This window comes from Commensalibacter papalotli (ex Servin-Garciduenas et al. 2014) (assembly GCF_000527695.1).
Classification (GTDB): domain Bacteria; phylum Pseudomonadota; class Alphaproteobacteria; order Acetobacterales; family Acetobacteraceae; genus Commensalibacter; species Commensalibacter papalotli.
Genome location: NZ_ATSX01000003.1, coordinates 57,672 through 169,004, shown reverse-complemented (window position 1 = coordinate 169,004; position 111,333 = coordinate 57,672). Strand labels below are relative to the sequence as shown.

Sequence of the window (111,333 nt, the reverse complement as noted above, 5' to 3'; positions counted from 1 at the left end):
GGATATCCCCCCCCCCCAACAACCAGGCTGGAGAAATTGGATATATTTTTCTGATGCTCGAGATAAAACAGCAGATCGTTTACAAAAGTTAGGATACAATGTTGTGGATACGGGGTATCATCCTAAAAATGATGGTCATCCAACGGTGATTGCATTGGTTGATTCTTCACCAATAGAAGGCTCTTCCAGAACGGCAACTCATACATGGAATGCTCCTGTATTTACGGATGACATGGGACGAACAACCTTATCAGAAATGCAAGGCATAACTATTACTCATACAATGTATTATTATAAAGTAGAATTGGTTCGTCCAGAAGGTGCAGATAATTCTCTTTTAAAATGTTTAAGCAGTCAAGATCCAACAGAAGTTTGTATAGCGCCTGCAAACCCTAGCAATTATAAAACGATTTTTTCTGGTTATTCAACCATAGCAACAGATAACACTGTAGCTGGAAGCAATGTTGATCATTTAGTAACTGCAGTATTTCATAATTATCCAAATATGATGAGTAAGAAATGGGTGTATTTTACGAATACGGGCTATACTCCTCTTTATGCAACTGACCCCAATGCGCCCAAACTAACAGATAAGAAATAAAGCTGTTTCATGGATAGATACTGCATCTATCCTTTTTTGTTTCTGACGGAAATAAGATTGTGAATAGTATTGTGCAGGGCTTATTAACTGGAGGTGCGGGCGCCGCCGCTGGTGCGATGACGTCTAGTGGTGGAAATACGACGGTTGATGTGGTCAATTCAACGACCAGTGCGATGGCGCAATCTCGTCCTGAAGTCAAAGACCCTGATGTCGTTGCTGCTGAAGCTGCGCAAGATCCTATTAGAAAACAGAATTTACTTAATAATTCCCATGCAGCAATAACGGTTGTAACAAATCAAGATAATTATAGTAGTGATGGGGCATTTATGACTGCTTTATATCAAGCATTAAATCCAAGCGATAAGTCAGAACATACGATAACGCAGGCTCAGGCAAATAAAGTTAAAGAGGTGATTGCCAATAAAAGTAATTATAGTTCTGATAATGATTATGCGAATGCGTTGAATAATGCATTTCGGAATGTATCGAAGTAGGTATGGGGATAGAAAATGATTAATAAGATTGGACAATCGTTATTGGGTTTAAGCTTATGTTTTATGGTTAGTGGGTGTCCTTCTATTTACAACAGTGAATATTATATCCCTGTTGATAATCAGGTAGGGGATGCACAACCTTTATCAAAGAATGATATTATTCGGGTAGTTATACCAAGTAATTTTTCTCAAAATTTAGTAAAAGCAAATAGTAATAATATAAATAAAAATGATCAAATGTACATAATGGATGTAGTAATGTACATTGCACTTGCTAAGCACGAAACTGAGAAAAGATTGCAAAATTTAGGATTGAATGTAATTAATACGGGATACCATTCTGGTGGTAATGGCCATCCAACTGTAATTGCCTTGGTTGATTCATCACCGATAGAAGGATCTGAAGAAAGTGAAACGCATACATGGGATGCGCCTGTATTTACGGATGATATGGGACGAACAACCTTATCGGAAAAACAAGGGGTAACCATTAATTATAAAACTTATTATTATAAAGTAAAATTGGTTAGGCCAGAAGGAAAAGGTAATTCCCTTTTTGAGTGTAATAGTAGTAATGAAAGTAGAGACTATTGTATAGCTCCAGCCAATCCTAGTAATTATCAAACGATCTTTACTGGCTATGCAACTTTAACAACCGATAATACAACAACTGGTATTAACGTTTCTCATTTAACAACGGCGGTATTTTATAATTATCCGAATATGATGGGCAAGAAATGGGTGTAATCTAGTAAATACTAGACACTTTATACAAACGGTCATGTCTCAAATTTAGATGATAGTAATTAATCCAATAGACATAAATAGCTCCTAAAAAAATATTTCATTTATATCTATAATAGATTAAGGGATATTATATAAATTCGCGACAAAAGCGCAAATATTGAAAATTTGTATTAAATGGAGGCATAAAATGGATAATAATGATGCAAATGAAAATTATGTTTTTGACCCTGATAGTGAGTCCGTAGATCCTGATCAACCTTTTGAAGTAGGTAGTGATTTTTTTGATAATCCTATTACTAAGGAAGCTTCAGTTAAATTCTTTGGGGATTTGCGAGACTATATAACAAGCGGAAATGTAAAAGATGTAGTTTTAGAACCAAATACACACATAGATGCGAATGAGTTGGATTACACTCCTATCGTTACTATGTATTCCTTTTCTGATTCTCAAAATATTTTTTATTTATCTACTGGAAAATTCCCCCAAGATACAGAATATGCAGAAGTTACTTTAGGTCCAGGTCAGACTACTGATAATATTAATGGTATTCCTAAAATACAAGGTGATGGCAATAATCCAAATTATGTTAGGATTATAGGAGGGGTTGATTTTAATTATATAGCTGACGGTGAGAGCGGGGAACTTATTAGCAATAATCCTCTTTATTTTTATGGTAGAGGTCTGGATGGTAATACAAGTCACATGGGGAATTGGACGATTTATACAGACGATTTTGTTGATCCAGACACTGGCGAAATATATGATGATGATAGAGATACAATGATTCAAACGACTGATGGTAATAATAAGATTACCACGGGTTATGCTCGCAGTACGATTGATTTAGGTTCTGGAAATAATATTGTTTATTCTCAAGGACATGATACTATTACAAGTTCTAGGGGAGGATATCAAACTGTTACATTAACTGGATCCCAGTCAAAATTAACAATGGGCGGAAATACAACTATTCTTGATATTGGCAACAATAATAACATTTCTGTTGGTAAAAATAGTTCAGTTTATGGGGCGGCATCAGATATAGTTCAATTTGATACAGGGGATATGAATGAATATACTGCTGGGAATAATTCAACTATTTCAGCCACGAATGGGACTGATTTAAAAGTTATTCATGGTTTAGATAATACATATAATATAAATCATAATCTCACTTTTCTAAATGGAAGTGGAAACACGGTTATTAACATCAAAGGAACGCTTGCAGCATTTGGTGCAGGTAGTTCACAATATACTCTAAATGCAGAGAATATTGATAGTACTAGTGGAAGTATATTTGTTGCTAATGAAGGGAATGAAACTCTAGATGCTGCATCTTCAAGTGCTAATTTACAGATTTGGGCAAATACAGTTGCTGGTGCAAATAATCTTTTAGCAAAAGCTGGACAAGGAGATGATACATTAGCTGCTGGGGTAGGAAATGCTACTTTTACTGGTGGTGTAGGTAATAACTTATTTATGTTTACTAAAGAAAGCGTGCAAGATGGGACTACCATTATTACAGACTTCACAAATAATGATAAAATTGCTTTATACAATTATGGTTTAGGTAGTAACGGGTTAACACAAATTTTACAACAATCTCAAAATGATGCAAATGGAAATGCTGTTTTAAAACTCACCAATAATGCTGCCATCGTTATTGAAGGTGTTTCCGTATCTTCTTTAAGTACAAAGCAATTTGACATCGCTGATTTTAGTCACTAAAACGGCTTAATATATAAATCTGATTTATATTCTTATACAGAATTACGATTGGTTGATCAAATCATTGATGAACCAATCTAAAAATAATTCTTTTATATCTTGATAGCTTAAACAATAACGATAATACCAATTCATCGCTCGAATAATCATCAACCCAATAAATATAAATCGTTCCTAAATATAAATATTCCATCTATATCTATAACAGATTAATCGCGATCATCTAAATTTGCGACAAGACCATATCGTTTCTTGTTTTGTAATCATTTAAATACATAATACTTTACTTAAACTCATATAACAAAATATTGCACTACATTTGTAATTACATTATAACTTATCTATTATATTTTAATCTGAAGGTAAGAAATAATGAGCACTATTCAAATTAGAGTGGATGAAAATTTAAAAAAAGATGCTTATAAAGTTTTTGATAATCTGAAACTATCCCCCTCAGATGCACTGAGACTATTCTTACGTTATGTTGCTGAAAACAAAAAATTACCTTTTTCAGAGGTTTCAGTGATGGTCAGTGATAATGATAAAGATGATGATATTTTAGCGGTTGTGCGTGAACGTTTAAACAGTCCTGCAGAACGTGTCAGAGTTAATTTAGATGACCTTTAATATTGACTTTGATGAAAGAGCTTTAAAAGAATGGTATAAACTCGATAAATCTATTCAAACGCAATTCAAAAAGAAATTAAAGCAACTACAAAATAATTCTCATATTGAATCTGCCCGTTTACATGGAGATCTTGCTAGCTGTTATAAAATTAAATTACGATCTTCTGGTTTCAGATTAGTTTATCAAGTCATTGATGAAGAAATTATAATTTTAGTCATTGCGGTAGGAAAACGCGAAGATAAAAAAGTCTATGAAACAGCCAATGCACAATTAAATAGTAAATGAGAGTTATCTAAAAACTCATAAGATACGCAGAATATACGTAAACTCGTTTCATTAAATAGTTTATGAACAGGATACTTTATTTTGTTTAATGACCCTATCATGAAGGTCGTGGTGAGCATTATATATAAAAATATTATTCTATTAACATAATCACATAATTATACACAAATTTCAATAGGTGACTTAATATTAAGAACATACAAAATATCGTCAGTCATCATAAACGATATGAATGATCTTATAAATTTGTGAGATATATTCTTTTCAATGACAGCAAGATAAATTTATAAGATACAGAGATTACAAAAGGAGATTAATGAATATTTAATAAGGTATTGGGATGATAAATACAAAAAAGCCTTATGATACAAGTTTTTACTTGTATCATAGGGCTTTTTGTAAAACTATTTACTTACAGTTTTTCGACTTGATTATATTCAAGTTCAACTGGGGTTGATCGACCGAAAATAGAGACGCTGACTTTTAAGCGGCCTTTTTCTGTATCAACTTCTTCAACAACACCGTTAAATGAGGTGAAAGGACCGTCAGAAACTCTGATTTGCTCACCTACTTCAAAATTAACAGAAGGACGAGGGCTATTTGTGCCTTCTTGAGCTTGTTTTATGATTTGTTCAGCTTCGGCATTGGAAATAGGAGAAGGGCGCATTCTGTTCCCCAAAAATCCAGTGACTTTTGGAGTGTCTTTAATTAAATGCCAAGCATCATCTGTCATTTCCATTTTTACCAGGACATAACCAGGAAAAAATTTGCGTTCTGTTTGAACTTTTTGACCACGTTTAACTTCGATGACTTCTTCTGAAGGAACCAAAATTTCTTCGATTTGACCGTTTAGTCCTTTTTGTTCAGCTTGTTCTTTGATTTGTTGAACAACTTTTTTTTCAAATCCAGAGTAAACGTGAATGACGTACCATCTTTTTGTCATGACTGGTTTCAATCTCCTATAAGCCAAACAAAGTTTGAATACCAAAGCCTATGACTTGGTCTACAATAAAAAAGAATGCGGAAGCACCAGCGGCCATTGCAAGCACGGCGGCTGTTGTGACTAATGTCGTGCGACGTGTTGGCCAAGTAACTTTCTTGGCTTCATTACGAACATCACGCAGAAATTTCGTGGGATTGACCGACACGAAACACCTTTCCTACTCAAAATAGCACTTTAATTATATTGACTTAATATAATATAGATGCGTGGTTAAAGGACAAGATGAATGTGATTACATTCATGGTATACTTACGTGTCTAATGGCAGGGGTGGAGGGTCTCGAACCCGCAACCTCCGGTTTTGGAGACCGGCACTCTAGCCAATTGAGCTACACCCCTGCATGATCACTGTGTGATTTTAAACTAGAACTATTCCTTTTGCAAGGTTAATTTGTTCAAATCACAGTTAAGAGAAAAAGCAATGAAACGTGAAGAAAGTCAAGTAAAAAAAATTATAAAACTAACTTTTTATAAAAAATTAGCAAATTTTAAAAAAAAGACTTGATCTAATGAAAAATTTTGCTAAAAAGGTGTTATAAATTAAATAGCTCTTTATTATAGACTATTCTTCAAGATACAAGCGGGCGTAGCATAGTGGTAATGCAGTAGCCTTCCAAGCTTCTGAGGAGGGTTCGATTCCCTTCGCCCGCTCCAAAATCCACAGACATTCAAATAATTATGTGATTAAGATCTTCAGCGCATGAAGATATATTATCGTTACAGTAAGGCGATCTTTATATATGTTTTTCGATATTTTTTAGTGAATATTCGAATTTAAAGCCGTTTAAAACTTAATCTACTAGAGTTGACAATCTGGAATAACAAATTTAAATGCGAATACCTCAAAATAATAATGTTGATATTTTTAGTATAAAACCGATGTGATATTTTAATAATTTTATGCCAGAATGCTCATTAAAATAAAGCACTTAATTATAAATGGTGTTATTCACTTCAAACCAAACCTCCATTCAAATAGCGTTTTTAACTTTCGTAGTGAAGTCATTTATTAAATCTGTTGTATAAGGCGGTTTGCATAATGAAACAATTAAAAATATTTGCTATGATAACGGGCGTTATACGCTTAAATTATCTTATGATGGCCATTTGAAAGTATTATAAGTATATATTTAAAAGTTTCATAGAAAAAGACAAAAAAAATCTGGAGATAAACATTAGTATTATTTCTGATGTTAGCGAGTTTTATGAAAATTGAATGCGAATTGATAATTAATCTCCAGCTTTTTAATATAAAAAGGTTCTGTCACTAAAAAATCAAATTTAAAAAAAAATTATTATTTTTGCTTGATCTTCATTGTTTTCGGCTTTCAGAGACTTTCCTTTTTTTGAAAAATCTTTTATCTAAGATATTAATTAAAAGTACGGGTTTTATGGTTTTATACTGGAATATAGTAGCGAGTTGTACAGACTTGCAACAGTTAAGGATTAAATTATAAGCAAAGTGCTTTTTAATTTTAATTTTTAACATGATTTGGTATAGACTAAGTCCTTTATAAAAGTTTATATCATAATTGTTGGGAAGGTAGAGAAAGCTGTTTGGCTTTGTTACACTATTCTAGAAAAGAAATGAAAGAATAAACCAAGTGAATACCGATGCAACAATGGCTGCTGCTGCAGCATCAACTTTTACTGCAAATGATCTCAAAGGTCGCTATGCTACAGCCCTTTATGAATTGGCTGAAGAAGAGCGTTCTTTAAATGAGGTCATGGTTGAAGTTGAAAATCTATTGAAAATTATCAATGAAAGCGAATTGTTGAAAGATGTTTTAAATAATCCTTCTTTTGATACAGCGCAAAGTCGTGAGATCGTTGTTGGCACTTTGAAACAAGTTGGATTCAGTCAGTTACTTCAAAATTTTGTTGGTGTAATTGCGAACAATCGCAGGCTTGCCAGTTTAAAAGCTATTTTATTAGCTTTTTTTGCTTTGGTTAATCTTCGTCGTGGATTGGTCACGGCCGAAGTCATTACAGCACATCCTTTGACAGACATTCAACGTGCTCAGTTAAAAGATCGCTTGACCCAAGCAGGATATAATAAAGTTAATTTACTAGAGCGTATTGATACAAAGTTACTAGGCGGCTTTGTGATACGTATTGGGGCTCAGCTCTATGATGCTAGCCTTAAATCTCGTCTTAATCGTCTACATAATGTTATGAAGGGAGCCGCGTGATGGAAATCCGTCCCGCAGAGATTTCGGACATCCTTAAAAAACAAATTGCGTCCTTTGATAAAGAGTCTAACGTTGAGGAAACAGGAATTGTTTTGTCTGTTGGTGACGGTATTGCATTGGTTTATGGCCTGCAAAACGTCATGGCGGGTGAGCTAGTCTCCTTTGCAAACGGCGATTTAACAGGGATGGCATTGAATCTTTCCAGTGATCACGTTGGGATTGTTATTTTTGGAAATGACAGCCAAGTGCGTGAAGGGGATACAGTTTCTCGTACGAATCGAGTAATTGACGTTCCTGTTGGTAAAGGTCTTTTAGGTCGTGTTGTTGATGGTCTTGGTAATCCAATTGATGGAAAAGGCCCATTAAAAGACGTTGAACGTCGTTTGGCTGAAGTAAAAGCCCCTGGAATTATGCCTCGCCAATCTGTTTGCGAGTCTATGTTAACAGGAATTAAAGCAATTGATGCGTTGGTTCCTATTGGACGTGGACAACGTGAATTGATTATTGGTGATCGTCAAACAGGAAAATCAACCGTATTAATCGATACGATGATTGCGCAAAAGAAAACCAATGCATTAAACGATCCAAAGAAAACACTTTATTGTATTTACGTTGCTATTGGTCAAAAACGCTCAACAGTGGCTCAGGTTGTCCGTACCCTTGAAGAGCAGGGCGTGATGGAATATTGTATCGTTGTTGCAGCAACAGCTTCTGATGCTGCTCCTATGCAATATATTGCGCCTTATGCTGCGGCTTCTATGGGTGAATATTTCCGTGATAACGGAATGCACGCATTAATCAGCTATGATGATTTGTCAAAGCAAGCTGTTGCTTATCGTCAAATGTCATTATTGTTGCGTCGTCCTCCTGGACGTGAAGCTTATCCTGGGGATGTGTTCTATTTGCATTCTCGTTTATTAGAGCGTGCTGCAAAAATGTCTGATGAATATGGTGGTGGTTCATTAACAGCTTTACCTGTTATCGAAACACAAGCTGGTGACGTTTCTGCATATATTCCTACGAATGTGATTTCGATTACAGATGGTCAGGTTTTCTTGGAAACCGAGCTTTTCTATCGTGGTATTCGTCCTGCGGTTAACGTTGGTACTTCAGTGTCTCGTGTGGGTTCTGCTGCACAAAGTAAAGCTATGAAGCAAGTTGCTGGTAGTATTAAACTTGAGTTGGCACAATATCGTGAAATGGAAGCATTCTCTCAATTTGCTTCTGATCTTGATGCTTCTACCAGAAAATTGTTGGCTCGTGGTGCACGCTTAACAGAATTATTAAAACAACCTCAAAACTCTCCTTATACAATGGAAGAGGAAGTGGTCGTTTTATATGCTGGTACTCGTGGATATACTGATGAAATTCCAGTTGAGAAAATTGGTAATTTTGAAAAGCAATTTATCGAAGTGATGCGTTCTTCTGGCTCTGAGATTTTAAATGGAATCCGTGATGCTGCTCAAATTTCCAAGGAATTGGAAGAAAAACTCGCAGCATTCTTAAAAGATTTCGTTCTTAAGTTCAAGCAAGTTTAAGGAGCGTCATTATGGCTTCTTTAAAGGAATTACGCGCTCGAATTAATAGCGTTAAATCGACTAAGAAGATTACCAGTGCTATGAAAATGGTGGCTGCAGCAAAGATGCATCGTGCAGAGAAACGCTCTCGTGAAGCAAAACCTTTTGCTACAACGATGCAGCGAATCTTGGTCAATTTAAAAGAATCTCTTGGAGATCGTCCCGGTATGCCAAAATTATTGGCAGGGACAGGTAAACAAGATCTTCATTTGTTGATACCAATGAGCAGTGATCGTGGTTTGGCAGGTGGGTTTAACGGTAATATTAACCGTGCGACACGTGACTTAATTCAAAAGCTTCTTAAAGAGGGAAAAAACGTAAAAATATGCCCAATTGGGTTTAAAGCTTATGTTTATTTCCGTGGTGAATATCCTGATTTAGTTGTGGGACCCGAAGGTGGTGATCATCGGTTGGGTAATGTGACATTTGAAACTGCTGATCAAGTTGCCAGCTATATTGAAAAATTGTTGGAAACTCAGCAATGTGATGTATGCACCGTGGTTTATAACCAGTTTAAGAATGTCATGTTACAAATACCAACTGCATTACAGTTGATTCCTTTGAATGTTGCCATGACTGAAGAAAAACAAAAAGAAACGTTAGACGAGAAATTAGCTACGCGTACCGAACAACTTCAAGCTGAATATTTGTTTGAACCAGAACCAGAGGAAGTGTTGCATCGTTTGCTTCCACAAAATCTGCGGGTTCAACTTCTTTCAGCTATGTTGGAAACCAATGCTGGAGAGCAAGGTGCTCGAATGACTGCTATGGATAGTGCAACACGTAATGCAGGTAAAGCGATCGATAAGCTTAGCCTTCATTATAACCGTACACGTCAAGCTAATATCACGAGTGAACTTACTGAGGTTATATCAGGTGCAAATGCTGCCTGATTTTTATAATTATTCTGCTAGGAGCTGACCCTATTATGTCGGAAACCGCAATTGAAGAAAAAAACGCAGCATATACTGATTCATCAGCGGGGAATCAGGCTGCATCTAAAAGTAACTCTGTAGGTCGCGTCACCGAGATTAAAGGTGCTGTTGTTGACGTGCAATTTACTGGTGATTTGCCTTATATTTTGAACGCATTAACTTGTAAAGTTGGCGATCGTAATCTGGTATTAGAAGTCGCACAAGAAATTGGGGATAACCAAGTTCGTTGTATTGCGATGGATTCTACGGATGGTATGATTCGTGGAATGGAAGTTACTGATACAGGACATCAAATTCGTATGCCTGTTGGTAACGAAACACTAGGTCGTATTTTGAACGTTATTGGTGAACCGATTGATGAATTAGGCCCAATTAACGCTAAAAGTTACTCACCAATTCACCGTGAAGCACCCTCTTTTGAAGAACAAGGTGATGCAACAGAAATTCTGGAAACAGGAATTAAGGTTGTTGATTTGCTTTGCCCATATCTTCGTGGTGGTAAAATTGGTTTATTCGGCGGTGCTGGTGTTGGTAAAACCGTTTTGATTCAAGAGTTGATCAATAATATCGCAATGGGACATGGTGGTGTGTCTGTATTTGCTGGTGTTGGTGAAAGAACTCGTGAAGGTAACGATCTTTATCACGAAATGAAAGATGCTGGCGTTATTAAAGTTGACGGTACCAGTACAGCAGGTTCAAAGGTGGCCTTGGTTTATGGTCAGATGAATGAACCTCCTGGAGCGCGTGCTCGTGTAGCTTTGTCTGGTTTGACAGTTGCAGAGCATTTTCGTGATGAAGCTGGGCAAGACGTATTATTCTTTGTTGATAATATTTTCCGTTTTACTCAAGCTGGTTCTGAAGTGTCTGCGTTATTGGGTCGTATTCCATCCGCTGTGGGTTATCAACCTACGTTGGCTACAGAAATGGGTAATTTGCAAGAACGTATTACTTCAACGAAAAAAGGGTCTATTACGTCTGTGCAAGCAATTTATGTGCCTGCTGATGATTTAACCGATCCTGCACCTGCTACAACCTTTGCTCACTTGGACGCAACAACCGTGTTGAATCGTGCCATTTCTGAGCTTGGGATTTATCCTGCTGTTGATCCTTTGGATTCAACATCTCGTTCTTTGGACCCTCGCATTGTTGGCGAAGAGCATTACCAAGTGGCTCGTCAAGTTCAGCAAATTCTGCAAAATTATAAATCTTTACAGGATATTATTGCGATTTTGGGAATGGATGAATTATCTGAAGAAGATAAAAAAGTGGTTGCGCGCGCACGTCGTATTCAACGCTTTCTTTCTCAACCTTTCCACGTTGCTGAAGTCTTTACAGGCATGTCTGGTAAACTGGTTCCAGTTAAAGATACTGTTCGTTCCTTTAAAGAAATTATTGACGGTAAGCATGATGATTTGCCAGAAGCAGCTTTCTATATGGTAGGAACCATTGATGAAGCCGTTGCTAAGGCAGAGAAAATGAAACAAAACGATAAATAGGTTGTTTTGTATAAAAGGTAAAGGAAGGCAGTAATGTCGATACAACTTGAAATTGTTAGCCCAGAGAAAGTTGTTGTTTCTCAACAGGTTGATATGGCTGTTTTACCCGGTCTTGAAGGCGATATTGCTGCAATGGAAGGACATGTACCCATGATCCTTCTCCTTCGTGGGGGTGTTATTCACCTTTATGTAGGTGATAAAATAACCGATAGTTTCTTTGTTGAAAGCGGTTTCGCTGAAATGAAAGAAACGGGATGCACAGTACTTGCCAAAGAAGTTAAAAAGTTGGATGAGCTATCTGAAGAGGTTGCGACAAAACTTTTAGCTGATTTAGAAGAAAGCTTCAAAGAAGCTGCCAAGGGTAATGATGCAGAAAGACAACGTGAGCTGATTGATGAAATGCAAAATGCTCAAGTTATGCTTGAATTAGCTACTTCTGTAAAGAAATAGCTAAAAATAGAGGGGGGTAAGAAATTATCTTCCTCTATATGATGGAACCTCTTGATCAGGAATCCATACTTTTTTAGGTGGTGTATCTGTTTGCCAGAAAACATCGATAGGCATTCCGCCTCTCGGATACCAATACCCACCAATTCTTAGCCATTTGGGTTTCAGCAATTTGACGATGGTGGATGCAATTTCAATCGTACATGCCTCGTGAAAAGAGCCATGGTTACGAAAGCTTGACAAATATAATTTCAAAGATTTGCTTTCGACGATCCATTTCCCAGGAATATAATCTATTACTAAATGGGCGAAATCAGGTTGTCCTGTAATTGGGCAAAGTGATGTGAATTCTGGTGCGGTAAAGCGAATAGTATAATCATATTCTTGATATGGCGCAGGAACGCGCTCCAGCTTGGCCTCTTGCGGAGATTGGGGTAAAGGACTGTTTTGTCCTAGTTGGGTAAGATGTTTTTTTAAATCAGTTGGTTCGGGCATAATTTTATATTCAATGTTAAAAGTGATTTCATAATTCATTGGATAGTATAAGTCGAACTTTTATAAGATTCTATCTTAATGTTAAGAATTAATTTTAGAAGATAGAGATTTAGAAAACTTTTATTAAGCTTTGCGAGTTAATCGTATCGTTGATATTTATTAATTAGTTAAATTTAATGCGATAATCAATATTCACTAAAATTGTAGCTACCCTTGTATTTTAAAATTTAGTAATAATTAAAATATGGGCTTATTAATTTTTCAATAAGCCCATATATCTCATTTATTTAAGGAATGTTATATTAAGTTTTTTATTTTTGTCCGTAATAAGCGTTAGCACCATGCTTACGAAAATAATGTTTATTTAATAACTCTGTTTGCATGTTTGAAAGTTCTGGTGAAACCATATAAGAAAACATTTGCATATAACAAATCTCTTCTAAAATAATGGAGTGATCAACAGCTTGCATGACATTTTTCCCCCAAGTGAAGGGACCATGAGAATGTACTAAAGCTGCAGGCATGTCCAAAGGCTTTAAATTTAAATTATTAAAAGTCTCAATGATGACTTTACCTGTTTCAAACTCATAATTATGTTCTATTTCATTTTTGGTCATTAATCGAGTACAAGGAATAGCACCATAAAAATAATCTGCGTGCGTGGTTCCTAGAGGATTAACAGATTTTCCTGCCTGAGCCCATATTGTTGCATGACGAGAATGCGTATGAACGATACCACCAACATCCGAAAATTTTTGATATAAAATACGATGTGTTTCAGTATCTGATGAAGGTTTTAATTGACCATCTACAACTTTTCCAGTTTCAAGATTAACAACAACCATATCACTTGGCTTCATATTTTGATATTGCACACCTGAAGGTTTAATAACTATTAAATCTCTGTCATTATTAATAGCGCTTGCATTTCCCCAGGTCAGCACAACCAAATTATGTTCTTTTAAAGCGATATTGGCTTCGAAAACTTGTTCTTTTAATTCTTTAAGCATTTCTCAATTATTCCTTACAAATTAATTTCCAATGTCACGCAAAGCTTTACCACTCATCAGATTTCTTTCAATATGTTCCAATGTAACATTTTTGGTTTCTGGAATGAAAAAGATAACAACGAAAATAAATACAACGTTTAGAGCCGTATAAATCCAGAAGGTCCAGCTGATTCCCAACGTTTGTATTAATGTTAAGAAAGTTGCGCCAATAATCATATTGCTTACCCAGTTTGTAGTGGTAGAGCAAGAGATACCAAAGTCACGGCTTTTAAGAGGTTGGATTTCTGAGCAAAGAACCCAAATAACAGGGGCAGCACTCATGGCATATCCACCAATACACATAATGGCCATACCAACAGAGGCATAAGAAATAAAAGCAAAATTATTGCCATTATCAATCAGATATAAACATAATCCAAGAACGAATGTACCAAGGGCAATAATAGCAAAACCGACTTTTAAAATAGGTTTACGACCAAGTTTATCAACCGTAAAGATTGCAATAAAAGTAGCAAAAACAAATGTTAAACCAACAATAATTGTTGCATACATTTGCTCATGATTTGTTTGGAACCCTGCACGTCTAAAAATTTCTGGGGCATAATACATAATAATGTTCATACCAGTAAATTGTTGCATTGCTTGCAATGCCATACCAAGATACACAGCGCGACGAACATTTTTATTGACTTTAAAAAGAGACCAACCTTCTTGTTTAACCTTTAAGCTTTCTTTGATCTCATTAAATTCTTTTTTGACTTTTTCATCATTATTTCTAATATGATGTAAGACTTGTAAAGCTTCTTCTTCTCTACCTTTTGCTGCAAGCCAACGTGGGGTATTCGGCAGGAAAAATACCATAGCCATCAATAATAATGCAGGAATACATAATACCCCAAGCATCATGCGCCAATTTCCTGTTGAAGTAAAATAGGTATCAGAAAGAAAGGCAACGACAATCCCAATCGTCACCAGTAACTGATATCCAGAAATCATTTTACCACGAACATTTTCAGGAGCCATTTCTGACAAATATAAAGGTGCTGTATAAGAAGCAACTCCCACAGCAAAACCTAAAACAATTCTCCAAAAAATCAAGAACTCAACATTATGGGCCAAAGCAGAACCCAAAGACCCGATAATAAACAAAAGAGCAGAAATTAATAAGCTATATTTTCTTCCAAGTTTAAAGGAAAACCACCCATTGGATATGGCTCCTAATGCAGCACCCAGCATCATTGAGCTTACAACCCATTCTTGTAAATGGCTGCCCAATTTAAAATCTATTGTAATAAAAGGAAGAGCTCCAGCAATAACGCCGATATCTAAGCCAAACAATAACCCTGCCATTGCAGCAGCAAGGCCAATAAGAAGCGTTGCTCTTTTTGTAGAAGCTTCTCTTTTTTGAACATTTTCATTTAATAATACTGATTGCTGCATTTATTTTACTCACTTTAATAGAGTTTTACATCAAATATGTTTTATTTTACTTTGTTAGAATAAAGCATGTCATTCCACAAAAGTTCTTTTTCAAATTGATGTGTATTGGTGTTTTCATCAATAACGGCAATTTCCATATCTTTTAATTTTGCATATAAACGGAAATATTCCATATCTAATGCTTGGGTATAAACGGAATGATGGGCTGCGCCTGCGGCAATCCATGCTTGTGTTGAAACATCCAAAGAAGGCTTTGGTTTCCATACTGCACATGCAACAGGAAGCTTAGGAAGTGGATGTGGTTGCTCAATCGTTTCCAAAGCATTGGTTACCAACCTAAAGCGATTACCTAGATCAATTAAGCTGGCATTAATTGCTGGTCCTGGGCGAGATTTAAAAATCAAACGAACAGGATCATCTTTGCCACCAATACCTAAATATTGAGCATCCACTAATGGTTTTTCATCAGCAATAGATGGGCAGACTTCTAACATATGAGAGCCAATGACCAGCTCTTGTCCTTTGGTAAAGTCATAGGTGTAATCTTCCATAAAAGAAGTGCCTCGATCTATACCGCTGGCCATCAGTTTGATGGTTCTTAAAAGTGCAGAGGTTTTCCAATCGCCCTCAGCACTAAACCCATATCCTTGTTGCATTAAGCGTTGTGATGCAATACCAGGAAGTTGTTTAATACCGTGCAAATCCTCAAATGTATTTGTATAAGCACCATACCCACCTTGTACTAAGAATTTTTTAATCCCTAATTCAATGCGAGCGGCATCAATAACATTTTGGCGTTTTTCACCATTTTTTTGTGTTACAGGGCTGAAACGATATAAAGTTTCATATTCTTCTACTAAAGCATCAACGTCACTTTGTGGGATATCGTTAATAACTTGAACCAGATCACCAACCGCATGTGTATTAACAGAATATCCAAATTTAATTTGTGCAGAAACTTTATTTCCTTCTGTCACACCGACTTCACGCATATTATCGCCAAAACGAACAACTTTTAAAGATTGTTCAGCCATAATACCTGCAGAAACGCGCATCCAACGCTCAATTTTTTCATGAACTTTGCTGTCTTTCCAAAAGCCAATAGCAACGGTTGTTGGCACTTTCATCCGTGCACAAATAAAACCAAACTCTCTGCCACCATGTGCAGTTTGGTTCAAATTCATGAAATCCATATCCATTGTATTCCATGGAACAGTTTCATTATATTGTGTGTCTAGTTGAAAGAGTGGTTTGGTTAAAATATTTAAACCGTTAATCCACATTTTAGTTGGAGAAAATGTATGTAACCATGTCATAATACCAATACATTTTGGGCTATGATTTGCTTCACGACAAAGTGCTGTAATTTCCTCTGGGCGTGTGACGATAGGTTTATAAACAATTTTGACTGGAAAGTTAACTTTTTCGTTAAAATATTGTGCAACTTCTTTAGCGTTTTGCTCAGCTTGTCGCAGTGTTTTTGGGCCATATAAATGTTGACTGCCAGCAGCAAACCATACTTCGTATTCTTGAAAATTAGACATTTTTACCCTCTTTGTTTTTATTTTAATAATAAATAAATTCTATAATGCAGATTGATTATACTGAGGCTCACTAACCTCAGACCATTGAACATATTGTTCGTATATCGTTTGATATTGTTTTGATCTGTTAGGATCTGGTGTGAATGTTGTGCTAATTGGGCTGGCCATCGTTTTTTGAGCTTCTGGAATGCTCGTATAAATACCAGCCGCAACCGCAGCAACAATAGCCGCACCAAGAGCACAACATTGTTCTGATTCACAAATCTCAATGGAGCGATTCATTACATCAGCACAAGTCTGCATAATAATTGGGGATTTTTTAGAAATCCCTCCAATTGCAATAATAGAATTTACAGGAACATTTTGGTTAGTAAAACATTCCATAATCGCTCTGGCACCACAAGCAGTAGAGACAATTAAACTGCCAAAAAGTGTTGCTGTATCTGTGCCTAAAGTAATCCCAGTTAGTGTGCCTTTTAATCTTTGATTGGCATTAGGAGTACGTCTGCCATTAAACCAATCCAAAGTGATTGGTAAATGGTCTAAATCAATATTTTTATACCAATGTTCTGTCAAAGAATTCAGTAGGTTATTTTCTACTTGCTTAATAACTTCTTGATTATCAGGAAGTTCTTTTTTCAGCTGTTCTAAAGGCCAAGATAAAAGACGTTGGTACCAAGCATATACATCACCAAAAGCAGACTGTCCTGCTTCAAGGCCAATATAATCAGGGATGACACTGCCATCGACCTGACCACAAATACCTTGGACAATGTTATCTTCAATACGATCTTTATCTGCGACTAGAATAACACATGTGGAGGTTCCAATTACCTCAACCAGTGAATATGGCTTTGCTCCGGCACCAATGGCACCCATATGACAGTCAAATGCCCCACCAGAAATGATAACGTCCTTTGAAAGCCCAAGTCGTTTAGCCCATTCAGGTGTTATTTTTCCAACCGGAATATCTGCGGTGTAAGTATCTGTAAATAAAGGGTATGGAAGATGTTTAACCAGGTTGGAATCTAAATCTTGGAAGAACTCATAAGGTGGAAGTCCATCCCATTTTTCACTCCAGAGACTTTTATGTCCAGCGGCGCATCGACCTCTTTTGATATTCTGCGGTGCGTTTGTTCCCGATAATAAAGAAGGTACCCAATCGCATAATTCAACCCAAGAAGCAGCTGCTTGTTTTACCTTTTCGTCTTCTTTAAAAATATGCATGATTTTTGCCCAGAACCATTCAGAAGAATAAATTCCACCGCATGTATCAAGATATCGAGCATATTCTTCTTGCTGACAATGCTGATTAATTTTTTCTGCTTCTTTGATAGAGCTATGGTCTTTCCATAAAACAAACATAGCATTGGGATTGTCTGCAAATTCTGGTCTAAGTGCTAAAACATTTCCATCTTGATCAATAGGAGCTGGTGTTGATGCGGTGCTATCAACCCCGATGGATACAATTTGTTGTGATTTTTCGCCTAATTTTTGAACTACAGCAATAATTGCTTGTTCCATTGACTCAATATAATCAAGCGGATGATGGCGGAATATATTTTTAACAGAGTTGCAGTAAAGATTTTTTTTCCATCTTGGATAATTTATAACCTCACTTGCAATTTCATACCCTGATTTACATTCAACGGCGATTGCACGAACTGAATCACTACCAAAATCTAGGCCTATTGAGATGACATCTTTCATACTAAGAACATCCTTAAACTACTGAATTGTGGTTTAAGACTAATCTTTAATATTGAAGAATAATATACACGAATTCGTTGATAATATGTAAAATTGTGCTACTATTTAAATTATAAAAAAAAAGTAATTATAAATATAAAGTAAATCTATAAAATATATATTTTTCTGCTCAATTTATGTAAAATTGTGCTATATTTTATAACATCAAAAAAACGTGATCGCTATGACTGTTGAACAAAATCAAAATCCTCTTTTACCAGGTTATTCTTTTAATGCTTATTTAGTTGCGGGCTTAACTCCTATTGATAAAGGGGGGGTTTACGACTTTTTTGTTGATCGTCCTAATGGTATGGAAGGGTTTATTATTAATTTAACCTCTGCTGGTGAGGGCGTTATTTTTCATGAAGATAAATCATTTGTTAGTCAGCCTGGGGATTTTTTAATTTTTCCTCCTAATGAATCTCATTATTATGGGCGGAGGGCAAATTCAAAGCAGTGGTATCATTATTGGGTCTATTTTAAACCCAGGGCTATATGGACAAAATGGTTATTATGGCCATTAACTGTCGGCAATGTAGGATACTTTCGACCTGATGATCAATTAAATAAAGATTTAGAAAATTTATTCCTTAAAATAGTGGAAACAGCACAATCCTCAAACACCTATTCTGAAATTCTTGCAATGAATTTACTTGAAAATTTTTTAATACAAAGAATGCAGACAATATCAATCAAAAAACAAGAGAAATACGACCATCGTGTTATCTTAGCTTGTAATTTTATATCTGATAATGTTGATAATTGCTTGCAGGACAAATTTATTATCGAACAAATCGCAGAACTGGTTAATCTTTCCCCGTCTCGTATCTCTCATTTATTTAAAGAAAATATAGGAGTTAGTATTCTTTCATGGAGAGAGGATCAAAGAGTGAATAAAGCTAAATTTTTACTTCAAACGACACCTTTATCTATTTCACAAATTGCTCAACATCTGGGATATACAGATCAGTTTTATTTTTCACGTGTGTTTAAAAATAAAACAGGATTAAGCCCCACAAAATTTCGTTATATATTTTATAAAAACTAACGACTGTGTGTTTTGTTATATAAATGCAATTATTATTAGGTTTCAAAAGGAATATTGCGAAAAAGCGCTTTATCAAGCTATTGATAAGTATCAACGTTAGCAGATCGTTAAACTCTATTATCCCTTATACAATCTATAAGTTGATTTTTTTTTAATTTAGAAACCTATATTTTATATTGACTGATTAACAGTGAAAGCCAACAGGATGTTTATTCAAGAAGAAAAAGAAAAAGCTAAATATTTCAAGTTTTCTCTGCATCCACAAGATGAGCTAGAGCAATATCTTAATCCTCGTTTTTTGTCTGTTATTAATGAAGAAATATCAATAGATGCACTCCAACCAGTCAATACCAATATCCCCAAAAAAATTGTAATTTTTTGGCATGAAAAAGATTTACCTGACGATGTTTATGCTTCAATTGAGAAAATTAAACGTTATAATACAGAATATTATGTTGAGCTGTTTCATACGGAATCTGCTGGGGAATTTATTAACTCGCATTATGGTCAAGAGCTTTATTATTTATATGAACGCCGTTGTGTGCACCCATCTATGAAATCGGATTTTTTCCGCATATGTTATCTGGCAAAAATGGGTGGAATATATATAGATGTTGATATTAATTGTTTTAAATCTTTAGAAGAAATCTTTAAATTTTATGAATTTGATTGCTTCTTGTTTTATACCAAAGGTAAACCTTGTTGTATTGATAATGACTTTATTGCTTGCAAAGCGAACAATCCAATTATTTCTGCTGTTCTAGATAAAATAAAAGAAAACTTAACGATCAAGCGAAGTTTTTCGAGTGTTTGGGAGTGTACAGGACCTGGTGCTGTATCGATGGCTATTTTAGAACTTTTAATGCAAGATATTTTGCAAGACGATCAGGAAAACCGTTCTTTAGAAGGGTTGCGATTAGCTCCTCATAAATTTGCCCTTCGTGCTTATAGTCACCAAGAGTTGGAATATAAAAAAACAACTGAAGGAAATTGGCGATATTTTCGTATGCCAAGTCAACTATATAAATTATAAAGATAGAATACTGAAAATTTATATTTTGTTATATTGTTTTCAATAGATCATTTATGGTATCTTTGTTCGTTTAATAAGAGAGATATTACTGATTTTTATATGTACAAATTACAAAAATTTTCTGATCCAGTAATGGTAACAGACAACCACGCTCTACAACAAATGGTCGAGGTTTTACTTAAGGAAACCTTTATCACGATGGATACAGAGTTTGTAAGAGAAAAAACTTATTGGCCAGAGTTATGTTTGGTTCAGTTGGCTGGTAAAGGAAAAGTGTATTTATTAGATGCAGTGGCACCAGGTATAGATTTGTCTTTGCTGTTGCCTTTATTAACGGCACAGTCTGTTATCAAAGTTTTCCATGCAGCTCAGCAGGACTTAGAAATATTTTTACACTTATTTAATATTTTACCAACACCTGTTTTTGATACACAAATTGCAGCGATGGTAGCAGGGTTTGGCAATCAAATTGGATATGATAGTTTGGTTGATTCGTTACTTAAGGTTGCTATTGATAAATCGCATCGTTTCAGTGACTGGGCTATGCGTCCTTTAACCGCGGCTCAACAAAATTATGCTGCTGCAGATGTAACCTATCTGTGGGATGTTTATTTAATTTTGTTGGAGCAACTAACTAAAACTAATCGTACTAGTTGGGTTGCAGCTGAAATTAAAATTTTGTCTGATCCTGAATTTTTTGCACCCTCTATGGATAAAATCTGGAAAAGATTGCGCCCCAGGACGGGAAACCGCCGAGTTTTGGGATGTTTATATGCCATTATTCAGTGGAGAGAGCAAGAAGCACAAAGATTGAATATCCCTCGGCAACATTTAGTCCGTGATGAAAGTTTATTAGCAATTGCTGCGGCGTTGCCAGATAGTGTTAAAGCATTGTCTCGTATTCGTGGTATTTCCCAAGGGTTTGCAGATAGTAAAGAAGGTGGAAGTCTTCTGAGTGTCATCAAAACGGTTAAAAATACAGAGCTTGATACGCTACCTTTGCCCGTTTCTGATGAAAGCAATAAAAGAAAACCGTCGGAGGCGATTATATCTTTGCTCAAAGTTTTATTACAGGCCAAGTGTGAAGCTTATCAAGTTGCGCCAAAATTAGTTGTGGATAGTAAAGATATAGAAAATTTGGCATTAGGTAGGCGTGATCTGCCAGTGCTTGTTGGGTGGAGGCGTGACGTATTTGGTCAAGATGCAGTGGATTTATGTAATGGACAATTAATTTTAGGTGTTCAAGATCAAAAAATAGAAATAATAAAACGATAATTGATTTTCAGTTGTAGAGTAATTAACTGTATAAAATGATATTGATCATGAAGGGGCGTATGGGTTATGGAGTGGAATGAAGAAGCCGTAGCAAGGCTGCGAGAGCTATGGACACAAGGGCTTTCTACTGCTGAAATTGGTCGACATTTAAATGTGACCAAAAATGCAGTTGTGGGCAAGGCTCATCGTTTAGGGTTAGAAGGTAGACCTTCACCGATTCGAAGGGCAGCTGTTAAAAAAGATAAAGTAACTCCCGTTGCAAAAACAGAACCTAAGGCAGCTCCTGTAGAAAAACCAGCCAAAGTTGTAAAGCCAAAGGCTGAAAAATCAGAGAAAGTTGAAAAGACTACCAAGGAAAAACTAGCAGCTGCTATAAGCGTGGTTAAAAAAGAGGCTGATTCTCAACAGTTTGATATGATTACACCTGTTGGAAAAAAAGAGGTCAAACCAAAGAAAACTAAAATTGATTTTACAGTACCAGTAGAGCTTCCTAAAAGACGTTCTATGTCTGATTGTTGTTGGCCAATTGGAGATCCTGGCACCAAAGATTTTCATTTTTGTGGTGCTAAGGCAGTTCCTGGTAAGCCTTATTGCTTAGAGCACGTACAGGTTGCTTATGTTAAATTAAGAGATCGTAAAAGTAACGTTGCCTAAATTTTGTTTTATTTCTCTGAATCTTTATAGATTCAGAGAAATATTCTTTAATTTTTGGTTGTTTTAAGAAGATCTTCTGCCATAGAGCTTTCTTGATCTTTTTTAGTCTCTATTTCAGTTGATGAAGGGGTTACCTTAAGTTTGTCAGCAGTAATCATTTCGATCTGACCTGTAATTTGTCCACCATCCTCTACTTTTAGACGACGACATTTTGCTTGTCCTATTAAACGTCCTGTTGCAGTAACGACTAAATTGCCTTGAGCGGTGATATTTCCTTCTAAGGTTCCTGTAATCTCTATATCTTGAGAATCGACTTCGCCTTTAAGAATACCTGTTTTTTGTACGATAATATTTTTGGTTTTGATGGTATTGGTTTCAACAGAGCCTTCAATAATTAATGTTTCGACATCTTCTAGGGTACCTAGGATACGAATACCTTGTCCGATAACCAAAGTGCGGCGATGTGATGCAGCATCATGATGTATAGAATTGGTGGAGCTATAAGATCGTTCCGTATTAGGGAGAAGGGTGTTGCGATTAATTAATTTTTTCTCCAACGTTGGAGGTAAATTATTTTTCATAGGAATAGGGCCTTCATCATGATTGGGAATAAAATAAATATTGTATGATCATACCGTTGTTCTTTAAAACACTAATCTTCATATAGTAGATTGAGGTTAAAATTGTAAATCATAATTAATAAATATATATCGGTTATTATGATTTATGAGGATGTAGATAACAAGAGCCTATTTTTTAATAATAAGAAATGAGTTTGTGTGGAGAATTGGGTTTCTTAAAAGAATAGATATAGAAAGAGTTAAGAGATATGAGAAGTTTTAGAGAAATATTAGGTCGTAAAAAAGAAGGTGATACAGAGTTTGATATTGTAGGAATTGGAAATGCGATTGTTGACGTTTTAGCAAAGGTCGATTCGGATTTTTTAAAACAGCAAGGTATGGAACCTGGGACAATGGCATTAATTGATTCTCAACGTGCCAAAGAATTAAAGTCATTATTCAAGCCAGAAAAACAAATGAGCGGTGGTTCTGTTGCAAATACTTGTTTTGTTGCTGCTTTGATGGGGGCGAAAACAGCCTATCTTGGTAAAGTTGCAGATGACAGCTTAGGTAAAAGTTTTGCTGAAGATATTAGACAAGGTGGTGTTTATTTTCCATCCCAACCGTTAAAAACGAGAACCCATCCAGATTTATATACAGCGCGTTCTATTATTTTTGTTACTCCTGATGGGCAACGCACCATGAATACATATTTAGGGGCCTGTACACAATTTAAACCAGAAGACGTTATTGAAGAAGTGATCAGTGCCGCTAAGGTAACTTTTTTAGAAGGTTATTTGTTTGATGGTGATTTAGCACAAAAAGCGTTTTACCAAGCTGCTGATATGGCTCATAAAGCAGATAAAAAGGTGGGGTTAAGTTTGTCTGATCCTTTTTGTGTAAAGCGTCATTTAGAGGCTTTTCAAGATTTTGTATCAACGCGTGTTGATATGGTTTTCGCAAATGAGCACGAAATTTGTGCTTTGTATGAAACTGATGATTTCGAAGTGGCGATTGTGAAAGCGGCTCAAGATGCCCCGATCGTTGTGGTAACACGTGGGGAAAAGGGCAGTGTGATTGTCGCAGATAATGAACGAATTGAGGTTGCTTGTGTCCCTACAGTTGTTGTAGATACAACGGGTGCAGGGGATGCTTATGTTGCTGGATTTTTGGCAGGTTGGACAACTGATCGTACTTATGCTGAATGTGGACGCTTAGGAAGCGTTGTTGCTTCTGAGGTGATTTCTCATTTTGGAGCAAGACCATTACCTGAATTAAAAGAAGTAATGAACTTTTAAAACGCAAAGTTAGCTTGTCCTCTGACGTGATAGAGGATAAAGGTAACTTCTAAAGATATTTATGCTTTGGATAAGGCATAGAGAATTAATTTTATTGGAGAAAATAGAGTATTATGCAAATCCGTAACATTGCCATTATTGCGCACGTTGACCATGGCAAGACAACCTTAGTGGATCAATTATTACAACAGTCTGGGACTTTTCGCGAAAATCAACATGTTGTTGAACGCGCGATGGACAGTAATGATTTAGAACGTGAACGTGGTATTACAATTTTGGCAAAATGTACATCAGTTGTTTGGAACGATGTACGGATTAATATTATTGATACCCCAGGCCATGCTGATTTTGGTGGTGAAGTAGAACGTATTTTATCAATGGTTGATGGTGCAGTGGTATTAGTTGATGCTGCTGAAGGGGCTTTACCACAGACAAAATTCGTTGTTGCAAAAGCATTAAAACGTGGTTTACGCCCAATTGTTGTGGTGAACAAAGTTGATCGTTCTGACGCTCGTGCGGATGAAGTGCATGATGAAGTTTTTGATCTTTTTGCAGCACAAGGTGCCAATGATGATCAATTAGATTTCCCAATGCTTTATGCTTCTGGTCGTCAAGGTTGGGCAGATTATGTTGTTGAGGGTCATAAAGAGGATTTAAGCTCTTTATTTGATTTGATTGTTAAACATGTGCCAGCTCCAAATGTAAATAAAGATGCGCCATTCGCAATGGTTGCTAGTATTTTGGAAGCTGATAATTTCTTGGGCCGTATCCTTACAGGTCGTGTTGAACAAGGCGTTGCAAAAGTTAATATGCCCGTACGTGTGTTACGTGTTGACGGAACAATTGTTGAAACAGGTCGTATCAGTAAGTTATTAGCATTCAGAGGTTTGGAACGAGTCGCTGTTGATGAAGTGCAAGCTGGGGATATTGTTGCGATTGCTGGTCTTTCTGAAGCAACAGTTTCTGAAACCATTGCATCACCAGAAGTAACAGAAGCATTACACGCAGACCCAATTGATCCACCAACTTTATCAATGACTTTCCGTATTAACGATGGTCCTTTGGGTGGTCGTGAAGGTAAGAAAGTTACTTCTCGTCAGATTCGTGAGCGTTTGTTCCGTGAAGTCGAAAGTAACGTTGCAATTAAAGTGACAGATAGTAATGAAAGCGATGCGTTTGAAGTTGCAGGACGTGGCGAATTGCAATTAGGCGTTTTAATTGAAACCATGCGTCGCGAAGGGTTTGAATTAACCATTGGTCGTCCAAAAGTATTGACTCAAATCAACGAAGAGACTGGTGAGAAAGAAGAGCCATACGAAGAAGTTTTGGTTGATGTTGATGAGCCTTATTCTGGTGTTGTGGTAGAAAAACTATCAGTACGTAAAGGCGTTATGCAGGACATGAACCCATCTGGTGGAGGTAAAGTTCGGTTAACTTTTGCGATTCCATCACGTGGGTTAATTGGGTATCACAATGAATTCTTAACGGATACACGTGGTACTGGGATTATGAACCGCCTGTTTTCAGGATATGGTCCTTGGGCTGGTGCAATTCCAGGTCGTCGTAATGGATCATTGATTTCTGCTGAAGACGGTGTAGCTGTTCAATATTCTTTGTTCTCCTTACAAGATCGTGGAACATTGTTTGTCAGCAATGGTGAAAAAGTCTATGTGGGCATGATTTTGGGTGAGCATTCTCGTGAAAATGATTTGGATGTAAATCCTGTTAGAGAAAAGAAACTGACCAATATTCGTGCTGCTGGTAAAGACGAAGCTTTATTGTTAGTCCCACCTCGTAAAATGTCTTTGGAACAAGCTATTGCTTATATTGAAGATGATGAGTTGGTTGAAGTGACTCCATCAGCAGTGCGTATTCGTAAGCTTTATTTGAATCCTCACGACCGTAAAAAGAATACGCGCCAAAAAAGTGCTTAATTCTTGTAACTAAATGTTAAAAAGCCATCTTAATTCATTTTAAGATGGCTTTTTTTGTAACAAATTGTATGATAATAAACCTATGGTTTTACAGTGTTTTTTGTAAATATGACGAGAATATGCCATTTTATAATTTTTAAACAAGGCAATTTATTCTAAATAAGATTAAAATATGGCGCAGTTGTAAAAAATCGTAACAAAACCTTAACTTTATTTTAAGACACATTCAACACATTATGTTAGCTTTTGTTCATGTCGAAACAACATGGTTTTCGATACCGTTTTTTTTAAAGCAATGGTGATATAAATGAAATTATTTTCTCGTCTTTCAACAGTTCTTTCAACTGTAGCAGTATTAGGTTTCGCAGCTCCTGCATTCGCACAAGAAGCAGCTCCAGCACCAGCTCCTGCTCCAGCAGCAGCTCCTGCAGAAGCAGCTCCAGCAGCTCCTGCTGCTCCAGAAGGTAAAGCTCCTGCTCATCATGGTAAAAAAGCTCATGATGGTAAAAAACATGAAGGCAAAAAAGCTCATCATGGTAAAAAAGCTCATCATGGTAAAAAAGCAGCTCCAGAAGCAGCAGCTTCAGAAGCTCCAGCAGCAGAATAATTCTAACTTCTCATAGTTAGTTTTCATAAAAGTGGGATGGGGAAACCTGTCCCACTTTTTATTATGTGTAGTGTAAAATAAATATGAAACACTTTGTTCACTATATAACCCAAAGATATATAAAAGATATTATTGTCTCAGGTTATATTGATTTTGAAAATACACATATTTTCCATCAGGTATATGAGCGATTTTTTTTATTTTGATGTGGTTATCTCTGAAATTTATATGGATAATTACGGCTGTATTTCAGCCAATAAGATCAATAAAATAAATTTGTGATTTGATATTAATCAAGATGATCAATTTGTTTAAATGTCTCTTTATGCTCAACTCTTCAAAACATAATAAGATGTTAAAATCACGCAAGCATCTTATAGCTATACACCTTTTGCATCAGTAGTGTTGATTTACAGTACAGATGATATTGAAAAGAAATTAACGCTTGAGGCAGATAATTTCTTTGGTTTTACGTTTAAATAATTAACTGTAAATCCGATGATATCGATTGCCCAGAGACGTTAGAATCTCATACCCAATTGTATCAACTTGTTGTGCAAGACTATCGATAGGATGGTGATCGCCAATAATTTCAATTTTATCGCCGACCTGTAGTGCTGTGTCAGGAAGCTCAGTAATATCTACACATAACGAATCCATGGAAACACGCCCCAATAACGCAAGGGGTATTTTGGGAAATTGTGGGCTGAGAGCAGAGATTTTATTACTAAATGCGCGGAAAAATCCATCTGCATAACCAATAGAAATCCAAGCAAGACGCATATCTTTTGGAGCGGTAAAAGTGGCTCCATAACCAATAAATGCACCTTTAGAAATATGGCGTAACTGAATAATAGTTCCTTGTAAAGAAATGACACTTTGCATTGGGTTGGGTTGCCCAGGTGTTGGATTTCCCCCATATAATGCCACTCCTGGTCTTACCAAGTCAAAATGCCAGTCTTGCCCGAGAAAAATACCACTGGAAGCAGCAAGGCTGGCACGACAATTGGGAATTTGTTGTTTAATAGCTTGGAATCGCTCAAGTTGCTGGCGATTTGCTGGATGAGTTGGCGTGTCAGCACAGGCCAGATGACTCATGATTAGACTAGGTTGAAAAACCCCCCAGTTGCGTTGTTGTAAATTACTTAATTCTTCCTCTTCAATTCCAAATCGAGACATACCCGTATCAAACTGAACTCCAGCAGAATAGGAAGTATTACGGTCATTACATAATTTTAACCAATGATGAAGTTGGTTAATATCATTCAGAATAGGCGTTAAATGATGTTTGATAAAAAGTGATTCGGTACTGGGTGGAAGGCCGTGTAGGACGTAAATAGTATAATCTTGGTTGAGAATACTGCGTAAAGCTATTCCTTCATCCAAGTGTGCGACAAAAAAATCTTTACACCCAGCCTTTGCTAATGCTTTAGCAATTTCGATCATTCCTAGTCCATAGGCGTTGGCTTTCACAACAGCCCCACATTGAGCGGAGCTTATTCTCTTTTGTAAATAATGATAGTTTTGCACGATAGCAGAAAGATCAATATAAAGTTCAGCCCCAGCATTTTGCGTAAATAATGTAGGGTCAACAAAAGGGTAAGGTTGTGACATACAAATTGCCTATTCTATTTTAATTATTTAGGAATTCCCAAGGTTGTAGAATGCTCAAAATGAAGTGCAAGCTCGGGGCGAACAACAGAATAAATCGCATGAGCTGCCATAGCACATTCACTGAAACCTTGCAGGATTAACTTTAATTTTCCAGGATATTGCACAATATCTCCAACTGCATAAATGCCTTCTTTGTTAGTTTGCAATGTGCTTTGATTAACAGGAATACGGCCTTGAACAGTTTCTAGGCCCCATGATTGCAAAGGACCAAGATCAGTTGTGAGGCCAAAGAAAGCTAATAGATGATCTGCCTTAAGTTTTTGTATCTCTCCGTCCATGGAAATAACGTCAACTTGGGTCATAGCCCCGTGCTCGCCATGAAGTTGGTGTAATTGATAAGGAACCATTTTTTTAATTTCGCCCTTTGCAATTGCTTGATCAAGGCGGCATAGGCTTTCTGGGGCAGCACGGAAACGATCCCTACGATGAACAAGGGAAATAGAGCTAGCTTTGTCTTTAAGGGCTAAAGCCCAATCCACAGCAGAATCACCACCACCAGCAATGACAATATCTTTGCCAATGAATTGATCACTGTAACGCACATAATAATGTACGTTCCCTGATTTTTCATAAAGTTCTATGTCAACGAGTGGAGGGCGATTAGGACCAAAAGCCCCTGCACCCGCAGCAATAATCACTGCTTTGGCATGAATTTCATCGCCTTTATGGGTGATAAGGGTAAAATTGCCTTTTTCCCCTTTAAGCTCTACCACCGTTCTTGACAGAAGGCGTGGTACAGAAAAAGGCTCAATTTGTTTTTCCAAAGAATCAATTAAAGATTGAGCAGTAATAGAAGGGTGGGCTGGAATATCATAAATCGGTTTTTCTGGGTAAAGAGCTGAACATTGCCCCCCTACATGTTCCAATGTATCAATCAAGGTACAAGCCATTTTGAGCATGCTGCATTCAAAAGCAGTAAATAGTCCAGTTGGACCTGCACCAATAATGGCGACATCAGTAGAGATAGAGGACTTTGTCATAGTTTGGACCTTTAACACTGTGGAACTATAAAATATTTATATTTTAATATATGAATTTTGAACAATATATACCGATTAATAAATGTGATACGGGTGAATATATATCATGTTTTCAGTAATCAGGGAAAGAGACGAAACGTGGGGCACAGAAGATAAATGAAAATCACGATCATAAGAGGTTATTTTTAAAGACGTTAAGATGGATATTATGCATTTTTTATAAACTCATATAGTTAAAAATAAATAATGTTTGATCGTCTTGTTAGTCATTATAAAAATTTTATATACAGGTATGTATGCCCATATTGTTTCCGTAGAGAACCTAGCCATATTATTTAATTATCACTGTTAATGGAGAGTATCATCCGAGAAGATTTCTTGTTATTTATTTGGACATTTTGTGCTTTCAGATTTGATTGTATTGATTAAAATCAAACTGGTTTATTAAGTAATAATTTTTTTATAATAACTTCCATTTATAAACTAATATCTGTAACACTTTTTATAATTGTTAGATGCAAGTATATGATGAAAAGAGCTATTTGATGGTAATCGTTGTTGGATAAGGATACTAATGAGGATGGATGAGTTGATATATTCGTTACCAGACTTAAAGGCGACCGAGCTATTAGCCAAAAAGATAGCGTCTTTTATAAAACCACACGATTCTATCTTATTATATGGACCGTTAGGTGTAGGTAAAACGTCTTTGGCACGTGCATTGCTAAGGGTTGTGTGTAGAGATCCTTATATGGAGGTTCCCAGCCCTTCATTTACTTTGGTACAACAATATGACACATTTGAGTTTTCGTTGTATCATTACGACCTGTGGCGCCTTAATCATGAAGATGATTTAATAGAGCTTGATTGGGAAGATGCCAAAGAAGGTGTGACCTTGGTGGAATGGCCAGAGCGTTTGGGCTCTTTGATACCAGACAATGCTTTACAAATCCATCTTTCCATCCAATCTGAAACATTAAGGCATGCCAGATTAACAGGGTGGCCCGATCGTTTATCTCTTTTATCAGTTTAATGAATTATATCAGGAATAAGGGGATGGCATGAATTTAGTTTCAATACCGTTTAATATGCCTTTTTTAGAAATATTGGCTAAACGGTGGATGACTGAGGTTCAAAATCAACCCGATATGATTCGCCAAGGCATTATTCTTGTTCCTAATCAAAGAACCGTCAAAGCTCTGATCGATACGTTCCTTAGGATCACCAAAGGTAAGCCGATTTTACTTCCTAGAATTATGTCAATTGGTGCAATTGATGAATCGGCATTAATCTTAAAAGGTGAGCACGTTTTTTCTCTGCCACCTGCTGTTGATCCGATTTTGCGAACCTCACTCTTAACTAAACTGATTATGCGGATGGATCAGTCCTTAGAACATAAAGAGCAAGCAGGGGAAATATGGAAACTGGCTTGTTCTCTTGCGGAATTAATGGATGAAGCTGAATGGGCAGATTGTAGTTTACATGAAGCATTGCCAAAAGCCGTGGACGGAGAATATGCAGAGCATTGGCAAAATATTTTAAAGTTTTTAACAATTATTACTGATATCTGGCCACAATGGTTATTAGACAACCAAGTAATGAATCCTATTGCCAGAAAGGTTGCTTTATTGCGTATCCAAGCGCATTACTGGCAAGAGTTGGGATCAAATGAACCTGTTTGGGCGGTGGGATTCATTGATGCCCGTCCTGCGGTAGTCGAGTTGCTGTCTTCAATAATGCAAATGTCTAAGGGAAAGTTAATCGTAACGGGTATCCAAGAGGACTTACCCGAAGACATATGGAGTGATTTATCTTTAACGCATCCTTATGCAGAAATGGCAAAAATGTTTACTGCCTTGGGGGTCAAACGTTTTGATTTTCAAATTTGGCAAGATGAAGAGACAAGATTGGTTCCTTTTGAGCGTGTAAAAGCGTTTCAACAGACTTTATTGCCCGCAGAATTACTTGATCAATGGCTTGCTGATCAGGATACAGTGTCCTTACCAAATTGTTATTTATCAGAACCCAGGGATCAACAACAAGAAGCAGTCTCTATTGCGTTAATAATAAGGGATGCTTTGAAACAACCTGAAAAGATAGTGGCTTTGGTGACGCCTGACCGTAATTTAGCTATGCGAGTAGCGTTAGAGTTAGGACGTTGGGGTATTGTCGCGGATGACAGTGCGGGCGAGCCTTTATATAAAACGCCAGCTGCAATTTTATTAAGTCTGTTGACCAGAGCTTGTATTGAGAAATTTACACCAGTTTCTTTACTTTCTTTGTTAAAACACCCTTTTGTATGTTGTGGATATGTTCATAAGACTTGTCGTGAATATACACGTCTTTTAGAGGTTAATATTTTACGGCAATTTGCTGCTTCGGGGCTAGAGACGATTGGATATGCGACGCGCCAAAGAATTGCAGAACTAGAGCTTTCTCATCCTGAATATTTAGGCGAGCAATCAACTCAATTTCTAGCTCATGCTTCTGAGATTTTAAATTTGATCCATTTATTGGAAAGATTTATGGCACCTTTACTCGAAGGTGCATATAAGCGTTCGGCAGATCAGTGGGCGATTGCTTTGGTTGAAGTGGCAGAAGCATTAACTTCAAATGTTGAACAAGCAGGTGAAGAACTTTTATGGACTGCTGAAGAAGGAAATGCTTTGGCTGAACATTTACGCAATATCATAGCTGAGGCTCAGATTCTAGCCGACATTACGTTACAAGAGTTCGAGGGGATTTTAAACGCATCTTATACAGGGATGATTGTGCATACGCGCCGAGTTTTGCGGGGGCGAAAAGATAAAGAGCTTCATCCCAGAGTTTATATTTGGGGATTAATTGAAGCGCGGTTGCAGGTTGTCGATATGGTTATTTTGGGTGGATTATCTGAAGGGGTGTGGCCTCCTGTGATTGATTCTGGCCCTTGGATCAGCAGACCGATGCGTACCAAAATGGGGATCCCTTTGCCTGATGCCGAGGTCGGACGTTCAGCCTATGATTTTATGCTTCTTTGTTGTTCGGTGCCTGAGATTGTTTTGTCAGTACCTTTACAAAGGGATAATGCCCCTGTTGTGCCATCGCGTTGGATTACGCGCTTAAAAGCATGGCTAAAAGGTCGAGATGGGGTTATAGTGGAACATCCTGCTTTATCATGGGCAAAATTATTAGATCAACCCAAAGGAGCCGCAAACCCTATTGCTCCACCAAGGCCGACACCACCGTTGGTATGGCGACCTAAATCAATTTCGATTACCGATGTCGAATATTGGCTTAAAGATCCTTATGAAATTTACGCCAAGCGAATTTTAAAACTTAGAAAAATAGTAGGACTTGAAGAAGACCGTTCCGCCAGCATCTTTGGAAATGTTGTGCACGACGGGTTAAAAAGAGCCTATCAGCAAATTGGTTGGGATGAAGGTAAAGTTCAAGAATGTATGATTCAAGCCTTGGAGGAAAGACGAGATATTATCCCGTCTATGCGTGAATGGTGGCGTTCTCGAGTTCTTAAAATTGCTCAATGGGTATATGCTCAGGAACAAGAACGTCGTAATCAAAAGAATTTTGGTTGTGTTTATTCAGAAATATCGGGCTCTTATGATTTTTCCGAGGAGACAGGGATTGCCTTTACGTTGCGTGGAATAGCGGATCGTATTGATTTAAATTATGATGGCACTATCGAGATTTTTGATTATAAAACTGGTCAAGCGCCATCAATTGAAAGCGTTCAAAAAGGGAACTCGCCACAGCTGATATTAGAAGCTGTGATGGCTTATCGCGGTGCCTTTGGTCCAAATCTTGCAGATAAAATTATTATCCAACTTTATTACTGGAGTCTTAAAGGAGGATTGGATAATGACAAGCAAATTAAGATTGGGAAAAAAATCAAAGATAAATCTGGGCAAGAGGTTTCTATTGAAGCAAACATATCTCAACTAATGCAAGATCATTGGCAAGCATTAATTCGTCTTATCCAACGTTACAATGATCCTAAGCAGCCTTATTTATCTCGTCCTCGCCCGTATTTGTTTGATAAGTCTTCTAGTGGTGGGGTTCCACGATTTGGTGATTATGTGCATCTGGCCAGAGTGCTAGAGTGGAGCAGCATGGCAGAGGGGGAATGATGCAGCTTGAATTTTCAATGACAACACCAGTTGATGAGGCCAATGCACAACAAAGGCTGGCATCAACACCGACGATTTCTGTATTTGTGTCAGCCTCTGCGGGCAGCGGTAAGACAAAGTTATTAGTGGATCGCCTATTACGGTTGATGTTGCCCAGAAAAGGGCGAGATGGCACGTTACAACCAGGCACACATCCTCAAAAAATCCAATGTTTAACCTATTCCAAAGCAGCAGCAGCAGAAATGGCAATTCGTTTACAGCATAAACTTAGTGAATGGGTAGGCTATTCTGAACAAGAGTTAAATCAAGCTTTGTCGGATTTACAAATAGTACCTGATGAAGCCATGCGTAAGGCTGCACGTGCATTATTTGCCCAGGTGCTGGATTTGCCAGGGGGAATGCGTATCGAAACTAATCATGCGTTTTGTCAGTCAATCTTACAACGATTTCCTTTGGAAGCATCAATTAATCCTCAATTTAAAATTATTGAAGAAGGGGATAATATTCTTGCATTTAAGCAAGCTTTTGATGAAAAAATCCATTTGGCTTCAAAGCACGATATTCAACTTTTAAGTCCTATGGTAAGCAGTCAAAATTTCTTGGAGATTTTACAAGAACTGCAACAAAATCAACGGTTTTTACCTGATGTTTTTCGATTAATAGAGCAGGGTAATTTTGATGTATATCTGCGTGAATTATTACAACTTTCCTACGCCAGTAAAATAGACTATTTACATGCTGTTTGTCAGGAATGGCGTGATGAGAAAGAATTTAAATCTTACTTCGAACAAGCTGTTGCTGCAAATGCGAAAAGCCTGAATAAGATTGGTGAATTTGGTTTACAATGGTTGGCAGAACCAGCTGCGCAGCGTGTTGCTTTGTGGGATGTATTAACAAATTGCTTTTTAACACAGAAAAATGAAATAAAATCAATCAAAGGAAATAAAACGGATGATCCCGATATTGCGGCTTATTTTGTTAATCAAGGGGAATATATTCTGGAAGTTATTGATCAGTTAAATCGATATAGTGTTTATGAATATACCTTGGCGTTAATGCGTGTTTTTGCGCCTATCTGGCAACGCTATCAAGAAATTAAGCGTAACCAAGGGGCTTTATATTATAATGATTTAATTGCTTATACATTAGTCTTGTTAGATGATCCTGGTTCTGCTTGGGTATTATATAAACTTGATGGTGGGTTGGATCATATCTTGTTGGATGAGGTTCAGGATAACTCTGCCGAGCAATGGAAAATAGCTGCGGATTTATCTACAGAATTTTTTTCTGGTATTGGGCGTGACGAGGATCAATCACATCCTAGAACAGTTTTTGCGGTGGGGGATTACAAGCAGTCGATTTATTCTTTTCAAGGCGCTAAACCTCAAGAATTCTTATACTGGCATAAAATCTTCAAACAAACGGTAATGCAGGCGGATCAATTATGGGAGGATCCTCAGTTAAGGGTTTCTTTTCGTTCCAGTCAGATCATTTTAGATTTTGTTGATCATGTTTTTGATCCAAAACAAGGACTTGCAGGGTTATCAGGGGAAGATAAAGACAGTCAAATTCTTTCTCATCGTTCTGCACAACTAGAAGCACCAGGTCGAGTGGATATCTGGCCATTAACTCGCATTGATGCCTTGGATCAAGATGGGGCAATGCAGTTATGGCAACCATTAACGAAAAATCAAAAATATCAAAGTGCAGAACTCATATTAGCTGATACACTGGCTGATTGGATTTCTCAACAAATTGGCAAAGTGCCTTCTTATGGGGGCAAGCCTATTCAAGCTGGCGATATTTTAATTCTTATTCGTAAAAGATCTCTGTTTTCCAAAGCGCTTATTCGTGCCTTGAAATCTAAAAATATTCCTTTGGCAAACTTGGTTAAAACGCAATTGTTGGACCAGCTCGCTGTTCAAGATTTGCTTGTTTTATGCGAGGTCTTATTGTTGCCTCAAGATGACTTGGCGTTGGCGTGTGTATTAAAATCTCCTTTGGGGGGGGTAAGCGAAGAAAGCTTGATGGCCCTGGCTGTACCACGAAAAAATGGGCAGAGCCTTTGGGGAACTTTGTTTATAAGGCATAAAGAAAGAGAAGATTGGTCGGCCGTCTGGAAAATGCTGTCTAGCCTATTTCTGCGTATTGACTTTGTAACACCTTATGCATTGTTGGTAGAAATCTTGGGTGAACATCAAGGGCGTACAAGGTTATTGGCACGATTGGGTGGAGAGGCTATTGAAGCAATTGATGAGTTGCTCTCTCAAGCACTACATTACGAAACGCTTCATACGCCTTCTTTGCAAGGGTTCTTATATTGGTTGAAGCAATCCGAACGCATGATTAAAAATGAAGCTGAATCAACGATCGATATGGTGCGTATTATGACGGTGCATGGTGCCAAAGGGCTTCAAGGGCGCCTGGTTATTCTACCTGATACAATGAACCCTGCAGTGAAACAAGGAGGATTCCAGTCAGACAAAGTGTTAATCTGGAAAAAAGATCTATCTCGTGGGATGACAGTGCCTTTATATATTCCGCAAAAACAGTTTGATATTGCTGAAAGTCAGATGGATAAAGATGAAAAAAAATTAACGGCTGAGGCTGAAAGCAATCGGCTATTATATGTAGCGTTAACGCGTGCCAGCGAGTGGTTATTAATTTGTGGTTGGCAAAAAACAGTTTCTGAGGATAAAGAGTTACCTATAGGAAATTGGTATAAACATAGTGTTGCGGCACTACGCGAATTAAATGCATATTCACGTGATTTTACCAAAGGATGGGAGGGCGAGCATTTATGGATTGAGCAGAAGCTTGCAGTTGCAACATCTTTTGTTAAGGACAACATTATTAACAAGGTTCAAAACCTAACAAAACTTCCTGATTGGATGGGACAGGACAATAATTGGATTGCCACTCCACTGCCTTCTGAAAAAATATCAACAACGCATTTAGCTCCTAGTCGCCCAGAAGGAATAGAGTTAGGGGATATTCCCTCGTTTATATCTCCTTTGCAGACTAAGGCTAAAAGAGACCCATTATATAGAGGCCGTTTGGTACATCAGCTTTTACAATATTTACCTGATTGTCCATCAGAGCAACGTGCAGCTATTGCATTACAGTGGTTAAAGCCTTTGGAAAGTCAATTTTCCACTAAGGAAATACAAAAATTGATTGAGCAGGTGTTGAATATTATTACGCATCCTTTGCTTCACTCTTTGTTTGATCAACAAAGTTTGGTAGAGCAACCTTTGGTTGGGATGGTTAATGGAATAGTGATTACGGGTCAAATTGATCGGATGCGTATCTTATCAGATCAGATTTTATTATGTGATTTTAAGTCGGGTCGTAAAATTCCTCGAGAGGCAGAGGATGTCCCTGTTATTTATTTAAAGCAAATGGCAGCTTATTGGTCTTTATTGACCATGATGCATCCTAAACATCAAATAAACCCTTTGATTGTCTGGACAGATATAGCTAAAATCATGATCTTACCCAAGGAGTTATTGCTCAATTATATACCAAGTGGAAAAGATAGGCTTTCTTGATTTCGAAATAATCGCTATTATGTATAAAGTAATAAATATTGATTCGATTTATGTAAAAGGAATTTATAATGGGTGAATTTACAAAGGCAGTTACAGATGCTTCTTTTGAAGCAGATGTTTTAAAATCTTCAAAGCCAGTATTGGTTGATTTTTGGGCAGAATGGTGTGGCCCATGTAAAATGGTTGCTCCAGTATTAGAAGAATTAGCTAAAGAAATGGGTGATCAATTAACGATTGCTAAGGTTAATGTTGAAGAAAGCCCAGATGCACCTACAAAATTTGGCGTGCGCGGTATTCCAACAATGATTTTATTCAAAGACGGTGTTCCTGTGGCAACCAAAGTAGGTGCTTTACCAAAAGATAAATTAAAAACTTGGATTGAATCTGCTATATAAGTTATTAATCTATCTAACGAACATTATCCCAAGTGATTGGGATAATGTTATTTTCTTGTAAAATCTTGGGTAAATCTGGATGACACAAAGTCTCTAATTCCCGAGTAGGTTCGTAATCAGGCATTAGATTTTGATAAAGCCCCGTATGGCTAATCGAAGGGTGAAAAAAGATCTCTGAACGGCCATTTGGTAAGTTCACTAATAATTTTGAAATCTTTTCAAAATTCATATGCCCACACCAAGATAATCCAAAACACCAATCTAAATAACGCATATTGCTACGCCTTAGTTGATATTTTAAAATATTTGTCCAGTATTGGACAAGAATATTACCAAAATTCTCTTTGTAATTGGTTTTGTCAATTGCCATTAATATTTTAAAGGGCTCGTGTGGCACACGAATATTACGTACATTAAATTTTTTGCATAGTTCAATGAGCATTTTTCCAACACTGGGGTGAAGATGCATATGTTTATGTACATCAACATGGTCTAATGCTAATCCAGTATCAATAAACGCCTGTAACTGTGCCTTAATTTCTCTGCGTAATTGATATTGTTTTTTTTTATTAAAAAAATAATCAATTCCCATTTTTAATTGATCCGAGGGGAATTGGTTATCAGTATTAATAATTGAAGGGATTTCAGAGTATGGAAGAATAGCAGGGCCTTCAATCACCACTAAATGTAGCCCAACTTTGAGGTTAGGCATTTTTTTTGCTCGTTTAATTGCATCTTGTGCTGCGGCACCACCAATCATAAGATTTGCCGTGTTCAATACACCCCGATGATGGGCTATTTCTATTGCTTCATTAACTTCAACAGAAAGCCCAAAATCATCAGCTGAAAATAAAACTTGTCTAGTCACAAGGCCTCTTATCGTTCACCAATTAAGGAGTATGTCTGTCGCGTAGGAATTGAAAGAATTCAATACCTTCACGCAAACGACGCTTCATCATTTGTGGGCTGGTAACCATTTCTCCAACAATAGAAGCAATTTTGGGCGCGCGGAAATAGAATTTTTTATAGAAGGTTTCTACACTATCAAAGATTTCTGTATGAGATAAGTGTGGATAATGTAAAGGTGCAATCTGAACCCCATTTTCATCAATTAACTCAGCATGATCTTTATCTAACCAACCATTTTCCATTGCTTGTTTATACAAGAATGTTCCAGGATAAGGTGCTGCCAAAGAAACTTGCATTGTATGAGGGTTAATCTCAGTTGCAAATTTAATCGTTTCTTGGATGGTTTCTTTGGTTTCACCAGGAAGCCCCAAGATAAATGTACCGTGGATTTTAATACCTAGTTCATGACAGTTTTTGGTAAATTCGCGAGCAACTTCTACGCGCATACCTTTTTTAATGTTGTGTAAGATTTGCTGGTTGCCACTTTCGTAACCAACTAATAACAGACGAAGCCCATTGTCACGTAATACTTTTAGTGTGCTGCGTGGCACATTGGCTTTGGCATTACAAGACCATGTTACCCCTAATTTACCGAGCTCTTTGGCGATTGCTTCAGCACGAGGTAAATCATCTGTGAATGTATCATCATCAAAGAAATACTCTTTGACTTGAGGGAAATATTGCTGAGCCAAACGAATTTCAGCAGCAACATGTTGAGGGCTGCGCGTACGATATTTATGCCCACCTACAGTTTGTGGCCATAGGCAGAATGTACAATGAGATTTACATCCACGACCAGTATAGATAGAAAGATAAGGATGTTTTAAGTAACCAATAAAATAATCTTCGATACGAAGATCTCTTTTATAAACTTCGGTTACGAATGGAAGGGTGTCCATATCTTCGATGATCGCACGATCTTTGTTATGGACAATTTTACCATTTGCATCACGCCACGAAATTCCATCAACATTTTTAAAATCCATGCCTTCAGCGATGTCTTTGATGGTAAAATCAAATTCATTGCGTGCGACAAAATCAATAACGTCTCCTTTTTCAAGGCTTTCTTGAGGTTGTACGGCAACTTTTGCACCAACCATCCCGATTTTAACCGATGGATTGGTTTCCTTTAACATTTTTGCAACTTTAAGATCAGAAGCAAAAGAAGGAGTAGATGTGTGCATGATGACAAGGTCACGATTTTTCACATCTGCTAAAATTGGATCCATAGTTAAACGAGCAGGAGGCGCATCAATAAGACGGCTATCAGGAATCAAAGCCGCAGGTTGTGCCAACCAAGTTGGATACCAAAAGGATTTAATTTCGCGTTTTGCTTGATAACGAGAACCCGCACCACCATCAAAACCTTCAAAAGAGGGGGGTTGTAAAAATAGCGTTTTCATCATGAGTGCAGTTTTCCCTTGATTTATATTATTTTAGTTAGAAAGATATAGTTTTCAAAATACTAAATTGATTTGGTTATATATCACTATATAGTGTCGTTTGGAACTCTGGATGTTTTTTTATTGTCATTTTTTGTCCACGCCAGGTCACTTTGGTTCCAAAAAAGCTGTTAAACATGACCAACGCAGAGAACCAATCTCTGTAAGGAAGCAAAGATATTATGCGTAAAGATGGATAGTTTAATTTTTTGTTAATTAAGAGACAGCAAAGTGCTTTTACACCCCAACATAGCAAGAAACATATCCACGATATCCAAGTTAGTGGATTAAATATAACCGCTAAAGATGCCCAAAATAATGGCAGTTGTAAAAATGATAGTGTAAAACCAATAGGTTCTAGAATAAACGTTGTTCGATTCCAGCGTAATTCATGTTCATAAAGTGAAAACAAATCTTTTTCGGTAACTGTTGTTTGAACAATATCAGGGGCAAGAGCAATATCCAAATATTGTGCTTTAATTTTTCTTCCTAAGACCGCATCATCAGCAACGTAATTAACTAGGCTTGTAAACCCACCAATTTTTTCTAATAAATCGCGCTTGATGGCAATGGCGGCGCCCAAGCAATCTTGCCGGCCTAGATATCGAGATAATAACACGCCAGGCATAAAATTATAGTTGATATGTGCACTGGCTATATGTTGAACACGAGATTCAAAAGAGGGAAGACCACTATATAAGGAAGTTACAAGACCAATATTAGGTTTTTGTAGCTCTAAAACCATCTCTTTTAGATAGTTTTTATTAGGAGCATGAATGTCTGAATCGGATATAATAAAAATTTCATGTTTTGCAGCAGGAAACATATTGATTAAGTTTGAAACTTTTCGATTATGCCCATGAATATCTGGATTAACAACAATATTAATCTCTACATTCGGATAGAGTTTTTGTAAGTTCTTGACAATAGTTAACGCAGGATCTTTAGAGTGGTGTAAACCGAAAATAATTTGTAAGTTTGGATAGTTTTGTTCACAGAAACTTTGTAAAGCTTCAAAGAGTAACGGTTCTTTACCCGATAACGGTTTAAATACTGTAACTTTAGGTAGTGTATTTGTAGAATAGCTTTCTATTTTTTTATTCTTTTGAAAAAAATGAACTAATAAAGAGCCAATGGCTGCTTGGATGCATCCTAAAGCAGCACAACTTAGTAAAAGTTTATTGGATTTTGAAAGCTTAAAAAGTGAACAAGACATAAAGACTCAGAAATTATTTTATTTGTTAAATGATTGTGTTTTTTTATTCAACATTTCAACCAAAGCTTGGCTGCCACCCTTGGCAAGGGTAGAGCTAAAATCTCCACGTTGAATTGCCGTCTGGCTGATATTTCCATTTAATAATACATCAATAATTCTCCATCCTTGTGGAGTTTTATGAACGATATAATTAATTTGTGTTGCATCACTACCAGAGCCAACTGTTGTACTAATAATTTGATTTGTACCTGAAGGCGCAGTTTTTACATCTGGAGAAATTTTGAATTGGGTATCTGAACTATCAGCAAAACTTGAAAGATACCGTGCTGTGGTATAATTTTTAAATGCAGTTAAAACGGCTTCTTTTTCTTGTGGTGTAAAAGTTTCATAACGATACCCCACAGTTTTGCTAATAATCGCAGGAAAATCATAACTGACATCCAACGCTTGATTTAAGAGAGCAGTCCGTTGCGCTGGTGAATTTTTAGAAGATTTTTGAATAGCACTTAACGCTTGATAGAGTTTTACAACAGGTTCTTTAGAAGCACTTTGTGCATTTGTACTAGGTGTGCTTGCTATAGGTTGTTTAGACAGGGTTTGTGCCAGAACTTGGGTGCTTGCACCACTAAGTGCTGTAAAACCACACAAAAGAAAGAAATATCGTAATTTCATTGTTATACTTACTCTATGTTTAACTTATACATTATCATATGATATTAGACTAAGGTGATCGATAATCAAGCCCCAATAGCTTTTAAAGCCGTTTTTACAATTGATGTGGCATCCAAACCTGCTTGAGCATATTGTGCTGTTTGCGTATCATGGTGAATGAAAAAATCTGGAATAACCATGGGTCTAAAGCGAATATTATCTAACAAACCATTTCCCGCAAGATGTTCCATTACAAAAGCGCCAAAACCACCACGAGAACCTTCTTCTATTGTGATTAATACTTTATGATTACGAGCAATTTGGTTGATTAAATCTGTATCCAGCGGTTTTGCAAATCGTGCATCAATAATTGTCGGTGAGTAACCTTGCTCTGTTAAATTTTCAGCTGCCTTCAAACATTCAGTTAAACGTGCACCAAAAGAAAGGATAGCAATTCCACCTTTTTCTTTTCCTGTTTGCTCTCCCATTTCTTGGACGATACGGCCTTTACCAATCTCCAAAATCTCAGCTTGGCTAGGTAATTTTAATCCAAGTCCAGGGCCTCGTGGGAATCTAAAAGCAATCGGACCCTCGTCAAACTCCGCAGCAGTTGCCGTCATATGCATTAACTCTAACTCATTACTTGGAGCCATTAATACGATATTAGGAAGGCAGCCTAAATACGCAATATCATAGGTTCCAGCATGCGTTGCACCATCAGCACCAACGAGCCCAGCACGGTCGATTGCAAAACGAACTGGTAACTTTTGTAAAACAACGTCATGCATGACTTGGTCATAACCGCGTTGTAAAAAAGATGAGTAAATTGCACAGAATGGGCGGATGCCTTCTGTAGCCAATCCAGCGGCAAATGTTACAGCATGTTGTTCAGCTATGCCTACATCAAAATAACGGTCTGGGAATTTTTGCTCGAATTTATCTAACCCTGTTCCCGTAGGCATTGCAGCGGTAATAGCAACGATTTGTTCATCTTTTTCTGCACATTTTAACAATTCTTTGCTAAAAACAGAGGTATATGAAGCAGGACCAGGAGGCGCTTTTGTTTGTTCGCCTGTTATGACGTTAAACTTTGAAACAGCGTGATATTTATCTCCAGAGCTTTCTGCTGGTTTATATCCATACCCCTTTTGTGTCACAATATGAAGCAAAACGGGTCCAAGATGCTCTGCATCACGCAAGTTACGTAAAACAGGAACAAGTTGTTGTAGATTATGACCATCAATTGGCCCAACATAATAAAAACCGAGCTCTTCAAACAAGGTTCCACCCGTCATCATAGAGCGTGCATATTCCTCTGCTCTTTTCGCTCTTTTTTCGATGCTTTCAGGAAGCTTGCTGGCTACTCGGGCAGCAAGGTCACGAAGTCCAAGGAAATGACGAGAAGATAAAAGCTGTGACAGATAAACAGACATTGATCCGACAGGTTGTGAAATCGACATTTCGTTATCATTTAAAATAACAATAAGATTTTCAGCACCAGGACCTGCAACAGCAGCATTATTCATGGCTTCATAAGCCATTCCCGCCGTAATAGAGCCATCACCAATTACAGCAATTGCGCTACGTTCTTTGTAACTTGGATCATGTTTTGCTTTGTAATGATTAGCAACAGCAATCCCCAAGGCAGCAGAAATAGAGGTTGATGAGTGTGCTGCACCAAATGGATCGTAAATGCTTTCTGAGCGTTTAGTAAAACCAGACAATCCACCAGGTTGGCGCAGAGTACGAATTAATTCTCTGCGTCCAGTCAGGATTTTATGAGGGTATGCTTGATGTCCCACGTCCCAAATTAAGGAATCTCTGGGTGTATCAAAGACTGCATGTAAAGCAACGGTGAGTTCAACAACACCTAAAGACGCGCCTAAATGCCCGCCAGTTGTTGAAACAACATCGATTGTTTCTGCGCGCAGTTCTCGAGCAACTTGTTCAAGTTGTTCGATAGATAAGTTGTTCAAATCAACTGGATATTGAATATGATCCAGCAGGGGAAAGCGCCCATAGGTAGGAATAGATTTAATGAATTTGGCCGATTCATTTCCTAAAGGATTGGTTTGATTTTTAGGATTTTCGGGTTGTTCATCCATGTTTGATCTCATCCGTTTGGTTACACAAGGATACAAATGAGCGGAACATTTGTATTTCATAAAATTGTATTAAACTGTTTAATACTAGATTGAAACTTCTAATTATACCAATCTTTATTCAATAAACAGTATATTCGATCATTTTAATATTGTTTTTTAAAAATCACATGATATTTATGTGATATATATATCACCATATAGAATAAGAGGGAGTGTTTTGTGTAAAAATTTACCCTTTTTATAGAATTATATTATGGTGTTTCCTAAATTATATACTTACAAGATTTTAAATAAAATTATTCTTACGAAATATATTTTATTATTTAAAAGATGATTTTACTCTTGTCGTATAATATTATTTATCTTAAATAAATATCCAATTTGTTGTATTTTAAACGCCGGTTTTCCGGCTTGGGAGCTGAAAAATGGCTGTTCCTCTGATGCAGGCGGTACGAGTCGGCAGTTATGTTGTGAAACAACATTTACAAGGGCGCAAAAAATATCCGCTGGTTTTGATGTTGGAACCACTATTACGTTGTAACCTGGCTTGCTCTGGTTGTGGAAAGATTGATTATCCAGCTGAGATTTTGAACCAACGGTTGAGTGTTCAAGAATGTTTAGACGCGGATGCTGAATGTGGTGCCCCAGTCGTTGCTGTGGCTGGAGGGGAACCTTTATTACATAAAGATATGCCCAAAATTATCCAAGGGTTAATTGCACGTAAACGTTATGTTTATTTGTGTACGAATGGATTGTTGCTAGAAAAGAAAATTGATGATTATAAGCCATCTCCATTCTTTTCTTGGGATATTCATCTGGACGGCGATCAGATAATGCATGATGCTTCTGTATGTCAAGAAGGTGTTTACGACAGAGCAGTTGCCGCTATTAAGCTTGCAAAATCAAAAGGGTTCAGAGTTTCAATTAATTGTACTTTATTTGATGGTACAGATCCTCATCGTGTTGCAACATTTTTTGATGAGGTCATGGCATTAGGTGTCGATGGAATTATGACAGCACCTGGTTATGCGTATGAACGTGCACCTGATCAAGAACATTTCTTGAATCGTCAAAAAACCAAACAATTATTCCGTGATATCTTCCGGTTGGGTAAAGGGCATAAATGGCGTTTTACTCAGTCTCCTTTATTCCTTAATTTCCTTGCTGGAAATGAACAATATCATTGTACTCCTTGGGGTAAACCTTTGAAAACAGTTTTTGGATGGCAACGTCCTTGTTATCTGTTGGGTGAGGGATATGCAGCCTCTTATCAAGAGTTGATGGATGATACCAACTGGGATTTATATGGCACGGGGAATTATGCGAAATGTGCAGATTGTATGGTGCATTCTGGGTATGAATCTACCGCTGTAAAAGATGCAATTCAACGTCCATGGCACATTGCTCAGGTTGCATTGATGGGACCAAAAACAGAAGGACCAATGGCACCAGAGATTGATTTGTCAAAACAACGCCCTGCTGAATATGCCTATAATGAGCAGGTCGAAGGTTTGATGCAAAAAATCAAAACCGAGGCCCCAAGTCAAAGTAAGCGTACGACAACTATTCGTCGTGTTAAAGCTGTAAAAAAAGACGAAATATCTGAAAACTCATAAGTATTCCAGAGAAAATTAGAAATTTGAAAGCAAGCCCTTAAATATTATGAAGGGCTTGTTTTTTTTTGTGAAGAGCATCCATTGTGTTTAGATAGATTGGTAGTTTTAATTTTACTTGCTTATTACCCATTTCTTTATACCATGAGATGTGTATCAAATTAATTAAAATAAAGAGGACTTTCTTATGTCAGACCAAACATTTCGTACGGAAAAAGATCTTTTGGGGTCGATGGACGTACCAAGTGATGCTTATTATGGAGTTCAAACGTTAAGAGCGATTAATAATTTTAAATTAACGGGCGTTCCTTTGTCCCATTTTGCGCACCTAGTGAATGGCCTAGCAATGGTAAAATGGTCAGCAGCTGCGGCTAATCACAAGTTGGGCTATTTATCTGATGAAAAATATCATGCCATTGAAAAAGCTTGTCAGCGTATTATCAAGGGCGAGTTTCACGATCAATTCCAAGTGGATATGATTCAAGGTGGTGCTGGGACTTCTACCAATATGAATGCTAATGAAGTTATTGCGAATATAGCTTTAGAAGAAATGGGGCATAAAAAAGGGGAATATCAATATTTGCATCCAAATAATGATGTAAATATGGCTCAGTCTACTAATGATGCGTATCCTACAGCTATTCGGGTGGGTTTATTATTAGGATATGACTCAATCTTGGTTTCACTTTCGAAACTTAGAGATTCTTTTGCTAAAAAAGGTAAAGAATTTTCACATGTCATTAAAATGGGTCGTACACAATTGCAAGATGCAGTGCCTATGACATTAGGGCAAGAATTCAATGCTTTTGCGACAACCATGACCGAGGATTTAGAGCGTATTCGTGTGTTGGTTCCTGATTTGCTTTGTGAAGTAAACCTTGGGGGTACTGCAATTGGAACGGGGATTAATGCAGATCCTCACTATCAAGCATTAGCTGTCGAGCATTTAGCACGGATTACAGGGCATAAATTATTGCCGGCTACAGATTTAATCGAAGCCACTTCTGATATGGGGGCTTTTGTCTTGCTTTCTGGCATGTTGAAACGGACAGCTGTCAAATTATCTAAGATTTGTAATGATTTAAGATTATTATCTAGTGGCCCCAGAACAGGAATTAATGAAATAAACCTTCCTGCTAGACAACCAGGCAGCTCTATTATGCCTGGCAAGGTTAATCCTGTTATTCCAGAGGCGGTAAACCAAGTAGCTTTTACAGTGATTGGAAATGATTTGGCGTTGACTTTGGCAGCAGAAGGGGGACAGTTACAGTTAAATGTCATGGAACCTTTAATTGCTTATAAAACGATGAGTTCTAGTATTTTATTAATTCGTGCTATGGATATGTTAAGAGAGTTATGTATTGATGGCATCACGGCAAATGTAGAGCATTGTAAAAACCTTGTTGAGCATTCTATTGGCCTTGTGACAGCTTTGAACCCTTATATTGGGTATGAAAATGCAACACGAATTGCACGTAAAGCTTTGGAAACTGGAAAAGGGGTGTTAGAGCTGGTTCGTGAAGAAAAGCTACTCAGTGAAGAGGAGTTGGAAAAAATCCTCAAGCCTGAAAATATGATTGCACCACATTTGGCATTGTCTGATTTAAAACATTAGAATTTATTTGTAATCTTACTCTATTCCTTATTTAATATAATATTAAAATAAGGAATAGACAGTTGAATCTTATCAAGATATTTGAATTAAAATTACTTTTTGTATTGAAACCATGTATATAGGTCTTTCGGATTTTTTCTTGCGTCAGGTCAGTAACAATTTATGATTATTTCTATTATAATTATTATATGCTTAATTTTTCTTAATGGTATGTTCGCCATGGGGGAACTGGCATTAATTTCTAGTCGAAAAACGAGATTAGTTACGATGCAACGTCAAGGTGTGCGTGGCGCAGACCGTGCAATTCGCTTGATGGAAGATCCTCAAAGCTTTTTACCGACTATTCAAATTGGAATTACAATTGTTGCCATTTTTGAAGGGGCTTTTGGGGGGGCAAGAATTGAAGCATCCTTGGGGCATTGGCTAAGCACGTTTCCTGTTATTGGACCATTTGCAGATGATGTTTCAATTTTTGTTGTCGTTTTAATTATTACATTTTTTATGTTGGTTTTTGGAGAGTTGGTTCCAAAGCAGATTGCTTTACAAGATCCAGAAATTATTGCAGTTAAATTGGCGAGAACTTTCGAGATCATGTCTCGGGTTGCTTCTCCTATAGTATGGATTTTGGGGAAATGTTCAGAGGCTATTTTAAAATTATTACGTCGTCATAAAAAAATACGTATTGCTGTTAGTGAAGAAGAGCTGCGTGCTTATATTGCTGAGGGAGCTCAGGCTGGGATTTTAGAGATCGAAGAGCGCAATATGATTGAGCGTCTTTTGCGTCTTGCTGATCGTCCTGTACGTGCTTTGATGAGGCCTCGAAACGAAATTGTTTGGGTGGATCGTTCTACTTCTGCAGCCGAGTTAAAAAAGATTTTATTAAATGTTCAACATTCACGTTTAGTAGTGTGTGAAGGTGGTATTGATAATCCATTAGGGATTATTTCTGCTAATGATGTATTAACGATGGTTTTGCAAGGCAAAGAATTATCCATTGATGGATGTTTGCAATTACCTTTGGTTGTACCAGACAGTATGTCTGCATTAGATGCTCTTGAACGGTTAAGAGCAGATGTATTAGGTGTCGTTTTGGTATTAGATGAGTATGGCTCTTTTGAGGGAATTATCACTGCATCAGATATATTCAAAGCTATTGTTGGTGAGGTTAATCAGCCCTTGGATGCGCCTCGTCTTGAATCTGGTATTGTGAATGAGTATTTGCTTGATGGTACGACATTAGTTGATGGAATCAAAGATCAGCTTAACCTAGATGACTTACCTGCAGAGGGCAGCTATCATACACTAGGTGGTTTAATTTTGGCATTACTTCGTCGCGTTCCTATTACTGGGGATAAAGTGGTATTTTCTGGCTGGTTATTCGAAGTGATTGAAATGGATGGTAGGCGTGTCACGAAAGTCAAGGCCAGTAGGCAGGCTGTGGCACAGAATTAATATGCATATTCATTAAAAAGGCTTTTCTTTGTATAAAGAAAAGCCTTTTTATTTAATGAAGTGTTACTGTTTTCATTAGTTGTTGTTCATCATCAAAACTGGGCCATTCATTTTGAGCCAAAGATTTCAAAGATGGTTTGGGCAGATCTAACTCTTTCGAATATATCCATAAATAAGTTAACGCACGATGCAGGTAATTACGTGTTTCTGATAAAGGAATTGATTCCATAAATAATAATGGATCATGTTGGTGATCAGTTATTTCTAACCATTTCCCAATCATAGAAGGCCCCGCATTATAACTGGCTAACATATGTAATAAATTGCCACCTTGAGCTTCATTTTTATTGGAAAGTTCTGCCAAATGTTCTAAATAAAGCTGCCCAATTTCCAAATTAAGAGCTGCATTTTGAAGTTCAGCAGGATGGTTCAAAGAAAGATTATCTTGCTTTTTGGCAATATATTTGGCTGTTACAGGCATAATTTGCATTAAACCCATCGCCCCATTTCTAGAAATTGCTTTACTGTTAAAATTAGATTCCAAACGGGTTAAGGCATAAACCAAAGCAGGATTCATTTTGAATCCGTGACGTGGTTTAAGGTTTGGTATGGGTAAGGCCAGATCATTTTTGACTGTTTCATCATGATGGATCAAAATTGTCTGTAGCTGATCAGAAAGTTCTGTGAAACCAGCGGCTTTGGCAACTAATTGAATAGAGCGAGACAAAGGAAGATTAAGATTGCTTTGCATCCATAATTGTCTAAGGACAATTTCTGCTCTGTCTTTTTCGTCAACTTGCAATAACGCAAAAAAGCGTTTGCCTAATGCTGTATCTTCGATGGCACTGATGTCTACATTGCTGATAATATCAACAGGTTTAGCTTTAAAAGACAGAGTTTGTTTGCCCTCTTGTAGCGTTTCACGGGCTAGAATACCGTAAAAAGTTAACGGAAACTTAGCTGCTCTGTGCAGCCATGTTTGATATCCTTGTAGATCATTAACACTCAAACGGGTACGCGCTGCCCAAAAGAAGCACCCTCCTTGTAGATGAGGAGAGGTTATATCTGCGTGAGAGGCTTTGGAGAAAAGATAAAAGGCTAAATCATTTTGATCCTGTTTCCACTCAATAAGCCCTGCGATATATCCTGCTAATGCAATTCGCCCTTTGGACAATGAAAAAGCTTGTTGTGCAATATGTAATGCGTATTCATCTTTGCCTGTAGCAAAAAGTTGTTGTGCGATTTCTGCCTGTAATTGAGCTGCATATAAATCAGTCATTCCAGGAGTTTTTTCAATGAGTTCAAGGGCATTTTTAGCCCCTTTTTCACCTAAAGTGCTGCGTGTATAGATCGTTCGATCTAAGCGTGGATTTCTTTTAAAAGGTGTGACAATTGGATCGGTCTCTTTTGGTGTTGGCAAAGATATTTGTATGACATTTGCTTTTAATACCGGTAAAGAGTGGTCCAGAGGGAGGGTCCCTGTTTCAGCGGGAATAAAACCATTCAATTTTTTGATGATTTCAGTAGAATCAGCATAGAATGAAAAGTTTTTTAGCCATAGCCTAAGTTGCCCGTTGTTGGGTGTAAATTGAGGGTTAAGATAACGCTCAGCTAAAATATCGCCAAGCAACAAGTTATCTGAAATTTGAATCGTTTCAGATTGAGCCGTTGTGAAATCCCCTTTGCGTTGTAGATCAAATATGTGACGAATACGTCTAGCATCCAGCGTGTCCAAAGGACGAGGAAACCGAATTGAACCATTATTGCCACTCGACGAAGGACGAGTAGCCGCAATGGTTGATTCTTCATATTGATCTTGCTGCGTAGGTGTTTGTGCTCTGATAGCAGAAACAGAAACACCAGCAAACAAAGTTGCGCTGGCCACCAAAGCCCGCACAACAGAAGGGGAGATAGAATATATCCCTTGCATAATAAGTTGAATTTAGATTCAAATATAAATAAATCAAGCTTTTATTTTACTAAAAGAAATATTCTTTGGCGATATATTAAAATTTAATCCTTTATTACGATTAATCTATTTCCGTTTTATATAGTGCAGAACGGATACGAAGAAGATCGCGCCAAGTTTCTTGCCTAATCTTGCTACTTGCCTGAATTTGGGAAGGGTGCCGTAATGGAAAAAGCTGTAACGTAATATGTGTTTGTGGCAAGTGGATAGTATGCCATTTCCCTTGTAATTGACTGATTGGAGCACTGGATTGTGTAAGTGTACGTGCAGGAAGTGTTCCAATGCTTATGACGAATTTGGGTTTATAGATTTCTAGTGCTTTATACAAAAAAGGCAGACAAGTAGTCAGCTCATTAATAGATAATTGGCGCCCTCCAGGGGGGCGCCAAGGAATAAGAGGCATGCAAAAACAATCATCCAAGGAAACTTGAATGCTATCAAACATTTGTCTTAACCAAAATTCAGATTGCCCAAAAAAAACTTGCCCATTACGATCTTCATCTGCATCTGGAACTTCACCAATAACAAAAAATGGAGCAAGAGGATTTCCTTTTGGTAAAACAGAGTGCATTGCCGTATTATATAAAGGATAATCTTTAAACGAAGTGATTGCTTGGCAAATATCTTCTATATTTTTTGCTTGTAAGGAATAATTTTGATGTCTTAAGAAATTACTGCTATGAGAAGATGAGGTTTTTATAATAGGAATTGCGGTTGTTGGCTTTACATTCTCTAAATGATTTGTACATAAAGAGGTAAGGGTTTCATCAACACCCCATTCTGAATAAAGATTTAAAAGAGATAAATGATCAAACATGTTGGGTTTGAAGATCCAGCTTATTGAGAAGATGTACATTATGCAATGCCAGCGCTTTTTATGCACTATATTTTTATCAATTTCTGTTCTTATTGAGATTCCTCTTGCTTCAAAAGCTCTTGCCATTGCACAGGATCCTGAACCTATTCTTCCTTTTGAACACAAAAAAGGGGGCTATGGGGACTTTTTAGCAGCCGTTTTTGCAGCCAGAACCGATGATAGCGATATGGCAGCACGCTTATATAATAATGTTTTGTCATTGCGGCCAACAGATAGTGATCTGCGCCGAATCACTTTTTACCATAGTGTTCTTGCGGGGAATGATATTGCAATTGGCCTTGCCAAAACTCAAAGAGATCCGATTGCTGATTTGATTCGGGCAAATGATGCAATTATTAAAGGTCAATGGCAAGAAGCTTATCGTGATGTTTCTCGTCCACCCATCGACGTGTTCAGCCAGATTACTTATCCTTTGTTACAAGCGTGGTGCTTATATGGAGAAGGTAAAAAAGATCAAGCTTTAGCGGTGTTAACAAAAAATAGCCAAGGAAAACCTTTATCTGCTTTATATGCGTTACATGCTGGCATTATGTATTCTTTATCTAAAGACGAGGAAAAAGCAGGGCAGTATTTTGCGATAGCAGATAAAAATTTCCCAGGTGAAGATTTGCTGCTAACTCAGACTTATGGAAATTGGTTAGTACGTCACCATAGAGCTGGAAAAGCAGAAGCAATGGTGAGCGCTTTGGTGAAAAATTTACCTTTTTTACAAATTTCGACTCAAGATTTAGAAAATAATCTGCAAAAATTTCCTGTGCAAAATGCAAAACAAGTCATCGCACAAGTATATTTGGCAATGGCTTCTATTTTACAACAAGATCTCGCCTCTCAACCCCCAGATATAAGTATTGATCAAAAGCTTGCCAATAAAATCGCATTGCATACTCAGCAGATTTTTTTACGCTTGGCATTAAAGTTAAATCCTGAGTTATCTTCTGCTAAGATGATGCTTTCTGGTATTTTGGCTCAGGAAAAACATTTTAATGCTGCCAAGGATGTTTTGTTACCTATCTCACCGAATGATCCTTTAAAAACCGTTATACAATTACGTGTTGCGCGTTTGAATGCATTATTAGATCATAATCAAGAGGCAGAACAAGAGGTTAAAGCATTAGTTAAGGCCTATCCTCTTTCTGCTGATATCAGACAAGCATTAGGCGATTTATATTTTGATCGTAAACAATATAAAGAGGCAGCCGAGACTTATAGTAAGGTTCTTGAGCTAACCTCACTAATGAATAGTAATATCTGGCCTGTTTTTTTCGCAAGGGCGGTTTGTTATGAAAAATTGGGCGAATGGGACAAAGCAGAGAAAGACTTAAAGCAAGCTTTGGTTTTCGCACCTAATGAACCGATGTTATTAAATTATTTAGGATATTCTTGGGTCTTAAAAGACCGCAATCTAAAGGAAGCTCAGGAAATCTTACAAAAGGCTGTCGATATTGCTCCTGATGAAGGGGCAATTCGTGATAGTTTGGGTTGGGCGATGATTGTGAATGGCCAACTTGAGGATGGCGTAAAACAACTAGAGTTGGCTGCAGAAACGATCCCACAAGACCCAGAGTTAAATTATCATTTAGGTGTTGCTTATTGGAAAACAGGGCGGCATCAAGAAGCTATTAATCAATGGAATGTGGCTCTTAATTGTCAGCCCACGCCTGAAGAAAAAGTTTTAATTTTAAAAGCTTTGCAAGATGTCAAAGAAAATAAAGATATTTCAATTAACACTAACCAAAAAGCTAATTAGAGGATGTTCTTGCGCATGGAAGAAAAAGCGTATGCAAAAATTAATTTAAATTTGCATGTCACTGGTAAAAGAGAGGATGGATATCATTTACTCGATAGTTTAGTCGTTTTTCCTGATGTTGGAGATTATGTTAGTGTAGAGCCTGCAGATGTAGATCAAGCAGATTTAGTTACGTTACAGATAACTGGTCCTTTTTCAGGATCTCTGCAAAATGAAGATTTAAAGAATAATTTAATTGTTAAGGCAGCTTATCAATTAGTTGCTTGTACTGATAAATCTTTATCACCTATTAAATTACTATTAGAAAAAAACTTACCTGTTGCCTCGGGAATTGGAGGAGGTTCTGCTGATGCAGCGGCAACTCTGAGGTTGTTGATACGGTATTGGGGGTTGAAAATATCAGCGCAAGAACTAGCGCAAATTGCATTGAAATTAGGGGCTGATGTTCCTGTTTGTTTAAATTCTGTTTCTCAACGTATGGAAGGAATTGGCGAAACACTCTCTCTATTACCAAATTTACCGCAGTTTGGTATGATTTTAGTCAATCATGGAGAGGCAGTTTCAACAGCAGAAATTTTTCGTCACAGAGCAGCATATTTTTCAAAATATATAGACTCAACACAAAATTTAACTAGTTTTGATCAACTCATTCAAGAATTAATAAAATTAACCAACGATTTGCAACCGCCTGCATGTTTGTTGAATCCTGCAATCAATACAGTATTGCAAGCAATTGAAGAGCTTCCTTTTTGTCGTTTGTCTCGAATGAGTGGTTCTGGGGCTACATGTTTTGGGCTGTTTGAAACGGAACAGCAAGCCCAAGCCGCCGCTGCGATATTAACAAAGAAACATTCTTGGTGGATTTGGGGGGGGAAAGGCGTTGCAAAATAGGTCTATATTTTTGTTAATTAAATTGTACAAAGATGTTATTAGTTAAAGAAATAATTATAGTAAGAGGGCAAGATGAGCGTTGATATTAATATAAAATTGTCAGAGGATCGAGAAAAAACCACATTAACCTTTTCTGGTGGTGGTGATCCTGAAGCAAAAATTGATTTAACACAAAAAGAATTAGAAGACTTAATCCGTGTTTTAGGAATTGTACATTGGTCAATGGCTGATGGAAAACCTATTCCTGAAATTAAAGGTGCACAATTAAAGCCAGCTTATCAAACAAAATGGGCCATACAAAGAGATAAAGACACTCTTGGAACGTTACTTGCTTTTCAACATCCTGGTTACGGTGCAGTTGGCTTTGTTTTAGCAGATGATCAAGCAAAAGAATTTGCAAAGGCTTTACAAAAAAGCGTAAGACTTAAAAAACCAATAAAAAATTAAATTATAAAAAAACCTACTTTAATAAACTAAAGTAGGTTTTTTTTATAAGAATTTAAGTTAGATTTTATATATATTTGAATGCTAATAAACCACCAAGTAGCAAAATACAAAAAGCTGTTGCTACCCAAATCATACGTTTTTCGACGAAATCTTGAATAGGAGGACCAAATTTATATAGTAATGCTGCTTCTGCAAAAAACCGCACACCACGTGTCACAAGGCTGGCGATCATAAAAGGCACAAGAGAGAAGTGCGCAGCTCCAGAAGCAATGGTAACGAATTTATAAGGAATAGGAGTTAATCCCTTAATAAGAATAATCCAAACACCATAGGCATTAAATTTTTCCTGTAAATTAATTAGCTGTTGTTCCGCGTGATAAAAATGCACAATTGGCATGGCAAGATATTCTAATAAAAATGCTCCAATTACCCATCCCAAAAGGCCACCTAAGACACTAAAAATAGTACATATGGTTGCGTAATACCAGGCTTTCTCTCTTTTTGCCAAAATCATTGGGCATAATAAAATGTCAGGAGGAATGGGGAAGAAGCTAGCTTCTGCAAAAGCAATACAAGCCAGCCATATCGTTGCAAAACGACTGCCAGCAAGTTGAATGGCACGTTGATAAAGACGGTTTAGCATGAAAAATGTTTCCAGCAATTCAAATTAATGAGTATAGCTCTGCCACTTTTATTATGACACTGCAAGGTTTTATCATCCAATTAAAGATTTATGCAACCAATGTAACTTTTGCGCATAAGCCATGTGGTGAACGATTTTCAAGAGTAATATCTCCACCTTGTTCATGAATGATATTGCGCGTAATAGATAGCCCTAGCCCTGTTCCTCCTGTTTCCCGATTGCGGCTTTCTTCCATTCTGACAAAAGGTTCAAATACACGATCTAGGGATGCTTCATCAATTCCAGGGCCATCATCTTCGATTAAAATAATAACATGTTTATCATGAAGCGGATCAAGAGTGGTTGCAATATGCTCTGTCTTTAAAGTAATAAAAACACTGCCAGCATAATGAAGCGCATTTTCCATAAGATTTTGTAAGGCGCGTTTTAAACTAATAGGTCGTGCTTTTAGGGTAATTCTTGGCGTGGGTTCATTTAATAGGATATTTTCTTTTTTATCCGGATGCGTTTCTTGAAGCTCATGAACTAAGGTCTGTAATAATTTTGTTATATCTAATGAAACAATAGGTTCGTGACGCGTGCTGTCTTTACCAAACGCAAGTGTTGCTTTGATCATACTTTCCAATTCATCTAAATCAGCAATAAATTTTCTTTGTAGCGTTGGATCCTCAATAAATTCAGAACGTAATTTCAATCGAGTGATAGGAGTACGTAAGTCATGTCCAATAGCTAGCAAAAGTTGAGTTCTATCATTAACAAATCGGTTAATACGGCGTGCCATATTATTAAATGCACGTGCAGCTCTGGCAACTTCTAAAGGTCCTGTTTCAGGTAGGGGGGGTGCATTAACATCTTGCCCGAGCCTTTCTGCAGCAGCACCCAAGGTACCAACAGGGGCAATTAATCTGCGTACTCCCCATAAAGTTAATAGTCCCGTGGCAGTTGCCATCACGAAAAAAGCAATAGGGAAAGTTGCTGATGTAAAGGGGTTAGGGGAGGATAAAGTATAGCTGATATTAAGCCATTTATTATCATCAGGTAATTGAAAGGCAATCGCGCTACGATGTGTATCGCGATCAGAGGCAGCTATAATCTCTTTTGGTCGTAATTCAGGAGGGAAAAGGATAGTCGTCAAAAGATGGGTAATGGTTTGTTCTAGTTTTTGAGAACGTGGGGAGATTTTTTGTAAATCTGGTTTATCCGAAAGAAATACTTTGAAACCTGGCATAGGATCAAGATTATTGATTTCATCAGCACGCTCTTCACCACTATCTGTTTCAGAGATGTCGCGATAAACGGCTGTGGCACGATTAGCTGCTTCTTGCTCTTGGGTTAATCGATCAAAATCCAAACGATCTAATGTATGAATCATTAACCCGCATGCTTCAACCAGCCCTATACCGATAATAAGGAGTAAGCCCGTTCTGGCGGCTAGAGAAGATGGCCATAACCGCCATTTTTTGGACGTTTTTTTAGACATGACGAACAGGTACCGCGATCAAATAACCACCTCTGTGAACGGTTTTGATGATTTGAGATTGTCTGCCATCATCTTGTAATTTTCGTCTTAAACGGCTGAGAGTAACGTCTATGGTGCGGTCTGTTGGAGGAAGTTCATGCCCATAGAGAATATCTGATAATTGATCTCGGTTTACGATCTTAGGTGCATGTTCAAGCAAAGCCAGTAATAGATCATACTCTTTACCAGTTAAAGGAACGGCGGATTTATCAATATTTAAAAGTTGACGTGATATAGGGTTAAGAACCCATTCACCAAATTGAATGGATTTGTTTTGTTGGTTAAGTGTCGATTGTACCCGACGTCGAGATCGATGCAAAACGGAATGTATCCGTGCTAGTAATTCTCGGGGGTTAAAAGGTTTGGCTAGATAGTCATCAGCACCGAGCTCTAGGCCAATAATTCTGTCGGCTTCTTCGCCCATAGCGGTAAGCATGATAATAGGAATATCATCTTGTTGTCTTAACCAATGTGCAATTTCAAATCCACTTTCCCCAGGTAGCATTAAGTCTAAAATAACTAAATTATAAGTATTTTTTTTCCATACCTGGCGTGTTTGTTCACCATTATAGGCGTAGCTCACTTCGAAGTGATGACGTTTTAAAAATTGACATAGCAATTCAACAATTTCATGGTCATCATCAATAATTAATAAATGTGCCGGATGTTCCATATTATTTAGCCCTGTTTTTAGAATGTATACTCGTATGAATTGGGTTGGAAAGCAAGGGTAAAGCTTGTTTATTTATCTTTGGAATATTTTAAGGATATGATTTGTTTTTGACTATTTTGAGTAATTTGTGCTGCTTTGATCGTAAAATAATAATTCTTTGAAATATTGTGGTTATTTACAGGATTTATGTAACGAATAATGGTGGTTATTATAGTAGGTTTTTAAAGTCTTCTATTCGTAGTATATTATGATGAATATGATTTTAAATTCACTTATAGATATAAAGGTTCTGTTTAATGATTGATGAAAAAACACCCATGGAAACTTGGAAACAATTACAAGTTGATAAAGAAGCAGTGTTGATTGATGTGCGTACACCTCAAGAATGGGAACAAATTGGTTACCCTGATCTGTCAACTTTATCTCAGGAACTTTTAAAAATCAGTGTGCAAACTATTTTTGGTGAAAGGAACGATAATTTTGTTTCTGAACTTCGCCAGGCAGGTGTAAGGCCAGAACAAACAGTATATTTTATCTGTCGTTCAGGAAAGCGCAGTATGTTGGCAGCGAGTTTAGCTCAACATAGTGGTTTTAATCATGTGGTTAATGTCAAAGATGGATTTGAAGGCCCTGCTGATCCCAATGGTATTACAGGTAAAATAGCAGGGTGGTTGGCTGAAAAACTACCTGTTCTTCAGCCAGTTCGGTAAGCTTATTTATGTGACGCTGTTTCAGCGTCATATAAAACTTCTAATACAACACACCAAGGATAACGAGAATCATAGCTGATTCCATCAGGCCCTGCTAATTTTCCTGTTGTATCCACAGGAACATGGGTCATTGCCACAGAATCGTCTACGTTTCCACCAATAATACTGATTTGACGACCAAAAGGTTGTCCATTTTCGTTTACAGCCACAACAATTCCGCAATGGGCTGGGAACATAGACCCTGTTGGTAAGCTTGAAAAACGAATACCATCTCTATTTTTACCTCGTGCAGTACAAATCATATCCCCAAGCTTAGGTGCATAGGTTGCTGGGTCTTGAGCATGAAGGATTGGAGATTCATTAGATGCGGCTGCATTAATATAGGTCGAATGATTAGGAGAGTATGGGAAACGATTATTTGCTCCTGCAATTCTCATAACATAAGAAATGAATGCTGCTGACCATGCGTAATGTCCATCATTACGAAAGTTAAAAGCAGTACCATTAGAATTGTGTTTACCTGTATAACTGCCTTCAGACATTCCAGGATCCATACCAATCCACCAATACTCTCCAACGCGTTGCCAAAGGCCTGGCATGCGTTCAGCTTTAAAATCTGGGACTTCTGGCTCTGGGTGTTGTAATGGGTCATAATCAGCAACAGGTTGTCCAAATAAACGCCATTCGCGCAGAGCAATTGCAACAGCCTCTTGTCTTGCAAAAGGTTCAAAATTATTGGTCGCAAAATCAGGAACACGATCATCATAAATAGATCTTTGTTGCTGTTGTGGATATGCCCCCCCTGGGGTTGGGCGAACTTGATTATTAGCAGGACCACCACAAGCAGTCAGGAACCCTAATAAAATAAAAGGGGAAAGTTTGCGTATCATGTTTATATTGAACCACCCGAGAGTAAGGAGTTAAAAAGAATTAAAGCAGTATATTACTGTATTGTTATGTAAAATAATTTTGTATTTTTTGAAATCATTTTTATTTGCATAGGAAGAGTATTCCAGAAGGGTTGTTGTTTTTTAGCACTTATGCTTTTTAAGAATATAGGATTGGGTTTATTCTTATAGTAAGATGCTGATTTATTATTTTATTCATTAAGGTTCATTTCAATGATAATTGCACGTAATTTACAAGAATTTTTACAAGCTAGGGCTAGTTTTAAAGACTATTCTGTGGCGTTAGTACCAACAATGGGCGCGTTACATGATGGTCATATGGCACTGGTAAAACGTGCTAAAGAACTGGCTCATTATTGTATTGTAACAATATTTGTGAACCAGCTGCAATTTGATCAAAAAGAAGATTTTAGTCGTTATCCTAAAACGGAAGAACATGATATTAAGTTATTAGAACAACATCAGGTTGATTTGGTTTGGTTGCCTAGAGTTGGAGATATTTATCCCAAAGGTTTTGCAACACAGATTGTTGTTGATGGCCCTTCTTTATTATGGGAAGGGGAAAAAAGACCAGGGCATTTTTCGGGTGTTGCGACGGTTGTTTATCGTCTATTTTCTTTGATCAAACCGCATGTTGCTTGTTTTGGTGAAAAAGATTGGCAGCAATTACAAGTGATTCGCAGAATGGTTGAGGATTTGAATATCCCTATTTCGATTTTTGGTGTGCCAATCGTACGTGAAGTGGATGGCTTAGCAAAATCTTCGCGTAATCGTTTTTTATCACAAGAAGAGCAACAAAAGTCAGCTTTATTATATCAAGTGTTAAATAAAAGTTACCAAAGGTTACAAAATGGTGAGGTGATATCTCAGGTTTTAGAGAGTGCTGTTGATGAATTATCCCAAAAAGGATTTGAAGTGGACTATTTTAATGCTGTGGATGGTAAATCTTTGTGTAAGATTTCTGAATGGTCCAGTAATAGCCGCTTGATTACAGCCGCTAAATTAGGGTCTGTGCGCTTATTAGATAATATGTAAATAATAAAAGCCTTGTTTTATAAAACAAGGCTTTTACAAATAAAGAATAGATAGATCATTTAATCTACAGGTAGATCATCTCGATATACTTTTTCTTTTCTTTCATGTTGTTCTTGGGCTTCAACAGACATTGTTGCAACAGGACGAGCTTCAAGGCGTTTTAAGCTGATAGGTTCTCCTGTTACTTCACAATAACCATAGCTGCCATCGTCTATTTTGCGCAATGCTTGCTCAATTTTTGATAATAATTTTCTAGCACGATCGTGGGTTCTAAGCTCTAAAGCACGATCAGTTTCAGAGCTGGCACGGTCGTTAAGGTCAATATCCGCAGGGCGATCTTGAGATAAGTGGTTTAAGGCTTCGGTAGAGTTGTTAAGTATCGAATCACGCCAGGCTTCTAGTTTAGCTTTGAAATATGCTTGTTGACGAGGATTCATAAACTCCTCATCATCAGAAGGTTTGTAGTCATTGTTAAATGATAACGTGTTCATATATTATGCACCTATTTTTGGCATATAGAAAAATAATATGGTATAAAAAACTATCCTTACTATCTGATTTTTAAGGGTTATAATATTAACAGCTCTTTACGCCAAGGAAAAAATGTATTTTAAATGAAAAAAAAATTAATATACGAAAAAAAATGAGATAAATTCACAAGGTAAACTTTTCATTCATTTTAAAAAAAATGCAACAAAGCTAAAAAAAAGCTTGTGATTCCATAGATAAGGGGTCATATAGTAACGCAAGTATGACACTAGTCATTTTTTCCATGGAATATAGAGTAACTTTGAGAAATTTGATTAAGCTACGGTTTAAATTAAATGCTCTTTAAGTTATATCGGATTATATTCTAATTTCGAATTCTTTTGGCCCAAGGGGGCATTTATGCCCAACAGGCTATCTACTGGTTAAGGGGTACGTTGATGAACGCACTTGCTCAACTGGGGATGGTCTCGGAAACTCCGAGAAATAACCAGGTTTCGGGCGATCTTGCACATGATATGGAAGATCGTAAAGATTATTTTATTGTTAGAGACGGTATGCGTTTCGCGGGGACGCATTTACTTGTGGATCTATGGGATGCCACGAATCTAGATTCTCCTGAAGAAATTGATCGCGTGTTACGTGAAGCTGCTATTGTTGCAGGCGCAACAATTTTGCACAGTCATTTTCATCATTTCTCTCCAAATGGTGGGGTTTCTGGGGTGGTTGTATTGGCTGAGAGTCATATTTCGATTCACACATGGCCAGAGCGTAACTTTGCTGCTTTGGATATTTTTATGTGTGGTTCGTGTGATCCATACACATCGATTCCTGTATTGCAACGTTTCTTTAAACCAGAACGTATCGTTTTGGATGAGCAAAGACGCGGCAAAGAAAATCTCTAAGAGTTGATTATTATCAACTATATTTACAGATGAACCAAGGCTGGGTAAGTTATGATTGCCCGGCTTTTTTATGCTTTAAATTATTTTATACGGAGCAATAAGATGTCTGAAAAATGGATAGATGAAACACTTTACGATACTTGGAAGCAAAGCTTTCGTGTTGATAAAGAGTTGGCTCGTAAAAAATCTGAATTTCAAGATATTCAAATTATCGAAAACGAATTTTATGGGCGTGTGTTGTTACTTGATGGGGCTACACAAATTACTGAAAAAGATGAATTCGTTTACCAAGAAATGTTAGCACATGTACCATTACTGACGCATGGAAATGCTAAAAATGTTTTGATTATTGGTGCTGGTGATGGTGGTGTTTTACGTCGCGTATTACAACATCCTGAGGTTGAAAAAGCCACAATGGTTGAAATTGATGGAGATGTTGTCGCGTTATCAAAAGAATTTTTACCCAAGATATCTGCGGGTTGTTGGGATAATCATAGAGCAGAAGTTATCATTGGTGATGGTATTCAATATGTTGCTGATGCGAAAGACGAAAGCTTTGACGTTATTATCGTAGATAGTACAGACCCTATTGGTGTTGGAGAGGTTCTTTTTACTGATGCTTTTTATCGTGACTGTGCACGTATTTTGACACCACAAGGGTTAATTGTTAATCAATGTGGTGTTCCGTTTATGCAAGCAGATGAGTTGCGTGAGACCAGTTTACGCCGTGCTCAATTTTTTGATTACGTTTCTGCTTATGTTGTTGCAGTACCAACTTACATCGGTGGATTTATGACCTTGGGCATTGCTGGTAAAGGGGATAATCATACGAAACAGCGGGTTTCTGTTATTGAGGAACGTGCGCAAAAAGCAAATATTTTAGGTCACACTCGATATTGGTCACCCGAAGTACATACAGCATCTTTTTGTTTACCTCCTTATATTCAAGAACAGTTACCTTAATTTAAGAATAGGGGAAAATCGGAAAGTTATAGATCGTTCGAGAATTCCCTATATAGAAATTGGTTAAGAAGGTTGTATAATTTTTTAATTTGATGAGCATATCGTTTGACTCATAGAAATTGCCTAAGCACACAATCTTCTTAATATACATACAGATTATATAGTGTTTGATCTGAACAAACCTATAAAAACTATCATAATTCATAGGTTTAAAAGCTGATATTATAACTTAAGATTACAAAATCTATTGCGATTCTGAATCAAGTAATAAACATTCAAAATTTAATCTGCCGAATTCAAATCAATATATCCATTGTAGTTATTCCTTAATTTTAATTTTGTAATTTTACAGTTTATGTCATGGTAAATTCATTTTATTGAAAAATAGAGCATATTAGCTATAGTAAATTGTAAATTAGATTAAATATTTTATAATTTAATATTATGTTTTGAAATCGTTTGGTATTTATTGAATAATATAGATTGTCGTTTTTTTCATATTGTTTTTCAAAGGATAAAAGGAGAAAATAATGAGTCAGGTAATTATCCTGTTGTCCGCATGCATTATGATTTTAGTAATGATTTCTATTTTTTATTCTTTATGGGATATTTTACTAGGTCGTTGGTCAGAAAAGAAACGAATACAAAATCAGATAGATGATCAAAACGAGTTTGATAATAATTAAATTATGTGATTTTAATATATAATGACTGATATGAATATTAGAAAAAAACAAGTCTGTTATAAAATTGGGCTTATGCGTCATCCTCCTGTCGATGTTCCTGTGGGTTTATGTTATGGGCATATGGATGTTCCTTTGAAAGAACATTGGGAGCAATATGCTATTTTACCTGATAATTTTCAAAATATAACAATTTATGCTTCCCCTTTATCTCGATGCTTAAAATTGGCACAAAAAATAGCCGAAAAATATCAACTTTTTTGTAAAACAGATAACCGTTTACTTGAGTTTCATTTTGGCCATTGGGAAGGAAAACTATGGGATGATTTACCAAAAGAATTAATTGATGATTGGGCTCAAACACCTTGGAAATGGCAGGTTCCTGGCGGTGAAAGTGGACAAATACTCTATGATAGAGTGTTAGAGCTTTGGACAGAAATTCAACAAAAACAAGAAAATGTATTGATTGTCTCACATGCAGGCCCATTACGGTTATTACGACAAGTTGCTCTTGGTAAATCTGTAGAGTTGCTAGGAGAGTTACCCGAGTTTGGCAAATTAGAAATCTTTGATTTTAAACTGTAAAAATTGTGCTGGTAATTAAAATACCAGTAGCAACAAGCGTTTGTATCGCTCCCAAAATATCGCCTGTATAACCCTCAATATGTTTTTGTGCGTATAGCGTGATTCCAGCAGAGATAAGTGCTGATAGTATTATATAAACTATTGCTGCCATCCATGGAGTTAATGCGAAAATAAGGAGTAATGTTGATAAGATGGCGATGAGGATAGAGGAGCGAGGAATATTGACTAACGAACTGGCAAGTCCATTAGAACGCGCAGGTTGACTGCAACAAATTGGTAATAAGATTGAAATGCGCGAAAGAACGGCCGTAATGATTAAAACCATTGTAGCATATGTTGTATTATAGCGTGCTAGAAAAGATAATGCACTAACTTGCAAACCTAATATAATAAATAAAGTTAAAACTCCATAGCTGCCTAAACGGCTATCTCGCATAATTTCTAATTTATGCTCCTTATTTTTGCCCCCGCCAAATCCATCGGCCATATCGGCCAAGCCATCTTCATGCAATCCACCAGTAAGCAAAAATTGAATCCCTAAAATCAGGAAAGCAATAATCCAAGCGGAAGGAATAAGATGGCAAGTAAGTTTAAAAATAATGCTGATAATTAAGCCAATAATTAAGCCTACCCACGGCCATGTCCAAATGGCACGACCAAAAGAGAATGGAAAGTCTGACCGATAAAGCCATTGGACGGGTAGGCGTGTAAAAAAAGATAGCCCACAATAAAGATCAGCGTGAATTTTTCTTAGAACTATTATCATACTTGAGGAGGGGGGAGACCAGCATCTTTGAAACTGTTCATGCCTGTATAACAAGCCAAAGCCCCTTTTAAAATCGGAATAATGGTTGCTGCACCTGTTCCTTCTCCCAGACGCATATTAAAGGCGATCAGAGGGTAAAGCCCCAGATTACCAGCTAGTAATAAATGCCCTTTTTCAGCAGAAAGGTGGCTAATTTTGGTATGTTCCAACCCTGTTTGATTTAATTTTTGCAATGCGGCAACGGCTGCTGTGCAAACAAATCCATCCAGTAAAACAGGGATATTTAAATGACGGGCGGCCAACACTGCACCGAGTAGCGCTGCATGCTCGTACCCACCCAAACGTCGACAAACTTCTAGAGGATCACCAAGAGCTGTCTCATGCAAAGCAAGAGCTTTATCAACAGCTTTTTGCTTGTTATCTGTATGTTCTGTTGCCGTGCTTGTACCTTTGCTGACCCATTGAGCCCCATCTCCACCATATAAAGCTGCACTGAGTGCTGCGGCAATAGTAGTATTCCCAATGCCGACTTCACCCAAACAAAGTAAGTCAATATTAGGGGTCACTGCGTTGTATCCAGCTTTAACGGCTTGTAAAAACTGTTTTTCTGTCATCGCTGGTGCTTGGCAAATATTCTCTGTAGGGTCTAAATTATTGACGGGAATAACGCGCAATTCTACGTTGGCATTTTTTGCAAGTTGATTAATAGCAGCCCCCCCTTGATTAATTTGGGCAATCATCATTTCAGTAATATTTGAATGATAAGGGGTAACGTTCTCCGCTGTAACACCGTGATTACCAGCGAAAATGATGATACAAATACGATCCAAGGTTGGTATAGATTTTTTTTGCCATGCAGCTAACCATCCAACAAGGTTTTCTAATTCGCCCAGACTTCCAGGGGGTTTCAATAAAGTTGCCTGACGTTTATAGGTCGCTTGTTCGCTAGCGTCATCTTTAGCAGGTAGCTCGGTACATGCTTGGCGTAATTGATCTAATGTTTCAAAATTTTTCATGGTTGTAATGCAATACTATGGAAAAAACAGCCTGTAATATGGTTTCGCCGTCCACCCTCTGCCCCAATAGGGTTTCCTGTGCCGTCGGTAAGCGTAGCATAAGCAAGATCATGCCCAGGGTCAATAACAGTGGCATAATGAAACTCATGCCCGTGTATCAATTCTTGTTTAGGTGTATTCAGGGTTGCCTTGCGATAGCCCAGATGCATCTTACGTTTTTCATAGCTACATGAATGGCTTAATAGCCCCAGCATGTGATGAGAAACACCATCTTTATCAACTAACCTATTTCCCATCACCATATAGCCTCCGCATTCACCGTGTACAGGACGTGTAAGGGAAAAATGCTGCATACCTTGGATGAAGTTTGTTTGATTTGCAAGTTGCCCTGCATAAAGTTCAGGATAGCCTCCAGGAAGCCAGCAAACATCACAGTGCTCGGGTGGAGCTTCGTTATTCATAGGAGAAAAAAAGTGAATGTTTGCTCCTTGGTTTATCCATCCATCAAGAATATGTGGATAGATAAAACTAAAAGCGATATCTTTTGCAATGGCGATATGCTGTCCGAGTGGTAGTAAGGCAGTAACGGGTGAAGTTTTAGGAATAGTAATTGTCGTATCAAGATTGAGTAATGCGTTAATATTAATATGTTGTTCCGCAATATCAGCAAGGTGATTTAAATGTTGATCTAAATCATGATGTTCTTCGGCTTGAATTAACCCTAAATGTCGTGCAGGCAAATGCAAAGATGGATCGCGTGGAATTGATCCCAGCACAGGAATATGAATGCGTTTTAGTGCGGCCTCGGTGCTGGCAAGGTGGCGAGGAGAGGCAACATTATTTAAAATAACCCCTTTGACTTGAATATTTGGATTAATATTGGCAAAGCCATAAGCAATAGCAGCAGCAGATTGGGCTTGTCCTGTAACGTCCATTACTAAAATAACAGGCAGTTTATAACGTTCTGCTAAATCTGCTCCACAACCGCGTTTGCCATTTTCAGTTTCAATACCGTCAAAAAACCCCATTGATGATTCTATGATGGTTATGTCAGTATCGTTAAGCGTAGAAGCAAAAAGATAATCCAGTAAATCAGGTGGCATTGCCCAGCTATCTAGATTAAAAGAGGTGGCTTGTGTTGCAACACTATGAAAGGCGGGATCAATATAATCTGGCCCTGATTTTGCCGCATGTACTTTGATATTTCTGCGTCGCAAGGCAGTTAGTAACCCCAAGGTGATTGTGGTTTTGCCACTGGCAGATTTCGGGGCAGCGATAATGAACCCCTTTGCGTTTTGTTCAGAATGCGTCATAGTTTGCTTTATAGGAAATTAAATGAACCAAGAGAATAAACAATTACGATATGGATGGACAACGGGAGCTTGTGCAACAGCTGCTGCCAAAGCTGCTTATCATGCCATACATAATGGTTTTTTCTTGGATTGTGTAGAGATTACCCTGCCACAAGGTAAAAAAGTTACTTTTTTTCTGTTAAAAAAAGAAATTATTAGTGCCAATTGTGCGATTGCATCGGTGATTAAGGATGCAGGTGATGATCCTGATGTCACACACGGCGCAGAAATTATAGTGCAAATTAAAAAGAGAGCCAAAGGTGAAGGTATTGTTTTTAAAGCAGGTGAGGGTGTTGGTACGATTACTAAGCCTGGATTACCTTTGGCTGTTGGTGAGCCTGCAATTAATCCTGTGCCCAGACAAATGATTTGCAATGCTTTGGCAGAAATTACAGCTGATCCTGATGCTGAGGTGACCATTGGAGTGACGAATGGTAAAGAAATTGCCCTAAAGACAATGAATCCGCGTTTGGGAATCTTGGGTGGGCTGTCTATTCTAGGGACGACAGGAATTGTTGTGCCGTTTTCTTGTGCGGCATGGATTGCCAGTATTCATCGTGGGATTGATGTAGCACGTGCAGAGGGAATAGATCATTTAATTGCTTCGACAGGCAATGTATCGGAAAGAGCTGCGCAAAAACTGTACGATGCTCCTGAAAGTGCTTTGATAGAAATGGGTGATTTTGCAGGTGGAGTTTTAAAATATATTAAAACCCATCCTGTGAAAAAGCTAACATTGGCTGGCGGGGTTGCGAAAATGACTAAACTCGCCCAAGGGCATTTGGATTTACACTCTAAACGTTCCTCTGTGGATCTGAACTTGCTAGTTGAATGGGTGGTACAGCTTGGTGCTGATGAAGATCTAGTATCTCAGATAAGAAAAGCCAATACTACGGCTGAGGTATTTTCTTTGTGTCAGGGAATAATTTCTTTGGGGGACTTTGTTGCTGAGCAAGCATTAAAAATAGCTCAGCAAGTGCTTGATCCTGTATCTATAGAGTTAGAAATACTCTTATTTGATCGGCAAGGACAATGCCATGGTATAGTGGCGAATGGTATTCATTTATCTTGATATTTTAGATTCAAACGGATGTTGGTATCTCTCGTTTTTTAAGGTTTTCCTCTACACGTTCATGCCACTCTTTTATGACTTTTGTAGTATCGGCATCACTATTAGCACATTTTTCCAGAGTTCCTCTTGGTTGTGGTAATTTTTCTCCCCACAGCTCCCAATCTAGAACTCTAATTGGTTGTCTATGTACAATCCATTTTGTCTTCGAATCTTCATCTTCATGTAGCTCATATGCTCCACCGATGATTTGAACTAATGCTATTAATCTAGCATCATTTTTTATTGCTACTATATCGTTTATAGACATATCATTCTTGAATTGTGATATAGCAATTTCCCCTTTTTCGCTTTTCCCATTGGCCTAGAACTATAAATTTATTATGTTCGAGAATGCTACAAAGATATTTATCAGCATAGGATGTATCATCAGGGTGCATTTGCATGTACCAGTAAGTAATCATTTTTGCTATCCTATTAATTTGAAAAAATAAAAACAGGTTACTTTGTTGTGTTGATTACAAAACAAGTAGTAAATCCTAGTGTTTTTTCAAATTTATCAATAAAAACTTGCAACTTTTACTTTTTAAATAACTTTAAACCGTCGTTGATATTCGATACTATATAGCGCACTTTCGGTTACATGTTGATCATGTAAAGCACGCCCTACCATAATCAGAGCAGTGCGCTCGATAGGTTGTTGGTTGAACTGCTCAAGTATCGTGCCGAGGGTTCCCTTTAAAATCTGTTCATTTTCCCAAGTGACTCTGGCGGCAATTACAACAGGACAATCTGTTCCATAAAATGGGACTAAGCGTTCAACGATTTCCTCTAGACGATGAATTGCCAAGTGTAAAACCAAGGTGCAACCTGTTTTGGCAAAGTTTTCTAAAGTTTCAGATGCAGGCATGGTTGAAGCTCTGCCTGAAATGCGGGTTATTACCACAGATTGAGCGACTTCTGGTACTGTAAGTTCTTTTTCTATCAAAGCAGCAGCGGCGGCAAAAGCGGGAACACCAGGCGTTAAGGTATAGGGAATATTATGCTTTTGCAGACGGCGAATTTGCTCAGAAACGGCACTATAAACGGACAGATCTCCAGAATGAAGGCGAGCAATATCTTGGCCTGCTTTATGCGCTTTGATATATTCTGCTTCAATTTGATCAAGATTTAGTGGAGCTGTGTCAATCAAAGTGGCATCGGAAGGGCAGAAATCTAACATTTCCTTGGGGACAATAGATCCTGCATAGAGGCATATAGAACTTTCAGAAAGGATTTTATGCCCACGTAGGGTTAATAAATCCACAGCACCAGGGCCAGCACCAATGAAATGAACAGTCATGAAGGGTCTCCTTTAAGGGCTACGGAAAAACTAACTTTGTTATAAATGATTTTAGGGATCAGTAAATGATCATTTTGACCCATCATTGCTAAGACACAGGCTTCGGCAACAGCGCCTAGTCCAATATGGTGTGCTGCCATAGGGGAATAGCTTTGGCATTGAGGTTGCAAATTTTTTAAGGTTTCATAGGAAATATAATGCACAGGAGCATCTATTAGAGTTTGTAATTGAAGTGTATTTTGATCTTGCTGTTTAAACGCGGCAAGCGCCAAGGTTATTAATGTATATTGATGTTGTTTTAAAAAACAATCTAAAGTTTCTTTTAGACTAATCGCAGTGCTTTTTTTGGAGAATCCCATGCCGATGATAGCAGGTTGTAAGTGCGTCATAGTGTGTCTGACGGTTTGACAACAACATATTGAGTAATGGCACGGGCAGGTTTAAAGCCGTGATATTGCCCCAATGGTTCGTAATGCTCTATATGGAGGCGAGTAATTTCGCCGCCCCATTCTTGTTGGGCTTTAAATAGTAAGCTATCACCTTCGATTGTTACAGAGTTGATGACTAACCTTCCCAATGGTTGTAGAGCGTCCCAAACGGTTTCTAGTAATTGTGGTGAGGTTAATCCTCCACCAATAAAAATAGCATTCGGCCTAGGTAAATTCTGTAATGCTTCAGGGGCTTTGTCTTCAATGATTTGTAAGGATGGCACGCCCAGTTCAACTGCATTTTCTTTTGCACGTTTGGCACGATCAGCGTGTGGTTCTATGGCGATTGCTTTACAAGTAGGATGGCTTAAGATCCATTCAATCGCAATAGAGCCAGACCCAGTGCCAATATCCCATAATAATGCACCTGGATAGGGTTGTAGTGCAGATAACGTATTGGAACGAATAGCTTGCTTTGTCAGTTGACCATCATTGTTAAACCAATGATCTTCTCGCCCATGTGTAAAAGGTAAGGGAATAAAATTATCTAATTCAAGCGCAACCATATTTAAAGGATAGATATTATTAGGGATGGGGGTGTTTTGAGAAAGTTGATGGATATTTTCGTTAGGCCCACCAAGAGCTTCTAAAATATAAAAATTTTTATAGGATATGCTCCATTCTTGTAGCTTTTGATGTATTTGATGGGGTGTTTGCGAATCAGCGGATAAGATCAATAATCGTCGATAAGGAGTTAAGGCAGGACGTAATGTTTCTATGGGACGTCCACATAAAGAAACCGTTTGGATATGTTGTCCATGCCAACCAAGTGCATTGCAAGCTAATGTATAAGAGGAAATGGCAGGAAAGCTTTCCCATTCTTTATGGGTTAAATTATTTATAGCTAGAGGGCCGATACCATACCAGAAAGGATCTCCGGATGCTAAAATTACTACGGGGCTTGGTTTTACTTCTATCATAGCTTGTAAAGAGTGTTGAATTGGATTGGACCAGGTTTGTTTTTCCCCATTTATCAACCTATCAGCAAGGGTAAGGTGACGTTTTCCGCCGATAACTAGGCTAGCTTGTTGAATACGTTTTTTTGCGGTGTGGCAAATTTGATCGATACCATTTTCACTAATGCCAATAATACTTAAAAATGCTTTAACAAAGTCATTATTTTTCATTTCAAATAAAAACGCCTCTTATTGTAACATAAAACATGTATGGTTTATATGATGTATTATTCTATTTATCTAATTTTTAATAAAATAGCTTAATAAAAATATTAACATGTTTTTTGATAGAATATGTTCATGTTTTTTGTGCCAAACTGGACTGTCAGCTAAAGGATAATCAAGGTTTTTCCAGATTTTATAAAATATCACCAATTCGCTATTTAAGCAGCTCATATGGGGATAAATTCTTCTTAGAAAGCTTATATTCTTTTTTTATACACTGGTATTCGTTTTGTATATAGCTTACTATAACGTATAGTTACCTAGATATGTTATTGAATAGATGTATAAAATTCAGAAAAAAATTTTATTATTAGGAGGAACCACAGAAGCCTCTAATTTTACTAAAAACGCTGTTAATCAAGATAAATTTAATATTTTTTTTTCATTGGCTGGTGTAACTAAAAATCCAGTTTTACCACCACAGGTTCAAATAAGAATAGGTGGATTTGGTGGGATGATAAAAATGGCAGAATGGATTAAAAATCATCATATAGATGCGATTATTGATGCCACTCATCCTTTTGCACAACAAATTACCCGAAATGCTTATCACGCTGCACAAATAACAAATACTGCTTTTTTACGTTTAGGACGACCAGCTTGGGTTAAAGAAAACGGGGATATTTGGTGTGAAGTTAACAGCCCACAAGATGCAGTTACAGCATTAGGTCAGTATCCTAAAAATGTTTTTGTAACAATTGGGCGTAAAGAGCTACTTACTTTTAAAGAATGCAAGATACCGCATCATTATTGGATACGCAGTGTTGATAGGCCAGAAGACATATATATCCCTGATAATGCCCAGCTTATTCAGGCTAAAGGGCCATTTAGTGAAGCAGATGAAATCGCATTTTTAAAGCAATATCAAATTGATTATATTATCAGTAAGAATTCTGGTGGTAAAACAGTTTATGCAAAGATTAGTGCAGCTCGAAAATTACATATTCCTGTTATTCTAATTCGAAGACCAAGCATGGAGCCTATGCCATGTATGTATACATGGCAAGAGGCTTATCAATGGGCTTTGAATATATAATTATAAACCCAAAGATGACAAATTAGGATAATTATCAGGTCTGACCCCTGGTTGCCATAAAAATTGACGTTCAGTTTCTTTAATCGATAAATCGTTGATACAAGCAAATCTTTTGCTCATTAAACCATATTCATCAAACTCCCAGTTTTCATTTCCATAAGAGCGAAACCAGTTTCCATGATTATTATGCCATTCATATGCGAAGCGAACGGCTATTTTATGATCTGTAAAAGCCCATAATTCCTTGATTAAGCGGTAACCCAGTTCAGATTGCCATTTTCGGGTAAGAAATTGAATAATTTCTTGACGACCTGTAATAAACTCCGAGCGATTGCGCCATTGACTATCTATTGTATACACTAAGGCTATCTTTTCTGGGTTTTGGTTATTCCAGCTATTCTCTGCCATTCTTACTTTTTGGGTGGCAGTTTCTAATGTAAAAGGAGGCAAAGGAGGGCGTTGTTCAATCATTTTGCTGGATTGTTCCATTCAATAACCAGATCAGTATTTTCACGATTTTTCTCAATCAGTTGTGCATTGGGTTCATCAGTTTGTTCAACCCAAGCTTTGGCTTCCTCTATGGAGCGGCCAAAATAATGATGGCGTTCAACCAAACGTTGTTGTCGATCAGAAACTGGAGCTGTTACAAACCATTTCTCATCAAAAATTGGTGATAAAGTTTTCCATTCGCCTTGTGAAAGTAATAGATAGTTTCCTTCGGTAATAATTAAAGGAATATCAGAAAAAATCGGGATGGATCCAGCAATAGGCTCTTCGATAGTACGATAAAATTCAGGTGCATATATAATCTCACCAGCTTGTTGGTTTTTTAACCGCTCAATTAGAGATTTATATCCCCAAACATCAAAAGTATCGGGGGCACCTTTGCGTTCTTTGCGTTTTAGACGTTCAAGTTCTTTGTTTGAAAGATGATATCCATCCATTGGAACAATCATAGAGATATCTGCAAGCGCTTCGTGCAGTAATCTTGCAACCGTTGATTTGCCAGAACCTGGCGCCCCTGCAATAGCGAGTATTGTACGCTTTTTCTTTTGTGCCAAAGTTTTGGCACGATTAATATATTCTTGAGCTAGAGCAAGTCCTTCAACAGGGTTTTCACTGATACTTCCCATGATGGTATCCTTTTCAAACGTTCAATTTGTTTTAGAATAATACAAATTTGAAAAAGTAAAAGTTATTCTTATGAAAAGTTTTAATGAAGTTGTTTGACAAGAGCTTAAGTATTTATTGTATTAAATCATATCGCAAGCAACCTAATATTTGACGTTTATAGTGTAAAATAAGGTATAATAAAATTGGAGATTACTGCTGATGAAGTATGATTTTCTAAAGTAATCTTTTTTCTATTTCGTTATCTATAACAGAGGTCAATATGAATATTACCAAAAAAGAGCAAAAAATTATTCAGCGAGCTCTTACAGAGTGGGAATCTCATGGCGATCTTTCTTCTGAAAAAAGACAGCAATTATCTGACAGCTTAAATATAGCAACGTTTGATTGGAAACGTCTTAGTCGTTATAGTTTTTGGGCCGCTTCTATTTGCATAGTGGTTTCAATGGGAAGCTTGTTTGCTGATTCGTTTTTAATGGAATATTTAGGTCGATTTATCAATTATTTGAATAATTTTGTTCTCTATGTAATTGATAACGTATTCGTAATACGTATTTTGTTTCCAACCCTAATTGCTTTGGGATGTTATGGTTGGGGTTTTTACAGACAACGATCTCAAGAGCAATGGCATTATAGTACAGAAGCCATTTTATTTTTTGGTGTTGTGTTTACAGCTTTAGCAATCTCACAATTAGGCGTGGCCTTAGATAATGGCAGTGGTCATATCGCACCACTCTTTTTAATTGGATGCATAATCTATGGTTTAATAGGGTTCGTTGCACGTTCAGGGATGATATGGTTATTTTTTCTTTTATCTCTTGGTAACTGGTTTGGTTTAGAAACAGGGTATATGTCAGGTGGGGGAACTTATTGGCTAGGAATGGGATATCCTATTCGGTTTGTCTTATTTGGAAGTGTATTGTTATTCCTTTGTTTTGTTACGCAATCACTACTACAACAACGTCATTTATTAACGATCAGCAAAATAATGGGATTACTTTATTTATTTGTTGCCTTATGGATATTGTCGATCTTTGGAAACTATAGTTTTAATGAGTGGCATAGGTTACATCAAACAGCATTATTGCCGTGGGTTATATTATTCTTTTTAGCATCGTTGCTTTGTATTTATATTAGCCTTAAAACAGATGACGGTATGTTAAGAGGCTTTGGATTAACCTTTTTAGGAATTAATATATATACGCGTTTTTTCGAATATTTTTGGGATAATATGCATAAAGTTATATTTTTCTTAATTCTTGGGATATCACTAGCAATTATTGGCCGTTACGCTGAGAAAATTTGGCATACACAAAGTAAAAATTGTGAATAATTATTTGGAATAAATTGTGTATAATAGGGAACAATATGATGGATTATATGGCGCCATGCGGATTGACAAAGTAAAATTTTATACTTTGATATACATAGACTTAATCATTTTATTGAAGGTCCAGCAGTTACAATATGATATAAATGAATATGTTTTTCTGATGGAAAATAGATACAAGAACATTTATCACCAACAGTGATTATTAGTGATAAATGTTTTTTTAATAGTAATTAATTTTTGTTTTTTAAAAATTTAATAAATATAAGTTTTCTTTGTTATTAAAAGACAACATTTGTATGCACACCGAATACAACAGCATCATTATAAAGATTTTTATATGCGCCAACTTTATGAAAATATTCGAAAACGGGCATAATTTTAATTCCTTTATAAGCTGCAATTCCATAGTTTAATTCGAATACCATGGCATTTGATTGTGCTGAAATGGCGTTATTGAGTAAGCTATAACTGCCATTTTCCATGAACATGTCCCCTTGTGACATCTGATATTTTTGTGCACCTCTCAGTGAGCGGGGAATGGTGTAATATGTCATCATAAAACCAATTTGATCATAGGGTCTGGCATGCCAAAATCCACGGTCGAGAAAACCGATATTATAATAATCTTTAAAACTGCTTGTTGATGGAGATTGATGCCCCCAATTGCCTAATATATATAAACCATGAGTTTCCATAGGATCATTACGATGGATCATTTGCCCAAACATTATCCAATATTGAGTGGCACTATCTTGTTTACCTGATTCTGTGACTTGTGAAGACCAAGTATCAAATTTACTGGTATCGTAACCTCCACCAATACGGTAATATCCATCTAACTGATTTTTCCCAAATTTGGGATTGTAACCAAATTCAACAGGGATAAATGCACCTGTTGCGTGCTTTGTTCCCCATGAAACTCCTGCGGGTCCCCCTTGACCTGTATCTCCAAAAGGGGAACTTTCATAGGCACCAACTTGGAAAGTAAATTGATCAGTAATATTATATAAAATCCGTCCTGCCCATACGTTATTTGGCCATGCAGAATATCCTTGTTGTGCACCCATGCTGGTCATCTGACTACAAGTCGCTGCCGTTACATATTCACAGGCAAACGGGCTGACCGCAAAGTCGCTTCCCACGTCATAGCGGCCTATTTTAATATTGATTTTATTATTCCATAATGCTTGTTCAGCATATAAATTATATAAACGTAAAAAACGACCATTACTGCTGCCATAGATTTCTTGAGTATTCATATATGGATCGCCAACATAATCTGCACTGGTATTACGTCCAGCTAAATTCATAGCGATTAAATGGGTAGAAAACCCTTTCCAACCAATAATTTTTTCCCAGTCAATATCTAGCGTAAATTCAACTTCATGCGCGTAATCAGCCCCCTTTTTTTTGCCACCTCGAACCACGCCTGTTGTTTCAGAAATCCAATTAAGGCCAAATTGAATACCATATTGTTCTAGATATTTATTAGCACCTTCAGAAAAAAGGGCTTCATCGGGATCATAAGCTGTATCAATATGATAAGGTGTTGCTTCTGTAGGTTCATTGTTTTTTACAACTGATGTTGAATCCTTAGATTCTTTCGTCGCGCTTTTGTCTGCATCAGCTTTAGATTGTGCATATGCGCTGGGAAAACTGCAGCCTAATAAAAAGGCGGAATATATATACATAGTCTTAAAACAATATTTAGTAACCATACAGAACAACCTATGAAAAAACGTAATATTTATAAATAAAGTAGTATTGTTAATAGTATTAATATAAAAGTAACATTTTCGTAATTTTTTTCAAATTTATTTTATTAAAATTTCAAAAATTAATTGCTAATTGTAATATAATTGCAATATGGATTATTCGATTTATATCGTTACAAAATTTAACGGAATAAATTCAATTAAATATATCATGTACAAACAGATAATATCGCCTACATTATAAAATTTATATCCCTAATTAAAATGGATTGATAATAAAGTATATTTTCAATTTAAATATGCATTACCCTTTGTAATTGTTGCTTTGGTTGAGTGCAGCCTACATAATTCTGGTCCTGTTATAACTTCTGCTGCATCTGCTGGTATATCTGCTTCTAGTGAGACATATCGATAAGCAGAAAAAGGACGTCTGGGAACCTAATGGGGTGAAAATGTTTCTTCTGCTGTGACAAATGTCAATACACAGCGTATGACTGCTCAACCAATCGCAATAGCCAGTATATATTACAGTGAAACAACACCAAAAGATTATTGGCAAAGAGTAGATATGGTCTATTTGCAGAAAGTGAATTTAGATATTGAAAAAGAAAATGGAGGTCGTTTTAAAATGGCATATACAGCACCCAATACGTATCAGTTAAAAGCAAAAGAAGGCCAACGTTATAAGCTGTATTTTTATAATAGTGATGACAAACAGTCTTATTAAATTATTGCGACAGTTGATGGTATTGATGTGCTTTCAGGACTAAAAGGCTCTGTTAAAAATGCAGGGTATATTATTTATCCCAATCAGTCTTTGACGATCGAGGGTTTTCGTAAAAGCAGTTCAGATGTTGCATCCTTTCGTTTCTCTAAGCCACAAGACAGTTATGCAGCGCATTCTGTAGCAGGAGATATCAATAATACAGGTATTATTGGGGTGGCTATATATCCAACAATACAAAATGTCGTGAAAGATTGTCGCCAACAAGCTTTCCCACAAGATAATGGATATGCACCAGGCCTTATCGTAAATAATTTTTTGTGATCTAAGAATTGCATTTTTTGAGCTCTTTCCTTCAGAGAATAAAAACAGTAAGCTGTGTAATCCACAAACTTACTGATAAAGACAGGACAAACAGATGCAATCCACTCGTGTTCCAGCAACCATCATTTCTGGTTTTTTAGGTGCAGGTAAAACCACATTACTGCGTTCGTTAATGGAACAAGCTTCTCATAAAAAAATTGCGATTATTGTCAATGAATTTGGTTCTTTGGGAATTGATGGGGATATTTTAAAAAATTGTGGTGTCCCTGGTTGTACCGAAGAAAATATCGTAGAGCTGGCCAATGGATGTATTTGTTGCACGGTTGCCGATGAATTTCTACCCACGATGGAGGCTCTGCTAGACCGTAAGGATCCTCCAGAACATATTATTATTGAAACCTCTGGATTGGCATTGCCAAAACCTTTGATCAAAGCGTTTAATTGGCCCAGTATTAAAACCAGAATGACGGTTGATGGGGTCGTAACTTTGGTGGACTCTCCCGCAGTATTGGCTGGGCAGTTTGCAGATGATCCTGATGCAGTGGCACAACAACGTGCTGCTGATCCTTCTTTGGACCATGATAATCCATTGCATGAAGTATTCGAAGATCAACTTTGTTCTGCTGATTTGGTTATTTTAAACAAAATTGATTTGATTACGCCTGAACAAGCACAACAACTCACCAAAGATATTCAAAAGGAACTCCCTAAAGCTGTGAAGATTATTCATGCGTCACACGGGAAAATTGATCCAGAAATTATTTTGGGAATTAATGCCGCTGCCGAAGATGATTTGCATTCTCGACCTTCTCATCATGACGCAGAAGGCGAAGATCATGAACATGATGATTTTACAAGCTTTGTGGTGACGATCCCAACGACAGATAACCCAGAAAAGTTGGTTCACAAGTTAATTCAATTAGCGAACACACATGATATTTTACGCATTAAAGGTTACGTGAATATTGCGAACAAACCGATGCGTTTAGAAATCCACGGTGTAGGTCAACGGTTTAACTATCATTTTGATCGCGCATGGCGTGCAGATGAAAGTCGTGAGAGTAAATTGATTATCATTGGGGAAACTGGGATAGATCAAGAAGCTATTCGATTGGCGTTACAATAGTTTTTAATCAGCTTTTGCGATTATCAAACAAACATGAAATAGCTATAATGCTTAATTTATTTGATGAAAGATTGAAGATAATGGGTAATTATGTCACTTTAGTTGTAGCTATTTCAACTTGTTTAATTGGTATCATTACTTCCATTATTGCTTATTCTCAAATGAAAATAGCGAGTGCTAAAGTAAAACTTGATTTGTATGAGCGGCGCTTTAATGTTTATGTAGCTGCATTAAATAATTATAAAGCATTGTATAGCAACCAATTAAAGAAGAAACAATATGCAAACTAGAGCTTGTAAAGGCTTATAGAGAATCAAAATTTCTTTTTAATAAGGATGATGGTATTAGTAAAATTTTAGATACAATAATCAAATCTGGTGCACAAATTGCGCCATATGTTGATTATGCATAGACGAATGGATATTTAGATCCAAACAATTCTCATAAAGAAGCGCTTTATGCTCCAACAATTATTTACGAGAACCTTATAGAGCTAGAGAAAAAACTGTATATTCAATTTGAGAATGTAAAAGGTTGGACATTATTCTAAACGAATTGCTTAATATTTTAAAAGAGACACTTAATGCATTTACTGGTTCGTGAAATTAAAACTTTGGATGAGCAAGCTCCTGCCGAGGATTTGCAACATAAACCAGCGGATATTTTATTTTTGTCTTTTTCAGATAGCGACCTGAATATTATAGCGCAATGTTTGGAACAAAGTGAGTTTCAAACAACCTCTATTCGATTGGTTCCCTTACAACGTTTGCGTCACCCAATGTCGGTGGATTTGTATATTGAGGACACACTCAAGAAATCTAAATTTGTCATCTTGCGTCTTTTGGGTGGGATTGAATATTGGCGTTATGGAACAGAAGAAGTTGTAGCCTCCTGTAAAGCACATAATATTCCTTTACTGGTGATTTCTGGTGAAGGATATGATGACCCCAAATTGGATGAGCTTTGTGCAGTTCCAATGGAACTCTTAACGCAATTCAAAGCGTTCTTTTATGAGGGAGGTGCTCATAATTATGCACATATTTTGCGTTTAACGAACCATTATTTAACTCAAAAATCCTATCAGGCTAATCCTGAAAATTTGCCGATGGTTGGGGAGCATTTTTTTCCTTTTAAGCATTATGAAAATCAACCAACTATAGTTATCTTCTTTTATCGCACACATTTATTAGCGGACAATATTGCGCCCATTACTTTACTGGCTCAGCGTTTTTCTGACAAAAACATCAATGTAAAAGCGGTTTATCTTTCTTCGTTAAAAGATCCAACAGTGTCTTATTGGGTTTCTGATTTTGTACAAAAAACTCGTCCACAACTTATATTAAATGTGACCTATTTCTCTATTCAGCAAGATCCAGAATGTTCGCTTTTTAAACAAATAAATGTGCCTGTTTTACAGATGCTACAACCAGGAAATAGCAAAGCATTATGGGAACAAAGTTTTCGGGGGTTATCGCAAACCGATCTTGCTATTCAAGTTGTCTTACCTGAGCTTGACGGCAAAATCCTCACCACAGCTATCGCGTTTAAAAAAGAAGAAAATGGTCGGCTTTGTTATGAGCCGTATTCTGAGGGTATAGATCTTGTTATTGATCGTGCGTTGGGTTGGATTAACCTGTCGAGTAAAGCAAATAAAGATAAAAAAATAGCTTTGTTTTTATCAAACTATCCCGGTGTTGGTGGACAAGAAGGCCATGCCGTTGGGTTGGATAGTTTTGCGAGTTTATATTATATTTTACAATGGCTGCATGATGAAGATTACACTGTTGCGCAACATATTCCATCAAGTGATGAATTAACTGCCATTTTATGTAAAAAAGAAGCTTACAAGATATTAAGCATCAATGAGTATAAAATACTTTTTTCAGAGCTCCCAATAGGGTTTCAACAAGCAGTTTTAAAAAACTGGCCTGATGTCGAACAAGATGAAACACTTCAAAACGGATTTTTTACTTTACGTTATCTAAAGCTGGATCATATTGTGATTGCCATTCAACCCGAAAGAGCGACAATTACCGATCATAAAACTTTATATCATGATCCAGATACCCCCCCTTCACATGGATATATTGCAACCTATTTATGGTTACGAAAAATACAAGAAATTGATGCGATGATTCATCTTGGCACCCATGGTACAACGGAGTGGTTGCCGGGTAAAGCCACCGCCTTATCTGATGAATGTGCACCTGCTGTTTTATTGCAAGGCCTACCTGTAATATATCCTTTTATTGTGAATAATCCAGGCGAGGCAGCATGTGCTAAACGCAGATTGGGGGCGGTAACGATTGGACATTTAACGCCACCTGTGAATAAAGCGATTTTAAGTGGATCTGCTGCAGAGTTAGAGCGCCTTATTGATGATTATGCCGAGGCTGATGGCTTGGATCGCAGGCGTAGTCAGTTACTATTAGGCGCAATTTTAGATAAAGCTGAATCTTGTGGCCTATTGGCTGAAACAGGAATTAATCGCCAAGAAAGCGGTGATGAAATTGCCTTAAGTCATCTTGATGCCTATTTGTGTGATGTCAAAGATTTACAAATCCGTGAAGGGTTACATATTTTCGGCATGCCTCCAGTAAAAAAACAGCAAATTTTAGATAATATCCAAGCATATGCACCTGACAAAATCGCTGAGCTTAAGCAAAAATTGGATCAGTGCGCAGATAAAGAAAAATATGCTTTATTAAATGCACTTTCTGGAAAATTTATAGAGCCAGGCCCCGCAGGTGCGCCGACCCGTGGGCGTCTGGACGTGCTTCCGACAGGGCGTAATTTATATAGCGTTGATCCCAGAGCCATTCCCACTCAAACAGCTTATTTATTGGCACAAAAAGCAGCGGACCAATTATTGTTACGATACCTGCAGGAAAATGGGGATCATTTACGTCATTTGGTGATTGATTTATGGGGCAGTACAAATCTCAGAACAGGGGGAGAAGACCTTGCCTTGGCATATATCTTAATGGGGGCAAAACCTTTATGGGATCCAACCTCAGGCAGAGTGCATGCTATTGAGATTACGCCTTTGCCAGAAATGGATCGCCCTCGTGTTGATGTAACCTTGCGTATTTCTGGTTTTTTTCGTGACGCTTTTGAAGTCCAAATTAATAATTTTGATCAAACGATCAAAGCCATTGCTTTGCGAGATGAATCAGCTGAATGGAATCCTTTGGCAGGCCTATATCAAATAACACCTCCTGAAGCACGTCAGCAAGCATTAACGCGCATTTATGGCACTGCTCAAGGTAATTATGGTACAGGTATAGAGCACCCGCTTAGTACAGGGAGTTGGCAAGATCAAAAAGAGCTTGGTGAGTTATGGTTAAAGAATTCAGCCTATGGATATGGTCAGAATAAAAATGGCGAGTATGATCAGCAAGGTTTTGCCGATCGATTAAAAACAACACAAGCTTTTTTTCATAGCCAAGATCATGCTGAAATTGATTTATTAGACAGTCCTGATTATGCTGCTCATGAAGGTGGTTTTGCTGCTGCTGCCAAGCTTTTTGATAACTATCCTGTCTTATATCATGTGGATACATCCAAAGCTGAAACGCCCAAAATTCGGTTATTAGTTGAAGAAGTAAACCGTATTACAAGAGGGAGGGTTGCCAACCCTGTATGGATTAACTTTATGATGAAACACTCTTATCGAGGTGCTGCTGAAATTGCCAGATCAGTTGATGCTTTATTTGGATTTGCTGCTACCTTATCGCATCGTTTTGATCAGCAATTCAACTTGGTTTTTGAAGCAACTTTGGGTAATGATGAGGTTAAAGATTTTTTAATAAAAGCCAATAATGAGGCAAAAAAAGCCATTCAAAATCGCTTTAAAGAAGCACAAGAACGTGGATTATGGCATCCTCGTTCCAATAGTGCTGCCATGATTTTGAACGAGGATGAAGAGGATGAATAATATTCGTAGAGGATGGTGTCCTTCATTATTTAAACCGATGGAAACAGGAGATGGTTTTTTATGTCGCATTAAACCTTTTTTTGGTTCGGTTACTTCTGATCAGGCGCAATTCGTTGCGGGAATATCCGAACAATATGGCAATGGCTATATTAATCTTTCTCAAAAAGGAAATTTACAATTACGAGGGTTTACTCGCGAAAATATAGATTTGGTCATCCCCCAAGTTATTAAAGCGCAATTAAGTTCTGATACGGCGAATATGGAAGAAAAGCGTAATATTATGATTTCTCCTTTATGGGATATTGATCCATTAAGACATGTTGAAGTTTATGATATTGCCCAAGAGTTACAAATTGCATTACAAAATCATCCTGATATTCATCCTTTAACAGGAAAATTTAGTTTCCTGATCTCTGGGGGCGAACAATATGGGTTACAAAAAATTTATAATGATGTGAATATTCGTGCTTATAAAGATCAATGGATTGTTCAATTAGGAAAATTTGAACAAGTGATCCTATGTGAAAAACAACAGCTTGTTCCGCTTATTTTAGAAATTATGCAATTTTGTATTCACCATCAAATCAAGCGTTTATTAGAGTCTCAAAATGCCGAGCAATATTTAAAAGAATGTGTCTACCCAACTATTTATTATAAAAATATAGAAGATCAACATTTACTACCTCTAGGTTTTGTAGAACTTTCGACTATATCTTTCGTCCATATTGGTGTTCCTTTTGGATTGATTAATGCAGGACAATTATCTGATCTTGCCAATTTTGCTGAGCAATACGGAAATGGCACTATGCGTTTTACACCATGGCGCAGTATTATTTTGCCAGATTGCGAACAAGAGGCTTTAGAAAAGCTTGGTAACTTTATTACAGACGATCATGACCCTAGATTGCATATTACTTTATGTCCTGGAAAACCTTCTTGTATACAAGGACAACAAGCAACGATGCGGGATGTTTTTGATTTAATTCCTATTTGGAAAAATCAAAAACAGATATTGCATCTTTCGGGTTGTGCCAAAGGATGTGCTTCCCCTGGAATTAATCCTGTTACGTTGAGTGCAACGGCTGATGGATATAATTTAATTTTAAATGGGAAAGCAGATCAAAAACCATCTTATCGAAATCTCAAATTGACAGAAATACTCAATTTGCTACAAACAGAATTCTGTAATTCTCATTAAGAAAAGCTGTTTGATGTCTTTATATGATTATATCCATGATGGCCAAGCAATTTATAAGCAATCTTTTGCAACGATTCGCCATGAGGCTGATCTATCAAGTTTTACCGAGGATCAAGCGAGAATTGCGGTGCGGATCATTCATGCTTGTGGTCGTATTGAGATAACCGAACAACTGGCCTTTCATCCTCAAGTTGTAAAGGTAGTAGAGAAAGCTTTACAGCAAGGTAAGCCTATTTTTTGTGATGCAGAAATGGTAGCACACGGGATTACGAAACGTAGGCTGCCACAAAATAACGACATCATTTGTACACTCAATCATCCTGACACACCCAAAATGGCGCAAATACTGCAAAATACACGCTCCGCAGCAGCAGTTCATTTATGGGGAGATGCACTAGAAGGTGCCGTGGTTGTTATTGGGAATGCCCCGACAACGTTGTTTCATTTAATTAATTTACTAGAGGATAAAAAAATTCCTTATCCAGCAGCAATTATTGGTGTTCCTGTTGGATTTGTTGGGGCAATGGAATCAAAAGAAGCTTTGGTAGAGTGGGGTAAAATTCCTTATCTTATTGTTAAGGGTCGTCAAGGTGGCAGTGCGATGGCGGTTGCAGCGATCAATGCTTTGGCTCAAAAACAGGAAATATAATTTATGAGTGGTCATTTATATATTCTTGGCATGGGGCCTGGTGATCCTGAGTTGGTAACTCGTAAAGCCGAACGAATTTTACGTTATATTTCTTTTTATGCTTATTTTGCCAAAAAAGGTGAAGTTGGTCATGCTCGTAAAATAGCTGACGATATGATAGTATCAACGCAGCAAGAGTTACGTTTTGAATATCCAATCACGACCGAAATTCCGCATAAAACTAATGAATACAAGCAGGCTTTATCTTTGTTTTACGATGAATGTGCTGATATAATAGAACAGCATTTAAAAAACAACCAAGATGTAGCGTTGCTATGTGAGGGTGATCCTCTTTTTTATGGGTCAGCTATGTATATTTTGGAGCGTTTGCAACCCAGTTATTCGACACATATTGTACCTGGTATTTCTGCGATGAGTGGGTGTTGGAGTAATGCGCAACTTCCTATTGTGAAATATGAGCAAACATTGACCGTGTTACCTGCAACATTATCCTCAGAAGAACTGGTTACCAAACTTTGTTATTGTAATGCTGTTGTTATTATGAAAATAGGGCGAAATTTATCCAAGGTTAAGCAAGCATTACAAGAAGCGAATATGTATGATAAAGCGATCTATATTGAGAGGGGAACCCAAGTTCAAGAAAAAATTATGCCACTATCTGAGTTCACAGGTATCGCCCCTTATTTCTCTTTAATTCTGATTGCGGGATAATAATCATGAGCGGACATGTGTATATTATTGGTTTGGGCCCTGGGGAACAGAATTTACAAACAATAGAAGTGGAGGCTTTATTGCCAACTTTGACAGATATTATTGGCTATGGTCCTTATGTTAATCGTGTGCAAGTGCCAGCACATATTCTTAAACATATTTCTGATAATCGTGAAGAATTAGATCGTGCACGTCATGCGTTATTATTGGCGCAACAAGGGCAAAGGGTTGGTGTGGTATCTTCTGGTGATGCTGGTGTTTTTGCTATGGCTAGTGCAGTATTTGAAGCCATTGAACATGGTGATCCTTCATTTAAAGATATTGAGGTTACCGTTTTACCTGGTATTTCAGCAATGTTTGCCGCAGCCTCTCGGTTGGGGGCACCTTTGGGGCATGACTTTTGTGCGATTTCTTTATCGGATAACTTAAAACCGTGGGAAATCATCTTAAAACGATTACGGCTGGCAGCTCAGGCGGATTTTGTTATTGCGTTATATAATGCGGTATCTAAGGCTAGACCTTGGCAATTGGATACTGCACTTGATCTTTTAAGAGAAGAGTTACCTTTAGATATTCCTGTTGCTTTTTGTCAGGCGATCTCGCGTGATAATGAGCATATTGAGCTTACGAATTTAAAAGAGGCCAGTGCTTCTATGGGAAATATGCAAACCCTGGTTTTAATTGGCAGTCGTTATAGTAAGCTTATACAAACTAATCAAAAGATTTGGTTTTATACCCCTAGATCAATACAATCATAGAGATAATGCAAGATAATAAATTTTATCTTGCATCTTAAATCACTCTATATTTTGTTGTTTATAAATTAGATAAGAAATTATCCACGCGATAATAAATAATCCAATGATGGCATAACCTAAATCATTAAAATTACTTCCCAGTGCACTAATCCAATCCCAAAATGTTCCCGTAAGTTCCAGTTGATCTGCAATTAATCCTAAAGCTTCGATACCACCAATAAATAGCGCTACGATAATAGAAACCAAGGTAATCGACATATTATAAAATAATTTACGCATGGGTTTAACAAAGGCCCAGTCATAGGCTTTGAGCATTAAAATACCATCGGATGTATCGATCAAAGACATTCCTGCTGCAAATAAAACTGGGAAAACCAAGATGGATTCAATTGGCACTCCTTGAGTGGCCTGTGCTGCAGCAACGCCAAACATCGAGACTTCGGTGGCTGTATCAAAACTCAGGCCAAATAAAATCCCAAGGGGAAACATATGCCATCCCTTGGTTACTAGTTTAAACATAGGGCGGAATAGGCGTGATAAAAATCCTCGATTATTCAATAAAAGATCCAGATCTTCATCGATATAACTGCCTCCTGCTTTTACGCGTTTATATGATTTATAAATAGAAACAAAAATACAAATGTTCATAATCGCGATAATAAGCAAAAATGCCGAGGAAACCAATGTTCCAATCACGCCAGAAATTTTCTGAAAATTGCCAAAATTATTTAATGTGCTGGCAGCAATAGCAACCAACGCAGCGGCAATAAAAACAACTGTTGAATGCCCCATAGCAAAGAAAAAACCTACTGAAACAGGTCTTTGATTCATTTGCATTAATTTACGGGTAACGTTGTCGATAGCAGCGATATGATCAGCATCCACAGCATGGCGTAACCCCAAGCCATAAATAACCAAAGAAACCCCAAGTAAAGTAGGTTTGTCATAAAAGGCAATAAATGCCCAAATCCATGCGCCGATATTAATAACAGCAAGGATTATATAAATAGTAATGATACGCGCCTTTAAATTAGGCGAGCTTTCATCAAAAAGATGTTTAAGTGCAGTAAACATGAAAAGTTCCTTGCGGTAATATTCATGTCATTATGAAAGAAAAAGAACCATCAGTGACAGATCTTTGCTGCATTGAGGCACCCCGCCCAATGTTTTCATGTTGACGATTAATGATGGCAGGTCTCCTGACTTCATAGTATTGACATAACCTCAACCTTCCCAAAGTAAAAACTTCAGTGGTATGACAGAGGTTACTAACTATTAACAGTTGCGGGGGCAGCTATAGAATTACACTATATTCCCTATTATTCCAAAGGAACCATCAAGATTGTTATAGTCGTAAATTCTTTAAAAGACTATGATTAAAATTTGCTTTTTAAAGAGATATTTATGATGATTATAAAAAGATATAGCTGTATTTTATTACTCAGTATCTTCACAGGGCTTGTTACGAACCAAACTGCTTTTGCACAACCGCACCTAGAATGTTATGCGTATGTTACCGAGATGGTCAGAAGTAGTAACTTCCCAGTGCATGAAGTAGGGAAAGATAAGATCAATTTACTGATTGATGATGATCAACCGAATATGATTAGCGCCCAAGTCGTTTATGATGTTATCTCTCAACCAGATAATCCTAATACATCAGTGGCTATTGGATGGATTAAATATGACGTTAACAAACATATTTTATGGAATAACTCTGCTGATTTGAATGAACATCGTGTGCAATTAACATATAATAAAAAATATGCAGTTGGCTTCGACCAGTGTCATAAAAAACATCGCTAATGATAGATTATCAATATTATTAACCTTTATTATAATTTTTTTAGGATTTTATTTACGATGAACTTACTAAAATATTCTTTTTACTCTGTTGTGCTTAGTAGTTGTATGATCACTTTTGGTTTGAACACGGTCAGTGCGAAAACAATACCCTCTGTCATTTATACTGATCCTGTTGTAACTGATAGAAACTATACAGCGAATGATCAAGTTGTTCATATCCCAACACAAAATGTAAAAATTAATGGGCTATTTATGCTGGCTGCTGGTAAAGGGCTTCATCCCACCATGGTTCTTTTACACGGTGTGCCAGGGAATGAAAAAAATCTTGATCTTGCCCAAGCCGTCCGAAGAAATGGGTGGAATGTATTAACCTTTAATTATCGTGGTTCTTGGGGCAGCCCTGGTAATTTTAGTTTTGCTGGGAATATAGAGGATGCCAAAGCAGTATTATCCTTTATTCAAAATCCTGAAAATCAAAAGAAATTTAATATTAATGAAAAACAAATTGTGTTGGCAGGACATAGTATGGGGGGATGGGTTGTTGCGATGACTGCTGCCCAAGAAAAAAATATTGCGGGTGTTGTGATGTTCTCTGCTGCCAATATGGGGGGAAATGCTGTTATTGCGCCTAAACGCGCTGATACAGTGGCTTGGATGGCAGATAATTTTGAAACATTGAACACAACGCCTGAAAAAATGGCTGATGAGGTTATTCAAAACCAACAAAAATTTGATATGAATAATGCCGCGCCAGGCCTTAAAAATACACCTTTATTGGTTATTTATTCTAATGATTCTTTTGCTAAAGGGGATCAAAAATTTGCTCAGACAGTCGAAGAAGAAGGAAATAAAAACCTATCCTTGGTTCATATTCCTACCAATCATGGCTATAATGATCATCGTATTGCTTTACAATCCACGATTATCAATTGGTTAGATCAACTTCCAATATTAAAATAAACTCTTGTAAAATGCTGCTAGTAAGGTTTTAGATGAGCAGCATTTTTATGAATATTATATGGACAGTATAAAAAGATAATTATTGAAAATTCTCAGTATGAATTAGCGTATGAAAGTTACCTAACGGATTTAGCTAACGATATAGCGTTAATCATAATTTAACCTCATCAGGTAACGATCTTCCTGCAAAATAATCATTTAGAGAATTTAATATTTTAATTGAAATATTTTTGGAGGTTTCATAAGTTGCCCCTGCAGAATGGGGGGCCATAACGATATTTGATAGATCTTTTAAAGCTTGAGGGACGTGGGGTTCATCAGCAAAAACATCTAGGCCAGCACCAGCAATTTTTTTATTTTGTAAACATTCGATCAAAGCCTCTTCATCAACAGTGACGCCACGACCGATATTAATCAGGAACCCACGTTCTCCAATAGCTTCGATGATTTCTTGGTTGACGGCTTTACGTGAATTATCCCCACCACTAGCGGCAATAATAAATATATCTGATTGTTTAGCAAGATCCAGTAATGATGGTACAAAATTCCACTTTACGTCTGTATGTTGATGACGTGCGGTGTAAGAGACTTCATTATCAAATGCGCTGATCCTTTGTGCAATGGCTCGGCCGATAGGACCCATTCCCATGATGCCGACTTTTTTGTTCGAAATAGAGGTTCCTTGGTAATGACAACGTTCTGTTTCCCATTTTCCCTCTCTAATAAACTGATCGCGTAGGTTAAGTTGGCGAGCAACGTTTAGTAATAAACCAATTGCCATATCGGCAACGTCTTGGGTAGGTACATTGGTAGCAATACTGAGTTTGATATTTCTTTGCTTTAAAATTTCGGTATTAACATTATCATAACCAACGCCGTGAACCGTGATGAGTTTAACATTTGGTAGTGCGTTAAGCATCTCAGTTGGTGCACCAATGACTCCGTTAGTAATGATCGCTTCTACTTTGTTAAGAATATCAGTTGAGGGTAAACCATCCAGAACAATATGATTAATATAGTTTTGATTGACTTGTTCTTGGACAGATTGGTTCATAGGAACAAGTTGTAAAATTTCTGGTTTCATGAGGTTAATGCTTTCATTATTTAAAGAAGAATTAAATATTCACATTGAATGTTATTGAATTATAGGCATATTGTAGGGTGATTTTATAGAATTAAATTAGAAATAAGCTGAATGTGATGATTCATTTTATCTTAGGTGGGGCTAAATCTGGTAAAAGCCATTATGCAGAGACGCAACTTATACCCTATCCACAGCCATGGATTTACTTGGCTACAGGTAGGGCGTGGGACGACGAGATGAAAAAAAAAATTAAAGATCATCAATGTCGTCGAGGGAAGGGGTGGGTTACAATTGAAGAACCAATCGAAATGGCTAATTATTTATCTAAAACTACTGAAACGCCTATACTTATCGATTGTTTGACTTTGTGGTTAACCAACTTAATGATGGATAATAGAAATATTCAAGATGAAATCCAAAAGTTGGTTGCGTGTTTACAATCTTATCAAGGGGATGTTTTTATTGTTAGTAATGAAGTTGGTCAGGGAATAGTTCCCGCAGATTTTATGGCCAGGAAATTTCGCAATCATGCGGGAAACCTTCATCAAGAAATTGCTAAAATTGCAGATAAATTTACATTTATTATCGCAGGCTATCCGGTGCAACTTAAAGGCTAAAACCAAGGAAAAAAAATGACTGAAAATGATGCTGAACACCATAAAAAGAAAATGCAAAAAAGAAAGGAACTGCAAACCGAGCTAGTTGCTTCCAAAACAGAGACTAAAGGTCTGGTTATGGTTCATACAGGCACGGGTAAAGGGAAATCCACAGCAGCTTTTGGTCTCCTTTTCAGAAATCTAGGGTATGGCCGTAAATGTGCAGTTATTCAATTTATTAAGGCTCCTGAATGGCAAACAGGAGAGCGAAAAATGGCTGAGCATTTTCCTGATTTATTACAATGGCATACGCTTGGAGATGGGTTTACTTGGGATACTCAGAATAAAGAAAAAGATATTGCCTCTTGTGCCAAAGCCTGGGAAGTTGCTTTACGTTTTTTACAAGATGAAGAGGTTTCTTTAGTTATTTTGGACGAGCTGAATATAGCGTTACGTTATGATTATATTGCAATGGAAACTGTATTAGAGGGATTACGTCAAAGACCCTCTATGCAACATGTTGTGATTACGGGACGTAATGCCAAAAAAGAGCTGATAGAGGTTGCGGATTTAGTAACAGATATGAATTTGGTCAAACATCATTTCGAAGCGGGCGTTAAAGCACAAAAAGGGGTTGAATTTTAATGGCGAATGCCTTGATGTTTCAAGGAACGGGTTCCAGTGTTGGTAAGTCTGTTCTAGTTGCTGGTATCGCCAGGGCATTAAGGCACAGGGGCTTTAAAGTTCTTCCTTTTAAACCGCAAAACATGTCTAATAATGCGGCAGTAACGGCTGATGGTGGGGAAATAGGTCGTGCGCAAGCCTTACAAGCAATGGCTTGTGGGGTTGAACCAAGTGTGCATATGAATCCTGTTTTATTAAAACCGCAAAGTCAAGTTGGATCTCAGATTATAGTACAGGGTAAAATCTGGGGGCAAGCGAAGGCAAGAGAGTATCAAGAAATCAAGCCTCAGTTAATGCCTTATGTGTTGGAGAGTTTTGAGATTTTATCAAAACATGCAGATATTGTTTTAATAGAAGGGGCAGGCTCTGCTTCAGAAATTAACTTACGTTCCCATGATATTGCCAATATGGGATTTGCACAGGCAGTCAAAGCCCCTGTTTTTTTAATTGGTGATATTGATAGGGGAGGTGTTATTGCTAGTCTTATTGGAACACATGCTGTTTTATCATCAGAAGATTTGGGATTAGTTAAAGGCTTTATCGTTAATAAAATGCGTGGAGATCCCTCTTTATTTACCGATGTTATGCACTGGATCAGTCAAAAAACACAATGGCAGAATATGGGGTTGTTGCCGTATTTTCCTGGGTTAAGTCAATTACCTGCCGAAGATGCTGCTGATTTAAAATCAGTTTATCATCAGCCACAGGGTAAGCTTGTGATTTCTGTTTTACTTTTACCGACCATTTCTAATTTTGATGATTTTGATCCTTTGAAATATGAAGAAAATGTTCAGTTGAATTTTGTTAAAATAGGCGATTCTATTCCCAATAACTCAAACGTTATTATTATTCCAGGCTCTAAAACAACGATTGCTGACCTACAAGCTATATATGAAACTGGATGGGATATTGATATCAAAGCACACGTGAGACAGGGGGGGTTTGTGATGGGAATTTGTGGAGGGTATCAAATGCTTGGTTCCCAAATTAGTGATCCACATCATATCGAAGGCGATATTTCCCATATTAATGGATTAAATTTGGTTAATATCTCTACCCAATTAGAGCATTCTAAAACATTACAAAAAGTCACAGGTAGGCTTTTTATAGAAGATATAGAATGTTCTGGTTATGAAATGCACTTGGGGGTAACACAATATCATGGTGAGTATGAGCCTTTTGCAATACTGAACGATAAACAAGCTGATGGAATTATAGCCAATAACCGTCAGGTCTTAGGGACTTATTTGCATGGTGTTTTTCAACATGATTTAACGCGCCAAGCTTTATTAAGTTATTTTGGGATAAAAGCAAACAATGTTAACTTTTTGTCTCAAGTTGAAAACAATTTAGATAAATGGGCAAACCATATAGAGCAGCATTTAGATGTGCTTGATTTATTAAATTATATTTAAATGACTTTTTTGAATGAGTTAAAAAAACCTCCCTAATAGGGAGGTAAGATTAAGTAGTTAATATAAAGAGATTAAGTTAAAAGACATAGTCGGTTATCTCAAGGTAGGTTTAAACTATTTCATAATATAAATAAAATAGCTTTGATTGTTTATATAGTCTTATTTTAGCTAGTTTAGCAATATATTTTTATAATAAAAAAATTATAAAAGTTAATTCTATAAAAAAAACTATCGATCAATAGTTAAATTAATTATTAATTATTAATTATTATCTTATAATAACAATTGATTTTATCAAATAATACTACTTTTAAGTTAATATAGTTTGTAAACTACTTGTAATTTATTCAATTAATATATGTAAAAAATATAAATAATATCTAGATTTAAAATGAAATATTATAAATATTGATTATTATTTAAATTTCTTTAAAATCAACGTGATGATTATTAAAAAAGTTAAAGATTTATTATAAGTAAATGAGAATGTATCTAAAGCGTTTTGAATATCCATTTGATTTAGCTTGCTTTTCCCTGTGCCTATCCAAGGGGAGTCAATCACATAATTTTGATATTGTCGTGGCCCTGCAAGTAAGATGGATAGACGGGTTGCCATTGCAGCTTCGGGCCATCCTGCATTAGGAGAGTTATGTTTTTTTGCCTCTTTAGCTACAAATTTTAAATCAGAGAATGGCTTTTTGCTGGTCGTTAAAATAATGAGTAAGGCCGATAACCGAGCCGCAGGATAATTGACATAATCATCTGATTTAGCAGCAGCAAAACCAAAAAATTTATATTTTTTTGTTTTGTGTCCGATCATACTGTCGGCGGTATTAATCGCTTTATAGGTGATAATACCTGGCAAACCACCGATACATCCCCAAAATACTGGCGCTATAACCCCATCAGAGAAATTTTCGGCAAGGCTTTCAATCGCTGCTCTGGCGATACCCGATGAATCGAGTTGATCTGTTTTTCGACCAACAATTTGACTAACTGCATAACGTGCGTTTTTTATGTCACCTAAGGTTAATGCTTTTTCTACTTCGTGAACATGTTCATATAAAGAGCGTTTTGCTATAAAAATACTGGCTATGACTCCAGATAAAAAATAAGCAATTGGTTTTGGTAAAAATTTAAAAAGTATTCTTTGAAGAAAAATACCTACTAAGCAAGGAATAGCAATTGTTAAGCTTAAGGCTACAAATCCATTTTGCTTTTGTTGTTGTGCGGGATCGTTCGTGTGGTTAAGTTTTTTATCCAAATAATCAATAAGCTTACCAATCCAGATAATAGGATGAGGTATTTTATTATAAATATATTTTGGTTCGCCCCATAACGCATCAATTATTGCTGCGATCAGGATCATTTGTAAATGACACAACAGAAAATGTTGTATAAGGTGAGAAAAGAATTTTTTCATTTAATATTCGTATAAGCCATTATTGGGTTAATAAAGTATGGTGTAAAACAAGATGCTTCATGGTGGTCAATTACAACAGGCCAAATCACAATTCCCTCATGTTTTACAGAACTGGATTGATTTATCAACTGGAATTAATCCTTATGCTTATCCTTTTTCTCGGATTTCAATCAAGTATGCAGCGCAACTTCCCAGTATAAATGATGAATGGCGTCTAAGAGAACTGGCAGCACTCAGATATGGGGTTAAAGAGGTTAACTTGATTGCAGCAGCCCCTGGAACGCAAATTTTAATTTCGTTATTGCCTTATATTTTTGAGGCTAAACAAGTTTGTATATTATGCCCAACTTATATGGAACATATCAATAGTTGGCAGCAGGCATGTATTCTTGTTCATCAAGTTCATTCTCTTGAAGAGTTTATGGGGTTTGCCAATCAAGATCATACGATAGGCATTATTTGTAATCCTAATAATCCAGATGGGAGATTACTAAATATCAAGCAGATGCAAGAGATCATCTCGGGTTGGGATTGTTTTGACAATCATATCATTGTTGATGAAGCGTTTATGGATTTCGAAGAGCAGAGTATTGCGGCATTGTTACCGCATCCTGCATTGACGATTTTACGTTCTTTTGGCAAAACATATGGATTGGCTGGGGTGCGTTTAGGGTTTTTGTTATCGGACACAAGAATCATAGAAAAAGTGAAGGCAATGCTAGGGCCTTGGTCTCTAAGTGGACAGGCTTTGCAAATCGGTTTACAAGCTCTTCAGGATCAAGAATGGTTGCTACAAGCCAAAAATCAGTTGGCCAAGCAAGTGCAGCAACTTGATAAACTATTTATAAATAATAATTGTAAGATAGTTGGTGGAACGCATTTATTTCGCCTAGTCGAAATGAAGGACGCACGCATATTTTGGAAGCATCTAGCTAACCACGGAATTTGGGTGCGTCGTTTTGATTATAATCTTCAATGGTTACGTTTTGGTCTGTCCCAAGAACAAGATTGGAGCAAAATACAAAACGTAATAAAAGATTATTTTGGAGGTTGCTGATCTTTATCATAAAGTTGCTTTACATCGCGGCTAAGTGCTGTTCGACTATTGGGGTTAGTATAGAGCATATGCCCACCTTTATAAAGTTTTAAGGTTATGCGGTCTTGCTTTATATGGGTTTGATTGATAATCCACTGTGAAGCAGAAAAAGGGCAAACTAAATCATAATATCCATGTGCAATAAAAACATGCATAGACGGGTTTAAAGCCAACAATTTACGCAATACTGGCAAACCTCTAACAATTGAAAAACCCTGATCTGTATAGTTCCATTGCTCATTTAATGACATATTTAACAAGTTATAGGTTAAAGGTGTATTAAATCCCAGATCTTGTGCAGCGTAAGTTGCAAACATACTCCCATAGACTTTTCCGAAACCAGATAAAACTGGTTCAGGACTGTCTTCGTTATTGGTGCCATCAGGGTAAGGATCTTGGATCGTTAGCGTATAGTCGTATAAGCTGTGCAATTTTCCATCACGACTGCGAATATCGTGTGCAGAAGGATCTAATATGCCTTTATGTTGTGTGATAATTTCTACTGGAAGACCTGTTTTTTGGCTCAGTTCTTGGTAAAAAGCGGGTTGTTCAGTTGTGGGGACAGAATTTATCATTTTTTGTAGATATTGTCCCATGGCATATTGATAAGCTTCCTTAATTTTTTCATCAGAGAGTTGATGTGTTTTTTCAAGATGACTGGCAATATAAGAGGGTAAGATAAAGGCATTCGCCATAGGGTTATCTGATTGATCAAGTAAACTCAGTTCAATCGCAGGGGAGATCATAATAATACCCCTGACAAAGATATTTTGATTTTTAAGTAAATCATCTGCCACAAGGATTGATCTTAATCCGCCATAACTTTCCCCAACTAACCAAATAGCAGGATCTTTGCGTTGAGATTTGGATAAATAAAGTTGAATGGCTTTAGCAAAGGTTTTGGCGTCTTGTTTTGAAGTGTAAAATTCTTTCGAAGCTTTTTCAGGGGCGGCTGAAAGACTATATCCTGTATCAACGGCATCAATAAAAACCATATCGGTAAAAAGAAGCCAGCTATCAGGGTTACTTTCGCGAGTAGCATGCGCACCATCTGTTAGGTCACTTTTAGGAAAATTAATAACTTCAGGCCCCGCAATGCCCAAGTTTAAATAAGAGCTAGCAGCTCCTGGACCTCCATTAAAGAAAAATGAAATAGGGCGGTTCTTACTTTTTGATTGATCTGCAATATAAGCTACATAAAATATTTTGGCATTAATTTCACCTTTGTCGTTACGAATCAATAAAGTGCCAGCTTGTGCAACATAAGGAATATTTTGATGGGGCAGGGTTAATTGATGTTGTGTAACTTTATCCTGTGGTAACAAGGAAAAGCGCTTTTGAATAAAGTCGGTATCGGTATTGTCGATTCCTGTGTCCTTTTTAGAGGATTTATTTATAGGGTTATCAGCCCAAGCAAGATTATTCATTGTGCATAAAAAAAACGACGAAGTAAAAATCAAAGAAAAAATAAAGTATTTATAGTTCATTTTTTGCAAATTCAATTCTCAGTAAAAGATAAAAATATATTTAGTATAATATCAATGAGTAAAAGAATAGTTTTAATGTAAAAGTGATTTTATATTCAAGAATTCAAGTTGATAAATAAGATTTAAATTGAATTGTGAGAAAAAATTGCTTTTGAAAATTTGTTACAAGAATGCCTTATTATCGCCTAATTTATAGCCTTTCCTATGCTCAACGAAACTCAAGAACAAGGTAATTCAATTATGAGTAAAATGTATAAAGTTGCATTAACTGCTGGTCTATTTGGTGCTTTTATTGCTGTTGGTGCAGCCTCTCAGGCAAATGCACAATCACCCCTACAAGACCTACAACAAAGAGAAGATAACCTTCACAACAAAATCACTGAACATAACCAAAATGTTCAAAATCGTATCCAACAACAACAAGATCAAGTTGATCGTTATAAAAATCTAGGTAAAGATCAAAGAGAACGGTTAGAACAGCAAAAACAAGATTTTAAAAATAACCTTGCAGATCAGAAGAAACAAAGAGAAGAACAACTGGATCGTTATAAACACCCTCTAAAAGATCAAAAAAAGCAGTTTGAAGATAAAAAAGAACAGTTTAAAAAAGATATGGATGCAAGAAGAGATCAATCTTTGCAAAGACAAAAAGAACAACGCAAACAGTGGAAAGATTTAAAAAACAACACAAAACGCGATGCACGTGACTTAACGCATCCTTTTAATCGTTAATCAGATATTAAATATCAGTTTTGAAGGGAGTGTTATAGACACTCCCTTTTATGTTTATAGCAAGAAGTATAATATATCGTTTAGTTATTGGCTTTTTCAGGGATGCTGTCATAGTTAATTCATAATCTTAAATTATGTTGATTTTCTACAGAGTATTTATTGCTATTTAATTCTATTTTTATATAAAAGGTGATTGTTTATGAAATCTATATCAAAGCGTGTGATGTTATTAGCTAGTGTATTTAGTGCTGTTATGGCTGTTGGAACAGTTTCTCAAGTACAAGCACAAACAACTGCTGATTCTGCTACAACTCAAAATCAAGCGTTACAATTATCAACAGAACAACAACAAGCGTTAACAGTTGCTCAAGGAAAAGCTAAAGCTGAGATGGATCGTTTTAATAAAATGACTCCTGAAGAGCAAAAAGCTTATATGGAAAACGCTCAAAAGCAAGCTGATGCACAGTTTGATCGTATGTCCAAAAATTTAAATCCAGAACAAAAGAAAGCTTTAGAGGCAGCAAGAGTTAAAGCTAAGGCTGAAATGGAACGTTTTAATAAAATGACTCCTGAGCAGAAAAAAAACTATATGGAAAACGCTCAAAAGCAACTGGGTAATCAAATGAAGAATTTGACACCAGAACAACAAAAGCAAATCGAACAAATGCAAAAGAATATTAATAAATAAATATTGCTTCTTGTTTATATAAAAAGCCATCTATAATTTTTTATAGATGGCTTTTTTATTAAAGTTTTTAAGTAAATACCTTATTATTTCTATAAAAATAAAGCTTTACAACTATTTACTTGCTTCTTTTTCTAGAAGAGCTAGGAGCGCCACTTCTTGATGGTAGAGATGAAGCAGATCTTTTTTTACCAGAACGTTCTCCTTCTGATCTTACTCTTGGACCTCTCTCACTTCTTTCACTATCAGAAGTTCTGCGACCTTCACCGCTACGACCGTTTCCATCGCTGCCTTCTCTTCTGCGACCTTCACCGCCGCGACCGCTTCCACCGCCGCCCTCTCTTCTGCGACCTTCACCGCCGCGACCGCTTCCACCGCCACCTTCTCTTCTACGATCGCCACCGCCGCGACCTTTATAACCGCCTTCTCTTCTGCCCTCAGAAGGAGCTGCTGGCGTAGATGGAAAGATCTTAGTTTCATCATCTCTAATTCTAGAAATAGATTTATTAAAATCATCAACTTTATCAGCTGCAATTTCGAATTTTGTGCTTTGATCAGAAATACGAATAGAACCAATATCTTTTTTCTGGATATTTGCAATTTTGCAAAGCACTGGGATCAACCATTTTGGGTCTGCATTATCATTGCGTCCAACAGGCATCTCATACCAACTACCAGAATCAAAAGAGTGAGCACTAGATGAACGTTCACCTCTCTCACGTCCACGATCACGTCCCTTAGAACCATCTCTATCGAAACCAGATGAACGTTTGTTATCTAGATTAATAGGGGTAATTTCTTCTGGGTTAGGGATCGTAGAGCGATACAAAGAAATAGCAGCATTTGCTAAATCAGTGGCCGAGAATTGAGCGGTAAGTTGATCAATTAAGATTTGGTCTTCGCTCAAAATTTCTTTACTGCTCAATAAAGAAGGATGGTTTAAGAGGCGCTCATTATCTTTTTCGCGAATAGATGGAATACTAGGAGGAAGTTCCCAAGAAGCTGCTACTTTGGCTTTGCGTAATAAATGTTCTGCACGGCTACGTTGACTGCTTGGAACAATTAATGCACAAACCCCTTTACGTCCAGCACGTCCTGTACGACCAGAACGATGCAGTAAAGTTGCATGATTCGTAGGTAGGCTTGCATGAATAACAAGATCCAACATCGGAAGATCCAAACCACGTGCAGCAACGTCGGTTGCAACGCAAACACGGACTTGACCTGTACGCAGACTTTTGATGGCTTGTGTACGTTCTTCTTGCCCCAAGTCCCCTGATAAAGCAGCACAGGAGAATCCTCGTTCAATCAACGCAGATTGCATATGACGAACAAGCTCACGTGTCGCACAGAATACCATTGCTGTTGGACTATCAATATAACGCAATAAATTGACAACAGCATTATCAACTTCTTTGGGGTGAGTTACGACAGCACGATACTCAATATCTACGTGTTGTGTATTGGAAACAGTGTTGATACGTAAAGCATTATTTTGATAGCGTCTTGCTAAAGATTCGATTTCTTTATCAATAGTTGCTGAGAAAAGCAATGTTCTACGATCTTCTGGACAAGCAGAAAGAAGGTCTTCTAATTCATCACGAAAGCCAAGATCTAGCATTTCATCAGCTTCATCCAAGATGATCACTTTTAAATCAGAGAGGTCTAAATGTCTTCTGCGCACATGGTCACACAATCTGCCTGGGGTTCCAACGACGATATGTGCACCATTATCGAGTGTTTGTGCTTCTTTGCGAACATTCATCCCACCAATACAGGTGATAATTCTAGCTTTTGTATCTGCAAATAACCAACATAACTCCTGATGAACTTGTAAAGCCAATTCACGTGTAGGGGCAATAATCAATGCTTGGGGTTTGTTTGCGCTTTGGAATGTATTTTTATTTTCTAAAAGGGTTGGCGCCATGGCGATACCATAGGCAACTGTCTTTCCTGATCCTGTTTGCGCTGAAACGAGTAAATCTTGATGAGGATTTTCATTTTCTAAAACTGCTTCTTGAACAGGGGTAAGTGATGCATACCCTTTGCGTTCCAAAGCTTGTGCAAGGGAAGGATTGATTTTCGTGAACGGCATATATAGGTCCGATAAAGTTTATTGATGTTAGTAATTAAGATAAAGAAAAGGTGGGGATGGAATCTGACCTACTGTGTAAAGTAATAAGAGCAAGATTGTTGTGCGAAATTATTCAAACGCTGCCACAATGCAGATAAGGAAATCAGATACATTTAAACCTAGATAATAGAGACAAAAAAGGCATTTTGTCTTAATGATTACATTATGAAACATCACTAAGATGTGTTCATCATTATTAATATATAAGTATTAATATATATTCAATTTAAAAAACGTCAAGGAGTATGAAAAAATGAAACGTTCCGAAATTAATAGAGCTATCAAAGAAATGCAGCAAATGATTGACAAGGTTGGATTCTCTTTACCGCCATTTTGTTCTTTTACTCCAACGGAATGGCAGAAAAAAAATAACGAATATGATGAAATTCGCGATAATTTGCTGGGTTGGGACGTAACAGATTATGGAAGAGGTGAATTTGAAAAGGTTGGATTTTCATTAATTACACTGCGCAATGGCAATTTAAAAAATAAAAAATATACAAAAACATATGCTGAAAAGCTCCTTTATATCAAAGATAGCCAATATGCCCCGATGCATTTTCATTGGAACAAAATGGAGGATATTATCAATCGTGGTGGTGGAAATGTTCTTATCCGAGTCTATAACTCAACCAAAGAAGGGGATTTGGATAAAATAAATCCTGTAAAAACGCATTGCGATGGACGAGAGCTTTTGGTTGAAGCGGGAACCCAAATTAAATTAACTCCAGGGGAGAGTATTACCGTTTACCCCTATATGTATCATGATTTTGAAGTCGAAGCAGGGACGGGAGGAGTTTTATTAGGAGAAGTTTCTATGTGTAATGATGATGAGCATGATAATCGCTTTTATGAAAAGATGGGACGTTTTCCTGAAATAGAAGAAGATGAAGCACCTTATCGCTTGTTATGCACAGAGTATCCCAGGGCATAGGGTAATCCTTTAATAGATTGGTAAATTATACATTTAGAACCGGCAATTATAATTCATTAAGCTTGATCCCAAATGATTATTATAACGGCATCAAATGTATTTATTATACTATTTATTGTGTTGTAATTATTACAATCTTATTCATTATTTGATTAAGTAATAAAATGAAATTGCAATACTGATCTCTATATGTAGAAATATTTTTATTTATATATAGGGTTGTGGATATGATCTTTATTGCTGTCATTATTATTGTTGGTTTGTTAACTATTCCTCTTGCTAAGAAAAAATCTGCCAAAAAAGGCGAAGAATTCAACGTGAAACTTCACCTTTTGAAACTTTCAGGATTAATCATTGGGGTAGTTGTAGCAAGTGTCGTTTATGAATCTTATTTTAAAAAGCCTCAACAATCCCCATCACCTAAAATTTTTCATCTCCCCTCTAATGTTCAGAATAATTTAAACTAAGATTATTTAAAGGGTAAGTTTCATTAAGTGTGAACATTGAAACTTATCTTTTTGGTTATTTTGAGATATTCACTAACAAAGACAATTAATTTTTTTCTTATTATGTCGTATGGATTAGTAAATTTTAATAATTACTGAATATTATTAATCAATTTAATATAAGAATATAGTGTAGTTTACTGGCAATTTAATTGTTCTTTATATAATCCTCATCGTTCCACCGTAAAATAGATGAGGGGCCACAAAATATATCTTTCATGCCATTATGTATGGATTTCATAACACCTATGCTTGTACACACATAATTAATTTGTATTGAGGCTTTTGGCTCTTTAAGGAAAATATCAAAAGTTAATGTTGGTTGTGTTATCAACCTATTATTTTGAACAATACAATTTTCTTCGCTACATGCTGCCGGTGGAGTTGACGCATTATAAGCGTAATTAATGACATCCATTACATTATCATGATCAATATCTGCATCTATCTTACCATCTAGCATTATTTTATCAGGGTTTGCTTTTTTCAAAGCGGCGGCATCTATTAAAATTGTAGTATCTTTAGAGTCTGCAAAAGCAAAAGGAATATAAGAGAAAAATATAAGTAATGAAATTATAGCCTTCATTATTATCCTTTTTTTACCCAAACTGAAAGCCAGCAATAGGTTTATTAATAATTCTGTCTTTCAATATACAAATACCTTGATCTTTCCCTGCGGCACCAGCAACAACCATTAATGGGAGTAAATGCTCTTCACGAGGATGATTAGAACGTGCACCTGGGGCTTGTAACCAGTTGGTTAGGCCTTGATTACGTTGTGAAATATCTGGATTGGTAACGGTATCAGTTAACCAATCGTGAAATTGATCTGCATAAGCAGTCTCTTTGCCCGAAAATAAATAGGGAAGGTTATGATAGCTCATTCCACTGCCAATAATAAGAATATTTTCATTGCGTAAAGGAGATAAGATATCTCCCATTTTCATGTGAGTTTGCGGATCCAGTGAATGATGCAAAGAGACTTGCACAATTGGGATATTAGCGTCGGGGAAGATGACTTTTAAAGGAATAAACACCCCATGATCCCAACCACGTTCATACTCTAATTCGGCTTGTATATGCTGACTTTGAAATAATTGCTGGATTTTTTCTGCCAGCTGTGGATTGCCAGAGGCAGGATAAGTCAACTCATAAGTATGAGGCGGAAAATCATAATAATCATAAAATAAAGAAGGTTTATCGGCAGCATGGATCTTAATTGGCATATTTTCCCAATGTCCAGAAATGATAACGATACTGTCTGGGGTTTGTGGTAAACTATACGGAATCTTATTTAAGAAATTCCCCATATTCGTCCAAACATTATGCGGATCATCCATAAAGAAACAAGGCCCTCCACCATGAGGGATATAAAAGATTGGTTGGCGTTTCATGTGGCTTTTCTTCTTGCAAGAATTGAGACTATTGCTTTAAACGAATTTTCATTACTATAATATTGATTACCTATATATTGAAAATGGCTATCTTTTGTTGGCCACGCCATTATTTTTACATCTACTACTTCAAAATTAATTTTTGAGAAAATAGAAGTGTCATATTCTTTTTTTGTTGCAGCAAATGTTTTCTGTTCATTATAATTTGAAGAAAAAATATTGCGATTTGCCAAGTGAATATATTCAACAGAAGGTGTGCAAATATCAGGGGATGTAATTATATCTTCTATTTTTTTTCTATATTGATCCCATTTTTCTTCTGAGTTTGTTCCTTTATCGGTATACTTTTCAACTTCTTCACCATCAGATCCTAAAAACCAACCTACAATAACTTTAGGGGCAAAGTCTTTAATAATGTTTTTATCTTCTTGTGTTAATTCTAAAAAATTACATTTATGAATTTTTGCTTGTTCTTTTATAAGTTTTGCCGCTTCATTAATTAAAAAGTCATTGTTATCAAGCGATAATACTTGGTGTTTTTTTAATAATTGATAAGTGCCTTGTCCTGAGCCACAACCCAACTCAAGAATATTACCATTTGGAGTAAAATTGGTAAGCCATTGATATACCATTTTTTTACGGAATATTTCACTTTCTTCCATCCATGTATTACAATATTGTTCTTTGTTCAGAAGCTGATCCATTTTTACTTTCCCACTTTAATAAGGTATATCGTTGCTTGATTGTATCCTTACTTCCTCGCCACCACACTATAAATCGGATCTTTCCAAACGGTTTGATCCTCAGGCGGATGAACCTCACCTTGGTCGAAATCTGTAAATCCTGCACGGGTTAACAGCACTTTGACCAACCCTTGACGATCGGCATTATCTAAAGCCTGCCACAAAGCGGTGGCACGTAGAGGTAAAAATCGTGAGGTAAAGGATACAATAATCCGTCCACCTGGTTTTAATATCCGCAAACACTCGTCTAATGTTTCCGATGGCTTACGCAAATATTCAAAAACACAACATAGACAAATATAATCAACGCTACTATCTTTAAGAGAAAACTCTGTTTTCTCGTTAATATCTTGCGTAATTTTTCGTGTGAGTGCAGTATTTTCCTTTAATGCCTGTGGATTTAAATCAATGCCAATGAAATTTTGACAAGATAGGTCACTGGGCATATGACTATTTGCACCACACATCAGGTCAAGAATAGTATCGCTTTCTTGTATCAGAGTGTGATATAAGGCTTCAATTGCTTTATAACCACCTTGATCAAGCATAGGAGGAACAGAGTGAGTGGTATAATATTGAAGGTCACTTTCGTTACTTGCGATGTCGAAAGATCGGGGATGAAAGTCTTTTAAGTGGTTCATGATGTAAAAAGTTAGCGCTTTTTATGATTTGTTGGTAAATTAAATTTAAAGTTTATAACTGTATTTAGAAGAATAATGAACATTCCTTTTTATAAAATGCATGGTATTGGCAATGATTTTGTCATTATCGATAATTCTGTCAATAGTATTGAACTCAGCGAACGTCGCATTAAAACATTATGTGATCGCCGTTATGGCATTGGTTGTGATCAGTTAATTGTTCTTTCTCAACCCAAAGACAGCAATGCCGATATTTATGTTCGCTTTTTTAATGAAGGTGGAGATGAGGCTGGCGCATGTGGTAATGGTTCACGTTGTGTGGCGGCTTGGTTGCATCATAAATATCAAAGTAAAAAATTTATTATGCAAACAAATGCAGGTCTTTTACCAGCAGAGGTCATTGACAGCCATACAATGCGAGTAAACATGGGACAGCCAAAAACAAAATGGCAAGAAATCCCTTTATCTCGTGATGTCGATACACTTAACCTGCCTTTGGCGGGTGAACCAGCAGCTGTCTCTATGGGTAATCCTCATGCAACTTTTTTTGTTGAAGATTTATCAACGGTTGATCCCGTATTTTCTGGTAAAATGTTAGAAAAAGACCCTTTATTCTCTGAAGGTGCGAATATTGGTTTTGTGCAAATGTTGGATCGTCAAAGTATGCGCGTTCGTGTTTGGGAGCGTGGAGCTGGCTTAACTTTAGCCTGTGGTTCAGGGGCGTGTGCTTCTGTGGTGAATGCGGTGCGTCGTGGTTTGGCAGATCGTTATTGCGAAGTTAAAATGGATGGTGGCAACCTGATCATTGAATGGGATGAAGAAACCAACAATGTATTGATGACAGGTGCTGTGCATTTTTCTTTTTCAGGTCAATTTAGTCTGGAAAATTATCCTTTATGAGCAAGGATACGTCACAAAAACCTCAGATTCTGACATTTGGTTGCAGACTTAATCGCTACGAGAGCGAAGTTATGGGTCAATATGCTGATGGTTTGGGGGATGTTGTTGTTGTTAATACATGTGCGGTGACTGCGGAAGCTGAACGTCAAGCTCGCCAAGCCATTCGTCGTTTGAATCGTAAAGACGATCAAAAACGCATTGTGGTTACAGGATGTGCCGCACAATTAAATCCTGAAAAATGGTCTTCATTACCTGGTGTGGTTCAGGTTTTGGGGAATGAAGATAAGTTACAAGCAGAAAACTGGACGAATGAAGCGATTGCTTCTGGAAACCAAGTTTCAGATATTATGTCTGTAAAAAAAACGGCCGCACAAGTTGTCACCGAATTTACAGGGCGTACCAGAGCTTTTGTTCAGGTACAACAAGGGTGTGATCATCGTTGTACTTTTTGTGTGATTCCTTTTGGTCGAGGTCCTTCTCGTTCTGTAACGATTGAAGGCGTGATTAATCAAGCCAGAACATTGGTCGAACAAGACTATAAAGAAGTTGTGTTAACAGGGGTTGATATTGCTTCTTGGGGGTCTGATTTTGAAGGCGATTTGGCTCTGGGGGATCTATGTAAAGCAGTTTTAAAGGCTGTGCCAGATCTGGAACGGTTACGTTTATCTTCGATTGATCCAATTGGATTTGATAATACGTTGTGGGAACTTTTAAAAACAGAGCCAAGACTGATGCCGCATTTGCATCTGTCTGTTCAAGCAGGTTCTGATATGATTTTAAAGCGGATGAAGCGTCGTCATTTGACTGAAGATGTTGATCAATTAGTGCAACGACTACGTTCTATTCGTTCAGATATAGGGTTAAGTGTTGATATTATTGCAGGCTTTCCAACCGAAGATGATACTTATTTTCAAGAAACTTATGAGTTTTTAAAACAACAGGCTTTCCCTTATTTACATGTATTTCCTTATAGCGAACGCAAAGGAACTCCAGCAGCACAAATGCCAGCAGTATCTGTAGCAGTGCGTAAAGAACGTGCTGCAAAATTAAGGGAATTGGGTCAAGAATCTGCCCGTCTTTTTCATGAGTCTCTTATCGGGAAAGATGTTAATATATTGATGGAAACACCTGATCGAGGGCACTCGGAACAATTTGCTTTTGCTGTATTACAAGGTGAGGCGGCAAAGCCTGGTGAAATGATTTGTGCTCGAGTAGTTTCGGGTAACGTTGATGGTATAATAGTGGAAAGAATATAATGGCTCTGGGTTTTTTCTCTCGTTTAAAAGAAGGTTTATCTCGTTCAACTCAAAAGCTGGGAACGAACTTAACTTCCGTATTTACCAAGCGTCGCCTTGATGAAGAATCTTTAGAGCAACTTGAAGAGATCTTGATTGCTGCGGATTTTGGTCCAGAAGTTGCCGAAAATGTAATTGAAACATTTCGCAAAACTCGTTTTGGTACAGAAGTAAGCGAAAAAGAAATTAAAGACGCGTTGGCCAAGGAAATTGCCAAAGTTCTTAGCCCTGTAACGGTTCCATTTAAACCGAATCTAGAGTTAAAACCACATGTGGTCTTGATGGTTGGGGTCAATGGAACAGGAAAAACAACGACTATTGGTAAAATGGCGCGTTTTTATGGCGATCAAGGATTAAAAACCATGATGGTGGCAGGGGATACGTTCCGTGCTGCAGCGGTAGAGCAACTGCAAATCTGGGGGGATCGTGTAGGAGCACCTGTGATTTCTGGGAAACCAGGCGCAGATGCTGCGGGTCTTGCTTTTGAAGCATTAAAACGTGCTAAGAATGAAGGTGCAGATTTGCTTTTTGTGGATACTGCGGGGCGATTACATAATAAATCAGCATTGATGGAAGAGCTTGCTAAAATTATTCGTGTGATGAAAAAATTCGATGAAACTGCACCCCATTCTGTATTGTTGGTTTTGGATGCCACAACAGGGCAAAATGCCATTGAACAAGTCCGTATTTTCAAAGAAATGGTTAGTGTTTCAGGTCTTGTTATTACGAAATTAGATGGTACTGCTCGCGGTGGTATCGTGATTGCTTTGGCCCAGCAATTTCAATTGCCAATCCACGCTGTAGGTGTTGGTGAAAAAGCGGAAGATTTACGTGATTTTTCTGCAGAAGAGTTTGCAGCAGGGCTGGTTGGCGATACAGATGTCGAGGTTCTAACGACAGAAGTTATTGAAGAAAAAGAGGGATAATTTTTCTTGATATAACTGTTTTACTTAAATTTTGATATTGCAAATTATATTATAAAGCCGACAATATTATTTGTCGGCTTTTTATTAAAATACAGTTCAATATAATTTAAAAATCATTAAGTTAGCAAATCACCTTCATCTGATGATTCTTCGATCTCATCTGTTAGCATTGCATCATTGACGATTCCAGACTGTTCTCGGATACGTTTTTCGATACTTTGTGCCATTTCTGGATTGTCACGAAGGAATTGTTTGACGTTCTCTCGTCCTTGACCAATACGTTGTCCATCACAAGAGAACCATGACCCAGCTTTTTCAACGATTCCTGCTTTGACGCCAAGATCAATAAGCTCACCCGTTTTACTGATTCCTTCACCATACATAATATCGAATTCGACTTGACGGAAGGGAGGTGCCATTTTGTTTTTAACGACTTTAACACGGGTTTGGTTACCAGAGATTTCTTCTTTATCTTTGACCTGACCAATACGACGAATATCCATACGCACAGACGCATAAAATTTAAGCGCATTTCCCCCTGTTGTGGTTTCAGGAGATCCAAACATTACCCCGATTTTTTGGCGAATCTGATTTAAGAAAACAAGGCAAGTATTTGAACGAGATACAGATCCTGTCAGCTTTCTAAGCGCTTGACTCATTAAACGAGCATGTAGGCCAACATGGCTATCACCCATTTCGCCTTCTAACTCTGCACGAGGAACCAAAGCCGCAACACTATCAACGACTAAGACATCAATAGCACCAGAGCGCACTAATGTATCAACAATTTCCAAAGCTTGTTCACCTGCATCAGGTTGCGAGATTAATAAATTATCAATATCGACCCCTAACTTACGAGCATACACAGGATCCAAAGCGTGTTCAGCATCAATAAATGCACATGTTCCGCCCAATTTTTGGGCTTCTGCAATAATGTGAAGTGCCATGGTTGTTTTACCAGAGCTTTCTGGACCATAAATTTCTACAACGCGTCCTCTGGGAACACCGCCAATTCCTAAACCGATATCCAGTCCAATTGATCCTGTAGAAATAACATCGACTTGAATAGATGGTTTTTCGCCCATTTTCATAATGGAGCCTTTACCAAAAGCGCGTTCTATTTGTGCTAATGCACCATCTAAGGCTTTATTTTTGTCCATTTATTTTCAGTTCTCTTTTGCTATAAAACTTAATGATATTGTTCAGTATTAGCCTATCATATAATCATAAAAAATGTCATTTTCAATTTATCGAAAATGACATTGAAATATATTATAAATTTTAAATTTTTTATCGACTGCTAAGTGCTAGGCCTGTGCCCTGAGGATCGGTATAAGCACGACATTTATTTGTGTTACCAGGTAAACCATCCTGACAATAAACAGCGTTTACGCGTCCCTGGGGTGTATTTGGGTGTGCAATAGCAGAGTTTTCTTTGTTTTCACCTGCATTGAGTAAGCTGTTTAGACTTTCTGCACCAGCAGCAGCTGCGTCATTTTGCCCAGATGCACTGATTGCAGCGAGGAAACGGTTTTTATAAGTGGTAATTGCAGCGGTCAATAAAGGTTGTGGTGCTGCATTCGGAGATGCGGCCATGACAATACCAGTTGTTCCAGCTACTCGTCCTGTTCCAAATAAATTATTCATGGTTAACGCACAAGATACAGCTTCACCGTTTCTGTCAACAACGGTATAAGATGTCGATGCTGGTAAAGAAGACAAAGTGCCGTTACCAGCTTGGCCATTATTTAATAAGGATTGAGCTTTTTCTTCTTGCGCCAAGATACTTTGCTTATCATAAGCAGCAGGATTGCTTGCGCGCCACGCAGCAACAGTTCCTTGAGACGTGGTTAAACTATTGCTTTGTGTTTTCCAAGCCATTCCCATGCCTAAACCACCATCTGCTGGTGGGGAAACAAGGTAAAGCGTTTCTTTGTTAGGAAGAGAGATAGACAAAGCTGGAGCTTCAACAGGTAAAGCATTTCTAAAGTCTGCTCCACTTAATCCACCACCTGCGGCTTGTGCGCCAAGCGTATAACTATGGGCCAAAGAACCAATATATAAATCTGAAATACCAGCAGTAGTAAGACGATCATAAATAATTTTAAGGCGAGGTTGATACAGCATGTCGCCCGCTTGTAAGGTCGCACCATCTCTGCGAGTGAATAGTTTTTGCATTGCAGGATCTTGGAATAAAGGTCCTTGAACGGCAGCTAGGTCACTGGCAAATATATCTGAAACAGTCACACCATTTCCAGCAAGGTTACTGGTGACTTGTAAAATATCGTTAATATCCGCTTTACCATTACTGGCTTGAAGCAAATATAATCCCCGTGCCATCATCGGGATAGCAGCGGGGCGACCAGCGGTTCCTTTGATATTTCCTGGTTGAGGTAGAAAAAGAAACGATTGAGCAGGTTGTCCAGGGCGATAGGCGACGCATGCACCACCCCCACCCAAAGAGGCACGAGAAGGTAAAGTTACCGTTAAAGCAAACCCAAGGGCAGTTGCTGCATCAGCTGCATTTCCCCCTCTGATTAAAATATCACGAGCAACCATTGCGGCCTGAGGTTCATCGGCGGCGATGCTGCCTACATACCCTGTCACTCGATCCTGCATTTCTTTGCTATTTAGTGCTTTATGTCCAGTGCTGCCACCACCGCAGGCAGTAACAGACAACGTAATTGCAGAGCTGAGGGCTAGGGTTCCAGCTTTTTTAAGCCAGTCATTTTTGATATTAAAGCAATGAAGAGGCTGTTTTAAAAAAGTGCAGCTCTTTAAGAAATAATGACGCTTAGACACGCGGTTGCTCTCCGATGAATAACCAAATAAAAACAAGGTTTTCGCTTTACTGTTTTCAGTAACGACAATACCAACTTTATTAATAAGAAATTTTTTATAACATAACAATGACAATCCTGTATAATGTTATATAACTTTAAATAAATTTACTTTTTCATCTCAGGAGATTTTTAATGATTCAGTCGCCTTTAAAGCGCTATTTTCATTTGCCATTATCAGTTAGTTTATTAGCTGGTGCAGTTGGTATGCCACTATCAGGCTTTGCACAAACCACAAATCATTTTAGCTCAGAACAACGCAAAGAAATTGTTGAAGTTGTTCGTGATGCAATGAAAAAAGATCCTTCGATCCTTGAGGATGCTGTAATTGCTGCACAAAAAGAAAGAACTAAACAAAAAGTAGAATCTGCTACTAAGACACTAGCAGACAAGAAAAATATATTGAATAATGTTTTACCAACCGATGGCTTTATTGGTAATCCAAATGCAAAAAATACAATTGTAGAATTTTTTGATCCTCGTTGTGGTTATTGTAAAAAAGTTTTGCCAGAATTGCTCCAATTAGTCAAAGAAGATAAAAACGTCAGGATTATTTTCAAAGTTGTTCCTATCCTTGGAGAAAATAGCGTTTTAGAATCCAAAGCAATTGCTGCTGCGGCTCGCCAAAATGGTTATGTTGTTATGATGAAAGCCATTATGGATTCTAAGGAAGAAATGACAGAAGACAGTATTAAAGAGCTTGCAAAACAACAAAAATTAGATGGAGATCGCTTAATTCAAGATATGAAAGCAGCCTCTATTACTCAAGCACTAGAAGATAATATTAAACTATTTCGTGATTTAGGAATTGATGGTACACCAGCATTGATTATTAATGGTTCAAAGATCATCCCTGGTGCAGTCAGCTATGAAACGTTGAAACAATTTATGCAGGATAAATAGATTTCATTCGTTTGTAACAAACCTAAGAAATATCTATAAAAAAAGCGATCATAATTTTTGTATGATCGCTTTTTTGATTTTTATAGTAGAGCTTTTAAAGCTGTCACCATCTCGTCCATCATTTCATTGGTATGAAATGGATTGGGAGTTAGCCGTAATCTTTCTGCTCCTTTGGGAACGGTTGGATAATTAATTGGGGTCGCATATAAAAAATATTCTTCTAATAGGCGGCGACTAACTTCTTTACAACGTTCTGCACCTTCAATCATAACAGGCACGATATGGCTTTCGGTTTTTAAAAAAGGAATATCTGCATCTTTAAGCTTGTTTTGAAAAGTATGAACGCGTTCAAAGAGTTTTTCCCGACGCCAATTTTGTTGGCGCACTAAACGAATACTGGCTAATGCAGGGGCAATGATTGATGGAGGGAGGGAAGTGGTAAAAATAAAACCAGAAGCTGCCAATCTTAAATACTCAATAATTTCCTTCTTGGCTGTCACGTATCCACCATGAACACCAAACCCTTTGGCCAAGGTGCCTTCGATAATATCAACTTGATCTGCCACATTGTCTCGTTCAGATACCCCACCACCTTGAGCACCATATAATCCCACAGCATGGACCTCATCAAGATAGGTTAAAGCATTATATTTACGTGCCAGCGCACAAATCGCACCAATATCAGCGATATCGCCGTCCATTGAATAAACGCTTTCAAAAGCAATTAATTTGGGTGCTGATG

104 protein-coding genes, 2 tRNA genes and 1 riboswitch (1 of these 107 cut by a window edge) are annotated in these 111,333 nt (G+C 37.2%); of the genes, 61 read left to right on the top strand and 45 right to left on the bottom strand.

What is annotated here, in order from left to right:
• The 6 genes from COMX_RS11130 to COMX_RS09675 form a co-directional block, all read left to right on the top strand.
• Positions 1 to 601, top strand: a 601-nt coding sequence (locus tag COMX_RS11130; protein WP_034340668.1) for a hypothetical protein, incomplete at its 5' end; no start/stop codon positions are given.
• A 59-nt stretch (positions 602 to 660) separates the two neighbouring features.
• Positions 661 to 1,095, top strand: coding sequence for a hypothetical protein (locus COMX_RS09695; protein ID WP_034340665.1), 435 nt, complete (start codon positions 661 to 663; stop codon positions 1,093 to 1,095).
• Between the two features lie 15 nt (positions 1,096 to 1,110).
• Complete coding sequence (locus COMX_RS09690; protein ID WP_034340662.1) at positions 1,111 to 1,842, top strand: hypothetical protein; 732 nt, start codon at positions 1,111 to 1,113, stop codon at positions 1,840 to 1,842.
• 187 nt (positions 1,843 to 2,029) lie between these two features.
• Positions 2,030 to 3,571 (top strand): calcium-binding protein, encoded by a 1,542-nt coding sequence (locus COMX_RS09685; protein ID WP_034340659.1) that lies wholly within the window; start codon positions 2,030 to 2,032, stop codon positions 3,569 to 3,571.
• 372 nt (positions 3,572 to 3,943) lie between these two features.
• On the top strand, positions 3,944 to 4,198 hold the full coding sequence (locus COMX_RS09680; protein WP_034340656.1) for a type II toxin-antitoxin system RelB/DinJ family antitoxin: 255 nt from the start codon (positions 3,944 to 3,946) through the stop codon (positions 4,196 to 4,198).
• Positions 4,188 to 4,484 carry a type II toxin-antitoxin system RelE family toxin gene (locus tag COMX_RS09675; protein WP_034340653.1) on the top strand — a complete coding sequence of 99 codons (297 nt, stop codon included), beginning with the start codon at positions 4,188 to 4,190 and terminating at the stop codon, positions 4,482 to 4,484. The genes COMX_RS09680 and COMX_RS09675 overlap by 11 nt, the downstream gene beginning before the upstream one ends.
• A 412-nt stretch (positions 4,485 to 4,896) precedes the next feature.
• Here COMX_RS09675 and nusG read toward each other — a convergent pair whose 3' ends face one another.
• The 3 genes from nusG to COMX_RS09660 form a co-directional block, all read right to left on the bottom strand.
• A complete protein-coding gene (gene nusG / locus COMX_RS09670; protein WP_034340649.1) occupies positions 4,897 to 5,427 on the bottom strand; it encodes a transcription termination/antitermination protein NusG in 531 nt (176 codons plus the stop codon).
• Between the two features lie 16 nt (positions 5,428 to 5,443).
• The gene (secE, locus tag COMX_RS09665) at positions 5,444 to 5,632 is read right to left on the bottom strand and encodes a preprotein translocase subunit SecE (RefSeq protein ID WP_034340646.1); all 189 of its coding nucleotides are present in this window, start codon (positions 5,630 to 5,632) and stop codon (positions 5,444 to 5,446) included.
• Between the two features lie 116 nt (positions 5,633 to 5,748).
• Positions 5,749 to 5,825, bottom strand: a tRNA-Trp gene (locus COMX_RS09660).
• A gap of 241 nt (positions 5,826 to 6,066) precedes the next feature.
• Here COMX_RS09660 and COMX_RS09655 point away from each other — a divergent pair.
• The 6 genes from COMX_RS09655 (at position 6,067) to atpC (ending at position 12,136) form a co-directional block, all read left to right on the top strand.
• Positions 6,067 to 6,140: transfer RNA gene (locus COMX_RS09655), tRNA-Gly, on the top strand.
• A gap of 968 nt (positions 6,141 to 7,108) precedes the next feature.
• Complete coding sequence (gene atpH, locus COMX_RS09650) at positions 7,109 to 7,678, top strand: ATP synthase F1 subunit delta (RefSeq protein WP_034340732.1); 570 nt, start codon at positions 7,109 to 7,111, stop codon at positions 7,676 to 7,678.
• Positions 7,678 to 9,216: a F0F1 ATP synthase subunit alpha gene (gene atpA / locus COMX_RS09645; RefSeq protein ID WP_034340643.1), complete on the top strand. Its 1,539-nt coding sequence runs from the start codon at positions 7,678 to 7,680 to the stop codon at positions 9,214 to 9,216. Before atpH ends, atpA begins: the two co-directional genes overlap by 1 nt.
• 11 nt (positions 9,217 to 9,227) lie before the next feature.
• Positions 9,228 to 10,148 (top strand): F0F1 ATP synthase subunit gamma, encoded by a 921-nt coding sequence (locus tag COMX_RS09640; RefSeq protein WP_034340640.1) that lies wholly within the window; start codon positions 9,228 to 9,230, stop codon positions 10,146 to 10,148.
• Positions 10,149 to 10,183: 35 nt separating this feature from the next.
• Positions 10,184 to 11,686 carry a F0F1 ATP synthase subunit beta gene (atpD, locus tag COMX_RS09635; RefSeq protein WP_034340637.1) on the top strand — a complete coding sequence of 501 codons (1,503 nt, stop codon included), beginning with the start codon at positions 10,184 to 10,186 and terminating at the stop codon, positions 11,684 to 11,686.
• A 33-nt stretch (positions 11,687 to 11,719) separates the two neighbouring features.
• Positions 11,720 to 12,136, top strand: a complete 417-nt coding sequence (gene atpC, locus COMX_RS09630; RefSeq protein ID WP_034340630.1) for an ATP synthase F1 subunit epsilon — start codon at positions 11,720 to 11,722, stop codon at positions 12,134 to 12,136.
• Between the two features lie 24 nt (positions 12,137 to 12,160).
• Here atpC and queF read toward each other — a convergent pair whose 3' ends face one another.
• The 5 genes from queF to COMX_RS09605 form a co-directional block, all read right to left on the bottom strand.
• Positions 12,161 to 12,628, bottom strand: coding sequence for a preQ(1) synthase (queF, locus tag COMX_RS09625; RefSeq protein WP_034340731.1), 468 nt, complete (start codon positions 12,626 to 12,628; stop codon positions 12,161 to 12,163).
• A 311-nt stretch (positions 12,629 to 12,939) separates the two neighbouring features.
• Positions 12,940 to 13,638 (bottom strand): L-ribulose-5-phosphate 4-epimerase, encoded by a 699-nt coding sequence (locus tag COMX_RS09620; protein WP_034340628.1) that lies wholly within the window; start codon positions 13,636 to 13,638, stop codon positions 12,940 to 12,942.
• 21 nt (positions 13,639 to 13,659) lie between these two features.
• A complete protein-coding gene (locus COMX_RS09615; protein WP_034340625.1) occupies positions 13,660 to 15,078 on the bottom strand; it encodes a sugar porter family MFS transporter in 1,419 nt (472 codons plus the stop codon).
• 41 nt (positions 15,079 to 15,119) lie between these two features.
• Entirely contained in the window at positions 15,120 to 16,622 is a 1,503-nt protein-coding gene (araA, locus tag COMX_RS09610; protein ID WP_034340623.1) for an L-arabinose isomerase, read from the bottom strand.
• A gap of 39 nt (positions 16,623 to 16,661) precedes the next feature.
• Positions 16,662 to 18,332, bottom strand: coding sequence for a ribulokinase (locus tag COMX_RS09605; RefSeq protein ID WP_034340620.1), 1,671 nt, complete (start codon positions 18,330 to 18,332; stop codon positions 16,662 to 16,664).
• Between the two features lie 223 nt (positions 18,333 to 18,555).
• Between COMX_RS09605 and araC the strand changes: the two genes are divergently transcribed.
• The 4 genes from araC (at position 18,556) to COMX_RS09585 (ending at position 22,381) form a co-directional block, all read left to right on the top strand.
• Entirely contained in the window at positions 18,556 to 19,419 is an 864-nt protein-coding gene (araC, locus tag COMX_RS09600) for an arabinose operon transcriptional regulator AraC (RefSeq protein WP_034340617.1), read from the top strand.
• 205 nt (positions 19,420 to 19,624) lie between these two features.
• Positions 19,625 to 20,452 (top strand): glycosyltransferase family 32 protein, encoded by an 828-nt coding sequence (locus tag COMX_RS09595; RefSeq protein WP_034340607.1) that lies wholly within the window; start codon positions 19,625 to 19,627, stop codon positions 20,450 to 20,452.
• 99 nt (positions 20,453 to 20,551) lie between these two features.
• The gene (gene rnd, locus COMX_RS09590) at positions 20,552 to 21,727 is read left to right on the top strand and encodes a ribonuclease D (protein ID WP_034340606.1); all 1,176 of its coding nucleotides are present in this window, start codon (positions 20,552 to 20,554) and stop codon (positions 21,725 to 21,727) included.
• Between the two features lie 66 nt (positions 21,728 to 21,793).
• Positions 21,794 to 22,381: a GcrA family cell cycle regulator gene (locus COMX_RS09585; RefSeq protein ID WP_034340605.1), complete on the top strand. Its 588-nt coding sequence runs from the start codon at positions 21,794 to 21,796 to the stop codon at positions 22,379 to 22,381.
• 47 nt (positions 22,382 to 22,428) lie between these two features.
• Here the strand turns inward: COMX_RS09585 and COMX_RS10780 are convergent, their stop codons facing one another.
• Positions 22,429 to 22,962: a bactofilin family protein gene (locus COMX_RS10780; protein ID WP_051462098.1), complete on the bottom strand. Its 534-nt coding sequence runs from the start codon at positions 22,960 to 22,962 to the stop codon at positions 22,429 to 22,431.
• 248 nt (positions 22,963 to 23,210) lie between these two features.
• Here COMX_RS10780 and COMX_RS09575 point away from each other — a divergent pair, with 248 nt between their 5' ends.
• From COMX_RS09575 to COMX_RS09565, 3 genes are all read left to right on the top strand, one after another.
• The gene (locus COMX_RS09575) at positions 23,211 to 24,239 is read left to right on the top strand and encodes an adenosine kinase (RefSeq protein WP_051462097.1); all 1,029 of its coding nucleotides are present in this window, start codon (positions 23,211 to 23,213) and stop codon (positions 24,237 to 24,239) included.
• A 113-nt stretch (positions 24,240 to 24,352) separates the two neighbouring features.
• Positions 24,353 to 26,173, top strand: coding sequence for a translational GTPase TypA (gene typA, locus COMX_RS09570; RefSeq protein WP_034340594.1), 1,821 nt, complete (start codon positions 24,353 to 24,355; stop codon positions 26,171 to 26,173).
• Positions 26,174 to 26,480: 307 nt separating this feature from the next.
• The gene (locus tag COMX_RS09565) at positions 26,481 to 26,780 is read left to right on the top strand and encodes a hypothetical protein (RefSeq protein WP_034340591.1); all 300 of its coding nucleotides are present in this window, start codon (positions 26,481 to 26,483) and stop codon (positions 26,778 to 26,780) included.
• A 483-nt stretch (positions 26,781 to 27,263) separates the two neighbouring features.
• Here the strand turns inward: COMX_RS09565 and alr are convergent, their stop codons facing one another.
• Both alr and COMX_RS09555 read right to left on the bottom strand, forming a co-directional pair.
• Positions 27,264 to 28,394, bottom strand: coding sequence for an alanine racemase (gene alr, locus COMX_RS09560; RefSeq protein WP_034340589.1), 1,131 nt, complete (start codon positions 28,392 to 28,394; stop codon positions 27,264 to 27,266).
• Between the two features lie 23 nt (positions 28,395 to 28,417).
• Complete coding sequence (locus COMX_RS09555) at positions 28,418 to 29,434, bottom strand: NAD(P)/FAD-dependent oxidoreductase (RefSeq protein ID WP_034340588.1); 1,017 nt, start codon at positions 29,432 to 29,434, stop codon at positions 28,418 to 28,420.
• 580 nt (positions 29,435 to 30,014) lie between these two features.
• Here COMX_RS09555 and tsaE point away from each other — a divergent pair.
• The 4 genes from tsaE to trxA all read left to right on the top strand — a co-directional run bounded on the left by tsaE (position 30,015) and on the right by trxA (position 37,507).
• A complete protein-coding gene (tsaE, locus tag COMX_RS09550) occupies positions 30,015 to 30,467 on the top strand; it encodes a tRNA (adenosine(37)-N6)-threonylcarbamoyltransferase complex ATPase subunit type 1 TsaE (RefSeq protein ID WP_051462096.1) in 453 nt (150 codons plus the stop codon).
• A 28-nt stretch (positions 30,468 to 30,495) separates the two neighbouring features.
• Positions 30,496 to 33,561, top strand: a complete 3,066-nt coding sequence (gene addB, locus COMX_RS09545) for a double-strand break repair protein AddB (RefSeq protein WP_034340583.1) — start codon at positions 30,496 to 30,498, stop codon at positions 33,559 to 33,561.
• Complete coding sequence (addA, locus tag COMX_RS09540; RefSeq protein WP_084051599.1) at positions 33,558 to 37,112, top strand: double-strand break repair helicase AddA; 3,555 nt, start codon at positions 33,558 to 33,560, stop codon at positions 37,110 to 37,112. The genes addB and addA overlap by 4 nt, the downstream gene beginning before the upstream one ends.
• Positions 37,113 to 37,180: 68 nt before the next feature.
• Positions 37,181 to 37,507, top strand: coding sequence for a thioredoxin (gene trxA / locus COMX_RS09535; protein WP_034340569.1), 327 nt, complete (start codon positions 37,181 to 37,183; stop codon positions 37,505 to 37,507).
• Between the two features lie 13 nt (positions 37,508 to 37,520).
• On the opposite strand, the gene hpnK is transcribed toward trxA, so the two are convergent.
• The 5 genes from hpnK to dxs form a co-directional block, all read right to left on the bottom strand.
• Complete coding sequence (gene hpnK, locus COMX_RS09530) at positions 37,521 to 38,375, bottom strand: hopanoid biosynthesis-associated protein HpnK (protein WP_034340560.1); 855 nt, start codon at positions 38,373 to 38,375, stop codon at positions 37,521 to 37,523.
• A 22-nt stretch (positions 38,376 to 38,397) separates the two neighbouring features.
• Complete coding sequence (hpnJ, locus tag COMX_RS09525) at positions 38,398 to 39,822, bottom strand: hopanoid biosynthesis associated radical SAM protein HpnJ (protein WP_034340557.1); 1,425 nt, start codon at positions 39,820 to 39,822, stop codon at positions 38,398 to 38,400.
• Between the two features lie 73 nt (positions 39,823 to 39,895).
• The gene (gene hpnI, locus COMX_RS09520; protein WP_034340555.1) at positions 39,896 to 41,074 is read right to left on the bottom strand and encodes a bacteriohopanetetrol glucosamine biosynthesis glycosyltransferase HpnI; all 1,179 of its coding nucleotides are present in this window, start codon (positions 41,072 to 41,074) and stop codon (positions 39,896 to 39,898) included.
• A gap of 18 nt (positions 41,075 to 41,092) precedes the next feature.
• Positions 41,093 to 41,746: an MlaC/ttg2D family ABC transporter substrate-binding protein gene (locus COMX_RS09515; RefSeq protein ID WP_051462094.1), complete on the bottom strand. Its 654-nt coding sequence runs from the start codon at positions 41,744 to 41,746 to the stop codon at positions 41,093 to 41,095.
• A gap of 65 nt (positions 41,747 to 41,811) precedes the next feature.
• Positions 41,812 to 43,830 (bottom strand): 1-deoxy-D-xylulose-5-phosphate synthase, encoded by a 2,019-nt coding sequence (gene dxs, locus COMX_RS09510; RefSeq protein ID WP_051462091.1) that lies wholly within the window; start codon positions 43,828 to 43,830, stop codon positions 41,812 to 41,814.
• Positions 43,831 to 44,255: 425 nt separating this feature from the next.
• Between dxs and hpnH the strand changes: the two genes are divergently transcribed.
• The 3 genes from hpnH to COMX_RS09495 all read left to right on the top strand — a co-directional run bounded on the left by hpnH (position 44,256) and on the right by COMX_RS09495 (position 48,510).
• The gene (hpnH, locus tag COMX_RS09505) at positions 44,256 to 45,446 is read left to right on the top strand and encodes an adenosyl-hopene transferase HpnH (RefSeq protein ID WP_034340554.1); all 1,191 of its coding nucleotides are present in this window, start codon (positions 44,256 to 44,258) and stop codon (positions 45,444 to 45,446) included.
• A 184-nt stretch (positions 45,447 to 45,630) separates the two neighbouring features.
• Complete coding sequence (gene aspA / locus COMX_RS09500) at positions 45,631 to 47,058, top strand: aspartate ammonia-lyase (protein WP_034340553.1); 1,428 nt, start codon at positions 45,631 to 45,633, stop codon at positions 47,056 to 47,058.
• 162 nt (positions 47,059 to 47,220) lie between these two features.
• Positions 47,221 to 48,510 (top strand): hemolysin family protein, encoded by a 1,290-nt coding sequence (locus COMX_RS09495; protein WP_034340551.1) that lies wholly within the window; start codon positions 47,221 to 47,223, stop codon positions 48,508 to 48,510.
• Positions 48,511 to 48,562: 52 nt separating this feature from the next.
• On the opposite strand, the gene COMX_RS09490 is transcribed toward COMX_RS09495, so the two are convergent.
• Complete coding sequence (locus COMX_RS09490; protein WP_034340550.1) at positions 48,563 to 50,440, bottom strand: lytic transglycosylase domain-containing protein; 1,878 nt, start codon at positions 50,438 to 50,440, stop codon at positions 48,563 to 48,565.
• A gap of 100 nt (positions 50,441 to 50,540) precedes the next feature.
• Positions 50,541 to 51,296: a uracil-DNA glycosylase gene (locus COMX_RS09485; protein ID WP_034340548.1), complete on the bottom strand. Its 756-nt coding sequence runs from the start codon at positions 51,294 to 51,296 to the stop codon at positions 50,541 to 50,543.
• 40 nt (positions 51,297 to 51,336) lie between these two features.
• On the opposite strand from COMX_RS09485, the gene COMX_RS09480 reads away from it, so the two are divergent.
• The 3 genes from COMX_RS09480 to COMX_RS09470 all read left to right on the top strand — a co-directional run bounded on the left by COMX_RS09480 (position 51,337) and on the right by COMX_RS09470 (position 54,441).
• On the top strand, positions 51,337 to 53,103 hold the full coding sequence (locus COMX_RS09480; RefSeq protein ID WP_161631863.1) for a tetratricopeptide repeat protein: 1,767 nt from the start codon (positions 51,337 to 51,339) through the stop codon (positions 53,101 to 53,103).
• Positions 53,104 to 53,118: 15 nt separating this feature from the next.
• Positions 53,119 to 53,994 carry a 4-(cytidine 5'-diphospho)-2-C-methyl-D-erythritol kinase gene (locus COMX_RS09475; protein WP_084051598.1) on the top strand — a complete coding sequence of 292 codons (876 nt, stop codon included), beginning with the start codon at positions 53,119 to 53,121 and terminating at the stop codon, positions 53,992 to 53,994.
• Positions 53,995 to 54,066: 72 nt separating this feature from the next.
• Positions 54,067 to 54,441 (top strand): hypothetical protein, encoded by a 375-nt coding sequence (locus COMX_RS09470; protein ID WP_051462090.1) that lies wholly within the window; start codon positions 54,067 to 54,069, stop codon positions 54,439 to 54,441.
• A 64-nt stretch (positions 54,442 to 54,505) separates the two neighbouring features.
• Here COMX_RS09470 and COMX_RS09465 read toward each other — a convergent pair whose 3' ends face one another.
• The 3 genes from COMX_RS09465 to COMX_RS09455 all read right to left on the bottom strand — a co-directional run bounded on the left by COMX_RS09465 (position 54,506) and on the right by COMX_RS09455 (position 57,276).
• Positions 54,506 to 55,084, bottom strand: coding sequence for a YqaA family protein (locus COMX_RS09465; protein ID WP_034340538.1), 579 nt, complete (start codon positions 55,082 to 55,084; stop codon positions 54,506 to 54,508).
• 88 nt (positions 55,085 to 55,172) lie between these two features.
• Positions 55,173 to 56,564, bottom strand: coding sequence for an ATP-binding protein (locus COMX_RS09460; RefSeq protein ID WP_034340535.1), 1,392 nt, complete (start codon positions 56,562 to 56,564; stop codon positions 55,173 to 55,175).
• Positions 56,557 to 57,276, bottom strand: coding sequence for a response regulator (locus COMX_RS09455; RefSeq protein WP_034340531.1), 720 nt, complete (start codon positions 57,274 to 57,276; stop codon positions 56,557 to 56,559). Before COMX_RS09455 ends, COMX_RS09460 begins: the two co-directional genes overlap by 8 nt.
• Positions 57,277 to 57,572: 296 nt before the next feature.
• Between COMX_RS09455 and COMX_RS09450 the strand changes: the two genes are divergently transcribed.
• A complete protein-coding gene (locus tag COMX_RS09450) occupies positions 57,573 to 57,986 on the top strand; it encodes a rhodanese-like domain-containing protein (protein WP_034340528.1) in 414 nt (137 codons plus the stop codon).
• A 2-nt stretch (positions 57,987 to 57,988) separates the two neighbouring features.
• Here the strand turns inward: COMX_RS09450 and COMX_RS09445 are convergent, their stop codons facing one another.
• Positions 57,989 to 58,876 carry a DUF2272 domain-containing protein gene (locus tag COMX_RS09445; protein ID WP_034340525.1) on the bottom strand — a complete coding sequence of 296 codons (888 nt, stop codon included), beginning with the start codon at positions 58,874 to 58,876 and terminating at the stop codon, positions 57,989 to 57,991.
• 231 nt (positions 58,877 to 59,107) lie between these two features.
• Between COMX_RS09445 and panC the strand changes: the two genes are divergently transcribed.
• Positions 59,108 to 59,929 (top strand): pantoate--beta-alanine ligase, encoded by an 822-nt coding sequence (gene panC, locus COMX_RS09440; RefSeq protein WP_034340522.1) that lies wholly within the window; start codon positions 59,108 to 59,110, stop codon positions 59,927 to 59,929.
• Positions 59,930 to 59,988: 59 nt separating this feature from the next.
• On the opposite strand, the gene dksA is transcribed toward panC, so the two are convergent.
• Positions 59,989 to 60,420: an RNA polymerase-binding protein DksA gene (gene dksA, locus COMX_RS09435; RefSeq protein ID WP_034340519.1), complete on the bottom strand. Its 432-nt coding sequence runs from the start codon at positions 60,418 to 60,420 to the stop codon at positions 59,989 to 59,991.
• Positions 60,421 to 60,855: 435 nt separating this feature from the next.
• Here dksA and speD point away from each other — a divergent pair, with 435 nt between their 5' ends.
• The 4 genes from speD to COMX_RS09420 all read left to right on the top strand — a co-directional run bounded on the left by speD (position 60,856) and on the right by COMX_RS09420 (position 63,551).
• Positions 60,856 to 61,320, top strand: a complete 465-nt coding sequence (gene speD, locus COMX_RS09430) for an adenosylmethionine decarboxylase (RefSeq protein WP_034340517.1) — start codon at positions 60,856 to 60,858, stop codon at positions 61,318 to 61,320.
• A 102-nt stretch (positions 61,321 to 61,422) separates the two neighbouring features.
• Entirely contained in the window at positions 61,423 to 62,283 is an 861-nt protein-coding gene (speE, locus tag COMX_RS09425) for a polyamine aminopropyltransferase (protein ID WP_034340515.1), read from the top strand.
• Between the two features lie 530 nt (positions 62,284 to 62,813).
• Positions 62,814 to 62,969: a hypothetical protein gene (locus tag COMX_RS11125; RefSeq protein ID WP_161631862.1), complete on the top strand. Its 156-nt coding sequence runs from the start codon at positions 62,814 to 62,816 to the stop codon at positions 62,967 to 62,969.
• Positions 62,970 to 62,990: 21 nt separating this feature from the next.
• Positions 62,991 to 63,551 (top strand): histidine phosphatase family protein, encoded by a 561-nt coding sequence (locus tag COMX_RS09420; protein ID WP_084051597.1) that lies wholly within the window; start codon positions 62,991 to 62,993, stop codon positions 63,549 to 63,551.
• On the opposite strand, the gene cobS is transcribed toward COMX_RS09420, so the two are convergent.
• The 3 genes from cobS to COMX_RS09405 are packed head-to-tail and all read right to left on the bottom strand — an operon-like array spanning position 63,541 to position 66,646.
• On the bottom strand, positions 63,541 to 64,317 hold the full coding sequence (gene cobS / locus COMX_RS09415) for an adenosylcobinamide-GDP ribazoletransferase (RefSeq protein ID WP_051462088.1): 777 nt from the start codon (positions 64,315 to 64,317) through the stop codon (positions 63,541 to 63,543). The two genes, COMX_RS09420 and cobS, sit on opposite strands and share 11 nt — an antisense overlap.
• The gene (locus COMX_RS09410; protein WP_034340511.1) at positions 64,314 to 65,333 is read right to left on the bottom strand and encodes a nicotinate-nucleotide--dimethylbenzimidazole phosphoribosyltransferase; all 1,020 of its coding nucleotides are present in this window, start codon (positions 65,331 to 65,333) and stop codon (positions 64,314 to 64,316) included. Before COMX_RS09410 ends, cobS begins: the two co-directional genes overlap by 4 nt.
• Positions 65,330 to 66,646: a cobyrinate a,c-diamide synthase gene (locus tag COMX_RS09405; protein ID WP_034340508.1), complete on the bottom strand. Its 1,317-nt coding sequence runs from the start codon at positions 66,644 to 66,646 to the stop codon at positions 65,330 to 65,332. The genes COMX_RS09410 and COMX_RS09405 overlap by 4 nt, the downstream gene beginning before the upstream one ends.
• Before the next feature lie 22 nt (positions 66,647 to 66,668).
• Here COMX_RS09405 and COMX_RS09400 point away from each other — a divergent pair, with 22 nt between their 5' ends.
• A complete protein-coding gene (locus COMX_RS09400) occupies positions 66,669 to 67,757 on the top strand; it encodes a cobalt-precorrin-5B (C(1))-methyltransferase (protein ID WP_034340505.1) in 1,089 nt (362 codons plus the stop codon).
• 10 nt (positions 67,758 to 67,767) lie between these two features.
• On the opposite strand, the gene COMX_RS09395 is transcribed toward COMX_RS09400, so the two are convergent.
• The 4 genes from COMX_RS09395 to cbiE all read right to left on the bottom strand — a co-directional run bounded on the left by COMX_RS09395 (position 67,768) and on the right by cbiE (position 70,711).
• Positions 67,768 to 68,064 carry a hypothetical protein gene (locus COMX_RS09395; RefSeq protein ID WP_200867639.1) on the bottom strand — a complete coding sequence of 99 codons (297 nt, stop codon included), beginning with the start codon at positions 68,062 to 68,064 and terminating at the stop codon, positions 67,768 to 67,770.
• 276 nt (positions 68,065 to 68,340) lie between these two features.
• A complete protein-coding gene (gene cobM, locus COMX_RS09390; RefSeq protein WP_034340502.1) occupies positions 68,341 to 69,096 on the bottom strand; it encodes a precorrin-4 C(11)-methyltransferase in 756 nt (251 codons plus the stop codon).
• Positions 69,093 to 69,485: a cobalamin biosynthesis protein gene (locus COMX_RS09385; protein ID WP_034340499.1), complete on the bottom strand. Its 393-nt coding sequence runs from the start codon at positions 69,483 to 69,485 to the stop codon at positions 69,093 to 69,095. The genes cobM and COMX_RS09385 overlap by 4 nt, the downstream gene beginning before the upstream one ends.
• A complete protein-coding gene (gene cbiE / locus COMX_RS09380; RefSeq protein WP_034340496.1) occupies positions 69,482 to 70,711 on the bottom strand; it encodes a precorrin-6y C5,15-methyltransferase (decarboxylating) subunit CbiE in 1,230 nt (409 codons plus the stop codon). The genes COMX_RS09385 and cbiE overlap by 4 nt, the downstream gene beginning before the upstream one ends.
• A gap of 334 nt (positions 70,712 to 71,045) precedes the next feature.
• On the opposite strand from cbiE, the gene COMX_RS09375 reads away from it, so the two are divergent.
• Positions 71,046 to 71,801 carry a cobalt-precorrin-6A reductase gene (locus tag COMX_RS09375; RefSeq protein ID WP_034340494.1) on the top strand — a complete coding sequence of 252 codons (756 nt, stop codon included), beginning with the start codon at positions 71,046 to 71,048 and terminating at the stop codon, positions 71,799 to 71,801.
• Here COMX_RS09375 and COMX_RS09370 read toward each other — a convergent pair whose 3' ends face one another.
• Together COMX_RS09370 and COMX_RS09365 are read right to left on the bottom strand one after the other, a co-directional pair.
• Positions 71,802 to 72,290, bottom strand: coding sequence for a nuclear transport factor 2 family protein (locus COMX_RS09370; protein WP_235176859.1), 489 nt, complete (start codon positions 72,288 to 72,290; stop codon positions 71,802 to 71,804).
• Positions 72,269 to 72,934 (bottom strand): nucleoside/nucleotide kinase family protein, encoded by a 666-nt coding sequence (locus COMX_RS09365; RefSeq protein WP_034340490.1) that lies wholly within the window; start codon positions 72,932 to 72,934, stop codon positions 72,269 to 72,271. The genes COMX_RS09370 and COMX_RS09365 overlap by 22 nt, the downstream gene beginning before the upstream one ends.
• 260 nt (positions 72,935 to 73,194) lie before the next feature.
• Here COMX_RS09365 and COMX_RS09360 point away from each other — a divergent pair, with 260 nt between their 5' ends.
• Positions 73,195 to 74,265 (top strand): hypothetical protein, encoded by a 1,071-nt coding sequence (locus COMX_RS09360; RefSeq protein WP_034340487.1) that lies wholly within the window; start codon positions 73,195 to 73,197, stop codon positions 74,263 to 74,265.
• 278 nt (positions 74,266 to 74,543) lie between these two features.
• Here COMX_RS09360 and COMX_RS09350 read toward each other — a convergent pair whose 3' ends face one another.
• Positions 74,544 to 75,956, bottom strand: a complete 1,413-nt coding sequence (locus COMX_RS09350; protein ID WP_034340482.1) for a carbohydrate porin — start codon at positions 75,954 to 75,956, stop codon at positions 74,544 to 74,546.
• Between the two features lie 490 nt (positions 75,957 to 76,446).
• On the opposite strand from COMX_RS09350, the gene COMX_RS10775 reads away from it, so the two are divergent.
• The 9 genes from COMX_RS10775 (at position 76,447) to cobJ (ending at position 85,407) form a co-directional block, all read left to right on the top strand.
• Entirely contained in the window at positions 76,447 to 76,707 is a 261-nt protein-coding gene (locus tag COMX_RS10775; protein ID WP_051462087.1) for a hypothetical protein, read from the top strand.
• Positions 76,708 to 76,734: 27 nt separating this feature from the next.
• Entirely contained in the window at positions 76,735 to 77,028 is a 294-nt protein-coding gene (locus COMX_RS10770; RefSeq protein WP_051462086.1) for a hypothetical protein, read from the top strand.
• A gap of 94 nt (positions 77,029 to 77,122) precedes the next feature.
• The gene (cobW, locus tag COMX_RS09340) at positions 77,123 to 78,154 is read left to right on the top strand and encodes a cobalamin biosynthesis protein CobW (RefSeq protein ID WP_034340479.1); all 1,032 of its coding nucleotides are present in this window, start codon (positions 77,123 to 77,125) and stop codon (positions 78,152 to 78,154) included.
• An 80-nt stretch (positions 78,155 to 78,234) separates the two neighbouring features.
• A complete protein-coding gene (locus tag COMX_RS09335) occupies positions 78,235 to 78,444 on the top strand; it encodes a hypothetical protein (RefSeq protein ID WP_034340477.1) in 210 nt (69 codons plus the stop codon).
• 293 nt (positions 78,445 to 78,737) lie between these two features.
• A complete protein-coding gene (cobN, locus tag COMX_RS09330; protein WP_034340474.1) occupies positions 78,738 to 82,091 on the top strand; it encodes a cobaltochelatase subunit CobN in 3,354 nt (1,117 codons plus the stop codon).
• A complete protein-coding gene (cobG, locus tag COMX_RS09325; RefSeq protein WP_034340472.1) occupies positions 82,084 to 83,289 on the top strand; it encodes a precorrin-3B synthase in 1,206 nt (401 codons plus the stop codon). The genes cobN and cobG overlap by 8 nt, the downstream gene beginning before the upstream one ends.
• Positions 83,290 to 83,302: 13 nt before the next feature.
• Positions 83,303 to 83,938 (top strand): precorrin-8X methylmutase, encoded by a 636-nt coding sequence (locus tag COMX_RS09320; RefSeq protein ID WP_034340470.1) that lies wholly within the window; start codon positions 83,303 to 83,305, stop codon positions 83,936 to 83,938.
• A 3-nt stretch (positions 83,939 to 83,941) separates the two neighbouring features.
• Positions 83,942 to 84,649: a precorrin-2 C(20)-methyltransferase gene (locus COMX_RS09315; RefSeq protein WP_034340468.1), complete on the top strand. Its 708-nt coding sequence runs from the start codon at positions 83,942 to 83,944 to the stop codon at positions 84,647 to 84,649.
• A 5-nt stretch (positions 84,650 to 84,654) separates the two neighbouring features.
• Complete coding sequence (gene cobJ / locus COMX_RS09310) at positions 84,655 to 85,407, top strand: precorrin-3B C(17)-methyltransferase (protein ID WP_034340466.1); 753 nt, start codon at positions 84,655 to 84,657, stop codon at positions 85,405 to 85,407.
• Positions 85,408 to 85,446: 39 nt separating this feature from the next.
• On the opposite strand, the gene COMX_RS09305 is transcribed toward cobJ, so the two are convergent.
• The gene (locus tag COMX_RS09305) at positions 85,447 to 86,481 is read right to left on the bottom strand and encodes a HoxN/HupN/NixA family nickel/cobalt transporter (RefSeq protein ID WP_034340464.1); all 1,035 of its coding nucleotides are present in this window, start codon (positions 86,479 to 86,481) and stop codon (positions 85,447 to 85,449) included.
• 98 nt (positions 86,482 to 86,579) lie between these two features.
• Positions 86,580 to 86,760: riboswitch (cobalamin riboswitch) on the bottom strand.
• A gap of 51 nt (positions 86,761 to 86,811) precedes the next feature.
• On the opposite strand from COMX_RS09305, the gene COMX_RS09300 reads away from it, so the two are divergent.
• On the top strand, positions 86,812 to 87,213 hold the full coding sequence (locus COMX_RS09300; RefSeq protein WP_051462085.1) for a hypothetical protein: 402 nt from the start codon (positions 86,812 to 86,814) through the stop codon (positions 87,211 to 87,213).
• A 57-nt stretch (positions 87,214 to 87,270) separates the two neighbouring features.
• Positions 87,271 to 88,173 (top strand): alpha/beta hydrolase family protein, encoded by a 903-nt coding sequence (locus COMX_RS09295; RefSeq protein WP_051462083.1) that lies wholly within the window; start codon positions 87,271 to 87,273, stop codon positions 88,171 to 88,173.
• A 151-nt stretch (positions 88,174 to 88,324) separates the two neighbouring features.
• Here the strand turns inward: COMX_RS09295 and COMX_RS09290 are convergent, their stop codons facing one another.
• Positions 88,325 to 89,257 carry a 2-hydroxyacid dehydrogenase gene (locus COMX_RS09290; RefSeq protein ID WP_034340462.1) on the bottom strand — a complete coding sequence of 311 codons (933 nt, stop codon included), beginning with the start codon at positions 89,255 to 89,257 and terminating at the stop codon, positions 88,325 to 88,327.
• 116 nt (positions 89,258 to 89,373) lie between these two features.
• On the opposite strand from COMX_RS09290, the gene cobU reads away from it, so the two are divergent.
• Genes cobU through COMX_RS09275 form a run of 3 tightly spaced genes read left to right on the top strand, consistent with a single transcriptional unit; the run spans position 89,374 to position 91,952 of the window.
• Entirely contained in the window at positions 89,374 to 89,874 is a 501-nt protein-coding gene (cobU, locus tag COMX_RS11235; RefSeq protein ID WP_034340460.1) for a bifunctional adenosylcobinamide kinase/adenosylcobinamide-phosphate guanylyltransferase, read from the top strand.
• Positions 89,875 to 89,889: 15 nt separating this feature from the next.
• On the top strand, positions 89,890 to 90,498 hold the full coding sequence (cobO, locus tag COMX_RS11230; RefSeq protein WP_034340457.1) for a cob(I)yrinic acid a,c-diamide adenosyltransferase: 609 nt from the start codon (positions 89,890 to 89,892) through the stop codon (positions 90,496 to 90,498).
• Complete coding sequence (locus tag COMX_RS09275) at positions 90,498 to 91,952, top strand: cobyric acid synthase (protein ID WP_034340454.1); 1,455 nt, start codon at positions 90,498 to 90,500, stop codon at positions 91,950 to 91,952. Before cobO ends, COMX_RS09275 begins: the two co-directional genes overlap by 1 nt.
• Positions 91,953 to 92,367: 415 nt before the next feature.
• On the opposite strand, the gene cbiB is transcribed toward COMX_RS09275, so the two are convergent.
• Positions 92,368 to 93,375 carry an adenosylcobinamide-phosphate synthase CbiB gene (gene cbiB / locus COMX_RS09270; RefSeq protein WP_034340453.1) on the bottom strand — a complete coding sequence of 336 codons (1,008 nt, stop codon included), beginning with the start codon at positions 93,373 to 93,375 and terminating at the stop codon, positions 92,368 to 92,370.
• A gap of 52 nt (positions 93,376 to 93,427) precedes the next feature.
• Between cbiB and COMX_RS09265 the strand changes: the two genes are divergently transcribed.
• On the top strand, positions 93,428 to 94,432 hold the full coding sequence (locus COMX_RS09265; protein WP_034340450.1) for a threonine-phosphate decarboxylase: 1,005 nt from the start codon (positions 93,428 to 93,430) through the stop codon (positions 94,430 to 94,432).
• On the opposite strand, the gene COMX_RS09260 is transcribed toward COMX_RS09265, so the two are convergent.
• Entirely contained in the window at positions 94,414 to 95,958 is a 1,545-nt protein-coding gene (locus COMX_RS09260; RefSeq protein WP_051462081.1) for a S10 family peptidase, read from the bottom strand. The genes COMX_RS09265 and COMX_RS09260 overlap by 19 nt on opposite strands.
• A gap of 240 nt (positions 95,959 to 96,198) precedes the next feature.
• On the opposite strand from COMX_RS09260, the gene COMX_RS09255 reads away from it, so the two are divergent.
• Positions 96,199 to 96,690, top strand: coding sequence for a hypothetical protein (locus COMX_RS09255; protein WP_034340443.1), 492 nt, complete (start codon positions 96,199 to 96,201; stop codon positions 96,688 to 96,690).
• A gap of 199 nt (positions 96,691 to 96,889) precedes the next feature.
• Positions 96,890 to 97,378, top strand: coding sequence for a hypothetical protein (locus COMX_RS09250; RefSeq protein ID WP_034340442.1), 489 nt, complete (start codon positions 96,890 to 96,892; stop codon positions 97,376 to 97,378).
• A 115-nt stretch (positions 97,379 to 97,493) separates the two neighbouring features.
• Here the strand turns inward: COMX_RS09250 and COMX_RS09245 are convergent, their stop codons facing one another.
• Positions 97,494 to 99,470 carry a DEAD/DEAH box helicase gene (locus COMX_RS09245; RefSeq protein ID WP_034340439.1) on the bottom strand — a complete coding sequence of 659 codons (1,977 nt, stop codon included), beginning with the start codon at positions 99,468 to 99,470 and terminating at the stop codon, positions 97,494 to 97,496.
• Between the two features lie 292 nt (positions 99,471 to 99,762).
• Here COMX_RS09245 and COMX_RS09240 point away from each other — a divergent pair, with 292 nt between their 5' ends.
• A complete protein-coding gene (locus COMX_RS09240) occupies positions 99,763 to 100,443 on the top strand; it encodes a D-lyxose/D-mannose family sugar isomerase (protein ID WP_034340437.1) in 681 nt (226 codons plus the stop codon).
• 227 nt (positions 100,444 to 100,670) lie between these two features.
• Positions 100,671 to 100,910, top strand: a complete 240-nt coding sequence (locus COMX_RS09235) for a hypothetical protein (protein WP_034340434.1) — start codon at positions 100,671 to 100,673, stop codon at positions 100,908 to 100,910.
• A 187-nt stretch (positions 100,911 to 101,097) separates the two neighbouring features.
• Here COMX_RS09235 and COMX_RS09230 read toward each other — a convergent pair whose 3' ends face one another.
• The 4 genes from COMX_RS09230 to COMX_RS09215 are packed head-to-tail and all read right to left on the bottom strand — an operon-like array spanning position 101,098 to position 103,727.
• Entirely contained in the window at positions 101,098 to 101,535 is a 438-nt protein-coding gene (locus tag COMX_RS09230) for a hypothetical protein (RefSeq protein ID WP_034340430.1), read from the bottom strand.
• A 13-nt stretch (positions 101,536 to 101,548) separates the two neighbouring features.
• Complete coding sequence (locus tag COMX_RS09225; RefSeq protein WP_034340428.1) at positions 101,549 to 102,343, bottom strand: DODA-type extradiol aromatic ring-opening family dioxygenase; 795 nt, start codon at positions 102,341 to 102,343, stop codon at positions 101,549 to 101,551.
• Complete coding sequence (locus COMX_RS09220) at positions 102,340 to 103,047, bottom strand: class I SAM-dependent methyltransferase (protein ID WP_034340425.1); 708 nt, start codon at positions 103,045 to 103,047, stop codon at positions 102,340 to 102,342. Before COMX_RS09220 ends, COMX_RS09225 begins: the two co-directional genes overlap by 4 nt.
• Before the next feature lie 47 nt (positions 103,048 to 103,094).
• Positions 103,095 to 103,727, bottom strand: a complete 633-nt coding sequence (locus COMX_RS09215) for a class I SAM-dependent methyltransferase (RefSeq protein WP_034340422.1) — start codon at positions 103,725 to 103,727, stop codon at positions 103,095 to 103,097.
• A 75-nt stretch (positions 103,728 to 103,802) separates the two neighbouring features.
• Here COMX_RS09215 and dapF point away from each other — a divergent pair, with 75 nt between their 5' ends.
• The 3 genes from dapF to ftsY are packed head-to-tail and all read left to right on the top strand — an operon-like array spanning position 103,803 to position 106,848.
• A complete protein-coding gene (gene dapF / locus COMX_RS09210) occupies positions 103,803 to 104,627 on the top strand; it encodes a diaminopimelate epimerase (protein ID WP_034340421.1) in 825 nt (274 codons plus the stop codon).
• The gene (mtaB, locus tag COMX_RS09205; protein WP_034340418.1) at positions 104,624 to 105,883 is read left to right on the top strand and encodes a tRNA (N(6)-L-threonylcarbamoyladenosine(37)-C(2))-methylthiotransferase MtaB; all 1,260 of its coding nucleotides are present in this window, start codon (positions 104,624 to 104,626) and stop codon (positions 105,881 to 105,883) included. The genes dapF and mtaB overlap by 4 nt, the downstream gene beginning before the upstream one ends.
• A complete protein-coding gene (gene ftsY, locus COMX_RS09200) occupies positions 105,883 to 106,848 on the top strand; it encodes a signal recognition particle-docking protein FtsY (RefSeq protein ID WP_034340415.1) in 966 nt (321 codons plus the stop codon). Before mtaB ends, ftsY begins: the two co-directional genes overlap by 1 nt.
• A gap of 116 nt (positions 106,849 to 106,964) precedes the next feature.
• On the opposite strand, the gene recA is transcribed toward ftsY, so the two are convergent.
• Both recA and COMX_RS09190 read right to left on the bottom strand, forming a co-directional pair.
• On the bottom strand, positions 106,965 to 108,008 hold the full coding sequence (gene recA / locus COMX_RS09195) for a recombinase RecA (protein WP_034340412.1): 1,044 nt from the start codon (positions 108,006 to 108,008) through the stop codon (positions 106,965 to 106,967).
• A 130-nt stretch (positions 108,009 to 108,138) separates the two neighbouring features.
• Positions 108,139 to 109,650 carry a gamma-glutamyltransferase gene (locus tag COMX_RS09190; protein ID WP_235176857.1) on the bottom strand — a complete coding sequence of 504 codons (1,512 nt, stop codon included), beginning with the start codon at positions 109,648 to 109,650 and terminating at the stop codon, positions 108,139 to 108,141.
• Between the two features lie 173 nt (positions 109,651 to 109,823).
• Between COMX_RS09190 and COMX_RS09185 the strand changes: the two genes are divergently transcribed.
• The gene (locus COMX_RS09185; RefSeq protein ID WP_034340409.1) at positions 109,824 to 110,591 is read left to right on the top strand and encodes a DsbA family protein; all 768 of its coding nucleotides are present in this window, start codon (positions 109,824 to 109,826) and stop codon (positions 110,589 to 110,591) included.
• 80 nt (positions 110,592 to 110,671) lie between these two features.
• Here the strand turns inward: COMX_RS09185 and hemA are convergent, their stop codons facing one another.
• Positions 110,672 to 111,333: the 3' portion of a 5-aminolevulinate synthase gene (hemA, locus tag COMX_RS09180; protein ID WP_034340706.1), read on the bottom strand. Its footprint extends 541 nt past the window's final position; only the last 662 of its 1,203 coding nucleotides appear in the window; the start codon falls outside the window, past its right edge — the gene reads right to left on this strand; it ends in the stop codon at positions 110,672 to 110,674.

Excerpts from the sequence above, each read along its gene's own strand:
- COMX_RS09555 (WP_034340588.1), bottom strand. The coding sequence starts at position 29,434 with ATGACAAAGTCCTCTATCTCTACTGATGTCGCCATTATTGGTGCAGGT.
- COMX_RS09235 (WP_034340434.1), top strand. The coding sequence starts at position 100,671 with ATGATCTTTATTGCTGTCATTATTATTGTTGGTTTGTTAACTATTCCT.
- COMX_RS09675 (WP_034340653.1), top strand. The coding sequence starts at position 4,188 with ATGACCTTTAATATTGACTTTGATGAAAGAGCTTTAAAAGAATGGTAT.
- COMX_RS10780 (WP_051462098.1), bottom strand. The coding sequence starts at position 22,962 with ATGAAAAATAATTTACCTCCAACGTTGGAGAAAAAATTAATTAATCGC.
- COMX_RS09360 (WP_034340487.1), top strand. The coding sequence starts at position 73,195 with ATGAATATTACCAAAAAAGAGCAAAAAATTATTCAGCGAGCTCTTACA.
- cobO (WP_034340457.1), top strand. The coding sequence starts at position 89,890 with ATGACTGAAAATGATGCTGAACACCATAAAAAGAAAATGCAAAAAAGA.
- hpnJ (WP_034340557.1), bottom strand. The coding sequence starts at position 39,822 with ATGATGAAAACGCTATTTTTACAACCCCCCTCTTTTGAAGGTTTTGAT.
- COMX_RS09680 (WP_034340656.1), top strand. The coding sequence starts at position 3,944 with ATGAGCACTATTCAAATTAGAGTGGATGAAAATTTAAAAAAAGATGCT.
- dapF (WP_034340421.1), top strand. The coding sequence starts at position 103,803 with ATGAACATTCCTTTTTATAAAATGCATGGTATTGGCAATGATTTTGTC.
- COMX_RS09585 (WP_034340605.1), top strand. The coding sequence starts at position 21,794 with ATGGAGTGGAATGAAGAAGCCGTAGCAAGGCTGCGAGAGCTATGGACA.
- cbiB (WP_034340453.1), bottom strand. The coding sequence starts at position 93,375 with ATGAAAAAATTCTTTTCTCACCTTATACAACATTTTCTGTTGTGTCAT.
- COMX_RS09295 (WP_051462083.1), top strand. The coding sequence starts at position 87,271 with ATGAACTTACTAAAATATTCTTTTTACTCTGTTGTGCTTAGTAGTTGT.
- COMX_RS09485 (WP_034340548.1), bottom strand. The coding sequence starts at position 51,296 with ATGTTTGATCATTTATCTCTTTTAAATCTTTATTCAGAATGGGGTGTT.
- addA (WP_084051599.1), top strand. The coding sequence starts at position 33,558 with ATGATGCAGCTTGAATTTTCAATGACAACACCAGTTGATGAGGCCAAT.
- COMX_RS09260 (WP_051462081.1), bottom strand. The coding sequence starts at position 95,958 with ATGAACTATAAATACTTTATTTTTTCTTTGATTTTTACTTCGTCGTTT.
- queF (WP_034340731.1), bottom strand. The coding sequence starts at position 12,628 with ATGCCCGAACCAACTGATTTAAAAAAACATCTTACCCAACTAGGACAA.
- COMX_RS09685 (WP_034340659.1), top strand. The coding sequence starts at position 2,030 with ATGGATAATAATGATGCAAATGAAAATTATGTTTTTGACCCTGATAGT.
- COMX_RS09375 (WP_034340494.1), top strand. The coding sequence starts at position 71,046 with ATGTATAAAATTCAGAAAAAAATTTTATTATTAGGAGGAACCACAGAA.
- hpnI (WP_034340555.1), bottom strand. The coding sequence starts at position 41,074 with ATGTCTTGTTCACTTTTTAAGCTTTCAAAATCCAATAAACTTTTACTA.
- COMX_RS09250 (WP_034340442.1), top strand. The coding sequence starts at position 96,890 with ATGAAATCTATATCAAAGCGTGTGATGTTATTAGCTAGTGTATTTAGT.
- COMX_RS09240 (WP_034340437.1), top strand. The coding sequence starts at position 99,763 with ATGAAACGTTCCGAAATTAATAGAGCTATCAAAGAAATGCAGCAAATG.
- COMX_RS09400 (WP_034340505.1), top strand. The coding sequence starts at position 66,669 with ATGAACCAAGAGAATAAACAATTACGATATGGATGGACAACGGGAGCT.
- atpA (WP_034340643.1), top strand. The coding sequence starts at position 7,678 with ATGGAAATCCGTCCCGCAGAGATTTCGGACATCCTTAAAAAACAAATT.
- COMX_RS09490 (WP_034340550.1), bottom strand. The coding sequence starts at position 50,440 with ATGCAAGGGATATATTCTATCTCCCCTTCTGTTGTGCGGGCTTTGGTG.
- cbiE (WP_034340496.1), bottom strand. The coding sequence starts at position 70,711 with ATGAAAAATAATGACTTTGTTAAAGCATTTTTAAGTATTATTGGCATT.
- COMX_RS09450 (WP_034340528.1), top strand. The coding sequence starts at position 57,573 with ATGATTGATGAAAAAACACCCATGGAAACTTGGAAACAATTACAAGTT.
- speE (WP_034340515.1), top strand. The coding sequence starts at position 61,423 with ATGTCTGAAAAATGGATAGATGAAACACTTTACGATACTTGGAAGCAA.
- cobN (WP_034340474.1), top strand. The coding sequence starts at position 78,738 with ATGCATTTACTGGTTCGTGAAATTAAAACTTTGGATGAGCAAGCTCCT.
- COMX_RS09475 (WP_084051598.1), top strand. The coding sequence starts at position 53,119 with ATGGAAGAAAAAGCGTATGCAAAAATTAATTTAAATTTGCATGTCACT.
- addB (WP_034340583.1), top strand. The coding sequence starts at position 30,496 with ATGAATTTAGTTTCAATACCGTTTAATATGCCTTTTTTAGAAATATTG.
- COMX_RS09265 (WP_034340450.1), top strand. The coding sequence starts at position 93,428 with ATGCTTCATGGTGGTCAATTACAACAGGCCAAATCACAATTCCCTCAT.
- COMX_RS09595 (WP_034340607.1), top strand. The coding sequence starts at position 19,625 with ATGTTTATTCAAGAAGAAAAAGAAAAAGCTAAATATTTCAAGTTTTCT.
- COMX_RS09245 (WP_034340439.1), bottom strand. The coding sequence starts at position 99,470 with ATGCCGTTCACGAAAATCAATCCTTCCCTTGCACAAGCTTTGGAACGC.
- COMX_RS09320 (WP_034340470.1), top strand. The coding sequence starts at position 83,303 with ATGTCTTTATATGATTATATCCATGATGGCCAAGCAATTTATAAGCAA.
- cobJ (WP_034340466.1), top strand. The coding sequence starts at position 84,655 with ATGAGCGGACATGTGTATATTATTGGTTTGGGCCCTGGGGAACAGAAT.
- mtaB (WP_034340418.1), top strand. The coding sequence starts at position 104,624 with ATGAGCAAGGATACGTCACAAAAACCTCAGATTCTGACATTTGGTTGC.
- COMX_RS09370 (WP_235176859.1), bottom strand. The coding sequence starts at position 72,290 with ATGGAACAATCCAGCAAAATGATTGAACAACGCCCTCCTTTGCCTCCT.
- COMX_RS09300 (WP_051462085.1), top strand. The coding sequence starts at position 86,812 with ATGATGATTATAAAAAGATATAGCTGTATTTTATTACTCAGTATCTTC.
- dxs (WP_051462091.1), bottom strand. The coding sequence starts at position 43,830 with ATGGATGAACAACCCGAAAATCCTAAAAATCAAACCAATCCTTTAGGA.
- atpC (WP_034340630.1), top strand. The coding sequence starts at position 11,720 with ATGTCGATACAACTTGAAATTGTTAGCCCAGAGAAAGTTGTTGTTTCT.
- COMX_RS09185 (WP_034340409.1), top strand. The coding sequence starts at position 109,824 with ATGATTCAGTCGCCTTTAAAGCGCTATTTTCATTTGCCATTATCAGTT.
- atpD (WP_034340637.1), top strand. The coding sequence starts at position 10,184 with ATGTCGGAAACCGCAATTGAAGAAAAAAACGCAGCATATACTGATTCA.
- COMX_RS09305 (WP_034340464.1), bottom strand. The coding sequence starts at position 86,481 with ATGTTTACTGCACTTAAACATCTTTTTGATGAAAGCTCGCCTAATTTA.
- speD (WP_034340517.1), top strand. The coding sequence starts at position 60,856 with ATGAACGCACTTGCTCAACTGGGGATGGTCTCGGAAACTCCGAGAAAT.
- hpnH (WP_034340554.1), top strand. The coding sequence starts at position 44,256 with ATGGCTGTTCCTCTGATGCAGGCGGTACGAGTCGGCAGTTATGTTGTG.
- COMX_RS09385 (WP_034340499.1), bottom strand. The coding sequence starts at position 69,485 with ATGACGCACTTACAACCTGCTATCATCGGCATGGGATTCTCCAAAAAA.
- rnd (WP_034340606.1), top strand. The coding sequence starts at position 20,552 with ATGTACAAATTACAAAAATTTTCTGATCCAGTAATGGTAACAGACAAC.
- panC (WP_034340522.1), top strand. The coding sequence starts at position 59,108 with ATGATAATTGCACGTAATTTACAAGAATTTTTACAAGCTAGGGCTAGT.
- COMX_RS09225 (WP_034340428.1), bottom strand. The coding sequence starts at position 102,343 with ATGAAACGCCAACCAATCTTTTATATCCCTCATGGTGGAGGGCCTTGT.
- alr (WP_034340589.1), bottom strand. The coding sequence starts at position 28,394 with ATGTCACAACCTTACCCTTTTGTTGACCCTACATTATTTACGCAAAAT.
- COMX_RS09605 (WP_034340620.1), bottom strand. The coding sequence starts at position 18,332 with ATGAAAGATGTCATCTCAATAGGCCTAGATTTTGGTAGTGATTCAGTT.
- COMX_RS09515 (WP_051462094.1), bottom strand. The coding sequence starts at position 41,746 with ATGAAATTACGATATTTCTTTCTTTTGTGTGGTTTTACAGCACTTAGT.
- COMX_RS09395 (WP_200867639.1), bottom strand. The coding sequence starts at position 68,064 with ATGTCTATAAACGATATAGTAGCAATAAAAAATGATGCTAGATTAATA.
- COMX_RS09480 (WP_161631863.1), top strand. The coding sequence starts at position 51,337 with ATGCAATGCCAGCGCTTTTTATGCACTATATTTTTATCAATTTCTGTT.
- typA (WP_034340594.1), top strand. The coding sequence starts at position 24,353 with ATGCAAATCCGTAACATTGCCATTATTGCGCACGTTGACCATGGCAAG.
- COMX_RS09445 (WP_034340525.1), bottom strand. The coding sequence starts at position 58,876 with ATGATACGCAAACTTTCCCCTTTTATTTTATTAGGGTTCCTGACTGCT.
- cobS (WP_051462088.1), bottom strand. The coding sequence starts at position 64,317 with ATGATAATAGTTCTAAGAAAAATTCACGCTGATCTTTATTGTGGGCTA.
- COMX_RS09455 (WP_034340531.1), bottom strand. The coding sequence starts at position 57,276 with ATGGAACATCCGGCACATTTATTAATTATTGATGATGACCATGAAATT.
- cobU (WP_034340460.1), top strand. The coding sequence starts at position 89,374 with ATGATTCATTTTATCTTAGGTGGGGCTAAATCTGGTAAAAGCCATTAT.
- COMX_RS09470 (WP_051462090.1), top strand. The coding sequence starts at position 54,067 with ATGAGCGTTGATATTAATATAAAATTGTCAGAGGATCGAGAAAAAACC.
- COMX_RS09255 (WP_034340443.1), top strand. The coding sequence starts at position 96,199 with ATGAGTAAAATGTATAAAGTTGCATTAACTGCTGGTCTATTTGGTGCT.
- COMX_RS11125 (WP_161631862.1), top strand. The coding sequence starts at position 62,814 with ATGAGTCAGGTAATTATCCTGTTGTCCGCATGCATTATGATTTTAGTA.
- COMX_RS09465 (WP_034340538.1), bottom strand. The coding sequence starts at position 55,084 with ATGCTAAACCGTCTTTATCAACGTGCCATTCAACTTGCTGGCAGTCGT.
- atpH (WP_034340732.1), top strand. The coding sequence starts at position 7,109 with ATGGCTGCTGCTGCAGCATCAACTTTTACTGCAAATGATCTCAAAGGT.
- COMX_RS09420 (WP_084051597.1), top strand. The coding sequence starts at position 62,991 with ATGACTGATATGAATATTAGAAAAAAACAAGTCTGTTATAAAATTGGG.
- cobM (WP_034340502.1), bottom strand. The coding sequence starts at position 69,096 with ATGACTGTTCATTTCATTGGTGCTGGCCCTGGTGCTGTGGATTTATTA.
- aspA (WP_034340553.1), top strand. The coding sequence starts at position 45,631 with ATGTCAGACCAAACATTTCGTACGGAAAAAGATCTTTTGGGGTCGATG.
- araA (WP_034340623.1), bottom strand. The coding sequence starts at position 16,622 with ATGTCTAATTTTCAAGAATACGAAGTATGGTTTGCTGCTGGCAGTCAA.
- COMX_RS09495 (WP_034340551.1), top strand. The coding sequence starts at position 47,221 with ATGATTATTTCTATTATAATTATTATATGCTTAATTTTTCTTAATGGT.
- COMX_RS09230 (WP_034340430.1), bottom strand. The coding sequence starts at position 101,535 with ATGAAGGCTATAATTTCATTACTTATATTTTTCTCTTATATTCCTTTT.
- COMX_RS09460 (WP_034340535.1), bottom strand. The coding sequence starts at position 56,564 with ATGTCTAAAAAAACGTCCAAAAAATGGCGGTTATGGCCATCTTCTCTA.
- COMX_RS09620 (WP_034340628.1), bottom strand. The coding sequence starts at position 13,638 with ATGCTTAAAGAATTAAAAGAACAAGTTTTCGAAGCCAATATCGCTTTA.
- COMX_RS09575 (WP_051462097.1), top strand. The coding sequence starts at position 23,211 with ATGAGAAGTTTTAGAGAAATATTAGGTCGTAAAAAAGAAGGTGATACA.
- recA (WP_034340412.1), bottom strand. The coding sequence starts at position 108,008 with ATGGACAAAAATAAAGCCTTAGATGGTGCATTAGCACAAATAGAACGC.
- COMX_RS09335 (WP_034340477.1), top strand. The coding sequence starts at position 78,235 with ATGGGTAATTATGTCACTTTAGTTGTAGCTATTTCAACTTGTTTAATT.
- COMX_RS09365 (WP_034340490.1), bottom strand. The coding sequence starts at position 72,934 with ATGGGAAGTATCAGTGAAAACCCTGTTGAAGGACTTGCTCTAGCTCAA.
- tsaE (WP_051462096.1), top strand. The coding sequence starts at position 30,015 with ATGGATGAGTTGATATATTCGTTACCAGACTTAAAGGCGACCGAGCTA.
- COMX_RS09405 (WP_034340508.1), bottom strand. The coding sequence starts at position 66,646 with ATGACGCATTCTGAACAAAACGCAAAGGGGTTCATTATCGCTGCCCCG.
- COMX_RS09640 (WP_034340640.1), top strand. The coding sequence starts at position 9,228 with ATGGCTTCTTTAAAGGAATTACGCGCTCGAATTAATAGCGTTAAATCG.
- COMX_RS09220 (WP_034340425.1), bottom strand. The coding sequence starts at position 103,047 with ATGGATCAGCTTCTGAACAAAGAACAATATTGTAATACATGGATGGAA.
- COMX_RS09565 (WP_034340591.1), top strand. The coding sequence starts at position 26,481 with ATGAAATTATTTTCTCGTCTTTCAACAGTTCTTTCAACTGTAGCAGTA.
- nusG (WP_034340649.1), bottom strand. The coding sequence starts at position 5,427 with ATGACAAAAAGATGGTACGTCATTCACGTTTACTCTGGATTTGAAAAA.
- COMX_RS09290 (WP_034340462.1), bottom strand. The coding sequence starts at position 89,257 with ATGAAACCAGAAATTTTACAACTTGTTCCTATGAACCAATCTGTCCAA.
- COMX_RS09410 (WP_034340511.1), bottom strand. The coding sequence starts at position 65,333 with ATGAAAAATTTTGAAACATTAGATCAATTACGCCAAGCATGTACCGAG.
- COMX_RS09690 (WP_034340662.1), top strand. The coding sequence starts at position 1,111 with ATGATTAATAAGATTGGACAATCGTTATTGGGTTTAAGCTTATGTTTT.
- araC (WP_034340617.1), top strand. The coding sequence starts at position 18,556 with ATGACTGTTGAACAAAATCAAAATCCTCTTTTACCAGGTTATTCTTTT.
- COMX_RS09215 (WP_034340422.1), bottom strand. The coding sequence starts at position 103,727 with ATGAACCACTTAAAAGACTTTCATCCCCGATCTTTCGACATCGCAAGT.
- dksA (WP_034340519.1), bottom strand. The coding sequence starts at position 60,420 with ATGAACACGTTATCATTTAACAATGACTACAAACCTTCTGATGATGAG.
- trxA (WP_034340569.1), top strand. The coding sequence starts at position 37,181 with ATGGGTGAATTTACAAAGGCAGTTACAGATGCTTCTTTTGAAGCAGAT.
- COMX_RS09275 (WP_034340454.1), top strand. The coding sequence starts at position 90,498 with ATGGCGAATGCCTTGATGTTTCAAGGAACGGGTTCCAGTGTTGGTAAG.
- COMX_RS09350 (WP_034340482.1), bottom strand. The coding sequence starts at position 75,956 with ATGTATATATATTCCGCCTTTTTATTAGGCTGCAGTTTTCCCAGCGCA.
- cobW (WP_034340479.1), top strand. The coding sequence starts at position 77,123 with ATGCAATCCACTCGTGTTCCAGCAACCATCATTTCTGGTTTTTTAGGT.
- COMX_RS09615 (WP_034340625.1), bottom strand. The coding sequence starts at position 15,078 with ATGCAGCAATCAGTATTATTAAATGAAAATGTTCAAAAAAGAGAAGCT.
- cobG (WP_034340472.1), top strand. The coding sequence starts at position 82,084 with ATGAATAATATTCGTAGAGGATGGTGTCCTTCATTATTTAAACCGATG.
- ftsY (WP_034340415.1), top strand. The coding sequence starts at position 105,883 with ATGGCTCTGGGTTTTTTCTCTCGTTTAAAAGAAGGTTTATCTCGTTCA.
- COMX_RS09315 (WP_034340468.1), top strand. The coding sequence starts at position 83,942 with ATGAGTGGTCATTTATATATTCTTGGCATGGGGCCTGGTGATCCTGAG.